Origin of the sequence: Arsenicibacter rosenii, from assembly GCF_001870735.1 — a bacterium.
GTDB classification, from domain to species: Bacteria; Bacteroidota; Bacteroidia; order Cytophagales; family Spirosomataceae; genus Arsenicibacter; species Arsenicibacter rosenii.
Map to the genome: position 1 here is coordinate 1 of NZ_MORL01000009.1, position 115,343 is coordinate 115,343.

A 115,343-nucleotide genomic window follows, 5' to 3' on the forward strand; every position below is an offset into this window, starting at 1 on the left:
AAAACTCTATATCACGCAACTTGAATTAAGAAATATAAGATATACAAAACGTTTATCTTATGCTGCCTCCCGCTCAGCGGCTTTGAGGCCCGAAGAATTAACAACACGATGAATTACCTATCAGCCGAAAATATAGCCAAGTCGTACGGCGACCGGATTTTGTTTAAAAACGTCAACTTCGGTATTAGCCGGGGCGACAAAATTGCCATCGTCGGAGCCAACGGGTCTGGCAAAACGACACTACTGTCTATTCTGGCTGGCAGTATTCCGCCCGAAGACGGTATCGTTTCACACCGTAAAGATATTACCGTTGGCTACCTCGATCAGCAACCGGACCTCAATAATGCACTGACGGTTATGGAGCTGATTCTGGCCGGGGAAAGTGCGCAGCTGGAAGCAGTTCGGGCCTACGAAACAGCGCTGGCCCACAACAATCCGGCCGAACTGGAACGGGCCATGGCCCTGATGGAAAAGCATGAAGCCTGGGACTATGAAGCGCAGATCCGGCAGATTCTCGGTGAACTGGGGATCCACGACGTTGAACAATCTGTGGGAACACTATCGGGCGGGCAGCGGAAACGGGTGGCCCTGGCCCGCGTTATGATCCAGAATCCTGATCTGCTGATTCTTGACGAACCAACCAACCACCTCGACCTCGAAGCCATCGAGTACCTCGAAAACTTCCTGAACACCAACAACGGCACGCTGCTGATGGTCTCCCACGACCGGTATTTTCTCGATGTCGTCTGTAACCAGATTGTCGAACTGGATAGCGGGCAGCTCTACAGCTATAAAGGCAACTACGCCTATTTTCTGGAGAAAAAGGCCGAACGGCTGGCCATTGAAGCGGCCGAACTCGACAAAAACCGCAACACATTTCGCCGTGAACTGGAATGGATGCGCCGCCAGCCCAAAGCGCGGAGTACCAAAGCCAAATACCGCGAAGATGCCTTCGATGAACTCAAGGACAAAGTAAGCGGCAAACGCGGATCGGCCGAACTTGATCTGAATCTGCGCACTTCGCGCCTCGGCAGCAAAATCATGGAGGTCGAAAATCTGTCGAAACGATTCGGCGATAAAATCCTGCTCGACCATTTTACCTATACCTTCAAGCGATTCGACCGGGTAGGGCTGATCGGGAAAAACGGGATGGGCAAAACCACCCTGCTCGAGATGATGACCGGTAAACTGCGGCCCGACTCGGGGGTAATCACAACCGGCGGCACCGTCAATTTCGGTTACTTTACGCAGTCAGACATGAACATCCCCGAAAACCAGCGGGTGATCGATGTCGTGCAGGACGTTGCCGAGGTAATGAAGCTGGCCACGGGCGAAACGGTTACGGCCAGTCAACTGCTCCACCACTTCCTGTTCGACCGGCAAAAGCAGTATGACTATGTGCATAAGCTCAGCGGAGGAGAAAAGCGACGCCTACAGCTTTTACTGGTGCTGGTCAGAAACCCGAACTTTCTGGTACTCGACGAACCAACCAACGACCTCGACATCACGACGCTGAACGTCCTGGAAGAGTTTCTGCTCAACTTTCCCGGCTGCATCCTGATCGTTACGCACGACCGCTATTTCATGGACCGGCTTGTCGATCACGTGTTTGTGCTGGAAGGCGAAGGCAAGGTCCGCGATTTCCCCGGCAATTACACCGATTACCGCGATTGGCGGGATAGTCAGCCAAAGAAAACCGAATCCTCAAGTACGGCGGCAGCAAAGAACCAAAAGGCTGTTACTGAGGTTAAAGAGGCAACAGGCAGCGTATCTCCGTCGCCGGAGCCGGCCAAAAAGCGGCTTTCGTTTAAAGAACAGAAGGAATACGAAAACCTCGAAAAAGAAATTGAGGACCTGGAACAACGCAAAGCCGTTGTTCTGGATCATTTAAACAGCGGTGGTCATCACGAACAGCTTACGGCATGGGCCCGCGAGCTGGAAGAAATCGACCAGCAGCTGACAACAAAATCAGACCGCTGGCTCGAGCTGGCAGAATATCTTTAAATTGCGAAAGAGCGAAAGAGCGGCCGCCGCGCGGTGAAAGAGCGAATGTAAAACCGCTCTTTCGCTCTTTCGTTCTTCCACTCTTTCATTCAATATGGATCAGCTTATCGGCTTTTTTCAGTACCTGCTCAACTCAGAAGAAATTATCCGCACCGGTGGCCTTGTGCTGATTACTTTGATCATATTTGTTGAAAACGGCCTGTTTTTCGGCTTTTTCCTGCCCGGCGACTACCTGCTGTTTTTATCCGGCGTGTTTGCCGGCACCAAGCTGCTCGCGGTACCGTTCTGGCTGCTGGCCGGCTGTATTTTTGCCGCTGCCGTGCTGGGATCGCTGACCGGCTACGGTACCGGCTACTTTTTCGGCACCCGGATTCAGGCACGCCCCGACGGGCTTTTCTTTAAGAAAAAGCACATTGATACCACCCGTCAGTATTTCGATAAGTACGGTAGCCGCACACTGGTCATTGCCCGCTTTCTGCCGATTGTCCGCACATTTGCGCCCATTCTGTCCGGCATTATCCACATGAATTTCCGTTATTTCATGTTGTATAATATAATTGGCGGGGCCATCTGGGTGATGACCCTGGTCGGCAGCGGCTTTTACTTCGGTGAGCGGTTTCCCGGCCTGATCAATTACGTACACTGGATTATTATTTTCTTCCTCGGTATCACTACGTTTACCGTCGTCCGCGGTTATCTGAACGCCCGGAAGGAAATGCGTGAGCAGCAGCCCGAAAAGGTATAGGCTACTCTTTAAACCATTCGGCGTACATCACATAGTTGTTGGCAGTCCGTGCAAACACCTCGCCCAGTTCGGGCGAAACAGTTTTCAGAAATCTGGCCGGATTACCGGCATAAATACTACCCGGCGGCACAATAGTCCGCTGGGTCACAATGGCACCGGCGGCGATGATACTACCCTCCCCGATCACTGCCCCGTCCATCACAATCGCTCCCATCCCGATCAGCACATTGTCTTCGATTGTACAGCCATGCACAATCGCATTGTGTGCAATAGAGACCGAATTACCGATGATGGTCTGGTGCTTCTGATAGGTGCAGTGAATCACGGCTCCATCCTGAATATTGGTCCGGTTGCCGATCGTGATGCTGTTAACATCCCCGCGAATTACGGCATTGAACCAAACCGTGCAGTCACGGCCCATTGTTACATCGCCAACAATTGTTGCATTGTCGGCATACCAGCAGTTCTCACCGAATTGCGGCGTTTTCCCCCGCACAGTTTTTAGTAAAGCCATACGTTTTGTGTTTGCATGTTTAGCAGCCACTAAGTTACGGCAGGGCATAAAAAAAACGATGCCAGCCAAAGGCCGACACCGTTTTGGGTGGATATAAATTGGGCTAATCGTTTTTCTTCAAATCCTCCTTCACGTCCTTTGCTGCATCTTTTACGTTATCGGCAGCCCGATCAAACCAATCTTCTACGTCATCCACAACCTTGTTGGTCTCGCGGCGTACCTTTTTAAAGTCTTCTTCCGACGAACGCTGAACCTTGTAGTACGCATCCCGTAAGTCACTACGTTTCTTTTCCAGTTCGTCAATTTTTTCTTCCCGGTCTTTACGATCCCGGCGACTTTCGTCTTTAACGTCCTGCTTCAGCTTATCGATCTTACTGTCGAGTTTGTCCATCTGCTCGTCAATCCGGTCGGCCAGCGAACGGCGTTCGTTTGTATACCGGTCGTTGTTGCGTGTGTTGTTACGATCGCTGTCGTCGCGGCGCTCATCCGAAGTCCGGTCACGGTCATCACGATTGCTCTGATCACGGTTACGCCCGTCGAACACCCCGCCTAAGAAACCACTGCGGTTATCGTCCCGACGGCTATTGCTGTCTGCATACCGGCTGTCGTCAGTCCGGCGCATGTCGCGGTCATCTCTGCGATTGTCGCTGTAACGGCTATCATCATACCGCGCGTCGCTGCGCTGATCGTCTCCGCGACGGTCGTCGCTACGACGCGTATCCCGGTCATCGTACCGGCGGTCACTGTTCATGCTGCGATCACGGTCGTCGCTGCGATAGCCGTAGCTATAGCCGTCTGTATATCCCCGGTCGTCATTCATCCGGCGAGGCTGATCATATCGCCGGTCGTCACCGCGCCGGTCGTCACCGCGGCTATCGGAATAACGGTTATCCGAATAGCGGCTATCGTTATAGCGGCTATCGTTGTAACGCCGGTCATCACTGCGACTATCATTGTACCGGCTTGCATATTCCTGCTCGCGGTAGTCATTCCGGCTCATGCGGCTATCATCGTACCGGCGGTCGTCGTCGCTACGGCGCATGTCACGGTCATCGTTGCGCGAATAATTTCGTGTATTGTTTCGGTCATAATCAGAATAGCGGTCGTTGGAGTTGTCCCGATTCGTATCAGAACGGTTTTCATTGCGTCGTGAGTCACGATCCGTATCGCGGTCACTGTCACGGTCATAGCGTGCCATGCGATCGTTACGGTCGTTCGTATTCCGGTCATCGCGCGAGGCATATTCTGATGTTGACTGCCGATCATTACGTGCTTTGTCTGAATCGCCGTATAACCAGCTTTCCATAGATGCACAAGACGAGAGACTGATAGTGGCCGCTATAAGCGAGCCTACTACCCATGTTCTTTTTATCATAACGTAGATTGGTAATACTGTTTACCGGTATTGCTTACTAAAAATATACCACAGGCAGAAAAACTATTCTGAAGAGACCACCTGGAGCGTTATATGCTACATAATCAGCCACTTATCTACAAATAAATTTATTCACTAAAAGCGTTAACTAAATTTAATCAGAGCAAACCTGTGGAGTAAAATACCTTTTGTGAGGAACAGAATAAACAACTTAAAAGCATTTGATCTTATTAAATCATAGTTAGTTTTGAACCTAAACTATGCTTTGTTAGTGTTACGCATACAAAAGGCTTGTTTTCACACCCGAAAGGGCCTTGCCGGCAAGCTGCTAACAGTAGAATTGTAGTATTTTTTCAGTAAATAATATTTTTATTTTGAGTAAGTCGTGCGCCGGATTAGTAGTTTTACGGCATTTTACTCAATATAGTGAATAGTAGAGGTAAGCCATAGTCTAAACTGCAAACCCTAGAACCTTGGAATCAGTATTTTCAACATCGAAACGTAAGCTCCTGCTCGAAATCGCCTGGGAGGTTTGTAATCAGGTAGGAGGTATTTACACAGTGATCCGGTCGAAAGTACCGGCGATGGTCGAAAAATGGGACGATAATTACGTTTTATTAGGTCCATATTTTCCACAAAAAGCAGCGGCAGAATTTGAACCCATCACCGACTCGGACGAAACCGAGATCGGTCAGACCGTCCGGAAAATGCGCCAGATGGGCTACGAAGTTGAATACGGGTACTGGCTCGTAACCGGCCGGCCGCGGGTTGTCCTGTTCAACATTCAAAGCATTATGCCGCAACTCAACGCCATTAAAGCAGGGCTATGGGAACGACATCAACTCTCCACACTCAACATCGAAGAACTGGTTAATCAGGTAATCGGGTTCGGGGAAATGGTACGCGTATTCCTGACGTTGCTGGCCGACGATCATGCCAAACGGGTTGACCTGTGCGCTCACTTCCACGAATGGATGGCCAGCACCGGTTTACCAGACCTGCGCCGCGACAATGTCAAGATTGCCACCGTGTTTACCACCCATGCTACCATGCTGGGCCGTTATCTGGCACAGAACGTAGATGGTTTTTACGGCAAGCTGCCTTTCTTCGACTGGCAGAAAGAGGCAAAAAACTACGGCATCGAGGCCCAGGCCACCATCGAACGGCTATCGGCACTACAATGCCACGTCTTTACGACCGTCAGTGATGTGACCGCCCGCGAATGCGAAGTGTTCCTCGGCCGGAATCCGGATCTGATTCTGCCAAACGGGCTCAACGTAACACGGTTTGCGGCTACCCACGAGTTTCAGAACCTGCACGTTAAGTTCAAGGCCAACATCCACGAATTTGTGATGGGCCACTTCTTCCAGAATTATTCATTTGATCTTGATAAAACCCTGTACTTCTTTACGTCCGGACGTTTTGAGTTTGTCAACAAAGGCTACGACCTCACCCTCGAAGCCCTTGCCCGGCTAAACTGGCGGATGCGTGAGGCTAACATGGACATGACCGTTGTGATGTTTATGGTAACCAAACAGCCATTCCGCTCCATCAACCCCGACGTACTCCATACACGGGCATTGCTCGACGAAATCCGCGATACGGCGAAAAACATTGAGCAGCAGGTCGGCGAAAAACTGTTCCTTGAGTCAGCGGCTTCCAGCGACCTCACTATGCCGGACCTCAACAAGTTTGTCGACGAATACTGGCGGCTGCGGTTACGACGGACCATTCAGAGCTGGAAAACAAAAAAACTGCCCAGCTTCGTCACCCACGATCTGGTTCAGGAAGATGCCATGACCGACTACATCAAACGGTGCGGCCTGCTGAACCATGCCCATGACCGGGTTAAAGTAGTCTATCACCCCGACTTTATTGCCTCGACGAATCCGCTCTTCGGATTAGACTACGGACAGTTTGTCCGTGGCTGCCACCTCGGTATCTTCCCGAGCTACTACGAACCATGGGGCTATACCCCGCTGGAGTGTGTCGTACGTGGTATCCCGACCGTTACCAGCGATCAGTCAGGATTCGGGGATTTTATCATGCAGATCATGCGTGACTACGAAAACCGGGGCATTTATGTGGTAAACCGCCGGTCACAGACGTTTAACGAAGCGGCTGACCAACTGGCCAACATCCTTTTCAAATTCGTTCGGGCCAGCCAGCGCGACCGGATTATGCAACGGAACCGGGTCGAAAGCATTGCCGAGGTATTTGATTGGAGTAACTTGCGTTCGTATTACGACACGGCACACGATTTAGCCGTGAAACGCCGTAAGCCGTAAGTAGCGTACCGTTGCTATTCATACTGCTGTATGCTACAGGGGCTGACAAAGCGTAGTAGCATACAGCATTTTTCTTTTTTCAGCATGCATATCCGAATTGGCATCATCAATGTATCTGACCGCGCCAGCGCCGGTATCTACGAAGACATTCCGGGCAAGGCCGTTGTTTCGTTACTGAACGAGTACCTGACCTCGGCCTGGGAACCCGTTTACCGTGTCATCCCCGACGAGCAGGACCAGCTCTCGGCAGCGATGATCGATATGGCCGATAACCACCAATGCTGCCTGATTGTAACGACAGGCGGTACGGGTCCTGCACCCCGCGATGTTACCCCTGAAGCGACTGAAGCCGTTTGCCAGAAAATGCTGCCCGGTTTCGGCGAACTGATGCGGCAGGAAAGCCTGAAATACGTGCCGACAGCGATCCTTTCGCGCCAGACCGCCGGTATCCGGAACCAGACACTGATTGTTAACCTCCCGGGCAAGCCGACGGCCATCAAGCAATGCCTGTCGGTGGTCTTTCCGGCAATTCCTTACTGTATTGATCTGATCGGCGGGCCTTACCTGACCTGCAACAGTGATGTGATAAAGGTTTTCCGGCCTAAACAGGCGTAGTTGCTATGCAGGAGTATCAACCAATCGGCGTCTTTGATTCGGGATATGGCGGATTAACCATTCTTAAATCCATTGTCAGCAAGCTCCCGCAGTACGACTATGTGTATCTGGGTGATAACGCCCGCACGCCCTACGGCACACGTTCTTTCGATACCGTTTACCAGTACACCCTCGAATGTGTCAGGCACCTGTTCGACATGGGTTGCCGGCTGGTCATTCTGGCCTGTAATACGGCTTCGGCCAAGGCACTGCGGAATATCCAGCAACTCGATTTGCCGCATATGGCCCCCGACCGGCGCGTACTGGGCGTGATCCGGCCAACAACCGAAATCATTGGTGAATACAGCCGGTCGCGGCATATCGGTATTCTGGCTACGCGCGGTACGGTCACGTCAGAGTCGTATCTGGTCGAAATTGAAAAGTTTTTTCCGGATATCGCCGTCTATCAGGAAGCTTGCCCGATGTGGGTCCCGCTGGTTGAAAACGGCGAGCATACGAGCCCCGGTGCGGATTACTTTGTCAGGCAACACATTGACCGGCTGCTCAGCCAGTCACCGGCTATCGATACGGTGTTGCTTGCCTGTACGCATTATCCGCTTTTGTTACCCAAGATCAAGGCGTTCATGCCGGAGCAGATCACGGTGTTAAGCCAGGGCGATATTGTTGCTAATAGTCTGGCAGATTATCTCAACCGGCACCCCGGCATGGAAGCGCAATGCAGCCGGCAAAGCAAACTGACGTTCTACACGACGGACTCCACCGAAGAATTCGGGCGGCAGGCCAGTCTGTTCTGGGGTACACCGGTCGAAGCGTCGAAACTGACACTTTAAAACGTAATGGATAATGTGTAATGAATAATACTGTCAAGAATGGGGTTCAGCTTCTATCCACACCGAAAGTCAGAACGTTCATTATTCATTATTCATTATTCATTATTCATTATTCATTATTCATTATTCATTATTCATTATTCATTATTCATTATTCATTATTCATTATTCATTATTCATTATTCATTATTCATTATTCATTATTCATTATTCATTATTCATTATTCATTATTCATTATTCATTATTCATTATTCATTATTCATTATTCATTATTCATTATTCATTATTCATTATTCATTATTCATTATTCATTATTCATTATTCATTATTCATTATTCATTATTCATTATTCATTATTCATTATTCATTATTCATTATTCATTATTCATTATTCATTATTCATTATTCATTATTCATTATTCATTATTCATTATTCATTATTCATTATTCATTATTCATTATTCATTATTCATTATTCATTATTCATTATTCATTATTCATTATTCATTATTCATTATTCATTATTCATTATTCATTATTCATTATTCATTATTCATTATTCATTATTCATTATTCATTATTCCCCCTCATCGCCCAGCGACAGAATATAATCAACCATTTCAGTGGCTTCGGCAGGATCGAGCTGCGGATGGGCACTCATGGTGTGGGTGCCCCAGACACCCCCTCCGCCCCGGATTACTTTTTCGACAAGCTTATCTTTCAGCCCTCTCTGATGCTGGTAGCGGTGGGCAATTTCATAAAAGGACGGGGCGGCCATCCGCTGATTATCGGTGTGGCAGCTCCGGCAATCACTCTGATTGATCAGCCTCTGCCCTTTGATACCGGTCAACGCCAGTAAAGGCTTGCCGGACGCTGTGGAGCCTGCGTTCAGGTTATAGTCAATCCGGACCAGACGGGCATCCGCGTTTTTATGCCAGAACCCGCTTCCGTATTCCAGCACGTACAAAGCCCCATCCGGGCTAAACGCCAGATCAACCGGCTTATTAAAGACCGTTCCGGCCATGAAGGGTTCCATTCGCCGATAGCTCCCTTGCGGCGTCAGCCAGATGGCGGTAAGCTGGTTCCGCATCCAGTCGAATGCGAACAACGCCCCGTCGTAATAGACCGGAACAGCACCTTTTTTACCTGATGACGAAGCATGATAAACGGCACCAACCATGGCAGCCCGCCCGCCTTCGCCCAGCAACGGAAACGGGTCTGACACCGCATACGGGTACCAGATCAAGGCAGGCTCTGCGGGTGGCAGTTGGTGCAGACCCGTATTATTCACCGAATAGTTGCGTAATTGGTCCGGGTTAAACAAGGCTCCGAAACGGTCTTCCGTAAAGTCATACGCACGATACGGCTGGTTATCGGCCACCACATAGGGCCAGCCATAATTACCCGCCCGCGTCGCCATGTTGATCTCATCGTAACCGCGCGGGCCGTGATGATCGTCTTTGCCATCGTCGGGACCAATGTCGCCCCAGAACAATCGCTTAGCGGCCGCATCGTAGGTGATCCGGTACGGATTCCGGCAACCCATGATGTAAATTTCCGGACGCCCGTCGGCAGCGGCAACTAAATTACCCGCCGGAATGGTATACGTTCCATCGGCGGTTGGATGAATGCGCAGGATTTTACCGCGTAAATCGCGGCTATTGGCCGCCGTCCGCTGAGCGTCATAGATGGTACGGCCGACGCGTTCATCAATGGAAGCATAGCCATCTTCAACAAACGCCGCTGTATTATCACCAACGGACAAAAACAGGTTACCGTCTTCATCGAAGGCCATTGAACCACCGGTATGAGCGTTGTTTTCGACTTCCCACGGGATTTCGAGCAAAACCTTTTCTGTCTGGTACAGCAGGCTGTCGCCGAGGGTAAACCGGGAAAGCCGCTGCCGAAGTGGTTGGCTACGCGGCGTATAGTAGAGGTAAATGTGTTTCGACCGGGTGAAGTCGGGGGCAAGGGCCAGACCCAGCAAACCCAGCCCGCGGTCGGTCATGACTGGCAGCTGGTTTAGTTTCCGTACATGATTATGGTCGGGGCTGTATACGCGGAAAGCGCCATACCGATCGATGAAAAAGACCCGCTGATCATCGGCCACTACCAGTTCCATCGGCTCATCCAGATGATCGGCCAGTACCGTCCGCGTAAAACATCGCCCGTCAACAGGGGTTTTGTCTGACCACAAAATGGCTGTCTGCCAATAGGTCGGCCTTTTCTGCGGTTTTTCCGTATCCGCAATGGTCAGAAAACCAAAACAGATACTTAAACACAGAACCAACACAAGTTTGTGGATCAGGCAACGCATTTTGTCTGAAAATGTTAACTAGTTTTGTCGTACGCTTATCAAAGATAAGACAAGTCGCTGTAATCTTTAAAAGTAAACATATATCTATTCACGAACGGTTACTTATGCAGTCGGAAATACGGGTTGGTCTGCTTCTTGATAGCGTACAGGTTCCGCACTGGCAGCGTTCGCTGGTAGATGACCTGCTGACGACCGGCATGGCCACTGTCTCGGTTTTTGCTGCACAGCCACCGCCATCTGTACCGCATTCGTTTTTATTTAACCTGTTTACCCGGCTCGATCGCGCGGCTTTTTCCCGCAATAGCCAACCGGATGCGCTGGCGAGCATGGTGCTTAATGCTATTCAGCGGTATCCTCCGGACGCACTGGCCTCATTCCCGCTGGATGTCCTGCTGGATTTGCGCCGGCATCCCGCCCCGCTTGTTTTTCCGGAAACGACGTCAGGTATCTGGTCTGTTTGCGGAGCCGCTGGAGAACCCTGGTATCTGATGGGTATGCAGGAAACCAGTCATGGGCAACCCGTCGCGCAAGTACAACTCCGGATGCAAACCAAACCCGATACCCATCCCGTTATGCTGGCTCAGTCATGGTCCTCAACGCACCCGGTATCGCCCCATCTGACGCGCAATCATCTCTGTTGGCGGGCATCGCAGTTGATTCTCCGGACACTGAAGCACCTGCACCGGACAGGCCCCGGCGCGTTCCTGCAGTGGGCTGGTCAGCAACCGGTTACCGGTTTACCCGTATTGCCGGCCATCCGCTTTTTGCAGTCGGTCGGTATGCTTTCGCGCTATAGCCAGGCCATCTTGCAAAAAATCAGGCAACGGGCCCGATTCAGCGACCAGTGGTTTTTGCTTTATCGCTTTGAACAACTGAATCCGGCAACTGATTTCCCGGCATTTACCCGCATCATGCCCCCGAAAGGCATGCAGTTCTGGGCTGACCCACATGTCGTTTTCCACGAAAACCGCTGGTACATTTTTCTGGAAGAACTACCCGAAGGCACAGCCAACGCTCATATTTCGGTTATGGAGTTACGGCCCGACGGCAGCTATACCCTGCCACAGCGTATTCTGGAACGGCCTTATCACCTGTCGTACCCGTTTGTATTCCGGTGGCAGGGAGCTTACTACATGATTCCCGAGACAATGGACAACCAGACCATTGAGCTTTACCGCTGTCTGGATTTCCCGCTGCGGTGGGAATTTGCCGGTAACCTGATGACCGGTATCCGGGCCGTAGACGCGACTCTGCTGTATCATGACGAAACATGGTGGTTGTTTGCATCCGAAACCGACAAAGGGCTCAAGCCCTGGGATGAGCTATCCATTTTTTATACAAACGACCTGCTTAAGGGCCCCTGGACGCCGCATCCGCAGAATCCGGTGGTTTCGGATGTACGGCGCGGCCGACCCGCCGGCCGCATTTTTCAGCATCAGGGGTACTGGTACCGGCCTTCGCAGAACAGTTCGGGAATGTATGGCTATGGCCTGAACCTGAACCGCATTACGGTGCTGACGAAAACCGATTATCAGGAAGAGATTATCCGGGCAGTTACGCCCGAAACAGCAGAAGCCCTGGAAGGCCTGCACACCTTCAGCCACGATCACGGCCTGACCGTGATCGATGGTTTCTGGTGGAAGCCAAATTCATAAAGCAAGTACCTGGTTAACCTGACGCCCATGAAGGCATTTTATCCGTTTATCGTTTCCGCATCGCTGGTTATTTTATCGCTGGCGGGCGGGCTGTCCTGCAAAAACCGCGTGATCGAAACCGTCACGCTGACGGGCATGGTCGATTTCGACCGCTACAAACCTGATAAATCGGGGGCGGCCGATGTGAGTCAGTTGCTGCAGCAAGCCATTGATGACTGCGTCGACCAGCAGTGTATTCTACTACTGAGCGCCGGTACGTACCGGCTCGATAAAACCGTCAACATCCGCGGGGCCCTGACCATGCGGGGGGCCGGTAAAGCGACCACGACCGAACGGGGTGTCACGCGGTTCATCACCACCTCACTGACCAACACGCTGATCAATGTGGAAGCGGGTGGAAAGAACGTGGTTTTCGAAGACTTTTCGCTTGAAAACACTGCTACCGCCACCCCAACTGCCGGTAGCGGCCTGCGGATTGTCGATGCCGACGGGACAGTGCTGAACCGGATGTCGTTCATTAATTTTTTCAACAACATCAGCGTCGAGAGCGGCATTTACTGGAAAGTAAATCAATGCTCGGTGTTTGATCCGGTTAACTACGGCATCTGGATCCGGAACACAAAAGTGGCTGACATCGGTGACATGAGCATTACCGCCACCGATTTTGTGACCAACTACATGCAGGAGCGCTCACCGGTAGCCGCCATTCAGTGGCAAAGCGGCGGGGGACTCCGGTTCCAGAATAATAAAATCAACTGGGCGGGCGGTTCGCGGTGGCAATACGGGCTTCGGTTAATGCCCGATGCCGGCGTACAGACCTCTGACTTTCTGATTACCGGTAACAGCATCGAAAACTGTACGGCACACGGGCTTTATGTCGGATCAACAAATAGCGATTACACGATCAACTCCCTGATTATGACGGGCAATCAGTTTGGAATCATCAACGACACCTCGGTTTTTCTCGACCTGCCGAACCGCGACGATAACCCGGATAATCAGGGCTTGCAGAGCGTTGAAATTACAGGAAATCAGCTCTATGGACAGTGGGGAATCCGGGCGCGTAATGTGAGCTACCTGAACATCGGTTCCAACCATTATTCCGTCTCGGTCGGGATGGTTAAGGTGGGGCGTTGCTACAGTGTCGGATACGTACCGGGCAACCTCAAGCCTTTTCCGAACCCGAACGGCCATATCTTGTACGAAAACGAAACCGCCGATGAGCTGACTGCCACACAGGGAAACCTTCAGCTCAATTTCAGCCGGGAGATCCCTGCCACCAATGACGGTGCCCTTTACGATATTGCCGTTAGTTCGCGCGCGGGGAGCATGATTACCGCCGATGCGACCGGCACCGTCGACGGCGTGGGTGATTTCGCCACGCACGTGGTCCGCTACGTCAGCCAGAACGGCGCTATGCCTACGATGGCGGTTGTCGGTAATGACTTCACGACAGGCAATGCTGCCACGTTGAACTGGCTGCCGTCCAATGACAAGGTTACGTTACAGATTGCCGGCCGGGGCGGGACGGCCCAAGGCACCCTGCGCCTGTCCATCGCCGGGCCCCTGAAGAAAATTGTGCAGCGGTGAGGGCTCTCTTTTGCGGTGGTATAGTGGTTTATCCCTGGCTATGATTTTCACTGAATTTCAGCCCGCCGACATGCGCTCACCGCTACACCACTTCCGGCTTTTGGCGCTGGAAAAGGGCACGGGTGGAACTGACGAGGTAATGCCAGTTCAGGTAACGGCCGTCAAGCAGCGAGATGGAGGCTCGTTTCAGGCTGATGTACAGACAGGTGCAGATGAATAACTCCATGAACACCAGCGAAAAAGCCGTACCGATGTAGCCAAACCAGTTGGCCATCGCGGCATTCAGCGTTACGCCGACAACGGCTGCCAGACAGGTGACCCGGAAAAAGGCCGCATCCATTTTCAGGTTAATCATGGTCTGAATCCCAAAAAACGAGTTGCAGTTGACGATAAATGGCTGGAAGGCCAGAATCCGCAGGACCAGTACCGCTGGCTCAAACTGCTCACCGTAGATGACATAGATCACCAGCGGACTCATCACAAAAATGCTCACGCTATAGACAAACGCGAAGGCAAATGAAAACGGAATCAGCCGCCGGACTACCTCAACCCCCTCGGCCTGGCTCCGCCCAAACGCCGCACCGATATACGGAAACAGCGTATTGTTGATCGGATAAAACAGCAGGGCCTGTGCCACGCCAATCAGCCGGTTGGCCGCCGTGTACTGCCCGACCTGCTCCGCATTCTGGAAAATACCGAGAATAACAATGCTGGTTGTGGTGTAGAGGTTCATGGTCACCTGCGTCATAAACACCGTTTTGCCCTCCCACAAAGACTCCCGCACTGATGGCCAGTCCCAGCCCCCGAGCCGGATATGGTACCGGACCAGCGCATACACAAACGCCCCGATACCCACCACAACCTGCGCCACACTCATCGCCAGCGGCTGCCAGAAATAATCGGTCTCCTGCCGCACCAGCAAGAGAATCACTACGGTAAAAATGACTTTCGACAGCAGGTTGAACAGAGCCAGCTGCCGCATGTGTTGCATGCCCTGAAACAGCCAGTTCGGCGTAATCACATAGGCAATCGTAATCAGGTACGAAAACAAAGCGACCCGTCCGTCGGCACGGAATCCGGGCATCAGCCAGTAGACCGCAAAGAATCCGGCGGTCGAGACAAGAAACAGAAGCAGCTTCGTATATAATACGGTGCTGAACAGCTGATTAATCTTTACCGGATCATGCTGGTACTGAGCCACCTGCCGCGTCGCGGTCAGATCAAAGCTGTAGTTGACAACCAGCGTAAAATAGGCAACAATAGCGGCGGCATAGTTGATGACTCCCAGTTTTTCGGGGCCTACAATCCGGGCAATGATCGGGAGGGTCAGCAGCGGCAACACCAGATTGGCTACCTGTACCCCTCCCGTCCAGGCAATATTTTGTATAATCGTCTTTTTATCAGACATGCAGTAAACCCACTTCGGTTATAGTCAGTATAGCGCGTTTTTTGACAGGCTTCCGGTCCTTTCAAGGCTTCGTCAGAACGGGTTTAGGCAAAGGGACGGAGGCTGTCGTCCCTTTTGCCTGCTCCTCCAGAAACCAGAGGTTAGCCCACTTCATAAAGCCATACAAGGCAAACAACACGCAGAGAATGAACCCGCGCGTGCCGTCACGATAGCCTTGTTTTCGTATATAGCGCACAAAAAAGTCCTTGAACGGCTGGTACGCTAACCGCCATTTCGAAAAGCGCATACCGTGTTCATAGTCATACCGGCTTTCGACATCAGCATAAAACCCAATGGTTTTCACGACGTATTTTTCAATGGTCGGATAGGCCAGATGGTAGTAGAAATAGCGTTTGTCGAGGTGCAGCGGCGCTTTTGCCAGTTCGGCCACCCGCAGAAAACCACGGTGTGCCCGCAATTCGGAGTCGTCGTAGGTTTCCAGATACAATGCTTTCCGGAAAAGCCGCACCTGCTCATAGAAAAAGCCGCCATGCTCTACGTAATCGCCGAAATAGAGGTTTTTCGACCACAGAAATACAGCATCGTATGCCTGCGTAATCACCTCCCGTATTTTATCTGCTGTTTGCGGCGCCATGCGCTCGTCAGCATCAAGAATCAGAATCCAGTCTCCCGTTGCTGCCGAAACAGCTGTATACCGGGCCAGCTCGGCTACCGGTTCTTTTTTGTGGTAAACGACCTTTGCCCCGAGCGATGTAGCAATAGCCACGGTCTGATCGGTACTGTACATGTCACAGATTACGACCTCCCCGGCCAGGTGGATGGCGCTCAGTATACAGTCAGCAATATCACTCTCGTTGTTATAGGTATTAATGACAAGACTCAGCATTACAGGTTGTTAACAGGTTTACCGGCCGCGTCAGCCTTAACGGCTTCCGGGGTCAGCAGGTGTTCATAAATACCCGCCAGTTGTGTAAAGACAGCGTCGGGGTAAAAGCCCCGGATCATACGTGCAGACTCACGGCCCATCATTTCGACCAGCCCGTCTTCGGTCAGCATACGCCTGATACAGGCATAGATGTCGTCACGGTCACCGGGCTCTACCAGAAAGCCGTTCTGATCGTGCACGACCATATCCGGTATGCCCCCGATCCGGGTAGAAATAACCGGCATTTCGTAGCTCATGGCTTCCAGGATTGACAACGGCAAGGCTTCGTTGTACGAAGGCAATGCAAATACATCCGACGCCAGCAGCAATTCCGTTTTCTTCGCCCCCGACACCCAGCCGGCAAACGTGACCATGTCTTCCAGTCCGTATTCCTGAATCGTTTGCTGCACCCGGTCGGTTTCGCCGTTTCCGCCAATCGTCAGGGTAATTCGGCCCGCCCATTCTTTTTTATGCGCATAAAAGACATCCAGCAGGTCGAAAATGCCTTTGCGTTCGCCGATCAGGCCCAGAAACAGCAACTTCAGCGGGCCTTTGCGCTGCCGGTTTACCGGTACATCCGGCGGGCTGACCACGTTCGGCAATACCATGACATGGGCTCGCGCAAATCGCCGGGTATAAAGCCGTTTCCAGCCTTCAGACAGACAAATGACCACATCGCTTCCTTCGACCATTTCGCGTACCCATCCCTGCACCCGCGACGAACGGCTCATGTAGAAATCCAGAAAACTGCCACTATGAATGTGGTAGATCACTTTACGGCTAAACAGCCCTTTTGCCGCCTTAAACAGGAGGTATTTCCGGTAAAAACTGCCTTCGGCCGCACCGTGTATATGGACAATTTCAATGTCCTTGTCCTGCCACAAACGCCAGCAAAACCGCGTGTACTGCACCGCGAAGTAAGGTATATACAGCAGTTTGTTTGTAAAAGGCCGATAAGAGGCAAGGCATTTAAACGGCTTGAAATAACGCGCATAAATGGCAATAACGCCCCCAATACCACCCCTGTTATGCACATGATGTGGCCCCGTCAGCAGCACATGCCTTGTCAGATGTTCGCTCAACATAGTGTCAGGTCTGATCTTTCTGTGATACGTTCATGATTGTTTTTTTATCGTTGATATAGGATAGAAGACTTTGGTTAATAAGACATTACGTACTGACGGGCGGTCTGCGTAATGCTGAACGCTTTGCGGGCATGTTCCTGGGCAAACCGGATTTTCTGCCGGCATGCTTCGGTTTCATACACCGCTTGTATGTGGGCAATCTGCCGGGCACAGGCGGCCGCATCACCCGCCGGAAAATGCCAGCCAAACACCCCTTGTTTAATAATCTCCATCGGCCCCTCAATATCGGATACCAGCACCGGCACACCGGCGGCCATGGCTTCCGCTACGGTCAGCCCGAACCCTTCATAGAGCGATGGCTGGACCAGCAGGTCATAGCTTCTGAACTGTGCATAGATAAACTCACGGCTGCGCAGGCCCAGAAACGAAACATATGGAGCAATGTCCAGCGAGCTGACCAGTTCCTTCAGGTAATCCAGCGAGTCGCCTTCGCCGATTATATCCAGCCGGAGCCGGCACATGCCTTGCTGATGTACCAGCATAGCCACTGCCTGTAGCAGGATATCCTGCCCTTTTTTGCTGTGCATTAGCCGGCCAATCTGAACGATCCGGAAAACCGGCGAGAACCGGTAAGGATCCCGCACCGGAATATGCCGGATATTAATACCGTTATGAATCACTACCGGTGCAACGGCCGTGCGCTGCCGCAAGTCGTTGGCCACCGCTTCAGAAATGGCAAACACCTTGTCGTATTTGCGGAAATACCGGTTCGGGTAGTTCACATCGTGCACGGTCAGGCAGGTAGAGTACCAGTGCGGCGTCAGCAGGCCGATAAGTTCATTGTTGTGGCAGTGGACCACCCACGGATCGAGCCGGTACAGCAGTCCGTTCAGTTTCAGCAACGTAATGGGATTCCGGCTGCCTGGCTTTCTGTTCAGACAGAATACCCGCACCCGCGTGTCGATTTCGTCAATCAGTGCCTGCTCATAAAAGTCATTAATGATGATCAGCGAAACTTCGTGCTGCTGACACTGCTCGTTCAGGATATCGATAAGCATGGTCTGCAAACCACCGGTTTCGAAGCTGAAGGTAAGATGGGCGATCTTCATCGGCGTATCAGGGTTTGTTTGACGAATGCTTTGAATGATTCGTAATACACATGCCGCACCGATGGTGACCAGCGCGATGCGCCGTGTCGCAGCAGGATCGTTTTGATGTCTGTCAGAAAACGATTGCCGCCCGTGGTTGTTTTGGTCGTTTCCCAGATCCGGAACGCCGACAACGGCCCGTCGGTAACAGCATAAATCGGTCCGCGTTCCAGCAACCGCAGCCATAAATCCAGATCCATACAGTACTGTACTGACTCATCGAGATAGTCGACAGCGCGTACCAGCGAAGTGGCATAGAACGACCCTTGCTGCACAATGTCGTAATTCCGGTGCAGCAAATGCGACCGGCCCGAAATCGGGATGTCCCGCCCGTCGAACACGCGGCCCTGCCGGTCGATCAGATCGGTTTGAGTACTGTAATAAATCGCACCATCCGGTTTTTGGCGGTAAAGTGCCACAATCCGCTCCACGCAGTCGGGATAGAGTACGTCGTCAGAATTAATCCAGCCGACCAGTTGCCCCTTCGCCAGCCGGAACCCCTTATTGATGGCATCCGACTGCCCGCGGTCTTTCTCCTGAATAAATACGTTGACCTGATGAGGCCCCGGCTGCTGCCGGTACTGCTCCACAACGGAACGCGTCTGATCGGTTGACCCACCGTCAACAATGATGTATTCGATGTTCGGATAGGTCTGGTTTAGTACCGACTGTATGGTCTCGCCAATGAACTCCCCCTGGTTAAACGAAGGAGTGACGATCGTAACCAAGGGTTGTTCAGGCATAGTTGTACACGTTTGGCTGTGACTTCGGTACGACTGCTTTTATCAAGTCAGCCGGTTGTTCTCTTGACCGGTACAGGTCAGGATGCAGCAGGCCGATGAAATAACTGATTGGAAAAAAGAGCTGGACAAATCCACCGGCTCCGTTGTAAACGTTGCCCCAGAAAAAGGGCACGAAGAACCAGAACACACACAGGCTCAGCATCGACCAATAGGCTCCCAGTGCATGTTTGTAGCATAGTACGGCCATTTGTCCGAACAACACATAAAAGATAAGGACAACCAGCAAGCCGCTTTGCAGGGCCAGACCAATGGTAGCCGAGTGCGGGTCGTTGAGTTCTTCGTCGAGGTCGGTCGTCGCTTTGTGGTCAGACTCCAGAAAACTTTTCGAACCATACCCCGTAACCGGCTGGCGTTCAATGCCCCGGATAGCATATTGCCAGATCCGCATCCGGAACTGAAAATCGCTTTCGGTATTGTAGTTGGTAGCCACCTTTTTGGCCAGCAGGCTCTTGCCGAGTAAAAAAGCCGGCAACAGCAGCAGGGCACAACCCGCAATTATGTATTTTGCCCGAGACGACAGATACGGAAAGGCCAGCAACACATAGGAGAGCCCTACCCCGCCCCAGGCACTCCGGCAATCGGTGTAGACCAGAAACACATTGGCAATCAGGAATAAGACACCATACCACACCTTGTCTTTCAAGGTATCGCTGGTCAGCAAAAGCCAGAGCGAAAACAATCCCCCTACGCCCAGCACCATGGCCGTGTGCGCATAGTACAGCATTCCGCCAAACCGGAGCATGTTATCGGTTGTGCGGTCCGGGAAAAGCACCAGCGGGCCGACTTTAGTCAGGTGGGTAAAGGTAGTTGCCGGTAAAAAGACAAATACCACAAACAAGACCACGAGCTGCATCACCTTCCGGAAATCAATGGCATAAGCCATGGCACAAAAGCCCAGAATGACCATGTAGCTCAGCATAATATTAAAGGCATTCCGCACCTGCGACGCCGCATCGTCGCGCCCCAGGCTTACCAGCAAGGCCGTCAGCAGAAACAGGCTCAGCCCTACCCTGAACCGGAAAAAGACCTGTAAATGACGCAGGTAGCCAAACCAGGCCATAACGCCAATCTGTACGGGCAGCACCACGGCAAAAAACAGCACATGGTTCGGGGCTTCGGCTTTCTGCACGCTCGAAATACCCTGCAAATCCCCGAAGTGGAACAGCAGCGCGGTCAGCAGCAGCCCCATAAACACCATCGTGTATGTCGTCCGGCTCATCATGCAGTTACTGTTTTTGATAGGTTTGTTTTTCCAGACAAGGCCGGATAACCTGCGCAAGCGCATGGGCAAATGCCTCGTCCGAATAATCACGGATCAGTTTATTATGGGCTTCCCGACCCATCTGCACCAGATCAAACTCACCGGTTTGCAGCTGGCGCAGAAGCAACGGAAGCTCTATCCGCATATCCGCCAGCAGAAAACCCGTCTGATTTTGGTCGATCAGCTCGGTCAGCACGTGGGTTTGGGTGGCAATCACGACCTTTTGAAAGGCCATGGCTTCGAGCACAAACGACTGTCCGGCCGCTCCGGTATCGTCTTTAACCGGCAGCAGACACGCCTGTGCGTGGGCTACCAGTTCCTTGAAGGCCTTACGGGGCAGGTCCCTGAAAACGGTGATATTAGCGTAGGTTTTACCCGCCGGCAGGTCGTGGTTCAGACTTGAGCCGCAAATCACCAGCTGCTCAGTACGGTGCGCAAAAGCCTGAATCAGAGCAGCATAATCGCGGTTGGTGTAGCCACCGGCAAAGAAATACGCCTTTGGCAGACGGCCGGTAAGGGGCGTGGCAACCGGCTTCTTTTCCGGCTGATACGGCAGCGGCGCATAGACCAGCCGGCTTTTTTTCAGGCCGAGCTTTTGCTGATAAAGCATTAGTTCATGCTGCGAAAACACCTGAATCATGTCCTGTTCGGTAAGCAGCATCCGGAACAGCATCCGGAACAGCGGAAAGTAGCGCGGGGCGTGCAGAAAAAAGCCGAAATAAATCAGCTTCCGGTACCGGATCAGCCCCAGCCGGTGCAGCAACAGCACCGATAAGGCCACATACGAATTGACAACGATGACCCCTGCCTGCTGTAAGGCCCGCCGCTGCCGGAACAGGTACCAGCTATCCCGGATAAAATCAAGCCCCAGCCCAACCTTTGATTTAATCGGGTTCCGTTCGCCCTGCTGCAACAGCATAATGCGAAAATCCAGCTCACGTAACGTCGTGACCAGCACCGGCGGAACACCTAAGGTTGGACTGATGAAGTAATTCATAGCTCGACAGAAACGGACGTTTTGGTTAGGGCCGTTACCGTTCTGTTCAGTACACGGCCATAGAAACGAAGCAGTTTGACCTGCTCATACTCCCACGATAATTCATTCAGCACACGGCGGTACCCATACTCACCCATCCGTTTCCGCTCTTCAGGGCGGTCGAGCAACCATTCGATGCGGTAGGCAAACTCGCTGACATTGTTGTGGCTGACATACAGCGAAGCCTCCTGTGCCGACACGCGGCCCTCCTTGAGATCATACTGCACAACCGGCTTTTTCAGCGCCATATATTCCATGATTTTGTTCATGGTCGACAAGTTGTTCAGGTCGCTGTATTTATCCGGATTCACACACACATCGGCGGTGTTCAGAATATCCACCATTTTTTCGTCGGGCACACGACCGTAAAAATCGACAAAGTCTGTGAGCCCCATTTGCTCCGACATAGCTTTCAGGCTTTCCAGGCTGGTCCCTCCGCCGACGATGGCAAACTGCACATCCTGCCGGCGACGGGTCAGGATTTCGATGGATTGCAGCAGCAGGTCGATGCCTTCCTGCTCGCCCATCGTGCCCAGATAACCAACCAGATATTGGCGGCCTTTGCGGTAAGCCGGATTGCCGGACGTCAGCCGGAGCCGGTCAAGTTTAGGCCCGCTCCGGATCACCTGTACCTTGTTGGGGTCCATTTTTCCCCGCCGGATCGCAATCTCTTTATACGACTCATTGGTGGCGATACTGAAATTGGCGGTCTTGAAGGTCAGCCGTTCGAGCAGTACCATCAGGCGGTAAAACAAATCTTTCCGGCCAAACTTGGCGATATACAGTTCAGGGTTAATATCATGATGATCAAACACATACTTCACCCCGAACGGTTTAAACAAGGCTGCTACCAGGAAAATCAGATCAGGCGGGTTACAGCCGTGAATGACATGGAAACGCTTTCTGGCAAATACTTTTATAGCCAGAATGGTCCACCAGAACAGCGCCGAGCTATATTCAAAAAGATAGCCAAGTGCCCCGTCTGCCTCGGTTGCCAGCGGATGCCGGTAAATATCAATACCTTCCAGATGCTCAAAACGCCTGGTATATCCTTTCATGATGGGCGAGATAATACTGACCTCCGCTCCTGCTTCACGCAGGGTCGTTGCCTCCTGCCACACGCGCCGGTCGAAGGGTACGGGCAGGTTCTCAACAATGATCAGTATATGCTTCCCGGAAAAATCAGCCTGAGTAGTCATTCCGTTATCTAATAGGTTTGCACTTCAGCCTCAACCGGTGTCAATGACCAGTTAATGCCTATGTATTCGTTACTTGGATTCGGCAGTTTCGGTAAGCGTACCAGGTCAACCACCACTTTATTATTGACAGACGACACCAGATCCGCAAACTCGGCTTCGGGTGTGCAGACAACCAGTACATCACATGATTCAATGAGCTGACGACCGCTCGTAGCCAGCAGCTGCGACAGGTGTGGAATGTGCTGATCGATAAAGGCTTTGTTGGTTCCCGTCAGCTTCGACATGTTAATATTCCGGTCGTAGATCATCAGTGAGCACCCTTTTCCGAGCAGCGATTCGGCCAGAGCCACAGCCGGGCTGTTACGCAGATCGTCGGTACCGGCCTTGAAGCCAAGGCCCAGAAAGCCAATGCGGCGGTGTACATACTGCATCAGCGTACCGATGGCCCGCTGCATCTGAATGTCGTTGGTGAGGTGAATGCTGTTGATGACCGGCACCGACACATACATATCGTGCGCCAGCATCTGCAGGCCTTTCAGGTCTTTGGGCAGACAGGAGCCCCCGTAGGCAAAGCCCGGTTTGAAGTAGTATTTCGAAATATTCAGCTGGGTATCTTTACAGAAAATGTCCATGACCGCATGCGAATCCAGTCCCATGGCCGAACAGATATTTCCGACTTCGTTGGCAAACGAAATTTTCAGCGCGTGGAAGGTATTGTTCACGTACTTCATCAGTTCTGCGATCTGAATCTCCGTCACAATAATTTCGGCAGGCAGAGCGTCATACAAACTACGCATCATCAGCGTTGCCTGCTCCGATTGTGAGCCAAGCAATGTCAACGGCGGGTTGAAATAGTCGCGCACGGCCGAGCCTTCCCGCAGGAATTCGGGATTACTCACCACCGCAAAATCCACATTGCGCAGTTTATCCGTCCGTTGCTCAATCAGAGTAGCGATTTTGTCGCAGGTGCCGGGCATAACGGTCGAACGGACCGCAATGACGTGGAACGAGTTTTTTTCGCGTAACACCTCCGCAAAGTGATCGGCTACGTTAAAAATATACCGCAGGTTCAGGTGCCCTTTAGCCGTCGACGGCGTTCCTACGGCAACAATGGATATATCCGTATCCAGGATAGCTTCCCGGTAATCGCTTGTTGCCCGGATACGGCCTTGCTCAGATTGTTCGGCGATGATTCCACTGATGTCGCGTTCAACAATCGTAGCACGCCCCTGGTTAATCTGATCAATTTTGGTCTGATCGACATCGACCCCGATGACCTGATGTCCGTTCCGGGCCAGACACCCGAGACTGACACAGCCAACATAACCTAATCCAAAAACACTAATCTTCATTGCTTTAGGGGTTAACGTTTGTTAATGAACTAAATGGTGAGTATTTGAATGACACTTTGTAAATCAATGGTTTCGCCGGCCGGTACGGTGGTCACAGACCGGATAACCGAGGTGGGCTGCTTCCGGTAGAACCGGTCGGAGAACCAGCCTAACGGCTCCGGTTCGGTTTCGCCCCGGTGGATCGTTGTTTTCAGTGACGGCAGCAGGTCGATACGAACCAGCCGGTCGGGACAGTTCAGTTGCAGCAGCTCAAAATGATTGTCGGCCAGCTGGGTCACAAACACATCGGGGTGCAGGTGAAACATCAGCTCAACCTGCCGGTCCTGCGTACCGTAGTTTACGATCCGGTCGCTGACCAGCAGCCGGTCTTCGCTCTTATCAAAATGCAGGGCGCGCTCATGACGGCACGCCAGCCGCTCGTATCCTGTATGCGTCGCCGTAACTTCGTCGGCCCACTCTCCCGACTGCACCCGGGTAACGGAGGTCTGGTAATGGTTCAGCCACAGCAATGCCCCGCCCTGAAATGCCTGATTCTGCCCGTCAATGCAAATAGTGTTGTGCGCCCGCGTACTGACAAAGTAGTTGCGCCAAGCCGATTCAGTATGGTAAGTATAAGTGCCGGGGTCAACAAAAAACGGGCACCCGTCGATATGCAGGCAGAACGACAGCGCATCCGCATGGCCATGGGCCGCGATCGACAGAAAGCCGAGCGGAGCCGCATCAAAGTAGACGTAGATTTCCCGCCCTGCTGACTCTTGTTTGCGTAGAATGAAGTGGCCTTCTTCCGTATAAAAACCGCTCCCCAGCTGCACATTTACCGACGGCAGTTCGTCAAACTGCTCCTGCCCCTCCATGCCAAACAGCAGGTAGTTTTTCAGATCGAATACCTGGCCGGTGCCCGGCTCCATGGCATGTGCACACTGCTTAAAGAATGAATCAAAAAACAATACGGCCGACGATGTCAGAATAGACCGGAAGTTGAGGTTAGCATCCAGGTTATCCAGCACCACCACGCGCCCGTTGTCCTGATCACCGTAGTTGGGCAGACTGCCGCAACAATCGAGGAGTACCGAAATATAAATGGCAATTTGCCGGAGCTGATCGGTATAGGCAAAAGAAAAGGCGTTGTTGGTCCGGAGTCCGACCACGTAGGCAATCAGGAAAAAGTCGGTAATAAACTGAATGTAAGTCGCTGTCTGCTCCAGATTAATGCCCCGGCGGTGCTGTAGCTGGATCTCCCGTTCGAGCCCTGCCTTGGCGTATTTTGTCCATTCATCGGATTCCGGAAACTGCCAGAACGAACCGGCAATAAACAGGCCCGCATATTCGGCGATCAGGTGGTTGTTGGCCGATGAATAATAAGACGGGTTTTCACGGCTATAAACGCAGTGCTGATAAATGAGCGGGACCCAACACCGTTCGACAAACCGGCTGAAAGCAGGATTCTTTTTTACTAATTGACTCGCATTGAGAATATTCCAGCAAAAAAACCAGTTAATCAGCCGTAGATTCACTTCGATATTGCTGTACCAGTTAACGCCCACCAGATACGGGTTTTCCTGTGCCCATGACTCAATCAGCTCCATTAGCCGCGCCAGCAGACCAGGGCTTTCCGAGCGGCGGTAAGCGAGTGCCAGAGCGGGTAAAAACGGCATCCGGTTCACCTCCCAGACATATTTGGCGTTACCTGCCTCGCCGGTCCGGATATCAATATCCTTGGCGTAGGTTAGCGGAAACCGGCGGCCGGTCGATAAATCCAGATGCCAGTCGACCGTTTGGGTCAGGTCCACTTTATGATTGAAGATGGGAGCCTGTAGCGGCGGCAGGTTCGTAAACTGGCCGAGATTGTCGGTAAACAGAATCGAGGCCGGTAGTTTCGCGAGCCGGATAACAGGTTGCCAGTTCATGTGCGAACGATCCGAGCGTTTCTGAACATACTGCCGCAGCCTGAAGCCAACTTCAGGTAACGACATTGTCCGGAAGCGATAATAGAACCAGCGATATCTGGTCATGTTATCTTTTTTCTCGTTCGTCATTGTAAGTGCCGTATCCGTATACAAACCAGTCAGAGGTTAAGCATGCTGCCGTTCAAAGCTGGCAAACCAGCTGTCGAGCGACATAAGGGTAAATAATTGTTTTTCACGATTATAGCCGCGCACCTGATGGTCGTCGAAGAACCGCGCTACGGCTTTGGTATTGATATGACCGGTCAGGGCCGAGTCTTGTCCGGTCAGCTGGTGGCGGTAATCTGCCCCGACGGCTCCTTTCAGCCAGCGCTCAGCCGGCGAACCAAACCCTTTCTTTTTACGGTGTGTAATGGTTTTATCGAGAATCGACTCTGCATAGGCCTTGTGGATAATTTTCGTTTTCCGGAAATCCAGCTTATAGTAATAGGGCAGGCTGTCGATAAAATCAACCAGGTCATTATCCAGAAAAGGCACCCGGGCTTCGATCCCGAAGTGCATCGAAATCTTGTCGGTATAGTTGAGCAGGTCGTCCGACAGATTCATGTGCATGTCGTTGCGCATCATGGCCTCCACCGGATGCGTCCGCTCGCTGCCACCCATCAGGTCGTAGTAGTAGCGGATATAGTCCTGCGAACGGCTGGCCGGAATGCCCGTCAGTTCTTCAATTTCTTCGTTGGTAAAAATGGCATATGACTCATCGAACCGCCGGATCGGGTCAGATTCCTGCCAGGCCGATAAGGCGCGGCGCACGGTTTCTTTTTCCTGAAATCCCGGGATCTGCAACAGTGCCGAAGCCAGCTTCCGGGCAAAGGGCAGGCGGGCGTAAATCAGCTCGCTTTTATACCGGAAATACCCGCCCAGAGGTTCGTCAGCGCCCTGGCCGGTCAGCACCACTTTCAGGTGCGGCGCCACGGCCTGACAGAGGTAGTACATCGGAATAGCCGAAATGGTAGCCGACGGCTCCTCAATAATGTCTACCACCCTTGGCAGCACCGACTGAAAATCGGCCGCTGATACGCGCGTAATGATATGATCGGCCCCGATAAACTGTGCGGTATAGGCGGCATGTCCGGTTTCATCCTGCTCGTGGTCTTCCGTGTAGCCTACCGTAAAAGCCTTGATACGGCCGGGATAGTGTTTAGCCGCCAGATGGGCCACAATCGCCGAATCGACCCCGCCGCTGAGCAGCACGCCGATCTCCACATCGGCCATGAGCTGCCGTTTTACCGCAGCTTCGGCCAGCCGGCCATACTCTTCAACCGCATCGCGGAACGAAATGGACGGGATCAGGCTGGTTTGCCGCCTGACAAACGGCATAATCGTACTGCTGGCCGAGGTTCTGGCGCCCAGCGTGAACGTAATGACATGCCCGGGACGAACCTTATGCACCTTACTCCAGAGCGTGTCCGGAGCCGGGTTATAGCGCAGGCGCAACAAGACCGCCAATGCATCCTGATTGAGTTCCGGAGAGACCTTATCGACAATCGGGCGCAGTTCCGACGAAAACAACAGGGTGTTACGGCTCCGGTAATAGTACAAAGGCTTTACCCCGAACCGGTCACGGGCCAGCCATAACTGCCGGCTTTGGGTATCCAGGAAGGCTATGGCAAAAATGCCGTTCAGCTTTGCCAGTCCGTCAAGGCCATACCGGATGAGATAATAGAGTACGGTCTCCGTATCCGAATGCCCCCGAAACGCTACTTCCGGCAATTGTCGGCGGAGCTCCTGATGGTTGTAAATTTCGCCGTTGAACACAAGATAGTAGCGGCCACAGGCAGAGGCCATCGGTTGAGCGCCGGCCGGACTCAGATCGACAATCGACAACCGGCGGTGTCCCAGCCATACCTGATCGTCATCCACCGTCAGTTGATGGAGCGCTGCGGCATCAGGTCCGCGATGCGCGATCCGGTCCAGATCGGCTTCTGTCAACGGAATGTTTATGCTACCGAGAATACCACACATATCGTTTGTTCTTTAATCGGTTATTTACCTGCCTGTTGATCAATGCGCCTTTTTATCGCCTGCCAGCATTTTCTTCACCGTCCAGGCGCAAATCCGTAAGTCAAACCAGAGCGACCGGCGGCTAATGTAAAAGCGGTCGTAGCGCACGCGGTGTTCCATCTCAATCAGCTGTGAGGTCAGACCGCGATTGCCGCGAACCTGTGCCAGCCCCGTAATACCCGGGGTAACCTGATACCGGAGCGGGTAGTTTTTCAGCCGGAACCAGAACTGTGCGTCGTGGTTTACTGCATGCGGCCTCGGCCCCACAATACTCATCTGGCCTAGCAATACATTGATAAACTGGGGCATCTCATCCAGATTGGTCCGTCGTAAAAAGCTGCCGATCCAGGTTACACGCGGGTCATTCCTGACTGCCTGACTAAAATGCGCCTGTTTGTCGTAATACATTGTCCGGAACTTTAGACACCGGAAAGGCTGCCCGTTCCGCCCCGACCGGAGCTGCACGAAAATAACCGGCCCTGCCGATGTCAATCGTATCATCAGTCCGGCCAGCGGAATCATCCATGACAGCATAAAGACAATGACCAGCAACGAAAACAGCAGGTCGAACAGACGTTTCTTCCGGCTTAATCTCGGCGCAGGCGTTAGCAAATCCACCCTTTTCGAGGACAGATTATGCTTCGTGGGCGCAGAGGTAGAATATGACATCATCGTTTGTTAATGGTTGGTATTCCGACACGGTATTGCGTGCCTTACCCATGGTTATTCGTTTCATTTTCAAGAAACTGACCCGTATCGGGCAGTTCTGTTTTATAGGCGTACCGATACGGAAGGCTATTGTCAAAGCCGTTCAGGACCAGATGTAAATTCGGGAAACGGCGTTCATACTGCAGCTTGTCCAGTATTGGCAGCTGTGCTTTTGGCGTCACGCCTTTACGAACTACCAGCAGGCTGGTGTCTGCGCAGTAAGCCAGTAATTTGGCATCCGTAAAGAAGCTGATTGGCGGTGAGTCTACCACGATGTGCGAAAAGCGACGGCGCAGTTCCTGAAACAACTGCCCCAGACCGGCCTGCGCCAGCAGTTCGGCCGGATCGGCAACCGGCATACCACTCGTAATCACCCAATACTGGTAGTTATATCCGGTTACCGGCTGCATGATGTCGTCGAGCGTGGCGCGGCCCGCCAGGTAGTCTGAAATACCAGGCTTGCTTTCGGCATTCAGGGCTTTGTGGGCTCTTGGCTTCCGTAAATCCATTTCGAGCAGAATCGTCGGCTGATTGGTCAGCGCAAAACTGGCCGCCAGATTCATTGAGATAAACGACTTGCCTTCACCACTAATCCCGGACGTAACCAGCACTACCTGCGCCATATGCGGACTTACCCGGATATGCTGTACATCAGTCCGCAGCATTTTAAACTGCTCAATAATCTGCGACTGGGTACGGGGCGTCACAACGAGCGGTTGTTTTTCACGGCTTTTGACAATCTCCCCGATCACCGGCACACGGGTTACCCCTTCGATCTCGCGGCGCTGCTGAACCTGGTTATTCATCATATCTCTCAGAATCAGCACCCCCATCGGAATCACGAACCCAACCAACCCGAAAATCAGGAAAATGATCAGTTTTTTGGGTTTTACCGGGTCAGGCGTGCTATGGGCCACGTCGACCATGATGTTTTGAGATACCTCGGCAGCATACGACAGCGCCGTCTCCTCCCGTTTCTGAAGCAGGTAGGTATACTGACTGTTCTTAATGGCCTGTTGCCGCGTAATGTCCAGCAAGGTCCGTTCCTTACCCGGCACCGTCCGGATCTGGCCTTCGGTCCGGTTGTTGGTCTTCACCAGCGCGCTTTGCGTCGATTGAAGCGCCTGCTTATTATTCTGAATATTCTCATTGATCCCGGTCCGGGTAGCACGGATCTGGTCATCCAGTGTTTCGATCAGCGGATGCTCTTCCGGAGTAGTCCGCAGCAACTGATCCCGCTGCATTTCCAGATCGCTGAGTTTCGTTACCAGATTCAGCAGTACCGGATCATTCAGACCCATAGTAGCCGGTGCGACTCCCCGCTGATTTGCTTTCGAACCAACATAGCGCTCCACATCCCGCAGGGCTCCCAGCTGGATACTTACTTCGTTAAGCTGGGCGTCATTCTGTTGCACCTGCTGCAGGAACGATTGCGCCTGAGCGTTCAGGTCCGTGATTCCCTCGGTCCGCTTATACGATTCCACCCCCTTTTCGGCCTGATTGAGTTCCTGTGAAAGTGAAGCCAGCCGGTCGTCCAGAAATTTGAGTGCATTCTGTGCCAGCCGGTTTTTATCGGCCACAACCGCCAGGTTGTATTCCTGAACAAGCTCATTCAGGATCTGCTCTCCCCGCTCAGGTACCGTATCTTCGAGGGTCAGCATGACAACCGTCGATGCCTTGTTGGTTGGCTCAACGGTCAGGGTATTGATGTAGTTAGCGACCACATATGGCAGCGGTGTTACCTGCACATACAACTCCGTACCCGGCAAAACCGGGCGTACGGTCTGGATCCGCAACTGGCCGTACGGCGTTGAAACGGACTGGTTGAGCGGATAAGACACCTCATCGATCTCAACGGTCTGCTCTGAGGTAAAAACCAGATGTATTTTGTCTTCATACAACAACTCACCCGGCTTTTCCACGATCAGCTCAATAGGCGATTTACCGTACAGATCTTTCTTTTTGAAGGCATCTTTCCGGAAATAGGTGACACCCAGATTGAGCTTACTGACTACTTTATTCATCAGCCGGAACGAATGCAGGATTTCAATCTCGTTCTCAACCACCTTTGAGGGAACAAAGCTTGGCTCATCTTTCAGGATGCTTTGTTCTTCAACGCCTTTTTTCTCATCCTTAATCAGGACACTCGCCTGAATTTTATAGACGGGCTGCTGCCGGTAGACATACGCGAATGCCAGTCCCAGACACACGATAATCGAGCCCACAAACCATTTCCACTGCCTTACATAGCGCCGGAGTGCCATTTGCACCACAGCCCTGTCGGCCTCGTAAGCCGTGTAAGGATCGTATGTTGACGTTGTTTTTGACATAAGCAAGTATAGGGGACGGACTCTGTTATCGCCGGATAATGATCGCTAGTAAAGACAGGGTGCTCGCCAGTGCCGGAATAAGCATGTACCATCGGTCGGCACTGGTGATACGGGCCTTACCAGGCTCCACGTAAATGGTATCGTTTGGCCGCAAATAGAAATAAGGTGACCGGAACAAGTCCCGTCGTGTCATGTCGATGCGGATAAAGCTGCGCTGCCCGTTTTGTTCGCGTATGAGGAGCACATTATCGCGGCGGCCGTAAATCGTCACATCGCCGGCCAGGCTAAGGGCTTCGAGCAACGTGATGTGGTCGTCCGGAATAGTAAAAAGAGAGGGCCGGGCCACTTCACCCAACACCGAAATGCGGAAGCTCTGGTTACGGATACTTACTGTTGGTTCGCGCAGGTATTTTTTTAAGCGTTCCCGGATTGTGCCGGCCGCCTGCGAAACAGTTTGATTCCGCACGTCAATTTTACCAATCAGCGGCATTTCAATTGTTCCTTCCGGATCAACTAAATAGCCGACAGCCGGTGGCAGCGGATTTGTACCGGTAAACTGGTACGCTGTTTTATTTTCTGTACCTGAATTTGTATACGGATTAAAGAAATCAGCGGCTTCAGGATTTAAACTACTAACCTGAATTGATAAAACATCTCCGGTCCGGATCGTTAAGGGTGCCTGCTCTACAATAGCTTGTGTACTATTTGAGAAACTATCTTTCTGAAAATACACCAACTCTTTAGCCGATGTACATCCGGTAAATACACCAACCAGAAATACGCCAACTGTTAATTTTAAAACGACAATAATTTGTTGATAAATACGCATAATAATTACTTATGGTACAGTATTTGCTTAGTTAAGGTTAAGTAGAGTCAAAATTGGTAAACCAAATTAATATTTAATTTTACCAAGAATAGATATCACTATACCACTAATTAACCAGCAAACGGATAACTCTTGCACAGTTATTGCATAAAGTCTATCAATGCACATTCTTGCAGACATTTAGCAACTGATATTTTAATTTTCCTAATAAGTTTAGACTCTCTTGGCGTAAAAAGTAACAGGAGGTTTATACATATTTTTCAAAAATTAACAATGTCATTCATATGTTACTCTCTATATAGAAAGCCTAACAAGCTAAGTATAAGCAACATAATCCTTAAATTAACCTTGTCGTATTATTGCTTATGAAGTACAATTCTGCAATCAAAGAAAGCGTCGATGAGCTGTTAGCAATTGAAAAACAACAGCGGCAGGCACGGTTGAGAGACAGGATTCGTTTCCTGAGATTCCTCAAGGAAGGAAGGGCACAAACACAGCAGCAGGCTGGCGAACAACTTGGATTATCCTTAAGACAAAGCCAGCGGTTATGGCAAACATACCGGCAAGAAGGCATAGAAAAACTTTTGCAGACCGGCTATCAGCACGGATTTGGTAAACTAAGCACGCATCAGCTTAGTGAACTTAAACAATGGCTGACAACGCCACCCCATAAAAAGCTGAGTCAGATCCAGACCTATATAAAAGAACGCTGGCAAATTGATTATACAATTGCCGGTCTGAGCTTGCTTTTTAAACGAATGAAAATAAAATATAAGCCTGCCCGAATGGGCAAAATGAAGGAGAATATTGAACCACAATATTAGTATTTCCTACTCAAAACACACTGAAATACCAATTGTTTTCTGAGTAAAAATACGCCTTAATCAGTTAATTTGTACGCAACAAAAAAGCGTATTAATTACTGATTGATAGATATATCCTATATAATTAATACGGGCTTATTTACGATCTAAACGAAGAAGCCCGTATTTAATCCTTATTATTCATGATTTGGAGAGGCTCTCCAAATCATGTTGCGCTGCTGACCAAAAAATTGTCTAACCAATAATCAGCCGTTGACCGGGCCGCAAGCTATTTCCCCGGATCTTATTTTTTTTCTTTAATTGCTCTACTGTCAATCCGTTATAGCGCTGTACAATATTCCACAGGGTATCACCATGCTGAACGGTATGGTATTTGGGTTTACGTACCTTATCCGGAACCGCTTTCTTACCGGCTTTCTCCGTTCCCTGGTCTGCCAGTTGCTCAAGCCGCGTTTCTGCCGCTTCACGGTACACAATCAGCCGTTGTCCGGATTTCACCTGTGAGCTGCGCAGTTTGTTCCACTGTTTTACGTCATAGACATCGACACCATAGCGCTCTGCAATCCGGGCCAGTACTTCTCCCCGCTTCACCACATGCGTAATCTTCTGCGGTTTCCGGACAATCACCTCGTCTATATCATCGGTCTGGTTATCAGGATTGTCAAAAACGCTGACGGACGCATCTGCCGATGCCAGCAATTTTGATTCGGCAAGCAGCGGGCTCGTATCGCGCATGAGCCGGACTGAGTCGGCCGCCTGCTTCTGCTCTTCTGCATCAGCAAACAGCACATTGACCATCATCCCCGGCGTATGCGCAGATGAATCCATAATGGCCGCACGGTTCGCGATGATGTAATGATGCCTGCCACTGGGTACACGCAACGGGAATTGTCGTGTATGCGCCGGTAAAACTGTATTAACAATCTGAGGATTCAGTTTTTGAATATCTTCCAGCTGCAGCCCGCTGTAATAGGCAAACCGTGGCAGATCAACGTAGTTATTAATGTGGATTGTATCGTGGGGGATTACGTATTCCGGATGTTCGGCCACAATACCATGATCATCGGCATAGTTCATCAGGTACGTAAACGCGATAAACTGCGGGACATACGAACGCGTTTCTTTGGGCAAATGGTCGTATACCGTCCAGAATGAATTACCACCCGACCGGCGCATAGCCCGTTTTACGGTGCCGGGGCCACTGTTATAAGCCGCCAGCGCCAGGTGCCAGTCACCGAAAATCCGATACAACGACTTCAGGTACCGGCAAGCGGCTTCGGTTGCCTTCATTGGCTCCATCCGCTCATCGATAAACTCATCCTGATACAGGCTCATGTCGCGGCCGGTTGCCGGCATAAACTGCCAGAGTCCGACGGCGCCCACCCGCGAGACCGCCCGCGGGTTCAGCCCGGACTCGACTATGGACAGGTATTTCAGTTCGTCGGGAAGGCCATACTTCGCCAGCATCTTTTCGTACATCGGGAAATAGACATCCCGCCGTTCGAGCATGGTCCGCGTGTAGCTTGGCTTCCGGAATGTAAAGTAGTCAATGTAGCTTTGTACCGCGCTGTGATAGGGTAAGGCGATACTTTTTTCCAGTTTTGGCAATCGCTCCTGTATCAATGCCGGTGAAATGGTTGGCAAATTCACCACCTCCTCCACAATCAGGGTATCAGTCGCCGTAGTGTCGGTCTGCACCACAAAGGCAACCGGATGAACACCGGCAGTACCGGACGTACTTGTCAGTACCAGACCCAGCGCACACCCAACTCCACACATCTTCAACAGGCTATGAGTCATTTTTTTCATCTGCCAGAACACAAACAGGTTAATTACTACATTGGTTTATAAGCAATCCGGCCTATGCCGGGCTATTGGTCAATTCTTTTGCAAAGGCCACCAGTTTGCCTTCTTCAAATGGCGCTCCCAGCACCTGAATACCTATCGGGAGCCCCGCTTCATCCGTACCATTGGGTACGGCAATCGCCGGATAACCGACAACATTAGCCTGCACCGTAAAAATATCGGCCAGATACATTTGCAGCGGATCGGCGGTCTTTTCGCCCAACCGGAAAGCCGGAGAAGGTGTCGTCGGTGATACTAAAAAGTCATATTTGGTAAATAACTCCTCAGTTTCTTCACGGATTAATCGCCGCACCTGTTGTGCTTTGGTATAATACGCATCGTAGTAGCTGGCACTCAGTGCGAAGGTACCCAACAGAATTCGCCGGCGGACTTCAGCCCCGAAGCCTTCCGTACGGCTTTGTTTGTAGAGTGCGATCAGGTCTGTTACGCCCTGTGCGCGGTGGCCATAGCGCACACCGTCGAACCGTGAGAGGTTCGAGCTGGCCTCGGCTGTTGTCAGGATATAGTACGTTGGTAACAGATGCGGAAGGTTTTTCAGCTCAACCGGCTCAACGATGTGGCCTGCCGCCCGTAGCGCATCCAGTTTTTGCCGGGTAGCCTTACGGATCGATTCGTCAACGCCTTCGCTGTCGACGCCGTCTTTCAGATAGGCGATCCGCAGAGGCCGGTCTGGTAAAGTAGCACTGGCATAGGCAGACACCGGTTTGGCCGACACGGTACTGTCATAGGCATCAGCGCCGGCCATTACTTCGAGCAACAGGGCTGCATCGTGCGGAGTATTGGCAATGGGTCCGATACAATCAAACGAAGAAGCATAGGCAATTAAACCCCAGCGGCTGATCCGGCCATAAGTTGGTTTCAGCCCTACGACACCGCAGAAGGCGGCCGGCTGACGGACAGAACCGCCGGTATCGGAACCAATCGAGGCAAGGCACAACCCTGCCTGTACGGCAACTGCCGACCCTCCCGATGACCCCCCGGGCACACGCTCCGGATCGGCCGCATTACGTACCGGCCCGAACGCCGAACTTTCGTTGGATGAACCCATGGCAAATTCATCGCAGTTTTGCCGGCCAATAACAATTACGTCCTCGGCGAGCAACCGCTGAACAGCCGTTCCGGTAAACTGAGCCGTGAAGCCATCCAGAATAGCACTACCGGCCCGGACAGCATGATCCTGGTAGCAGAGTACATCTTTGAGACCGATCACCATACCAAAAAGTTTGCCGGTCGGCTCACCGGCGGCAGCTTTGCGGTCTAAGGCATCGGCCCGTTGACGGGCTTCTTCGGCATACACCTCCGTAAAGGCATTCAGATGCCCGAATTCATGAATACGATCAAGGTATTGGTCAACCAATTGGCGGCACGTTAAGGTGCCACGCTGTAAATCGGCCTGAACGGCGGTAAAGGAGCGGTAAATGGTCACGGTATAATAATGACCGTAGGGTTAGCGTCCTACGCTACGGAGCATAGGCTACATAGCGTAGGACGCTAACCCTACGATAAATGAGCATTAGGTTAATTTATTTCGATTCTTTCAGGCCGTCTTCGATGTTATCACGGACTTCCTTAGTAGCATCTTTAAATTCACGAATGCCACGACCAAGGCCACGCGCCAGTTCCGGCAGTTTTTTTGCGCCAAAGAACAGCAACAGTGCCAGGAAAATTAATAACATTTCCTGCCCACCCAGACCCATAAAAGCTAAGATCGATGCGAAAGTCATATTCGTTTCGGATTATAATGTATGCAAAAATATAAAAGTAATTTGTAATACTCTATTAAAACACGGTGAAAATAGTTAACTACTCACTGACCCTCACCGGTTACCGGAATTCTACCCGATAGGGATGATTTCCTTCTTGTTAACGGCCTGAGTGGTCTCCCAGGCGCGGAATTTCTCGATATCATCCCGGATCGCACTGATCAGCCAGACCACCAGTGCAATGTCATCGGTGATTCCTACAATCGGGAGCAGATCCGGTATGAAATCAATGGGTGAAACGAAATAAATCAACACGGCAATTACCCGGATTAATGTTTTCCAGGGAATCTCGCGATATTGACCCGATGCATATGACTTCAGCATGCGGCTCAGCAAGCCGATGTGCTCACGGAATACCTGCATCTTGTCGCCGGTCAGCCCGCCGCTCTTCTGCAGGGCCTCACGAATCAGGTTTAACAGACTGCTACTGTTCCGGGCATAGCGAACGGCTTTGGAGTTTGCCTGCCGGAAGAAAATCGAACTTAGAACACGTTTTAAGAGTGAATCCTTAGCCATGACTTAATATACGTTTATCTGTAGGATGGTGGATTTGATGATTGGTTTAACAATCAGTCAAGCGTATAACAAATTTTGTTCGCATTTATTTCAAAAACCGAGTGAGTTGTCCATTAAATTTATGCCGGTGTCTATAGTCATTAACCAAAGAATATGAGCAAGGCGTTGGTTTCAAAAAAACTACACTCGTATTTTTGCCCTGATCTTTTTCATTCTCTTAATCCGATTTTATATGAAAATTACCGTAGTAGGTGCCGGAGCCGTTGGTGCAACCTGTGCTGATAATATTGCCCGCCGTGAGTTAGCCGAAGAAGTAGTGCTGCTTGACATCAAAGAAGGACTTAGTGAAGGCAAGGCGCTGGATATGTTCCAGACGGCGGCCCTTTGTGGTTTCGATACGAAAATTGTTGGCTCTACAAACGATTACTCAAAAACAGCCGGTTCTGATGTAGTTGTGATTACATCCGGGCTACCGCGTAAACCGGGTATGACCCGTGAAGAACTGATCGGTACAAATGCCAACATCGTTAAGGGGGTGACCGAGAACATCCTGAAATATTCACCAGATACCATCATCATTATCGTATCGAACCCGATGGATACGATGACGTATCTGTCGCTGAAGACATCAGGCCTGTCTAAAAACCGGATCATTGGTATGGGGGGCATTCTTGACTCGGCCCGCTTCAAGACCTACTTATCGCTGGCAATGGATTGCCCGCCGAACGACATTCACGGTACGGTAGTTGGCGGCCACGGTGATACAACAATGATTCCGTTAACCCGTCTGGCAACGCGCAACGGCGTACCGGTAAGTCAGTTCCTGGACGCCGAAACGCTGCAGAAAGTGGCTGCTGATACAATGGTTGGCGGCGCAACACTGACGAAGCTGATCGGCACATCGGCCTGGTATGCTCCGGGTGCGGCAGTAGCGGCATTGGTCGAAAGCATTGTCCGCGACCAAAAACACATTTTCCCTTGCTGTGTATCGCTTGACGGCGAATACGGGCAGTCAGACATTTGTCTTGGTGTACCGGTCGTGATCGGCCGCAGCGGCTGGGAGCAGATCATTGATTACAAGCTCAATGAAGAGGAGCAGGCGGCTTTTAACAAATCGGCGGATGCCGTCCGTAGTATGAACAGTGTATTGAGCACGCTTGATCTGGGGATCTAAGGTCCGCATTTATACTGATTCTGAACGGCCCCGTCAGGTATATCTGACGGGGCCGTTCCTGTTTAAATACAATTTTACACTTCAGCCCACCTTTTTGTCCATTCATCACTAAAAACCTACTTTCCAACACATTACTCTATATAGGACAAGCTTTTCCGCATTACTTTTACAACATCAAACAACAACGAATATAAAAAAACAACAATACGATGAAAACGTTAATGACTATTTTTGCGCTTGGTACAGCCGGTTTATTTGGCATTTATGCCATCGGACAATCTGAATCAAACGCTCCGGCAACAAAAGCCAAAACAATTGAACAACAGCTTGCAGAAACGGTTTCACCGGCTTTACTGGAAAAAATGAACGAAGATGACCTGATTATACGTTTTCACGTAGACGCAGACAAACAAATTGCGCGTGTTAATGTTAAAGGTAAAAATCCGGCCGTGAATGCACAACTGATGCAGGAACTGAAAGGAAAGGCATTGACTGGTAAGGGGATAGATACTGAATCGACATACGAAGCACGTTTTCGGCTGAAAACTGCATAAAATAAAGACTTTTGGCGTTAAAGAGCCAGATACATACTTTTTTAAGTAAGGGTTAAATTGGGTTAAGGGGAAAGCATTTGGTCGGGGATGACTAAATGCTTTTTTGTTTTAGTTGCGTGTGAAAAACTGAATCAGTACAATGCAGATGGTCGTAAAAAGAGTACTGGCGGCAATCCGGATCAACGTTGGTACCAAAAGTGTAAGGCTGCTGGCTTCAATCGTAAATAAAGTGGTATGATGAATAAGTGCCAGCAGGATTGTATAACGGAAGAATTTGTTAAACCCTAACTCGTTCAGCGATAACACCTGACGTTGTTCCTGTCCCGGTAAATCGACCTGGGTTCGCAAAATAAGCGGCCGCACATAAGCAATAAGCACCGTTGCCGCTGCGTGCATTCCGAGTGTATTGTAAAATGTATCAACAATAACCCCCGTAAAGAAACTGATTAGCAGAAAAGCCGAACGATTAATCTGTGGCGGCAGCAGCAGAATGCCGGCGATGTAGACAAAGCAAAACGCGTAATCAAATAAAACGACATTCCGCAAAATGAGAATCTGCAGAAGCAGGTAGAGCAAAAAGAGAAATACAAGATTAGTGATTTCGCGGAGCGTCATTGTCGTTATCAGGCAGCGAATCATCATCCGGAGACCGGATCAGGATGCACTATTTTTCATTTTCAATTTGTTTTTCAAGCTGTTCCTGTTCCTGGCGCAACTTATTGTTCACTACATAAACAAAAGACAAGTTGCTGAAATTTGTCGACAGGTCAATCGTAATATCGTGAAACGTCATATTGGGCTGCACGCCGATTGTCCGGACACGACCAACCAGAATACCCGGCGGAAACACTGAGTTGTGTTCGGAGGTCACGACAGAGTCGCCCTTGTAGACCGGCTTATAGCGCGAAATATCCAGTAATTTCATCTGATGCGGATCCACACCATCCCATTTTGCCGTACCAATATCAGCCGCACGAATTAACTTCGACGACACACGGAACTCTGAGTGCAGAATGGATGTCACGACCGAAAAGTTGGCACTACACAGCTTTACACGGCCAACAACGCCGGTCGGCGAAATGACCCCCATACCCGGCTGGATGCCGTCATCAGTCCCTTTATCAATGGTGATATAGTTATTGGCATACTGGGTCGTATTGTTCGTCACTTTAGCGACCTTATACGCAAACCGGTTTGCAAAGACCGTATCAGCCTGGTAGGCGGTGGGCGCTACCGGATGCCCCTGCTGTAGCCGGGTCAGTTCCTCGTGCAGCTTACGGTTTTCCGCCGCCAGTTCGGCATTGACATCCCGCAAACGGGTGTATGCCTGCACACTGTTCGACCAGGTCAGCATCTGTGCCGCATACGCATTGGAGGTATTGAAGAAGCTGGCACTCCAATAGTTGTTGGTGTTGATGATGAAGTAAAAGCAGATCACTTCAAGCAACAAAAACAGAATAAAATTGCGGCTTCTGACGATAAACTCGACTAATTCTCCCATTGACTAGTCAAATGGATAACAACTGATGGGCAATGGCGACAAACGGATAAACGCGTCTGCGACCATTGCCCATGACAATTATTTCTGATACCGTTAAAATTAGCTGATCAGTACTGATTTATACAAATCCAGGTTTTTGATCACTTCGCCTGTCCCTTTTACAACGGCCTTAAGCGGATCATCAGCAACGTGGATCGGCAGTTTTGTTTTGGCTGCCAGTCGTTTGTCAAGCCCATGCAACAACGCACCACCGCCTGTCAGGTGAATCCCGTTTGTGTAAATATCGGCCGAAAGTTCCGGCGGTGATACTTCCAGGGCTTTCATTACGGCTTCTTCGATTTTTGAAATCGACTTATCCAGGGCGTATGCAATCTCGCTGTAGGTAACCTTAATTTCTTTCGGAATACCGGTCATCAAGTCACGGCCACGGATTTCGTAATCAGCCGGCGGATTGTCCAGTTCCGGCAAGGCAGAGCCAACTTCAATCTTAATCTGTTCTGCAGAACGCTCACCGATCAACAGGTTGTGTTCACGGCGCATGTAATCTACAATATCACGGGTGAACACGTCACCGGCAATCCGGATCGACTGTTCACAAACGATGCCAGAAAGGGCAATAACGGCGATTTCGGTGGTTCCCCCCCCGATGTCTACAATCATTGTTCCGTTTGGCTGGGTAATATCGATGCCAATACCGATAGCCGCCGCAATTGGCTCGTGTACCATGTACACCTCTTTTGCCCCGGCATGTTCAGCAGAGTCCTTAACGGCCCGCTTTTCTACTTCGGTAATGCCTGATGGGATACAGATAACCATCCGATGCGACGGCGAAAACAGTTTTCCACCCGAGTCAATCATTTTGATAAGCCCCCGGATCATCAATTCGGCAGCCGTAAAGTCAGCGATTACGCCATCTTTCAGCGGACGGATTGTTTTTATGTTTTCATTCGTTTTTTCGTGCATCTGCATCGCCTTATGGCCAATGGCCAGTACTTTACCACTGGCTTTATCCATAGCGATAATCGAAGGCTCATCCACCACAATCCGGTCCTTGTGAATAATCAAGGTATTCGCTGTACCCAGGTCAATCGCAATGTCGCTAGTTAAAAAATTGAAAATTCCCATTTCAGGCGTATTACAAGGCGTTTTTGCTACTTTTTTTGAAAGGTCTGCAAAATTATAGATAATTTGTATGAAAACCCCTCAGCAAATACGACATATTTATTACTTTTTTTAGATGACAATCAGGCCATAAGTGCACAGGTCCTGCCGGTCATATTTTACAGACGCAGCCTTTTTGCGGTTAATTTTGGGTTTTGACTTCCGACTTTCGACTTTTGTAGCATTATGGGAATTCGTTCGGTATTTAGTCGGCCCCTGGCACAATGGGTCGTTCAACAGCAACAGGAGTGGATGTATCAGCCTGCCGAAGCACAACAACGCTGGTTTAAAGAGCTCGTTTCGGTTGGGCGGCATACACAATTTGGTAAAGATCATCATTTTCATGACATCCGGACCGTCGACGATTTCCGGCAGGCCGTTCCTGTCCGTGATTACGAAGACCTGAAACCATACATACAGAAAATTCTGGACGGGGCTTCGGATGTCCTCTGGAAAGGCAAGCCGCTTTATTTTGCCAAAACATCCGGTACGACATCCGGCACAAAATATATTCCGCTGACCAAAGAATCGATTCCCAATCATATTAACTCGGCGCGTGATGCTTTATTAAATTACATTCACGAAACCGGGAATAGCGCTTTTTTGGACAAAAAGCTGATTTTCCTCTCCGGGAGCCCTGAGTTAGTACAAAAAAACGGTATTCATATCGGCCGTCTGTCGGGTATTGTGAATCACCACGTGCCGGGTATTCTGCGGACTAATCAACTGCCATCGTACGAAACCAATACCATCGACGACTGGGAGACCAAACTGGAACGGATCATCGACGAGACCATCGACAAACCCATGTCACTGATTTCCGGGATTCCGCCGTGGGTGCAGATGTATTTCGACCGCATCCGGGAGCGCACCGGCAAACAGATTAAAGATGTCTTTCCGGAATTCTCCCTGTTTGTGTATGGCGGCGTAAATTTCGAACCCTACCGTGCTAAACTGTTCGAAACCATCGGCAAACGCATCGACTCAATTGAGACCTATCCTGCCTCGGAAGGTTTTATTGCCTATCAGGATACGCAAACCGAAGAAGGCCTGCTGATGCTCCTCAACAGCGGCATTTTCTTTGAGTTTATTGCGGCCGAAGATTACTTCAGCGAAAATCCCAAACGCTTAACAATAAACGAAGTAGAGCTAAACAAAAACTACGCGGTTGTGATTAACAACAATGCCGGTTTGTGGGGCTATTCAATCGGAGATACGGTGAAGTTCGTGAGTCGTGATCCGTACCGGCTTTTGGTAACGGGGCGGATTAAACACTTTATCTCAGCCTTTGGCGAACACGTTATCGGCGAGGAAGTCGAAAAAGCCCTGCAGTATGCCATGGCCAAGCATCCGGAAACCGAAGTCGTCGAGTTTACCGTGGCGCCGATGGTTTCGCCGGCAGAAGGTCTGCCTTACCACGAGTGGCTGGTCGAATTTGCCACGCCACCACATGATCCGGCCGCTTTTGCCGCCGATGTCGATCAGCGGCTGGTAGAGCTGAATGTCTATTACAAAGACCTCATCACAGGCAGTATCCTGAGACCACTGGTACTCAGCAGCCTGTCGCGCGGAGCATTCCAGCGCTACATGAAGGCAAAGGGTAAGCTCGGCGGTCAGAACAAAGTCCCCCGCCTGGCCAACGACCGCAATATTGCCGAAGGTTTACTGGAGGCAGGACGATAAAAAACATGAAAATCACCAAAGTAGACATCGGCGATTACCGTCAGTTCAAAAATATTTCCTTTGACTTCACTTATCCGGAAGGGCACCCCAAAGCTGGGCAACCTCTGGATAAGGTATGCCTTATCGGCCAAAGCGGAACGGGAAAAACGACGTTGCTGAATGTAATTTGGGAATTAACTAAGACTCTCTCAAAAGTATGGGAAGCAGAGGGAAGAGTAATTAACAATGATTTGCTATCTAATGAAAAGCTCCTTGGCGAATTATTTGAGCAGACTTCTTTTAAATTGAAAGTAGGATATCAGATAGCAACACTTAAAAAAGCATCTGCTCCTAATATGTCAGATCGAGAATACTTAGCAGATTGGTATCAACAATACATTCATAAAAAGCCTACTTTTTACTTTAATCCGAACCAGAAGGTCTGCATCTACATCAAAGACTCTATTGCCAGAGAAGCCGATGCTTTTTTATTTGATCAGAAAGAGAAACCGCAATTATTTTCTGATTTTATCAAAACAACTACTCAAGTTGAAAACGAAAAAGCAGAGTACGAAAATTGGATAAATTCAGCAGGTTCCAGAAAGGCTATTGTATTGGGAGATATGGAGTCATTGTCTACCTGGCAATATTTGTTGAGAGATCTCAATCAATATGATGAGGAAAGCCAGGCAATAGTCCGAAGTTTTTTACAAAAACAGGGTGCATCAGCAAGTAAATTGGTTAATGAATTACAAAAATGGATTGATACAACACCTAACCCACGTATTGATCTAGCTGAAAAGTGCTTAAACCCGATTTTAGATAAACTTTTTCTCGAAGTAGACACGGCTGCGGGCAATGTACCTATCACATTGCAAACTAAAGGTGGAGTCAAAATCCCTAATGATTCTCTCAGTACCGGCACCCGGCAGTTGCTGTCTACAGCTATCCCCCTGTATAAATTCAACACAAAAGATACACTAATCCTTTTTGACGAGCCCGAACGTTCACTTTTCCCTGATATTCAGCGCGAACTGATTAAATATTATACCGGTCTTGCCCCCGAAGCGCAGTTCTTTTTTGCGACGCATTCGCCTATTATTGCGGCTGCCTTTGAGCCATGCGAGCGGTTTATTCTGTACTTTGACGAAAACGGTGAGGTAAAATGCCGTAACGGCGTGGCGCCAATTGGTGACGACCCGAACGATGTGCTGCGGAAAGACTTTAATATGAGCCCATTAGTGCCGGAAGAAGGCGTTGAAGCTTATCAAAATTACCTTGACTTAGCAACAAAAATTAAAAACGAGCCGGACATTGAGCGTAAAATGGCATTAATTGCAGAACGGTCAATTCTTGGTAATAAGTACGATTTCCCCGTAACAAAAGCTGATGAGAAGAATTGAGAAGAAAATTGATTCGCTCATTCTGCAAGAAGGCTTATCCTATCAAAAAGGAGATGGTAAACGTATAGCTGAGGTATTAAAAAATGAACAAAACTGTATTTGTGCTTATACAGAAGAGTTTCTTGGCCGGGCAGATAAAGCAGACGTAGAGCATTTTGACCCGACGCTTAAACAAACGGACAGTGATGGATACCAGAATTGGTTTTTGGTTAAGGCGCAGTGGAATACAGAAAAAGGTAGAACTGCGCGGTGGCTAAAACATCAACCCTTACTACATCCTACATCGGCTGACTTTGAAGCACGCATCTTGTATGAAAAGGGGAGCTATATTCTTGCTGATAACAGTGATATTGAAGCCCGTAACCTGAGACGTTACTTGAAACTGGATGATGAAGGAATGATACAACAAAGAGTAGATTATATTGATCGTATCAGAGAAGACATTGCTTTATCTGGCTTATCGAATCAAGCTTTTATTGATTGGCGATTATCAAAACCTCTATACCGTAGTACCATCTATTACATCCGCGCCATTGAAGAAGAATTGAATGTCAAAGTTAATTTTGACCTTTTAGCAAATAAATGAATCAAATACCCAAACGCCATATTGCCATTCTTGGCTCTACCGGCTCTATTGGCACCCAGGCAATCGATGTGGTAAAAGCCCACCCCGAAGTCTTTGAGGTCGAAGTACTGACAACAAACAATAACGCAGACTTACTCATTCAGCAGGCGGCTGAGGTAAAGCCTAACGTGGTTGTGATCTGCAACGAGGCCAAATACGATCAGGTTTTTGCCGCCCTCGATCCGCTCGGTATCAAAGTATATGCCGGGGCCGCTGCTATCGCATCGGTGGTGCAGATGGATACCATCGATATGGTCCTGACGGCCATGGTGGGCTACGCCGGGCTCCTGCCAACCATAAAGGCCATCGAAGCCGGGAAACAAATTGCACTGGCCAACAAAGAAACGCTGGTGGTGGCGGGTGAGCTGATTACGGCGCTCGCACAGCAGAAAGGGGTAAACATCTACCCCGTCGACTCCGAGCACTCGGCTATCTTTCAGTGCCTGGTCGGAGAGTTTCATAACCCGATCGAAAAAATCATTCTGACCGCATCAGGCGGACCGTTCCGGGGCAAAGACCGTGCGTTCCTGGCTACAGTAACTAAGGCCCAGGCCCTCAAACATCCGAACTGGAGCATGGGCGCAAAGATTACCATCGACTCGGCAACGCTGATGAACAAAGGCCTTGAGGTCATCGAGGCGAAGTGGCTCTTTGGCCTGAATGCTGATCAGATTGATGTAGTCGTTCACCCGCAGAGCATCATCCATTCGCTGGTCCAGTTCGAAGATGGCAGCATTAAGGCTCAGCTTGGTTTGCCCGATATGCGCCTGCCGATTCAGTTTGCGCTGGGCTATCCGAACAGACTAAAGTCCGATTTCCCGCGTTTTGACTTTATTAATTACCCTTCGCTAACCTTTGAACAGCCAGACTTAGCTACTTTCAGTAACTTGCAGCTTGCATTCGATGCCCTCCGCAAGGGTGGCAACGCTGCTTGTATTATCAATGCGGCCAATGAAGTAGCGGTTGAGGCCTTTTTGCAGGATCGGATAGGCTTTCTGGAGATTTCGGACGTAATTGAATCCTCTTTATCGCAGGTTCCGTTCGTTTTAACCCCATCTTACGACGACTATGTATCGACTGATACCGAAACCCGTCGTATAGCCGCAGAACGAATTAAAAGTTTGGTTTAAGTGTTTTATTTAAAAACAGTAACGTTCAATACACAGAGTACATGGAAATTTTAGTCATGGCGGGGCAGCTCATCCTGGGTCTGTCGATTTTAGTTGGGCTTCATGAGTTGGGCCACTTGCTGGCCGCAAAAGCCTTTGGAATGCGCGTTGAGCAGTATTTCATCGGTTTTCCGCCAAAAGTATTCAGTATAAAAAGAGGCGAAACCGAATATGGCTTAGGCGCTATCCCGCTGGGTGGTTTTGTTAAAATTTCGGGCATGATTGATGAGTCACTGGATACTGAACAAATGCGGGGAGAACCACAGCCCTGGGAATTCCGTGCCAAACCAGCCTGGCAGCGTCTGATTGTGATGTTGGGCGGTATCATTGTGAATGTCATTACCGGTATTATCATATTCGTTGCCATTACCTATAAAAACGGCAATACCTACTTGCCTGCCAGCGAAGCCCGTTACGGTATTGTAGCTTACGATCTGGCGAAGCAAATCGGCTTGCAGACAGGCGACAAAATCCTGAAAATCAACGGAAGTTCATACAAATCATTCGGCGACATCAGCAGCTCCGATGTGCTGCTGGGCAACAACAGCTATTATACCGTTGAGCGGAACGGGAAGGTTTTCGATGTCAATATCCCGAACGACTTCATCGATAAATTATCTGACCGGAAATCAATCGTTCAGTTTCTGGAACCTATTCAGCCATTTAAAGTCGGCGAACTTGCTCCCGGCCAGCCGGCAGAGAAAGCGGGCTTGAAAACAGGTGATGTAATTACCAGCGTTAATGGCAAACCGGTTCGGTATTACCATGAATTCGGTGAAATCGTACGGCCCCTTAAAAATAAGCCGATCGATGTTGTTGTTAACCGCAACGGCCAACCCGTTACGCTGCATATGACCACAACCGAAGATGGTACTGTCGGATTTTATCAGCAATCAATGCTGAAGCTGAAAACCGAAGAATACACCTTTGGTGAGGCGCTGGTTGTAGGTACTAAACGGGCATTTCAGGTTGTATTCGATAACATCAAAGGATTCGGCAAGATTTTCCGTGGTGAAGTATCTGCGTCTAAAGCGCTGAGCGGCCCGATCGGAATTGCTCAGAACCTGTTTGGCGGCATCTGGCTGTGGGATCGCTTCTGGACGGTAACCGGCCTGCTCTCCATGGCACTTGCCTTCATGAACGCATTACCCATTCCGGCACTTGACGGCGGCCACTCAACGCTGCTGCTTTACGAAATTGTTTCGGGCCGTAAGCCTTCCGACAAATTCCTGGAAGCGGCCCAGCGGGTAGGTATGGTCATTTTACTCGGGTTGATGGCCTTCGCTATCTTCAACGACGTATTTAAAGCCGTATTTTAAGCCATTTTGCGAGCGTATCAGCTCCCGGATATGTATACTTTCATTAACAGCCTTTTTCGTCAGTTCAGACGGACAGTCAGCCTACTGTCCGTCTCGTTTTTGTTTCTGGGTAACCGGCAGGCCCACGATTTTCATACGAGTATTACCCAGATGACCTACAATGCCAAAGACAAGGCGTTTGAAATCAGTGTCCGGGTCTTTACCGATGATTTTGAAAAGGCGCTGACCAAAGAAAATAACGGTCAGAAAATTCATCTGGCCGATAACGACAAAAATGATCCGCTGATCGAAAAATACATCCGGAAACACATTCACTTTTCGACCGGCCAGAATCAGCGGAAAGCGTATAGTTACATTGGCCATGAAACGGAAGCTGATGCGCAGTGGCTTTACCTCGAAATGCCCTTTGCAGAGCCCTTTAAGGGCGGACAGATGCAACAGGATGTATTGATGGAGCTATTCGACGACCAGGTAAACCTTGTGAATCTGCAGTATCAGAACCAGAAAAAAACCTTCATTTTCCGGAGTAAACAACCTTCTCAGGAAATCAATTTTTAATCTTACCTGAACGGGTCTTTCTGCGTTAATATGCGCCGGAATCTGAATGATTTCCGGTTAAATTGTCCGTTATATAGCAATCCTGACTGTATTGTTATCCCATAATAAATTTCCGGATAAATAATCCGCAGGTTTTGTTATTTTGTAAAATATCAGCCTCAAAACAGGTAATTCCGTCAGACGCACATGCGTTGGCATAGGTATTGTGCCTGTTACTTCCCATGTCTGATGAAGTGTTACACATCAAAAGGCATATTGAAACCCTGTCAGTTTGACAGAATACTCTATGATGTTGGAGAAAGACTTAGCAACCCGGCTATTAATGTCCGACTTTGATTCGGACAATTTGGAGATTGTACCGATCGGGTCGCCAGAAGGTATAGATGACGATTATGAGCTACCCGCCAACCTGCCCATTTTACCTGTCCGGAACACCGTACTGTTCCCGGGGATGGTCATTCCGGTTACGGTTGGCAGGCAAAAATCAATTCGTTTAGTAAAGAAAGCCTACAAGGGAAACCGTATCATTGGTGTCGTGGCCCAGCTGAATCAGCAGAAAGACGAGCCAACAGCCGATGACCTGTACCGGTTTGGAACGGTAGCGTACATCATCAAAATGATTACGTTGCCAGACGGTAATATTACGATTATCATTCAGGGTAAGAAGCGGTTTGAACTGCAGCAGATTGTGCAGGAAGAACCGTTTATGACAGCTATTGTGCGCCAGCTGGACGATTCGTTTCCGAACGCAACGAAAAAAGAAGGGAAAGCCCTGATTCAATCGTTGAAAGAGTCGGCCTACAAAATGCTTCGCCTTAATCCGGAAATTCCGCAGGAAGCCCGCATTGCACTTGATAATATCGAAAGCCCGATGTTCCTGCTGCACTTCCTGTCGTCGAATCTCAACGCTGAAGTTGCCGATAAACAGCGCCTGCTCGAAACCCTGGATGGTGCGCCGCAGGCCCAGTTGCTGCTCGAATACATGATGCGCGAAGTGCAGCTCCTGGAACTAAAACGCGAAATCCAGTCGAAAGCCAGTTCTGACCTTGATCAACAGCAACGGGACTACTTTTTGCGTCAGCAAATCAAGGTGTTGCAGGATGAACTGGGGATGGATACACCGGACCGCGATCTGGAAGATGTGCGGGCACGGGCGAGTCAGAAAAAATGGTCGACGGAAGTTCGGGGACATTTTGAAAAGGAACTGAACAAGTTACAGCGTATTAACCCGATGGCTCCGGAATACCCGGTTACGATGAATTACATCGAACTGATGGTAGACCTGCCGTGGAATGAATACTCGAAAGACAATTTTGATCTGAAGCGGGCACAGAAAGTGCTTGACGCGGACCACTTCGGTCTGGAAAAGGTGAAGGAACGGATTATCGAGTACCTCGCGGTGCTGAAGCTGAAAAATGACATGAAAGCACCGATCCTTTGCCTGTACGGGCCTCCGGGCGTGGGTAAAACCTCACTGGGACGGTCGATCGCCAAGGCGTTGGGACGCAAGTATAGCCGTATGGCGCTGGGCGGCGTTCATGACGAGGCCGAGATCCGTGGCCACCGCAAGACCTACATCGGTGCTATGCCGGGTAAGATCATCCAGAACGTCCGGAAATGCGGTACCTCCAACCCGGTCTTTATCCTGGATGAAATTGACAAGGTAAGCTCTGACTTCCGCGGAGATCCGTCATCGGCCTTACTCGAAGTGCTGGACCCTGAACAGAATTCAACCTTCATGGATAACTATCTGGAAGTTGAATATGACCTGTCAAAGTGCCTTTTCATTGCCACGGCCAACGCACTTGATACCATCCACCCCGCCCTCCGCGACCGGATGGAAATCATTGACATTACGGGATATACTGTTGAGGAGAAAGTTCAGATTGCGAAGAAATACCTGATTCCGAAGCAACGGAAAGATCACGGCCTGAAAACCAAAGATCTCCAGATTGATGATAAGGCACTGGTACGGATCATTGAAGGGTATACCCGCGAATCGGGCGTCAGGAGTCTGGAACAGAAAATTGGCACCATTGTCCGGAAAGTGGCTAAGTCCATTGCCATGGAGGAAGAATATCCGAAAGCCATCAAGGTGGCCGATGTTCATAAAATGCTGGGCGCCGAAATTTTTGACAAAGACCTCTATACCGACGACGATATTGCCGGCATGGTCACTGGTCTGGCCTGGACACAGGTGGGCGGTGAAATTCTGATGATCGAAACCAGCCTGAGCCGCGGCAAAGGTATTCTGACCCTATCGGGCCAATTGGGCGAAGTCATGAAAGAATCGGCCGTGACGGCCCTGTCGTACCTGAAAGCCCATGCAGACGACCTGAATATCGATTACCGCCTGTTTAACAACTACGATCTGCATATTCACGTGCCGGCCGGTGCGGTTCCGAAAGATGGCCCGTCGGCAGGTATTACCATCCTGACGTCGATGGCGTCGATTTATACCCAGCGCCGTGTGCGGCCGTTCCTGGCCATGACTGGTGAAGTAACCCTGCGTGGTAAAGTATTACCGGTCGGCGGCATTAAGGAAAAGATTCTGGCCGCCAACCGGGCCGGTGTAAAGGAAATCATTCTTTGCTCGAAAAACCGCAAGGACGTTGAAGAGATCAATGCGTCGTATATCAAAGACCTCAAGTTCCATTATGTTGATAATGTAGCGCAGGTACTGGACGTTGCCTTGTTACCCGAAAAAGTAGGAAAACCGATGAAGTTTATCCTGCCGGATGAGCGTGACAACAATCAGCCTCAACAACCAGCTACGCCACCGGTACAGACCGATATAGAGCGTGTAACTGTCTATTAATTGCCGGCGGCCGTTAGCGGGCATATTTCGCTGACGGCCGCCTTTAGTTTCTCCTGCCCTTGTGCTCGATTTCGCCAAACTAACCGTCGTTTATCAGCAAGCCTTGTTACAGCAGGTTGTCCCCTTCTGGCTCAACAACAGCCGGGACCAAACCTGGGGTGGTTATTTTGATGCCCTTACCGCAACGGGTACGCCTCTCGCAGCAGACAAATCCGTTATCTTACTGGCACAACAAATCTGGTCATTTGCCTGGCTTTATAATACGGTTGAACCGGAACACTCCTGGCTCGACCATGCCCTGCATGGAGCTGATTTTCTGACCCGATTCGGACTCGACGAGAAAATGAATGCCTACGCCCTGATCGACCGCATCGGAAAACCCGTGGCGCCAGCTACCGGCAAAACTACCGACGCTTACTGCGTTATTGCCTATGCACAGTTGCACCGTGCTACCGGCAACGACGAATGGGCCATGCTGGCCAAACAGGCACTTCTCGCTCTGATTCAGCAACGGAACAAGCAACGCACAAAACAGCAACGAGCGCTGGGCGGTTTCCGGCAGTGGCAGCATCTGGAAGAACCGGTTGTGGTACTAAACGCCTTACTGGCGACTCAGTTTTTGCTGAGCGAGGAAGATTGGAAAGAATATACCGAACAGGTAGTTGACGAACTGGTAAACACGTTTCTGGACAAGCGGCTTAATATTCTGCGCGAAACTGTCTTGCCGGATGGCGCATTCAGCAACACCCCGGAAGGCCGGCGGCTAAACCCGGCGCTTACATTCGAGACCGCCAATGCCTTGCTTGATATTGCCCTGAAAACCAGCAACCGGAAGCTGTCGCTACAGGTTGTTACGTGGTGCCTGTCGATGTGCGAATGGGCGTGGGATGAGATAGACAGCGGCCTTCAGCAGTATGTCGATTTTCTCAGACAGCCCGGCCTTGACCCCAATTGGCAATACCGCACCGCACGGGTTCATTTGCAGGCTCTGGCCGTACTGATCAAAAGTTTTTTTCACACTCACCATCCCGACTGCTTACGCTGGTTTCAGAAAATCCACGATTATACCTTTCAGCACTTTCCGGACGGAGACCAGCCGGGCTGGCATCTGGCGCTTGATACCCAGGGCAAATCATTGCTATCGGTCAAAGCGACACCGGCCGCCGGCTGCTATCATTTCGTTAAACCGATGACGGAAACGATTGCCTTCCTCCAGCAGTGCGCGCAGTTGCAGCCACCTTCCCGAAAATTCCGGCTAGTCTGACGGTTTGCATACCTATAGTATACGTTTGACATATTTATCATCGTTTCATTGAGGGTATGTTTACCTTTGCAGGAATGGATACAGAAAAACTCTTTCAGGAGCGGCAAAAACAGTTTACGGATGCCGAACAGCTCGCCCAACAGCAATATAATCAATTAGCCCTCTGGCGGTTTGTCTGGTTCTTACTGACAGTAGCCGGCATATGGTGGCTCAACGACACCGGCAATACGCTGGCCGCCATCGGCACCTTTCTTGCCGGGCTGATTGTCTTTGGCTGGATGCTGAAGCGACACCAGGCCATCCGCCGCCGCCGCGACCTGAACCACCATCTGGCGTTCGTCAATCAGGACGAAGCCGCACGGCTCCACCGCCAATACCTGCGGCCCGAAACCGGAGATGTCTTTCTGACTCCGACCCATGCCTATGCCGGTGATCTGGATATTTTCGGTAAGCACTCGCTGTACCGGCTCCTGAACCGCACCCACACCTACGATGGCTCCTACCGGCTCGCCAACTGGCTGCTGACACCAGCCCCACCCCAGCTGGCCTATGTTCGCCAGCAAGCCGTAGAAGAGCTGGAACCGCAGCTCGACTGGCGGCAAAACGCCGAAGCACTGGCCTATCTGAGCGAAAAAACAGGCCAATCGCCCGCTAAGATGCGGCAATGGGTCCTCGAAGACACAACTCTGCCGCTTTACCTGCTTGTGGCCCGCTTTATCTTGCCGCTTATTACGCTGGGGGTGGCAGTTGCCTGGCTGACCGGCTACCTGCCGGGCTGGGCCGTATTGGCCTGCCTTGGCCTGCATGGTTTATTATTGAGCCAGACCAATGAGTTGGCCAGGGTTGTCAGCGAACAAACCCATGAAATGGCCGAGGCCCTGAAAACGTTTCAGGACCTTTTTCAACATACCGAATCGGTCAAAGGTTTTTCGCCCTTATTGTCGTCCATCCGCGATAATCTGAGCGCCGGGCCGCGGCCGGCATCGGTTGCCGTTGGTAAGCTTGCACGGTTGGTCGAAAACTTTAATTTTCGCCAGAACCCTTATTTCTACCTCTTTTTTGCCTTGCCCACGCTTTGGGACATTCACCATTTACAGGGGCTCAGCCGCTGGCGGAACCGCTATCGGAAACACCTGAATAACTGGTTTGATGCGCTGGCAGAGATGGAAGCACTCAATAGTCTGGCCGGATTTGCCTATGCACATCCAACGTACGTGGTGCCCGACATTATCGACGAAAAGGTGCCGCATCTTGAAGCCGTTGACACCTCACACCCGCTACTTTCTCCTGCCAAAAGCATTGCCAACTCCCTGGAACTGGTCGGTTCAGGGCAGACTATTCTGATTACCGGCTCGAATATGTCCGGTAAAAGCACCTTTCTGCGAACGATTGCCATCAATACGGTACTGGCGCTCGCCGGAGCCGTTGTCAGTGCGCGCCGGTTTGGGTGTTCACCGATGCGGGTATTTACCAGCATGCGGACACAGGACTCACTCGAAGAAAGTACCTCATCGTTTTATGCTGAACTGAAACGGCTGAGAACATTACTCGAACTGACGCAGGGGAGCGAAACCGTTTCGGATAACCCTACCCAAAAAGCCTTAACCAGCCAGTGGCCGGTGTTTTATTTTCTGGACGAAATCCTGAAAGGCACCAACTCCGCCGACCGCCATCGGGGAGCCGAGGCCCTGATCCGGCAACTGCATAAAACAACCGCCTCGGGCTTTGTATCGACCCACGACCTTGAACTGGGTCAGATGACCGATGCCAGCGGGTTTGTCCGGAACTGCCACTTTCAGTCTGATGTCCGCGATGGTGAGCTGCACTTCGACTATACGCTTTATGATGGCATTTGCCGCAGTTTTAACGCCAGCCAGCTCATGCAGGCCATCGGTATCGACATGAAACTTGGCTCGGTTCATTAAAACAGGCAAGCCGGTCGCCACTCGTATACTGGCATATTGCGGCCATCGCCGTACTTTTGTCCTCCGGTACTGACGACGAGTCTTGTTCATGCAGAAAATAGACCCTAAATATTACCCTATCCTGCTGTTGGCACTGGGGTGCTTTTTTTATTTTCCCTTTCTGGGACGTGTTCACCTGTTCGACTGGGACGAGATTAACTTCGCCGAGTCGGCCCGGGAGATGCTCGTGAGCGGCAACTATACGCGGGTACAGATTAATTTTAAGCCTTTCTGGGAGAAGCCGCCCTTGTTTTTCTGGCTTCAGGCCACGGCCATGCACCTCTTTGGCGTCGGGGAATATGCTGCGCGCTTCCCAAATGCCGTTATGGGTGTTATTACCCTGCTTACGATCTTTTTTATCGGTCGGCGGCTGGTCGATGCCCGCTTCGGACTGCTGTGGGCGCTGGGCTACCTGGGGGCGGTTACTCCGCATTTTTACTTCAAAACGGCCATTATTGACCCCACATTTAACTACTTTATTTTTCTTGGGGTATGGTTTCTCTCGCAGCGAAAAGCCTGGCAGGCCGGACTATTCATCGGACTCGCCATCCTCACCAAAGGTCCCGTGGGTGCCTTATTACCAGGCCTTACGTTTTTGCTCTTCTGGGGATTACATCGGTTTAAGCCGGTTCTGAGCATCGGCCAGATGGTTACGATTGTATTGGTTGCCTTCGGCGTGGCTTCCTTCTGGTTCGGTCTTGAAGTCATGCAGCATGGCTGGTGGTTTATGAATGAGTTTATTGCCTATCAGATCAAGCTCTTTTCAACGCCCGACGCCGGTCACGCCCAGCCATTTTATTATCACTTCGTGGTTGTGTTACTGGGCTGTTTTCCGCTGTCAATTCTGGCCATTCGCTTTCTGGTTCCGAAAACCAGTGCGCTTACGAATCCGCAGGCCGCCGTTAACAGCGAAAGCTTCCGGTTATGGATGACGCTGCTGTTCTGGGTGGTTATGATTCTGTTCAGCATTGTCAAAACCAAAATTGTACACTATTCGTCAATGGCATGGCTACCGGTCTCGTATCTGGCGACTTACCACCTGTATCAGTACCTGACTAACCGGATTCGCTGGAGCCGCTGGACTACCGTTGGCTTACTGGTCATTGGCTGCATACTGGGCCTTGCCCTGACCCTTGCTCCCATCGTCGGGATGCACACTGACGCCATCATTCCGTATATCAAAGATCCGTTTGCCGCCGCCAACCTGCAGGCAAAGATGAACTGGCAGGGTTGGGAATGGCTGATCGGTGCGGTGTGGCTTCTGGCCCTGATTACGTTTATCGTACGGCTCCGCAGGCATACACAATCAGCGGCCATCGGGCTGTTTTTGTCGACCGCCGTATGTTTGTGGTTTTATCTGGCCAGTGTGGTGCCGAATATCGAAGAGTTTGTGCAGGGCACGGTGATCCGGTTCTATGAGTCGAAGCAGGGACAGGATGTTTATGTGGAGCCGATTGGCTATAAAAGTTATGCACAACTGTTTTATTTCCGGAAACAACCGCCGGTAAATCCGAAAACAGACGACGAGGATTACCTGCTGAATGGGCCCGTCGATAAACCAACGTTTCTGATCACGCGGCTGGATCGGGCCAAAGACTTCCGGCAGCATCCGAATCTGGAAATTATCAAGGAGGAAAACGGTTTTGTCTTCTTCCGCCGGAAATAAAAAAGCCCCCGCTCGGGGCTTTTTTATTGATTTGTTTTGGGCAACCACGTGGGGTTGCCCCTACATGATCCCTTCTTTGAACACGTGGGGTTGCCCCTACACGATCCCTTCTTTTAATAAGTCGTGCAGGTGGACAAATCCTTGCAGTATGCCATCGTCGACTACGACCAGTTGGGTAATGTTCCGCTCCTGCATGATCTCAAGGGCGCGTACGGCGTAATCGTCGGAGCAGACACAGACGGGCGAGACAGTCATAATGTCCTGCGCCACCAGCGTCCGGAAATCGTCGGTGCGGTTCAGCATCCGGCGGACGTCGCCATCGGTAATGATACCGGCCAGCGTACCATCAGCATGCAGGACAGCCGTAGCACCGAGTCGTTTCGACGAAATTTCAATAATCGCTTCCTTGACCGGCGTGGTTACCGACACGCTCGGACAGGCGTTATGCGGATAAATATCGGCCACTTTCAGATAAAGTTTTTTGCCTAAAGCGCCGCCCGGATGGTAGCGGGCGAAGTCTTGCCGGGTAAAATCACGCCCGACCAGCAGGCTAACCGCCAGGGCATCGCCGAGGGCAAGGGCAACCGTTGTACTCGTCGTCGGTGCCAGATCGAGTGGATCGGCTTCCCGCTCAGCATAGGCTTCGAGTACATAATCACTGTGGCAGGCCAGATACGATCCGGTATCGCTGACCATACCGATCAAAGGCACACCAGTACGCTTCAGCAACGGTACTAAGACCTTGATTTCCGGAGTATTACCGCTGCGCGAGATGGCAATTACAACGTCTCCGTCCTGAATCATGCCCAGATCACCATGAATCGCATCGGCAGCATGCATAAAGAGTGAAGGCGTCCCGGTAGAGTTTAGGGTAGCCACTATTTTCTGACCGATAATAGCGCTTTTGCCAATTCCTGTAACAACGACCCGGCCACTGATTGACAGGATCTTGTTTACACAATCATCGAAACGGTTATCGAGTCGCTCGGTGACTTTCCGGATAGCCTCGGCCTCATCAAGCAGTACCTGACGGGCAATTAATTGCGGATTTTTTAGTAGTTTCAAGTTCAAAATACGCGATTACAACCAAATTGCTTTGTAAATTCGCTACCCATTAACGGATAACAAACAAGAAATAAGATAAAAGATCAATCGGTTTTACATCTAAAAAAGAAAAAAGCGACTTGTTCACACTGATAAAAAAATGATTACATATCAGATTTTCAGGACGTCAGTTTTTCTTTTATCTTTCTTTTTATATCTTCAATCACAGACTAAGAACAAAGATACAGCGAAGACCATCAATCAGTAACTATTTGTACTTCGAGTGAGCATGATGCAGGTGGAGCAAACCATTCAGGTAACCCTCAAGGAACGTTTAAAAGAAATTTTCGGCTATAGCCAGTTCCGGGGCGACCAGGAAGCCATTATACATAATATCCTGGCCGGAAAGAATACATTCGTCATAATGCCAACCGGCGCAGGTAAATCCTTGTGCTACCAACTTCCTGCGATCGTTTGCGAAGGAACAGCCATTGTCATTTCCCCCCTGATTGCCCTGATGAAAAACCAGGTCGATCAACTCAACGCATTTGGTATTAACGCCCAGTTTCTGAACTCGACCCTGTCGAAGGCAGAAATGACCAAAGTAAAAAAAGATACCCTCAACGGCACCCTGAAGCTGCTGTACATTGCCCCGGAGTCGCTGACGAAGGAGGAAAACCTTGATTTCCTCAAAAAGGCAAATATTTCCTTTGTCGCGATTGATGAGGCACACTGTATCTCGGAATGGGGCCATGATTTCCGGCCGGAATACCGCAAAATCAGAGGTATTGTCGATAATATCGGGAATCTGCCGGTGATCGCCCTGACCGCTACCGCTACCCCAAAGGTTCAGCAGGATATCCAGCGGAATTTGCAGATGGAAGACGCCGACATTTACAAGACGTCGTTCAACCGCAAAAACCTCTATTACGAAATCAAGCCTAAGGTTGACGCGAAAAAAGCGCTCATCAAATACATCAAAAACAACAAGGGTAAGTCGGGAATCGTTTATTGTCTGAGCCGGAAAACGGTCGAAGACATCGCTGAAGTCCTGAATGTAAACGACATCAAGGCGCTTCCTTACCACGCCGGACTCGATTCGGGCACACGGATGGCCAATCAGGATGCTTTCCTGAATGAAGAAGCCGATGTGATTGTCGCTACCATTGCGTTCGGGATGGGTATCGACAAACCCGATGTCCGCTTTGTGATTCACTACGACGCCCCGAAATCGCTGGAAGGCTACTATCAGGAAACCGGTCGTGCCGGCCGCGACGGGCTCGAAGGGAACTGCATCATGTTCTACAGCTATGACGATATTGTTAAGCTCGAAAAGTTCAATAAAGACAAACCTGTTACCGAGCGCGACAATGCCAAGCACCTGCTGACAGAAATGGTATCGTATGCGAACCTGGGTACGTGCCGCCGCCGTCAGCTCCTGGGCTACTTTGGTGAGTATGTGGATAAGGATTGCGGTTTCTGCGATAACTGCCTGAAAGCAACGCCTAAGTTTAAGATTCAGGAAGAGGTTGTTCTGGCTCTGCGCACGGTTCTGTTAACAGACCAGCGTTTTGATGTTAACCACCTTGCCGATGTCCTGACTGCCACTGATAATCAATACATCACCAGCTACGAACACAATAAGCTTGATGTATATGGCCAGGGGAAAGACTTCTGTGAAACGCCGGATGGCTGGTGTTCAATCATCCGTCAGCTCACGATTCTGGGTTATATCGATAAGGATGTTGATAATTATGGGGTGCTGCGGGTATCCGAAAAAGGCCTGAAATACATTGAGGATCCTTATCCGGTTACACTTCATAAAGATCATACGTATGATCAGCAGGTTGCTGACGGTAAAGATGATGACGACAAGGACGTTGCTCCGACAGCCGGTGGGGTTGCCTATGACGAAGAGCTGCTTGGCTTACTGAAAGCCCTGCGGAAAAAAGTTGCCAAGGAAAAAAACCTGCCGCCTTACGTTATTTTTCAGGACCCTTCTCTGGAAGAAATGGCCACAACATACCCGAGCACACGGGAGGAAATGGCCCAGATCAACGGGGTGGGTATGGGCAAAGTCCAGAAGTTCGGCAAGCCCTTTATCGACCTGATCGCCAAATATGTGGCCGATAATGACATCGAAACGGCGAAGGATGTCGTCGTTAAGTCAACGGTCAATAAATCGAAGGTGAAGATTTTCATCATTCAGCAGATTGACCGCAAGGTTGATCTGGATGAAATTGCCGAAGCCAAAGACTTAAGTATGGAAGATCTGGTCGAAGAAATCGAGCACATCTGCTATTCAGGTACCCGGCTTAATCTGGACTATTATATCAATCAGATTATGGATGATGACCGTCAGGACGAAATCTATGATTACTTCATGGCGGCCGAAACCGATAACATTGCTGTAGCCATGCGCGAATTCGGGGGTGATGATTTTACGGAACAGGAACTTCGTCTGATGCGCATTAAATTCTTATCAGAAGTAGCAAATTAAACCAGGAAGCAGACAGGGGCATGTAGTAATCCGGTGCTGACGGCATTATGCACCGGCTCTTGTTCTCCCTGCCGGCTTTCATTCAGAAATGAATATACTTATACTTGGCTCGGGTGGCCGCGAACACACGTTTGCCTGGAAAATTGCCCAAAGCCCGCTTTGTGATAACCTGTTTGTTGCCCCGGGTAATGCCGGAACTGCTCAGGTAGCCACTAACCTTCCGATTGGCTATAATGATTTCGAGTCGATTGCTAACGCCGTTCGGGAACATACCATTGACCTGCTGATCGTCGGACCGGAAGAACCACTCGTTAAAGGCGTGGTTGATTTCTTACGTAAGCAAAGCGACCTTTCTGCGCTGCGTATTGTGGGTCCGGATGCAGCAGGCGCTCAACTAGAAGGCAGTAAAGACTTTTCTAAGCAGTTTATGGCTCGCTATGGCATTCCAACGGCCGCCAGCCAGACCTTTACCGCCGCTACCCTGGAAGAAGGCCTTGCTTACCTGGATACCCATTCATTACCCGTCGTACTGAAAGCCGATGGCCTGGCTGCCGGCAAGGGCGTGATTATTGCCGAAACCACCGAAGAAGCCAAAGCCACACTGAGCAGCATGCTGGAAGGCCATAAGTTTGGTGAAGCCGGTGCGAAGGTGGTGATCGAGCAGTTTTTACGGGGAATTGAGTTGTCTGTCTTTGTCTTATCAGACGGAGTCAATTATAAAATTCTGCCCGAAGCCAAAGACTACAAACGCATTGGCGAAGGCGATACCGGCCTGAATACAGGCGGTATGGGTGCTGTTTCGCCGGTCGTATTTGCCAACGAAAATTTCCTGCGTAAAGTCGAAGAAAAGGTAGTTCGCCCGACTCTGACCGGCCTTCAGCAGGAAGGAATCCGGTACGTAGGATTTATTTTTATTGGTTTAATGAACGTAAAAAGCGAACCTTACGTCATTGAATACAACGCGCGGATGGGCGACCCTGAAACCGAGGTAGTTCTGCCGCGTATTCAAAGTGATTTTGCCGAAATGATGGTAGCTGCTGCCGATGGTGAACTCGATAAACTATCGTTACAGGTTTCACCACAGACGGCCGTTACAACGGTGGTCGTTTCGGGAGGGTATCCGGAAGATTACGCAAAAGGGAAAGCCATTACCGAACTGAACCGGATCGAAGATGTTGTGGTATTCCATGCCGGAACAGCCATATCCGGCGACCAGGTCGTTACCAGCGGAGGACGCGTTCTGGCCCTGACCGGTCTGGCCAATTCGCTGGAAAATGCCATCCGGAAGTCGCAGGAAGCGGCCCGGATTGTTCAGTACGAAGGTAAATACTACCGTAGAGACATCGGACTGGACTTAATTCGTTACAATGATTAACGCCCGGCGTTCAGGATACGGAGCCTAACGAATTACCGTCTCCCGACCGCAAACGCGGGCTAAACAAGCAAAAAGTATGTCTTGCAAATCCTGTACAACAGGCGGATGCGGCTCCCGCAGCGGAGGCTCCTCATCAGCAGCGAACGGTACGGCCGTCGCAGGTTGCAGTAGCGGAGGATGCGGGACCGGAGGTGGTTGTAATAAGCTAAATTCGTTCGACTGGCTGAGCGACATGGTCTTACCTGTTACGCAGCGCTTTGATGTCGTCGAAATTAAATTTAAAGGAGGACGTAAAGAATATTTCCGAAACGTCCATCAACTGGATCTGACAACAGGTGACTTTGTTGTGGTGGAAATGGCCTCGGGGTATCACCTGGGTTCGGTTTCCCTACAGGGCGAACTTGTTCGGTTGCAGCTTAAGAAAAAGAGCCTTCAGATCACCGATGATATGAAGGTGATTCACCGGGTGGCCACACCTAAGGATCTTGAGAAGCACGAACAATCTATTGCCCGGGATCTGCCTTCGATGTACCGCGCCCGCGAAATTATTCGCGACCTGAACCTGAATATGAAATTATCAGACGTTGAATTTCAGTCTGATAACTCGAAAGCTACGTTTTACTATTCGTCGGAAGAACGCGTCGATTTCCGGGAGCTGATCAAGCTGCTGGCGGCGGAATTTAAAGTGCGGGTAGAAATGAGGCAGATCAGTCTGCGCCAGGAAGCCGGCCGCCTTGGCGGTATTGGTTCCTGCGGCCGTGAGCTATGCTGCTCTACGTGGCTGACGGATTTCAAAAACATTACGACCTCAGCGGCCCGCTACCAGAATCTGTCGCTGAACCCGGCAAAGCTGTCCGGTCAGTGTGGTCGTCTGAAATGCTGCCTGAATTACGAGCTGGATACGTATGTGGATGCACTGCGTGACATTCCGGCCGTTGACAAACCGCTGGAAACCACGAAGGGAAGGGCGTTTTTGCAGAAAACCGACATCTTCCGGAAAATCATGTGGTTTGGCTACAGCTCAGAGAGTACGTGGCACCCGTTACCGATTAGCCGGGTTCTGGAAATTCTGGACCTTAATGCGAAAGGCGTCATTCCGGAATCATTTGATGTACTGACCCCGGTTGCCGAGAAGAAAGAAGCAGCAACGCCGGCCGCGTTGAACAGCGATCTCGACAAACTGGATAAAAAGTACGCCATCAAGCAGGTACCGGCAGCGAAGAAGAAAAAAAAGAAGAAGAAAAAAGGCCCCGGTGAAACCGAAGCAGCTGTTTCTCAGCCAGCGGCACCTGCTCCTCAGACCGAGAAAAAACAACGTGGGCCCGGCAATCGCCGGCCATCATAAGCAGAAAAGCCAGCCCGAAAGAGCTGGCTTTTCTGCTTATATACCACCTGGCTATACTAAAACAGCTTTCAGCAACTGTTCCAGAATCAGACGGCCATCGGTGTTGCCTAAAGCAATATCAGCAGCCCGTTCAGGGTGCGGCATCATGCCGAATACATTCTTTGCTGCATTGCATACGCCAGCGATGTTATCCAGGCTACCGTTCGGGTTTGCCTCATCGGTAACGTTACCGAATTCATCACAGTACCGGAACAATACCTGCTCATGATCATTCAGTTGCTTCAGCGTATCAGCGTCGGCAAAATAACGGCCGTCGCCGTGTGCAACCGGAATTTTATAGGCTGATTTCTCCAGGCCGGCCGTCAACAGGGCGTCTTTCGATTCCGGCTTCAGATAAATGTTTTTGCAAACGTATTTCTGGCTTGTATTACGCAGTAATACGCCCGGAACCAGACGCGCTTCGGCCAGAATCTGAAACCCGTTGCAGATACCCATCAGATACCCGCCCCGGTTGGCGTGTGCGATCACTTCATTCATGATAGGTGAAAAACGAGCAACAGCACCCGTACGCAGATAGTCACCGTACGAAAAGCCGCCAGGCAGGATGATAAAATCACAGCCTTGCAGATCGTGGTCTTTGTGCCACAGTTTTACGACCTCCTGGTCCATTAATGTCAAAGCATCAACTGCGTCCTGATCGCAGTTTGAGCCGGGGAATACGACTACGCCGAATTTCATTAGGATATGAATTTGCCAATACAAAGATACGAAACAGAAGTCATTTTATCGCATTTGGGGATGTTGCGTTTCCTGCCTATCTTGGCCGTTTCTAAACCGTAACACCCCATGAAACTGCTTCAGCAACTGGCTTTTATCAGCTGCTTCTGGTTACTGACCACCCCGACTACATTTGCACAACGCTGGCGTTACTGGCAGGATGTACCCGGCACCTGGACCGTTGGTTTTGAAGCCGGAACGACCCGGTATGCCGGTGACATGAGCGAAGAAAAAGATATTTTCCGGTATCCCCGCCTTGGCGCAGAAGCCGGCCTCTCGGTAGCCCGCCGCATCGGTTACCGCTTCTCTGTGAGAGCCGATGCACGGGTGTATTACATTTGGGGTACGCAGAAACATACCCGCGTTTACTACAATAATCTTTCTTTTTTCAGCATTAATCCGGACGTCTGGATTGGCGGTAAGGTAGACCTCTGGCGGGTGGATGATCCGAATCATACCTACAATCCTTATTTACTGGCCGGTGCAGGCGTTACGTATCTCAACACCATGACAACTTATGAAGGATACTATGTTAAACTGCCGCGTTTCCATACCGAAGGTGTCAACTACAGCCGGTATCCGGGTATTATCCGGTACGGCATCGGTATTCCGTTTGATCTCGGCATGCGCACTAGAATTGCGATAGAAGGCACTTATACCCATGTCCTGAACGATTATCTCGACGATGTCAGCACTACATATCCGGACTTCTCCAAAGTTCACCCACTCGTGGCTGCCATTTCTGACAGGCGTTCGGAAATAGGACTGGCGCCCAACAAATCATTCGCCCAGCGCGGCAATCCATCGAAACGCGACGGGTATGCCGCACTTGCTATCCGACTGACTTATCAAGTAAATAGTTCTTCCTGGAATCGTTATCGAAACGGCTTACGCACACCCTTTTAAAAATATTTTTTAACAAGAATAACATACTGATTATAAGCATAATAAAGCGATACTTTGATCTCTATACCGTAATTACTTAATCCCGCTGGCTCGATATAAAAATCCATAATGCGCCGTTAAGCGTATTATTCTCAACTTCTCTGAAGAACAGAGCGGAAGTGCTCAACTTAACTATTACATTTCATGAAAAATTTCTTTGGTAAAAAATCAGCTCCAATTAACCCTGGAACTGTGCTACCTGTCCTGCCATTCTCCGGGAATCGGCGTCTTTTCCTGCAGTGGGCAGGTATGACCTCAGCAGCAGGCGTTCTTCTTAGCTCTTGTAAAAACGATATGCTCGGTCCTGACGGCGCAGCGCGTACCGGTATCGGTGCCGATGTCGACGTTAACCTGGGCTCAGGTGATGTAGGGATTCTGAACTATGCTTATGCTTTAGAGCAACTGGAAGCTACGTTCTACGAGCGTGTTGTAGCCAACCCTTACAGTGGTATGAGCGCTATGGAGCGCAGTATCCTGATGGACATCCGCGACCATGAAGTAGCACACCGTGAGTTCTTCAAGGCAGCGTTGGGTAGTGCAGCGATTCCTGCACTGGCGATTGACTTCCCTGGTGTTAATTTCAACAGCCGGGACAGCATTCTGCAAACGGCCCGTACATTCGAAGATTTAGGAGTTGCGGCTTACAACGGTGCCGGTCAGTTATTGGCTGACATGCGTAACCTGAATACAGCCGGCAAAATTGTATCGGTAGAAGCGCGTCACGCAGCCATTATTCGTGAACTTTTATCGCCTAACTCCCGCGCATTTGCAGGGGATGATGTGGTTGATCCGGCAACAGGCTTAGACAAAGCCATGAAACCGGGTGAAGTGGCACCAACAGCCCAGACATTTATCAAGCAAGGCCTGATCGCCAGCAATTTACCAACCATGTAATCCCTCAACAAACCATGAATCTCCAGAATATTCTTCACGAAATCGAGCAAGTTGATGGCGAAGTGTATGACCGTCTGAAGCACGTCACACGCCGTCACATGTTTTCTTCTATCACTAAAAAAGCGCTTAGCGTAGCCGCACCGGCGGTGATGGCAACTGCCCTGAACAAAGCTTATGCACAGTCAGGGAGCTCAGTAACCGATGTGCTGAACTTTGCGCTGACCCTGGAATATCTTGAAGCAGAATTTTACAATCGTGGTCTTGCGGCCGGCGGCTTAATCCCGGCTCAATACCGTGATCTGTTCGATCAGATCCGCAAACACGAAGATGCACACGTAGCGTTGCTGAGAGGCGCGTTAGGCAGTGCAGCCGTGGCAAAACCAAACTTTGACTTTACAGCGAAAGGTACGTTCCCGACTGTATTTACCAACTTCCAGACGTTCTCGGCAGTAGCTCAGGCGTTTGAAGATACAGGTGTACGGGCTTACAAAGGTCAAGCAGCCAACCTGATGTCGAACGATGCCGTACTGACTATCGCACTGCAGATTCACTCGGTAGAAGCACGCCATGCCGCACGGGTCCGGATGCTGAACAACGCCAAAGGCTGGATCGTTGGCATGGAAGGTTTCCCTGGCGCGGTTTACGCCGGTGAGCAGGCCGCCCGCGAGCGCGAAGTAAACGTTGCCGGACTGACGGGTCAGACCGAAATGAAAGTGTCGGAAGCTTTTGACGAACCGCTGACAAAAGAGCAGGTACTGGCCATCGCTACACCGTTTATAGCGTAGAAATAAGCCAATAAATACTTTTAGCGTCGGACCCTGATGGTTCCGGCGCTTTTTTTGTGGTTAATTGTATTGCCAACTCCTTATTAAACTTTATCTATGAAAAAATTACTGCTGCTGCTCTCTTTTGCAGTGTTCAGCTTAACAACGGCTATGGCCCAGAAACCAGGTAAAATGGAAAAAAAAGAACTCCAGCACGTCGTATTATTTAAATTTAAACCAGAAGCAACACCCGCAAAAGTGCAGGAAATCGTTGATGCGTTTAACGCCCTGCCCGGCAAAATCAGTGAAATCAAAAAATACCAGTGGGGCACCAATAACAGTCCTGAAAAACACGACAAAGGGCTGACCCACGCATTTATCCTGACATTCGACAGTGATAAAGACCGTGATACCTATCTGGTACATCCGGCCCACAAGGATTTCGGTAAGATTGTTGGTCCATGGCTGGCCGACGTAACGGTTGTCGACTTTTTTAATCAGGCAAAATAACCTGTCCGGAACATATAGCTCTGGTAACAGCCTGCTGGTCTTAATTCGTCCTAACATTAAGTTACTAAGACCAGCAGGTTGACAAGCTAAACTAACCGGATTTATTTTTTCTATGCAATAAGCTTTTTAACTTGTGAGCCTATTAACCACCCACCGTGTAAAGATAAATTTCGAAACCTTCAGTCCATGAAACTTAGCCAGTCGATCTATAACCATCAGGCATGGGCACCTTTTTCAGAAGCAACAGACTTTACCCCTGAGAAAGCTCAGCTTGTTTTAGCTTTCGGTGAACGACAGGTTCTGGAAAACACCCCGATCTATGAGAGCCTTCGGGAGCGCTTTCCCAACGCTTCGATTATTATCAACTCCACATCGGGTGAAATTCATCAGGACCGGGTTTATGACAATTCTGTGGTTGTTACGGCGGTTGAATTTGAAAAAACCATCATCCGGACCTGTGAAATTGATATCGAGAGCCATCCGGAAAGCTATGCGGCAGGCCTACAGGTGGCGCAGGCACTGAAAGCCCCCGATCTGGCTGGCATTTTTATTATTTCTGACGGTGGCGTTGTCAACGGCAGTGATCTGATCAACGGACTAAATCAATACCTGCAACATACGGTCCCGATCACCGGAGGGCTTGCCGGGGATGCCGACCGCTTCGAACGCACGCTGGTCGGCCTTGATCACGATCCGGTAGCGGGTAAAGTCGTTGGTGTAGGTTTCTACGGCGATAGCCTGAAAATAGGCCATGGCTCTATGGCCGGATGGGATGCGTTTGGACCCGAGCGGGCTGTTACACACTCAGAGTACAATGTTCTCTATCAGATTGGCGATAAACACGCGCTGGATCTTTACAAAGAGTATCTGGGCAAGTATGCCAAAGATCTGCCCGGCGCCGCCCTGCGGTTTCCGCTATCCATGCGGACGTCACCCGATGCCCCGCCGCTGGTCAGAACTATTCTGACGATTGATGAGGAGAAGAAAAGCATGACCTTTGCCGGTGACATGCCGGAGGGGGCCCTGGTACGTTTTATGACCGCTAATTTTGACCGGCTGGTTGATGCTTCGGCCGAAGCAGCACAAACCTCACTAACAGATTTCAACTTCACGCCGGAATTAGTCATTCTGATCAGTTGTGTAGGCCGCAAACTGGTTCTTGGCGAGCGCATTGACGAAGAGATTGAAGTCGCGCGCGATGTCTTTGGCCCGGCGCCAACGATTACAGGTTTTTATTCTTACGGCGAAATTGCGCCAATGGGCGTAAAAGAAGCCTGCGAGCTCCACAACCAAACCATGACCATTACCGTACTTGCCGAACTATAAACGATGGAAACACAAGGCCTGCACAAGCTTCTGACACGTCAGATCAACAAGTATTTAAGCAGCGATTGTCTTACAAATGAAGGCGTTCAGCAATTTATTAAGTCGGTTAATGAATCGTATAAAAATTTCGACCGTGACAAAGAGTTGTTTGAACATTCCTCTTATCTGAACGAGCGGGAGTATGCCGAAATCAATAAAAAACTGAAAGAGGAAATAAATCAGCGGAAGCAATCAGTCGAAAAGCTTGTTGAGGCCATCCACTCTATCGAAAAACCTGAAGATACACAGAGCCCGAACTTCAATTCAGAAAACCTGGTCGGTCTGGTAGAATACCTGCAGCAGCAGATCGAACACCGCAAAAAAATCGAAATCGAACTGCGGGCTGCTAAAGAAGAAGCTGAGAAGGCAACTCAGGCCAAATCAGACTTCCTGTCGATGATGAGCCACGAAATCCGGACGCCGCTCAATGGTATCGTCGGTATGACCTATCTGATGGCGCAGGAAGAAGTACCGCCCAATATTGCCGAAAACCTGAAAACACTACAGTTTTCGATTGAACACCTGCACGCGCTCATCAACGACATTCTTGATTTCAGTAAGATTGAGGCCGGTAAAGTTGAACTTGAAGCGACCTCGTTTGACCTCAAACAACTGGTGTCAAATATCAAGCAGGCTCATCAGTTAAAGGCCGCGGAAAATGGCGACCGCATCCGGCTGATGGTCGACGATGATATTCCTGAATCCGTCATCGGCGATTCGCTCCGGATCAGTCAGGTACTGTCTAACCTGGTATCGAATGCCATCAAATTTACCCACGATGGCACGATTACCATTGAGCTGTCGCTACAAAAGCAAACCGCTACCCATGCCGAAGTGTACATCTCGGTGAAGGATACCGGTATTGGTATTGCGCCGGAAAAGCACCAGAGCATCTTTGAGATGTTTACGCAGGCCAACTCAGCAACTACGCGGAAATTCGGCGGTACCGGCCTTGGCCTGGTTATTACGCGGCGGTTACTCGAAATGCACGGCAGCAGCATTCATCTGGAAAGCGAAGAAGGAAAAGGAGCCAAGTTCTATTTCACCATTAATTTTTCGATTGGTGCGAAACAGGAACAACCTACCCTGGTCCGGCGCGATCTGCTGGACGACCACAGCCTGAAAGGGGTGAAGGTGTTACTGGTTGAAGATTATCCGTTTAATGTCGAAGTAGCCGTGAAGTTCCTCACTAAATGGGGCGTCGATGTCGATGTTGCTGAGAACGGACAGATCGGTCTGGATAAATTCCTGGCCAATCCGTATGACATTATTCTGATGGACCTCCAGATGCCGGTCATGGACGGCTACACAGCGACCGAGCGTATCCGGGCCATCAACAAAACCATCCCGATTATTGCCCTTACGGCATCGGCTACGTTCAGTAATCACGACCGGGCAATTCTGTCGGGAATCAGTGATTACGTCACTAAGCCCTTCAATCCCAGAGATTTATTCCAGAAACTATTGCGCCACCGGCAGGCAGCCTGAGCGTAAACACCTATAACAGCAGCGCCCTGCTCCGGTACCGGAGCAGGGCGCTGCTGTCAGGAACGTATTCAATCTATTTTTTCTTTGGCAAGGCGGCCGTTGGTTTACCAGGCTGGTAGCTAATCCGGAAAATGGCCCCGTTCATATCATCCGACACATACAGCGAACCATCCGGCCCCTGTGCCAGTCCGCAGGGGCGGTGTTGCACCGGGCCGGTTGGCTTCACCAGATCGGTACCGGCAAAGTTATCGGCAAAAATTTCCCACTCGCCCGAGGGTTTGCCGTTTTTAAACGGCACAAACGCAACCAGATACCCTTTATGCAGCTCAGGCGACTGGCTGTGGAAGGCAATGAAGGCGCCGTTACGGTACTTTTCAGGAAACATTGTGCCGGTATAGAAAAGCAGTCCGTTCGGTCCCAAATGCGCAGGGAAGGCCGCAACAGGATTGATGGCTTTCTCACCAGCCGTTTTTTTGCCGTCTCCACCGTATTCAGGTGCCAGCATTTTCTTTTTTTGTTTGTGATCGTAGTAGATGTACGGCCACCCTGCATCGTCGCCCTCACGGACTTCATACATGGTTTCGGCCGGCAGTTCCTCGCTGTGTTTCGGAGTGTAGTACTGCGGATAAAAGTCATGAAACTTGCCCCGTCCGTGCTGCATCACAAACAGCGAATTCGTTTTTGTGTTCCAGTCGAGGCCCACTACGTTTTTCAGCCCTGAAGCAAAACGGATACCATTGGCGTAGGTTTGACCGGTTACGTTAGCCTTGAACCGCCAGATCGCCGCCGCCGAATCGAGCAGCGGACAAGGCATCATTCCTTTGCCTGTTCCCTGCTCACGACACGCATCGCTCCAGGAAGCCACGTTGACATAAACGTTGTTCTGGTTGTCAACCGCAATGGACTTTGACTCATCACGACCTTTGGCCAACAGCCCCGATACCAGCATTTCGGGCTGATCCGGTGCCATTACTTCTTCGCTGGCGTTAAGTTTATACCGATATACCGACGTGTTGGATGAGGTGTATAAATAGCCGTTTTTCAGGTAAATGCCCGTGCCCGGATAATCCCCGAAGCCGGTTCGTTCGTCGATCAGACCATCTTTATCCGTATCCCGGAGCCGGTAAATGCCTTTACCATCCTTTACTTTGGCCAGTTTTACATAAATATCACCCGTTTTACTGACAACCATGTGGCGGGCTGCACCAACGTCTTCGGCAATCAGTTTAGCCGTAAAACCAGCCGGTACTTTTACATCAGAGCCATCAATTTTCTTAGGTTTCTGAGGCCCTGCGGTCAGACAGAGCGGAGCCAGCGCAGCTGCCAGCCAGAAGAATGACTTATTCATGCTAAGGGTAAATCAATCAATCGGTTTTGTTTACATTCAGCATAAGCCGTTCACCGGCAAAAAATACTATAGCGTCCTGAGCAATTCCTCAACCTGTGCATACGCATACGCCAGTTGCCCGTTGGTTGTACAATAAGGAGGCATAAAATACAGCACATTTCCCAACGGGCGCATAATTACCCCCCGATCCAGCAAAAACTGGTAGGCATAATCACGGATGTTGCTGAAATACGATGTGCTTTCGCCCGTATTCAGGTCGAACGCCAGGATTGTACCCTGCTGCCGGATATTTGTCGCTGATCCATAGCCGGACAATTGGTCAATAAATGCGGTATGCTGCGCCGAAATCCGTTGGATATTTGCCAGTGTTTCATCCGACAACAGAATATCCAGACTAGCCAGCGAAGCGGTACAGGCTACCGGATTGGCCGTAAAAGAGTGTCCGTGGAAAAGCGTTTTGAATTTACTTTCTGATAAAAACGCCTCGTAAACCGCCTGCGTACAGGTTGTGATCCCCAGTGCCATCGTACCACCCGTCAGGCCTTTGGATAAACACATAAGGTCGGGTTGCTCCGTCAGGTAGTGCGAAGCAAACAGCTTCCCTGTCCGGCCAAAACCCGTCATCACCTCATCGGCAATTACCAGTGCCCCATGCCGGTGAGCGATTTTCATCAGTTGATCCAGCACCCCGAGCGTGTACATAATCATACCGCCCGCGCCCTGCACCAGTGGCTCGGCAATAAAAGCGGCCACCTCGTCGCTGAACAGCGCTTCGGCCTGCGCCAGCACGGCTGCTTCCTGACCCGGGACCGGTGTCGGCAGGTATTCTACGTCAAACAAAAACGGCACAAACGGAGCCGTGAAGGCACTCCTGCCCCCTACGGCCATCGCTCCGAACGTATCGCCATGATAAGCATCGTGAAACGCAATGACCTTACGCCGCGGCTTACCCAGATTATGCCAGTACTGAAAGGCCATTTTCAGGGCTACCTCTACGGCTGTTGAGCCGTTATCCGAGTAAAAAACTTTACGTTGATTGCCGGGCAGTACAGGCAGCAGCCGTTCTGCCAGCCGCACGGCAGGCTCGTGGGTAAAACCGGCAAAAATAACATGCTCGAGCTCGGTTAGCTGAGCCGCCACTTTCTCAGCGATATACGCATTGGCATGGCCGTGGATGCTGACCCACCACGACGAAACCATGTCCAGGTATTCCTGACCGTCTTCGCCGTATAAAACCGAGCCTTTGCCCCGGACAATCGGAATCGGTAGCGGAGCCGTCTGCATTTGGGTAAAAGGATGCCAGATCACGGCCTGATCACGTTGAGCTAACGAAGTATACTGTTCCATTTTATTCTGTTAGTAGTCAGATTTGTTTACCACCTGCATAACCGGATTTTTATCTCTTACGGGCCGGCTACATGGTCAATCTCTTTTCAATAAACAGCAGAGTATTTTTCTGCCTTCTGTGTAAATCCTGTCCTGAAAATTTACCGGCAAAGATACAACGCCGGCCACCAAATGACCATTCAGGAAGGAAGACTCAAAAATCCGCAGGTTCTTTTGTTAATTTGCAGAATAATTTCTCAATACAACGACACTCTTCATGACAATTACCGGAAGGGTGTCATCCAACCAATCAGCAGGTAACCTATGAATCCGGTTTTAGACATGACCGTGGATGAGTTATTTACAGCATTCGACTCACTACGTGTATTGATTATTGGCGATGTAATGCTCGATTCATACGTCTGGGGCAAAGTAGAGCGTATTTCACCGGAAGCGCCCGTGCCAGTAGTTAACGTGATAAACCGGGAACTGCGGCTGGGGGGCGCGGGCAATGTCTTATTAAATGTACAGGCCCTGGGCGCCGAAGCCATTATTTGCTCAGTCATTGGCACCGATGGTCCGGGCGACATGCTGATTGGTCAGCTCTGTGACCGCGGTTTAAACTGCGACGGGCTTATCCGGAGCGAATCACGCATCACGACCATTAAAGAACGTATCATTGCCGGATCGCAGCAGGTTGTCCGCGTTGATACGGAGACCGATAAGGCCATTACCGGAGCGGAACGCAGCCAGCTGATTGCGAAAGCAAAGGAGCTGATTCCGACCTGCCATGTTATTATTTTCGAAGATTACGATAAAGGGGTGCTGGGTAAAGAAGCTATTGCCGAAATCACGGCTTTTGCCAATGAGCACCATGTACCGACGGTGGTCGATCCGAAGAAGCGTAACTTCCTTGACTATCATTACACTACCTTGTTTAAGCCAAATCTGAAAGAGCTGCGTGAGGGCTTAAAGGTTGACTTTGACGTTGATAACGCCGACGAGTTTCAGGCTGTTGTCGCCCGGTTAAAAACGCAAATGAACGTAAAAGGAGCGCTGATTACCCTTTCTGAGCGCGGGGTATTCATTGATTTTAACGGAGAAAAGCACCATTTGCCTGCCCACCTGCGGCAGATCGCCGACGTTTCCGGCGCCGGCGATACCGTTATCAGTATTGCCGCCTGTTGCGTAGCCCTTCGTCAGCCGCCGCATATCATTGCCGGTTTGTCGAATCTCGGCGGTGGTCTGGTGTGTGAATCGTTGGGGGTTGTGCCGATTGATAAGGCCCTGCTCAAAGAAGAAGCCGCTCAGTTATGGGCATAAAAAAAGGCCATGGCAGTTGCCACGGCCTTTTTCTTTCTTTATAATCCGTATTTGTCCAGCAGATAAACCAGCGCAGCCATCGATGCGGCTCCTAATTCAAGTTCCCGCTTATTGACGGCCTCGAAGCGGTCAACAGCCGTGTGGTGAATATCGAAATACCGCTGCGAATCCGGCTTGAAGCCAAACAAGGCTGTGCCTTGCTGCGCCAGCGGCCCAATGTCTGCTCCGCCACCACCCGGACCGATTTCCTGCAGACCATATGGTGCCAGCAATTCCTTCCAGCCCATTACTTGCTTTTTCTGGCCGGCCGTACCCACAATGCCAAACCCCCGTGGCGTAAACCCGCCATTATCTGACTCGACAGCGGCCAGGTGCTTCTCATTATTTTTCTTTGCATAGTCGGCGTATCCGATGCCGCCACGCAGACCGTTTTCTTCGTTCATGAACATGACGGCCCGCAGTGTCCGCTTTGGTTTATAACCCAGTGCTTTGAGCACCCGCAGCACTTCGATGGACTGGACACAACCGGCACCGTCATCGTGAGCACCCTCGGCCAGATCCCACGAATCAAGATGCCCGCCCACCACGATGATTTCATCCGGCTTCTCGGTTCCCTTGATTTCACCGACTACATTATGCGACGGCGCATCCGGCAGGGATTCACAGTTCTGTTTAAAGAAAAACGTCAGCGCCGGATTTTCTTTCAGCAGCGAACTGAGCTTTTCTGCCCCGTTAGTACTGATGGCTGCCGTCGGAATCAGGGGAACACCTGTGCCGTAGCGCATACTGCCCGTGTGGGGTACGTCATCCAGTAAAGTCGTCATTGACCGGATAATGGCACCGACTGCGCCGAACTTAGCCGCAAACGTTGCTCCGTTGGCCCGCTGATCCACTGCCCCGCCGTAGGCCTCGAACGTATTAATTTTTGTAGGGTCCATCGGGCGGTTGAAGAACACAATTTTACCCTTAACGCCTGCCGTTCCCAGCTTCTCCAGTTCGGCTACATTTTTCACCTCCACCACCTGCGCTTCAATACCCTTTGGCGGCGTAGCGACAGAACCACCCAGGGCTGCTACCGGCACTACCAGCTTCTGCTTACCCGAGCGGATATAGGCTTCTTCCTTTGCCCCGCGTACCCAATGCGGCACCATTACATCCTGTAGAAACGCCCGGTCAAATCCCTCTTTTTCCATCAGCTCCTTTGACCAGACAACGGCTTTTTTAGCCCCCTCCGAACCACTCAGCCGCGGGCCAACCTGCTTGGTCAGTTCGCGAAGCCATTCGTAGGATTTACCGCGGGCCAGGGTTTCGTCGTAGATTTTCCGGATAAAGACCGAGTCGGCCTGTTGAGGTTGTGCCTGTGCCAGGCCTGCCGTCAGGCCCAGCAGCAGAGATAGAACGTTCTTCATGTCAGCGTTTTGATGAATGTTTCAGGTCGCACCAAGCGAAGCCGGAAAATACGGAAATTTAGGGGTTCCGCGCTGCTGACTACCGATAAATTGACATCTTGCTGCCTTAAAACGCGGAGAGGCAGCCCGATGGGCTGCCTCTCCGCGTTGGCTCCTGCTACCCTTACATGTGAATAGCGCGGTTTTCGGTGGCAGCCAGACAGGCTTCCTTGACCGCTTCGGTATAAGTCGGGTGAGCGTGTGAAGAACGGGCTACGTCTTCGGCAGACGCACGGAACTCCATCGCAATCACGGCTTCGGCAATCATATCAGCCGCGCGGGCACCAATTATGTGTACTCCCAGAATCTCGTCTGTCTCTTTGTCGGCTAATACTTTCACCAGACCATCGAGGTCCATACTGGCGCGGGCACGGCCCAGCGCTTTGTACGGGAACGAACCTACCTTATAGGCCTTTCCTTGTCCTTTCAGTTCTTCTTCGGTATAGCCAACGCTGGCCACTTCCGGCCATGTATACACAACGCCCGGAATCAGGTGGTAGTTAACGTGCGGCTTCTGACCGGCAATCGTTTCGGCTACATATACACCCTCTTCTTCTGCTTTGTGGGCCAGCATCGCACCACGGATTACATCACCGATGGCATAGATGTGCGGCACCCTGGTTTGCAGGTGGTCATTCACCTCTACCTTACCACGCGGATCCGTTGCCAGACCGGCAGCTTCCAGATTCAGACCATCCGTGTACGGACGACGGCCTACTGATACCAGACAGTAATCCCCTTCCAGGGTAATCTGCTCGCCTTTCGGGTTGTCGGCTTTTACCACCACGCCTTCGCCGGTGTTTTCTACGCTCGTTACCTTGTGGCTGAAATAGAAATCACAGCCAAGCTTTTTCACAGCTTTCTGCAATTCCTTACCCATCGTTTTGTCCATCGTCGGAATCATTGAATCCGCGAATTCAACAAACGATACTTTCGAGCCGATACGCGCATATACCGAACCAAGTTCGGCTCCGATAACTCCGGCACCGATTACGATCAGGTGTTTTGGAATTTCCTGGAGTTCCAGTGCTTCGGTTGAGGTAATCACCCGTTTTTTATCGATAGGCATCGACGGGAACGACGATGGTTTCGACCCCGTGGCGATGATAATGTTCTTACCCGTAATGGTTTTCGCCTCGCCTTCAGCCGGCGTCACCTTAATGGTATGCGCATCAACGAAGGAGCCGAGGCCCTGATGTACGTCGATTTTGTTTTTCTTCATCAGGAACTGAATTCCCTGTACATTGGCATCGACAACACCGCGCTTCCGCTTAATCATCTGGGCCAGGTCAACCTGGAGGTCATTCAGTTTAATTCCATGCTCAGCAAAGGTGTGAGCTGCGTTGTGGTAATGCTCCGATGAATCAAGTAATGCCTTTGACGGAATGCAACCTACGTTCAGGCAGGTACCACCCAGCGTTTTGTACTTCTCAATAATGGCCGTTTTCAAGCCTAATTGTGCAGAACGGATAGCGGCTACATAGCCACCCGGCCCGGAGCCGATTACGATAACGTCGTATTGCGTTTCCATGAAAACTAAATCTAATTAGTAGCGATATTGCGATAACAATACTTTTTGTAAGAACATTTCGCAGCCAGTCGATTGGCGGTACAAAGTTGGGGAGAAATCGTTGACAAACACCATGTGTTGCCTTTTTTTCCTGATATTCTCCCCATCACCTTACGCAGGCATAACAGCCTGCATAAATGCCTGAATCGGAGCCGCTACCTCGGCCGCGTGAAAAACGACCGAAAAATGATCACCGGCTACCTGTACATATGCCTCGTCGGGATATTTAACGACCGTATCCCGCCGTGCATGGATCCGTATATCCGGCGAAACCGTGAGCGCCGGTACGGGCGAAAATATCAGTTTCAGCTGTTGCCAGACATAGCGCCGGCTAAACGTCGGCAACCGGTCCAGCAAATATGTGTATAAAGCTCTGGATTCGTCGTGCGGGTACAGTTTTTTAAAGGTTTTATTGAGCCTGCGACCCTGGATAATGCCCAGATACGTCAGTATTTTCAGCAAAAACGGCTGCTGATAAGGCATCCGCACCTTCTTCGGATCCGTAAACGACCCGACCAGAATAGCCTTACAGCCGGTCTGCTGCTTCAGATGCATCCCGATCCAGCCGCCCATCGAATGGCCAATTACGATATCCCGCTCCCGAATGGCGTACTTCTGCGCCAGATACGCCGCATACCGGACAACGTCGGGTGCTTTGGTTGTAAATCCTGTAGAAAGCTCTTCCTGATTGGATATCCGGAGTGCCTGATGGGCTGGCAACAAAGGGGCCAGGGTATCAAAAATAGCCGGATCTTCCGTGTAGCCGGGAATAAAAACAATACGAACCACAGTAAATGATACTAGAATTGTGGGGTAAAGTAAATCAATTTGCCGGTTACGGCCACATTCGGACCTGTATCACTGCAATGCAAAAAGGCTTGTCCCTTCCGGAAACAAGCCTTTTCAGCGGAACCAATGCGGTCTATTTAGAGGTCGCCATGACCATTTTGATATTTAGTTTGGCACCCGTTTGCAGCACATCAACCAGGTCCTGCACCGTCAGTGATTTATCGAAACGCACCACCACGGTCGGTTCCTGAATACCAGCCATAATACTTTGCAGTTCGGCCTCCAGGTTCTCCGGAGACACCGGCTGCTTATCGATAAAGTACTGTTTGTTGGCATCAACCGACAACGTCACCTGCTTCTTACTCAGCTGCTGCGACGACGATGCTTTCGGCAACATCAGTTTAATGACATTGGGGTTGGCAACCGTCGAAATAATCAGGAAGAAGAGCAGCAGGAAGAACATAATATCGTTCAGAGACGATGTAGCTACTTCGGCCGCAAACTTATTTTTTCTGCGAATTTTCATACAATAAAAGAAAAGCCTGATTAACGCATCCGGACCGACTCCTGTGGTTTCTGCAATACTTCCAGAAACTCAAACGCGTTCATTTCGAGCTTCAGCGTAAATTTCTCGATCATCATGTTCAGCAGGTGATAGCCGGTATAGGCCACAACCCCGACGATCAGACCCGAACCCGACGTGATCATTTTTTCGTACAGACCACCGGCGATAATGCCTACGCTGATGTTGTCTGAGAGCGAAATATCGTAGAAAATCCGGATGATCCCCGAGATGGTACCGATAAAACCAAGCATCGGCGCAATACCCGCAATCAGACCCAGATAGCCCAGATTACGCTCGAGCCGGCCGATTTCGATCTGAGCCACCGTTTCGATAGTGCTCTCAATATCCTTGATGGGAGCACCGATCCGGCCAACGGCTTTCTCGAATACGCGGCCAATGGATGTACGCTGGTTTTTGCAAAACGACTCGGCCGACTTGATATTACCCTGCAATACCATGTCTTTTACGTTATCGACAAACCCTTCGTCGATACGTGTCTGGCCGCGAATCAGTAAAATACGCTCAATAATCAGATACAATGCCGCTAAAAACAGCAGCAAGATCGGAATCATCACCCAGCCCCCTTTGGCAGCTAAATCGAAAAGTTGCAAGCTTTGCGGTTGCGCGGCACCTGTAGCGGCCGCAGATGTAGCAGTGGTATCAACGGCTGGAACCTGAAGCAAAATCATCTGTTGAGAATTCGGAGTTTAGAACGACTTGATATACAGCATCTCGCTTGTAAACGAGTAGCCTCTGTTCAATATTGTTGCCAAAGATAACAAAGGCCGTTAAAACGACACGCCTACTCATGTCATTACGGCCTGTTATCGCACCAAAAATTAGGCAATACGCGTGGTTTGCCTTTCTGGCTTAACTCCGGAAAAGGGGATTTCGTTTAAAAACGGGGCTTATTTATAGCCGACAAAGACCATCGGGGTCGCACCGGCCTTATTTACGCGCAGGACCTTCCCGGTTGTTTCCATACCCGAACTGGTAAAGATCCGGTCTTGCTGGAAACTGCCGATGGCTTCTCCGTTTTGGGTCAGTTGAATGCTGTTATCCATCTGGCGGGAAAGCAATACGTTTTGCAGACTGATATCCTGCTTGTCAGGATAGTATTGGTGAAGAATGATGGTAATCTGGCTGTCAGACAGGGCTTTTACATCGGCTTTGGGCAACTGATCGGCAGACAGGGCTATACACCGGAAATCCAGAAAGCTATTGGTCTGGTAATTGCCTTTTACTTCGGTCGACAATGATGCATTGTCGGGCGTAATGTCCTTATCGGGCTGACAGCCCATAAACGCAATGGAAAGACCCAGAAGTAGTTCCTTTTTCATGGTTTCAACCCGGTTTAAATGACTGCCGAAAGTTAACAGATACCTGTTTTGTTGATACAGTATTAAGCATTTTTAACACCTCAGACTGTCAATCAGATACAATAGCATGCCTTGCCGGTATAATGACCCCGATTCCGGTCCGGAGGTTTGAATGGCGGGTAAAATTATTTAGTGAGCCGTCGGAGCAGGGCAAAAGACGTCGGATCAAGCTCAGCCGCACTGTTGGTCAGTACCACAACGGCCATTTTTTTAGTTGGTTCAAAACCGGCAAAGGACGAATACCCGCCTGTCTGCCCGTTGTGCCAGAACCAGCCGTCGCGGGTTTTGTGCCAGCCCAGGCCCACGATCTGCTTGTTGGTAAACGTGATCTGCTGCGTCAACTGCATATCTTTACTGAGGGGCGTATCGCCTTTTGCCAGCTCCGCTTTCACGTACAGGAGCATGTCGCTGAGTGTCGACCGTATGCCGCCCGCACCAGCCAGCGCCTGAAACTCCCACGACGACACGGCATGGCCTTCGGCATCATGCCCCTGTGCAAACTGCCGGATGTCCTCGCTGGTCAGGTTCAGTTTTGTTTGGGCTAAACCAAGCGGCTTACCGATTTCGGCCGTCAGCATTTGCTCATACGGCTGTTTGTTAACGATTTCCAGAACCGTGCCCAACAGGCCCGCACCCAGGTTTGAGTATTCGTACGTACCGGCAGAATTCAGTTTTGCTGATTTCAGGTAGCTGAACAACGCGTCACGATCGTAGTGTTTGTAGGGATTGGTCTCGCTGGCGTTGGCCGTAAACAGGTTATCCGGCAATCGGGGCAGCCCCGATGTGTGGTTGGCAAGTTGCAGCAGCGTAACCGGCTTACCGCCTTTTTGTAAGACCGGAATGGAGGCCGGCAGGTAGTTACTCACCGGATCGGTCAGCTTCACCAGCCCTCGCCGGACGGCATCGGCCAGCATTGTGGCGGTAAACGTTTTACTGACTGACCCTATCTCGTAAATTGTATTGGCAGCGGGCAGTTGCCCGCTGCCTTTTGTCGTTTCGCCGTAGTGGTACATAAACACACTGTCGTTCCGGACGACACCAATCGACATACCGGCACCGTTTTGTCCGGCAAAATAGCGACGGGCTAAACTGTCGACCTGTTTATCGAGCGCTGTCCGCATCGGATTAGATACCGGCAACACCGCCGCCTTCTGTACCTCTGCCTGATGCGGCCGGAACAGAAACGTCTCAATTTTACCTTTGCTGTCGCGGCTGATGTAAAAATCAAGCACGGCTTTGGCAAATGTCGCTTCGTATTTAGCCACCCCGTTTGTCGTGTTTTTATAGTCTGCTTTCTGCCAGTCGCCTAGCTGCATCCGGAGCATCTGAGTGGTTTGGCGGAGCTGATCGGATGCTATCTGTTTCTGAAAGCCCTCTCCCATCAGCCCATACAGCAAATCCGGTTGCTGGTCATTGTAATACCGGCGGGACAAGCGGGTCAGTGAATCCAGCGCCGCGTTTTGTGCCAACGTGGTCATAGAGATAAGTACGAACAGACTAAGCAGGTATGTCTTTTTCATCGGCATGAGCATGTGTTGCTTTTTATCATGTTGAGCCGGCAAAGCACCTTACCAGCCTCCGATGGTCAAAGGTGGCAGACTCGTCGCGGGTCATGAATGACAAAAACCAGTATATGGTCTGATAAAGGTACAGAATACAAGACAGGCTGGTTATAAAAATAGAACCACCGGCAGCAGGCCGGGATAAGCGGTTCGGCAGCTGGCCATAACCGACCGAACGATCAGGCCTGACTTCGTGTTAATATAGAGCAGGGTTTTCCCTGCATTCTGCAAAAAATGAACAGTTATCCGAATAAACTTGTACAGATCCGGCAGCTTGGCAGTATTGATTACCAGCAGGCGTGGGACTATCAGGAAGCGCTCTTTGCCGATACCCTGGCCATGAAGGTCTACAACCGCAACAGCCCGCCTGAGGCGCAAAAACAGACGCCGAACTACCTGCTGTTCTGTGAACACCCTCACGTGTATACCCTCGGTAAAAGCGGTAAGGAAAACCATTTGCTGGCCAACGACGCGTTTCTGGAAAACATCGGTGCCCGTTTTTATCGTATCAACCGCGGCGGCGATATTACCTACCACGGTCCGGGACAGCTGGTTGGCTACCCGATTCTGGATCTGGATAACTTTTTTACCGACATTCACCGCTACATGCGTTTGCTGGAAGAAGGCATCATCCTGACCCTGGCCGACTATGGCATAGCGGCCGGCCGCATCGACGGCCTGACCGGCGTCTGGCTCGACCATGAGGCTCAGATAAACCCGCGTAAAATCTGCGCGATGGGCGTAAAAGCCAGCCGCTGGGTAACCATGCACGGATTTGCCTTGAATGTAAATACCGATTTGTCGTATTTTAGCCACATTGTCCCTTGCGGCATTGCTGATAAAGCCGTTACCTCTATGCAGCAGGAGCTAGGGCACCCGGTACCGCTGCATGAGGTTACAGACAAATTGCAGGGGCACCTGCTGGACCTGTTCGGGATGGCGATTGCCCCGGCAACGGAGGGGATGCCGGTCGGGTAAGCAGAGAATGATACGTAATTACGCATGAAAAAAGACATTGATTTTTCTCCGGTTGCGGGGGTTCAGGTAGTGATAGCCCGCAAAAAGAACGAATTAAATCAGTTTGACTGGCAGGTATTTCTGATCAATCAGAACAAAGTAGCGATCACCAACATTTTTGTTACCTCAAAGGGATACAGTTCAAAAGATGATACATCCGGCGATCAGGCACAGCGGACCTCGACCCTCCGGCATTTTTTTCCTGAACTACAGGCCGGCGAGTATCAGGTTGTTGAAAACATTATGCCCGATGTGTTTCACCTTAATAATGAATATTGGGTTAGTTATTTCATTGACGGTCAGATTTTCGACAAAAAGTTTATCTTCGTGCCAGATAGTATCGTGGAAGAAAACCTGATAGAAGTACCCGCTCTGGGGCTGGAAGGGGTGTTACACGATTGATCGGCATGGGTCAGCCTGCGTGTCCGGCGATAGCAGATGCTCCCATAGAGACCCTGAACCTAACGCTGTCGCCGGATTGACATGTAGTTATGCAACAGCCTATTCCCTGGAAACGAAAATTAAAAAACCTGTTATTCATTGACCTCAAGACGGTGGCCGCCGAACCGGCTTTTGAGCAGGTAAATCCGCGTTTACAGCGCCAATGGGAACAGAAAGCCGCATATTTTCGTAGTGAAGATAACCGGACTACCTCGGACTGGTACGATCACCGGGCATCGCACTACGCCGAATTCGGTAAAATTGTCTGCATCGGCATCGGTGGCTTGTATTGGGACGACTCGGATCAGCCCAACCTGAAAATCAAGACGCTGGCCGATGATGATGAACGAAGTATTTTGCAGGAGTTTCTCCAGATCGTCAATCGTTACCCCCCCAACGAACTCGTTCTGTGTGCCCATAACGGCAAAGAATTCGATTTCCCGTATGTTTGTCGCCGGCTGATGATCAACGGCTTTCCGCTGCCATCGGCCTTGCAGCTGGCCGGTAAAAAGCCGTGGGATATTCCGCATCAGGATACCATGGAACGCTGGCGGTTCGGTGAAAGCCGCCATTACGTGCCACTCGACCTGCTGGCCGCAGCCCTTAATGTTCCGGGCAAACCACTGGACATGACCGGCGACGATACCACGTTTGTTTACCATCAGGATCACGACATGAACCGCATCCGGCAATACACCCGCGATTCCATTTCCATGCTCGTTCAGGTTTACCTGCGCATGATCGGCGCCCCGCTGGTCGACGATAACCACATCGTTCATACCGACTGGGCACTGTGATGGTTGACGGGCGAAACGCCCGTTTTTTGTATATGTATAGACGAAGGCCGGCAGCCACAAGGTTGCTTTCCCTGACCGTCAGATTTTTAACACAGTAATACCGGTCGTTGTTGTTTTTATATCATGCCCACATCGTATTGACACAGGATTCCACCTGAATACAACAACACCAGCATACGTAAATGAGAAATAAACCCAAAAACAATCAATACAACCGGGCTCAGTCGGGGCGTTCGCGCGAACAAAGTGCCGGTAGCCCAGGCAAGGACCGGCCACGCGCCGGTGGCCCGAAATCGGCCGTTTCCTTCCTTGATGAAATGAAAGATGATCTGGCGGCTTTCTTCCGGATCAACAGCGAAGAATCGTTTTCACAGCTTCAGGTACTCGACCACTTTGGCGTCGGCGACCGGAAAATGAAGCTGATTATGCATGGACTGATCGGCGAACTTACCGATGAAGGTGTGCTGAGCCGCCTGGACGATGGCACTTACCGCGCCAATGAAGCGGTAGCTACCCTGGAAGGGACTGTCGACCATGTTAATGCCAAGTTTGCCTACATTGTTCCGACCGAAAACCGTGTCGACCGCGATAGTGATATCTGGGTTGCGACGGAAGATCTGGCGGGTGCGATCGACGGCGACAAGGTTCGGGTGATGCGCTATGGCGACCGCCCGGGAGGCCGTTCGCGCAAGCGGACTGAAGGTAAGGTAACCGAAATCGTGGAGCGGGGCCGGTCCGAAATTGTCGGCCAGATTGAAGTATGGCCCACCTATGGCATCATTTCGCCTGATAGCAAAAAGCTGTACGAAGATATTTATATCCCGAAAGATAAACTCGGCGCCGCTAACGACGGTGATAAGGTCATTGTCCGGCTCACGAAATACCCGGATCCGCTCAGCAAAAAAAGCCGTTTTGAAGGTGAGGTCATTACGGTACTGGGCGAAGCCGGTCAGAACGACACCGAAATGCACGCTATTCTGGCTGAATTTGGCCTGCCGATCTCCTTCCCCCCTGCGGTTGAAGAGGAGGCGGAACAGATTCCGGTCAAAATCAGCAAACGCGATCTGGCCAAACGACGCGATTTCCGCGGCATCACCACCTTTACCATCGACCCGGTCGATGCGAAGGACTTTGACGATGCCTTGTCGTTTCAGTATCTCGACAACGGCAACTACGAAATCGGCGTGCACATTGCCGACGTAACGCACTATGTGAAACCCGGCTCGTTACTGGAAGAAGAAGCCTACAAACGGGCGACATCCGTGTACCTGGTCGACCGCGTCGTGCCGATGCTGCCCGAAAAACTCTCAAACGGCTTGTGTTCACTCCGGCCCAATGAAGACAAGCTGACGTTTTCGGCCGTTTTTGAAATAACCCCCGATGCCCGCGTGGTCAGCGAATGGTTTGGCCGGACGGTCATTCACTCCGACCGCCGGTTTGCCTATGAAGAAGCACAGGAGGTAATCGACAGCGGCAACGGCGATTATGTAAGCGAACTGCGGATCCTGAACGACCTGGCCAAAAAGCTGCGGGCAGAACGATTCCGCCACGGCGCGATTAATTTCGAGACCGTCGAGCTGAAGTTTAAACTCGATGAAAAGGGTGTTCCGATTGCGGTCTATCCGAAAATCCGGAAAGATGCCCACAAGCTGATCGAAGAATTCATGTTGCTGGCCAACAAGCAGGTTGCTGAATTTGTCCATCGCCTGTCGCCGAAGAAAAAGCGCGGTGCCGACGAAGATAATGCCAATGTGATGGTATACCGGGTGCACGAAAATCCGGATGACGACAGACTTCGGACTTTTGCCGACTTTGCGCGCCGTTTCGGCTACAAACTCAAAGTCGATGACGAACACCTGTCGGGGTCGATGAACAAATTTATGGACGAGCTGGAAGGTAAACCGGAGCAGCACATGCTTCAGCAACTCGCGATCCGGACCATGTCGAAGGCGCGGTACAGCATCGAAGACCTGGGCCACTTTGGTCTGGCCTTCCGGCGCTATTCGCACTTTACATCGCCGATCCGCCGGTATCCGGATATGATGGCCCACCGGTTGTTGCAGCACTACCTCGACCATGGTAAACCCGTCGACGCAGAGGAATACGAGAAAAAAAGCCGCCATTCGTCGGAGCGTGAGAAACTGGCAACCGAAGCCGAACGCGCCAGCATCAAGTACAAGCAGGTGGAGTTTATGAGCCGGATAGGCACCAGCAAAACCTTTGAAGGGGTTATTTCGGGCGTAACAGAATTCGGCATTTTCGTCGAAATTACCGAAAACAGCTGCGAAGGACTGATACGGATGCAGGATCTGAACGGAGATTACTATGAGTATGACCGTGAGAACTACCGGATTATCGGTAGCCGTACCAAACAGATCTTTACCTTCGGGGATAAGGTAGTTGTACGGCTGAAAGAAGCCAACCTGTCCCGCCGGAGTATGGATTTTTACCTGGTCAGCGACAGCACAGGCAAACCTTACCGTACGGAGAACCCGAAAGAACGCAGCAGTGCCGAAGGTGGGCCGCGCGGCGGCCGCTCCGAACGGCCAACAGCAAAAGTACCGTCAAAATTGGAGCTGAAGCGCCGGACTAAACGCCGGTAACGCCATAAAAAGCCCCCGCTGCAAGTCCGCAGCGGGGGCTGTACCAAAGGTATAGGTATTACGCTCTTTGCGCTAAGCCCTCTGCTTCCTTACCAAACCTTAATCCGTTCTTCTTTCGGTTTATACATCTTGTCGCCCGGCTTCACATTAAAGGCCTGATACCAGACATCCATATTTGAAATCGGTCCGTTACAGCGGTATTGACCGGGAGCGTGCGGGTCGGTCAGGATAAGCTGTGCCTGCTGTTCGGGCAGCACGTTGATCCGCCAGATCTGTCCCCAGGACAGGAAAAACCGCTGATCCGGTGTAAAACCATCGATTTTCGTGTTGCTCTTCCCTTGTTTTGTCTTCTTGAAGGCATCATAGGCAATCGCCAGACCACCCAGATCGGCCAGGTTTTCGCCCAGCGTCAGCTTACCGTTGACGGCCAGGGTATCCAGTACTTTAAAGCCAAAAAACTGCGCCTCGACCTTACCGGCACGCTCCTTAAAATTAGCCGCGTCATCTTTTGTCCACCAGTCACGCAGGGTACCGTCGGCATCATACTGACGGCCTGAGTCATCAAAGCCGTGCGTCATTTCGTGGCCGATTACAGCACCGATACCGCCATAGTTTACGGCATCATCTGCCTCGGCATCAAAGAACGGGAATTGCAGAATGGCTGCCGGGAAGGCGATTTCGTTGTTAACCGGATTGTAGTAAGCATTTACCGTAGGCGGCGTCATCCCCCATTCCGTTTTGTCAACAGGTTTACCCAGCCGGTTAATCATGTAGTTGTACGACCACTTGCCGGCGGCCTTCACGTTGCCGAAAAAGTCGTTGCGGGTGATCTCAACGCCATCGTAGTTTTTCCACTTGTCCGGATACCCGATTTTGCGTTTGAACGATACCAGCTTATTGGTTGCCCGTTTTTTGGTTTCTTCACTCATCCAGTCCAGGGCCTGAATATGCTCTTTGAACGATGCTTCGAGGTTGTCGACCAGCGTAATCATCCGCTGTTTGGCTTCAGGCTTGAAGTATTGCTGCACATACAGCTGCCCCAGCATATCGCCCAGCGTTCCGTCGATCAGGCTGCTCATCCGCTGCCAGCGCGGTGTTTGCTCTTTCTGCCCGGTCAGCACTTTTGTAAACGCAAAGTTTTGCTTCACAAAGGCATCGCTCAGATAAGGTGCCGCCCCTTTTACAATGTTCCAGCGCATATATACTTTCAGGTCTTCGATAGGCGTTGCCGTCAGCAAACTATCGACCGACCGGAAGAATGCCGGGCTCTGCACCAGAACCGTATCCTGCCCGCTAACGCCCATTTTCGGCATCAGGCCGGCCCAGTTCATGTGCGGGGTCTGTTTGCTGAAATCGGTGACGGTAAACTTGTTGTAAGTTTTATACGGGTCACGCATCTCGACACGGGCCATCTGCGCCTTTGCCAGTGCCGTTTCAAAACGCAGGATAATGTCCGCATTCTGAGAAGCTTTTGTGGGCTCCTCTCCAATCAGACCAAACATTTTTGTGAGGTGATCACGATAGGCATCGCGGATTTTCTGGCTGCGCGGGTCGTTTTTCAGGTAGTAGTCCCGGTCTGGCAATGTGGTTCCCCCCTGCGACAATTGCGGCAGGTACTTGCTTACGTTCTTACGGTCCTGCGACACAAAAAAGCCATACAGCATGCCGTTCCCCTGCTTGCGTTGGAGCGCCATTTCATCCAGCGCAGCCTCTTTATTGGCCAGCTGCTCAATGCGGCTCAGGTCAGATTTAATCGGATCAAAGCCCTTGCGGTCAATCGCTGCACTATCCATCCCGCTGGCATAAAAGTCGCCGACCATCTGATACAAACGACCTTTGGTCGTGTTTTTACCGGCACCTTCCAGCAGATCTTTCATCGCCTGAACGCTCTTTTCGCGCAGTTCGTTGAAACTGCCCCAGGACGTTTTCGACGCCGGAACCGGATTACTTTTCAGCCAGTTACCGTTTGCATACTGATAGAAGTTATCCCCCGGACGAACGCTCATGTCCATGTTCTGCGGGTCAATAAACTTGCGTTGAGGGGCTTTCGGTGCTTTCGGCGGCGTCGTGGCCAGTACACTACCGGCCAGGGCAACAGCCGACAAAATAGCCAGTTGTTTTTTCATGTTGTGATGAAACGTGATTTAGTATTACTCTGTAAAGGTACACCAAAAACAAAGGGTTTAAAACACCCCATCTACCTGGTAGACTGAAATGCTTTAAACCCTTTATGCTATAGTATTGATAACCGCTATTGTCCTGCCGCTGTAGTGGTCGGCATGGCCGGCTGGTACTGTTTTACGTACGTACCTGCCTTATATTGGTCAAACGATTCTTTCTGGTTGTGGCCACCGCCGAAATATGTTGTAATCTGGTGAAAAACCCGTGGTTCCAGATAGCCCGGAACCGGCTGGATCATTTCCATCTTTTCGTTCAGGAACACCGTTGTCGGGTAGCTCATCTGCCCGTTCAGCAGGGCGATAGCCAGTTCATGGTTGTTGCCCTGGGCTTTAAACGTCCGCTGTCCCAATACGATATCTTCTTTCTGTTCGGCATTTAGCTTAACAGCATAGTAGTTTTCGTTTACATAATCGATAATAGCCGGTTGTGTAAACGTTTGCCGGTCCATTACCTTACACCAGCCACACCAGTCTGTGTACACATCGATAACAAACTTTTTCGGCTTTTTCTGACTAGCCTCGAATGCCTCTTTAATAGACATCCAGTGGATTTTCTTTTCTGCGGGCTTAGGTTCCTGTGCCTGGCGGAACGAAAAAAGCCCGACAACAGAGAAAATAAAAGCCGCAAGCAGGATGAAACGACGGTTCATGGTCTCAGCGTTTTGTAAGTCCGTGTTTATATGCTATAAAAGTAATAAACTCTGTAACAAGTTCCATGCCGGAACTATTTTACCAGACCCAGCAGGTATTGGCCGTAGCCGCTCTTAACCAACGGCTTAGCAATTTCGCAAAGCTGATCGCTGTTGATGAATCCCATGCGGTAGGCAATTTCTTCAATACACCCGATTTTCAGGCCCTGGCGTTCTTCAATTACTTGCACAAACTGCCCGGCCTGCATCAGCGACTGGAAGGTACCGGTATCGAGCCATGCCGTACCCCGGTCGAGAACACCCACTTTCAGACGTCCCTGCTCCAGGTAGACGCGGTTGATATCCGTAATTTCCAGCTCACCCCGCGGCGATGGTTTAATGTTTTTAGCGATTTCTACCACATTGTTGTCATAGAAGTAAAGACCCGGAACCGCATAGTTCGACTTGGGCTCAGCTGGCTTTTCTTCAATTGAAACTACGTTGTGATCACTGTCGAATTCAACTACGCCGTAGCGCTCCGGATCGTGTACCTGATAGGCAAACACCACGCCGCCCTCCGGATCGTTGTTCGACTGCAACAGTTTCGACAGGCCGGAGCCGTAGAAAATATTGTCGCCCAGTACCAGCGCTACTTTATCGTCGCCGATAAAATCGGCACCGATGATAAACGCCTGGGCCAGCCCGTCCGGACTTGGCTGTACGGCATAGCTGAACGAGCATCCTATCCGCGATCCGTCGCCCAGCAGCTTTTCGAAATGCGGCAGGTCGTGCGGTGTTGAGATAATCAGAATTTCTTTAATGCCCGCCAGCATCAGAATGGATAGCGGGTAATAAATCATCGGCTTGTCGTAAACAGGCATCAGCTGTTTTGAAACGGCAAGCGTCAGTGGGTGCAATCGGGTGCCGGAGCCCCCCGCAAGGATAATGCCTTTCATTATGATTGAGTGATTGAGTGATTGAGCAATTGAGTGATTACGCCACCGGCCCACTCAATCGCTCAATCACTCAATCACAATTAATTATCGGTTTTCGTACATCTCTGAATAATAACTCTGGTAGGCGCCGGAAGTAACGTTGTCGAGCCATTCCTGGTTATTCAGGAACCAGTCGACGGTTCGTTCCAGACCTTCTTCGAATTGCAGCGAAGGCTCCCAGCCCAGTTCGTTCCGGATTTTGGCGGCATCGATCGCATAGCGCAGGTCGTGGCCGGCACGGTCGGTTACGTAAGTAATCAAGCCTGCCGAAGTACCTTTCGGACGATCCAGCTTCCGGTCCATGATGTTACACAATAAGTGTACCAGATCAATATTGCGCCATTCGTTATGGCCACCGATGTTGTAGGTTTCGCCGTCTTTTCCGGTATGGAAAATGGTGTCGATGGCTCGGGCGTGGTCAACCACAAACAGCCAGTCGCGCACATTTTCGCCTTTGCCATAAACCGGCAGCGGCTTGTTGTTACAGATGTTATGAATCATCAGCGGAATCAGCTTCTCGGGGAAGTGATTCGGGCCGTAGTTATTGGAGCAGTTCGACAGCACAACCGGCATCTTATATGTATTGCCGTAGGCCCGGACAAAATGGTCTGACGCCGCTTTTGAGGCCGAATAAGGCGACTGCGGGTCATACGCAGTCTCTTCGGTAAAGAACTCGTCCGGGTTATGCAGCGAGCCATATACCTCATCCGTCGAGACGTGGTAGAAGCGTTTGCCGTCAAAACCGGTTTCGCCCGCTTTCCAGGCGTTTTTAGCCGCATTCAGCAGATTTACCGTACCAACTACGTTAGTCATCACAAACGACATAGGGTCGGTAATGGACCGGTCTACGTGCGATTCAGCAGCCAGGTGAATTACGCCATCCGGCTGTAGTTCCGTAAACAGGCCGTCGAGGAACGTGGCATCTGTAATATCACCTTTGATGAACATGTAGTTCGGCGCATGCTCAATATCTTTCAGGTTGGCCAGGTTACCGGCATACGTCAACTTGTCGAGGTTGATAATCTGGTACTCAGGATACTTCGTGACGAACAGGCGCACCACATGCGATCCGATAAACCCGGCACCTCCCGTTATGACAATCTTCTTCATGATGGTCAGTTATATAAGTCAGTTGAAATAGTGTTTCTCAAAAACACCTGAATAGTCAGGCCAATGCCTGAACTGGTTATGAACGGAGTCTTCTCCGCGAAAACTAGAATAATGTAGATGGATATAGTGTACCGGCTCCCGCTTATTTAGCTTGTAGTTTCTGCTGCCACCGCCAGGCATCGCTCAGCGACTCTGACAGCGAGCGTTTGGCTTCCCAGCCCAGCACCGTATTGGCTTTGTCGACATTGGCATAAATCTGCTCGACATCTCCCGGACGCCGCGGCCCGATGATGTAGTTTAGTTTTACCCCGGTTGCCTCTTCAAATGTGTTGATCAGTTCCAGCACGGATACACCCTGACCGGTGCCGACGTTAAAAATATCGTAGAATGACGACGTCTCCTGCTGATCCAACAAACGAAGCGCCTGCACATGGGCATCGGCCAGATCCATGACATGGATAAAATCACGGATACAACTGCCGTCGGGTGTATTGTAATCGTCGCCGAAAACGGTCAGTTTATCCCGTAAGCCGGCGGCGGCCTGTGTCAGAAAAGGAACCAGGTTGCTGGGTACGCCACGCGGTAACTCGCCGATAACAGCGCTTGGGTGTGCTCCGACCGGGTTGAAATAACGCAGCGAAATGGCCTTAACCGGCATCTTTGCCCGAACCGAATCACGGATGATGTCTTCGCCCATGGCCTTTGTATTGCCATAGGGCGACTCTGCCGGCAAGCGCGGTGTCAGTTCTGTCACCGGCAGTTGTTCAGGCTGCCCGTAAACGGTGCAGGACGACGAGAATACCAGATGCGCCACGCCGTGTTGATGCATTAACCCGAGCAGTGTCCACAGCGACCCGAGGTTGTTCCGGTAATACTTCAATGGCTTTTCAACTGACTCACCGACTGCCTTGTAGGCCGCAAAGTGAATAACGCCATGCAGTGCTTCTTTCCGGAAGATTTCGTCCATGGCCGCCTCGTCGTTGCAGTCCACGGTATAACAGGTAACCTCACGGCCAAGGATGGTGCGTAGCCCCTCCAGAACAGACGGTTCTGAGTTATCGAAGTTATCAACAATAACAGGCTCAAAACCGGCTTCGATCAACGAAACCACGGTGTGCGAACCAATGAATCCGGCTCCGCCAGTGACCAGAATTTTTGGGAAGGAATGCGTTGAGGAATCCAAATCGTTTTTTGTAAAAATTTGTTATTATTTGTAGATAGCGTTCCTGATTCAGGTGCTAGCGACAGGCCCGGAAGTGAATGCCGGACAAAACTATAAAATTCAGTAACTTTCTGGAAATAGTATTTATTTAGAGACAGATAAAGGTGCCTTAATGCATATGAACGAGACTGAAATTAAAGCCCTGATCTCCCTGCTGGACGATGAAGATCACGAAATCGTGGCGCATGTAGAGCAACGTATCAGGGAGTTGGGCGGTCAAATGATTCCGTTTCTTGAGTCTGAATGGGGTGAAAGTTTTAACCCCCTGCTGCAAAAACGAATTGAAGAAATCATCCACGACCTGCAATACCAAAGTGTACTGGACCGCATGCGCATCTGGCATCAGGGCGGCGGCATGGACCTGCTGGAAGGCTTATGGATAATTGCAACTTACCAATATCCGGACCTTTCGCTTGATAAACTCCGGCAGGATCTGGAGCAGCTTTACTACGACGTATGGCTGGATTTTTCGCCCGACATGCATCCCGTCGATCAGGTTAAAGCGCTGAACAACGCGTTTTTCAACAAGCTGCGGTTCGGTGCCAACTCGAAACATTTCCACTCTCCGGCCAACTCAATGATCAATCAGGTCATTGACACGCGTCGCGGCAATCCGATATCGCTCTGCATTGTTTATATGATGATTGCCCGACGGCTGGGATTGCCGGTTTATGGGGTAAACCTGCCAACCCTGTTTGTACTGACCTACAAAAATGACAACGGTGTGCAGTTTTATATCAACGTATTTAACCGCGGACTGATTTTCTCGAAAAACGACATTGATCATTACATCGGCCAACTCAACCTGAAACACAACGACATGTTTTACCAACCGTGTACTAATCAGGATATTATCCGGCGTATGCTGCGCAACCTGATCGTATCGTTTGATAAAAACGGCGATGCCGAGCGGGTAAAAGAGGTCGAAGCGATTCTGGACATGGTACGCGGTGATAACGACAGTCTGCCGTTGTCAGACTATACCCAGCGCTAAAACGCCACGGCCAGTAAACCGGGGCCCGTCCGGAAGCAAAAAATCCGGATGGGGTTTTCGGGAGGGGTCTCAAAATGGTCGGGCAGGCGCACATGCCCCGTCAATAGTGTATCTTCATCGGCAAACGGCTCAATGTGCAGATGCTCCCGAAAGGTGAGCTGCCGTTTGCCGTATAATTTATACAGCGCCTCTTTGGCACACCAGTACATGGCCAGCCGGTGCAGGTTGCCGTCTGCGTGCAGAACTTCGCCGGCCGACAGAACACGTGGTACCACACGGGAAAACTGCGCCCGCAACGGTTCAATATCCAGCCCGACCGGTTTATCGGGATGCCAGACCGCGGCTGCCCAGCCGCTCGTATGCGACAGTGAAATATGCCCCGGCAGACCAATCAGATGCGGTTTGCCGTATTCGTCCTTGACCATTCCCTGATACGTAAACCCCTGGCTTTGGCTTAGCTGATGCATGGCCGACCGGCACGCCAGCCACTCCACACGCTGTGCCGGATGAGTAATTCCGGTCAGGTCTGCTTCTTCTTCAGGTGTTAGCCGCAGGCCGGTCCGAAGGGTTGGTTCGGTTTCCTCAATTTCCCACAAAGCAACCACACAGGCTCCGGCAGGCCGAAGCGTAGACAACAAGGGCATTTTCTTTTCGCTAATTTTGTACGCAAAAATAGCATGCACCCGACAGCAACCGGCGATCTGTTCTAAAAAAAGGTCCTGCCAGCCACACGGGGGCAGCTGAAAAATTATGTACGTTCAGAAGCTTGATACATTTGGCGGCCACCGCGAGGGCGTCTATGCGCTGGAGCCCGCCAAAGGGGCCGGTTCATTTTTTTCGGCAGGTGGCGACGGGCTTATTGTCCGCTGGCAGTTGTCCCGCCCTGATCTGGGCGATTTAATTGCACGCGTATCCGCCTCGGTTTATGCCTTAGCGTATGATCCGGCACGAAATTGGCTGTGGGTTGCTCAGAATTACCAGGGGATCCATCGGATCGATCCGGACCTGAAAGAAACCCAGGGATCGCTCCGGCTTACGTCTGCGGCCATCTATGCTCTTAAACTGTACCGGAACCAGCTTTTTGTAGCCCTGGGCGACGGAGTTGTCATCGTGGTTGATGCCGGAGAGCTCGCCGTGCGCAAACACCTGAAGGCGTCTGATAAGAGCGCCCGCAGCATTGCCATCAATCCGGTATCGGGTGAGTTTGCCGTGGCCTACAGCGACCACATGATCCGTATTTTCGATCTGGAAACGCTGAATCTGAAACAGGTACTGACCGGTCATGCCAATTCGGTATTTACGGTAGCTTATTCGCCGGACGGCCGGTATCTGCTGAGCGGCAGCCGCGATGCCCACCTGAAAGTGTGGTCAGTAACCGATGGGTATTCGGTAAAAGAGGATATTGTTGCCCATATGTTTTCGATTAATCACATCGTTTTCAGTCCGGATGGTACGCTGTTTGCCACCGCCAGCATGGATAAATCGATCAAAATCTGGAATGCCGCGACGTTTAAGCTGCTGAAGGTCGTAGATCGGGCACGGCACGCCGGACACGGTACATCAGTGAACCGGCTGTTATGGGAAACCGATCAGCATCATTTGCTATCGGCAAGCGATGACCGGACCATATCAGTCTGGTCGGTGAAGCTGTCGCAGTGAAGCTGTCGCAGTGAAGGCATTTAAAAATTACCATAGAATAAAAAAGGCCCTGTTTCTTACAAATTCAGGCGAACTATTGCTAAATCGATATAAACCACGTTATTTTCAGCCAAGGACTGATTTAGACGTACTTGAGGTACTTATAACATATGAAGATCACGCCCATTGAAATTCGGCAGCATACCTTCGAAAAAGCGCTGCGTGGCTACAAAACCGAAGAGGTTGATGCCTTCTTGTCTTCGCTTTCGCAAGAATGGGAGCGTGTGGTCGGCGAACAGAAAATGCTGAAAATGCAGCTGGAGCTGGCCGAAAAAGAGCTTAACAAACTGAAAGAAGTTGAGCTTACGCTGTTCCGGATGCTGAAAACGGCTGAAGATACCAGTAGTCAGATTACGGATCAGGCCAACCGTGCTGCCGATCAGCACATGACCGACGCCCGTAAAAAGGCAGACGAAATGCTTGCGGATGCGCGTAAGCGTTCGGCATTGATGATTCAGGATGCTGAAAATCAATCACGTTACCTGAAAGATTCGATCCTTAACGACCTGAAGGCGATGGAGCACGATTTCAAGGCGATGGAACGCTACAAGGACAACCTTGCGCAGCAGATCCGGACCCTGGCCGGTAATGCCATGGATAGCGTTGACCGCTTCGAGAAAAAGTTTGAGCGTCAGTCACTGAAAGGCAAGATCGATGAAGTAGCCGACCAGATCAAATCTGAACAGGAAGCCTATGCGCGGTCTCAGGAAGCGGCGGCCGCTACGGCAACGACGCCTCAACCGGATAACCTGGTTGATCCGGCAACAACAACCGCCCCGGAAGCAGCCAGCAACGAGTCAATTGATGCCGGTGTCGACGAAGCCCTGGCCCATCAGCAACAGCATACCTATGGCCATGAGCCGGACATTACGCGGCCTGCATATCAGACCTACGAAACCGAAGAAGACATTGACCACTTATCCGGTCAGGGTGAGGAGCCGGAAGAAGCCGGCCTGCCAACGGTATCCAGTGTGATGCAGTATGCGCAGGAAACGCCGGAACCGGAGCCGGAACCAGAGCCGAAAAAAGAAGGCGGCTCATTTTTTGATCAAATTTAAGGAGACGATGATTGCTCCGACAGCAACGTTTTGGGAACAATTAGTTTAGAAGGACTTGAATTTTTTGCCTACCACGGTTATTACGACGAGGAGCAGAAAATCGGTAATAAGTATTCGGTGGATATTACGGTCACAACCGATTTCTCGATTGGTGCACAGCAGGACCGGCTTAGCGGTACCGTCGATTATGAAAAGCTATATCAGATAGCGGCCGGTGTAATGGGACGGAAAGCCCGCCTGCTGGAACATATCGCCCAACAGCTTATCGAAGAAATCCGGATAGCCTATCCGGTTGTAGTGGCGGTCGAAGTAAGCGTGTCAAAGTTTAATCCGCCCATCGGTGGGGTTTGCCACCGGGCCCGGATTACGCTGAAAGGATAGATTCACAGGCGGCACCCATTGAGGGGTGCCGCCTTTTTTATGTCGGTTCGCCCGCCTGTGGTGGCATCAGAACGGTCAGTTCGCCGGAGCGGATGCGCGCTTTTACCTCCTTAATCTTTCCTTTGTATTCGCCGTCGACCTGAAAGTAGGCCTTCCGGCGGGTCCTGATTGTGATGGATGTGGCCGGAAAAATATGAATCTTGTTCGGGTCAAATGGCTTGTAGCGCCAGAACATCTTCAGAAACTCCCAGAACGACAGGTCGCGCAGAATAATCACCTCAAAAGCGCCGTCGCTTAACTCACCTTCCGGATTGATGATCGCGCCTGTCCCGTACATCCGTGCATTGGCAAGTACGACCATAAACGCCTGACAGGCAAATGATTCTTTTTTGGAATGGATCTCAATATCAAGCAGCCGTTTGCGGTACAACGTACGAACAACACCCCGCAGATACCCCATTTTACCCCGCCAGTTATTTTCGGCATAGTATTTTACCAGCTGCGCATTCAGTCCGATGTCGCTCAGGTGCAGGCAAATGTCATCGTTTACGGAAATAGCATCAAGCGGCTGAGCGGTACCATTGGCAAAAATGTCCAGCAGTTCGGGGGTAGTCGCCGGCAAGGCCAGCTCGCGGGCCAGCCCATTGGCCGAGCCCGCCGGTAAAATACCGAGCGGAATCGCGGTGCCCATTAAATGTTCGGCGACAATCTTAACCGTTCCGTCGCCCCCCACGGCCACAACCCGGTCAGGCTGGTGTTCGCTGATGGCGTTCCGGACAATGCGTCCATCCTGTTTTCCATCCAGAAAAACAAAGATGGGTTCGTTTTCCATGTTACGGAAGTAGGCCGTAATGTCATCAGTGAGCGCCGATTTATCGTTGCCGCCGGAAACAGGGTTGATTATAAACAGGATTTTCAACTTATTGGCTTCTTGCCAGTTTATGGTTTGATCGGCCGACGATTTTGTTTGCATGGAAACAGTGAATAAGCATCTACCCATTAAACCGAAAACTACCCGAAAGGATAGCTGGAAGAAAAGAATTTTAGCGTGGTTCCGACTCACAAATGATTTAGTGGTTCGCGTTTACCGCGGCTATGGCAATGCCCGTAAGGTGACCATTCAAGGACATGTGCTCCGCCTGAGCCCGCTGCCCCGCCGGAAATACCGCAAAAACATGCTGGTCAACCTGTTAGCTGTTATCCGGCTGTTTTTTGTGCGTCCTGTCGCTAATGTTACGGTCCGGCTGAAAGGAACGGCCTTGCAGACCATCACCGATGCCGACGGTTTTTTCCGGATAGAATGGGTGCCACAGGAGCCGTTACCCGCCGGATGGCATACGGTTACCGTAGAGCTGATTACGGCGCACCGGTGGATTACCGAGGGAGAGGGCCGTTTTTATATTCCGCCGCAAACCCGCTACGGCTGCATTTCTGATATTGACGACACATTTCTGATTTCCCATTCGTCGACCATTGCCAAGCGGTTGCTGGTGTTATTGACCGAAAACGCGCATAGCCGCGAGCCCTTCGACGATGTAGTTGATCATTACCAGTTGCTGGCCCACGCCTGCACTGCCGACGGACAAACGAATCCTTTTTTCTTTGTTTCCAGCAGCGAATGGAACCTGTACGACTATATTCTTGAGTTTTCGGAGACCAACCATTTGCCGGACGGTGTTTATCTGCTGAGCCAGTTGAAGCGTCTGCGGCAATTGTGGAAAACGGGAAAGAACAAACATTTTACCAAAATGGACCGTATCGCCCGTATTCTGCACATGTATCCGGAGCGGCAGTTTATTTTGCTGGGCGATGACTCCCAGGAAGACCCCTCCATTTATGCCTCCGTAATTGCGCATTATCCAAACCAGATCCGGTCGGTTTATCTGCGGCAGATAAATGTCAGAAATCAGGAACGCACGAAAACGCTGATCGGACAAATGGAAAAAGCAGGGGTATCAGTATGCTATTTCAGGCACAGCGCCAGGGCGATTGAGCACTCACAGCACATCGGTTTATTACCCTAGTAAGCTGTTGACGGCCTGCACCGGCAGGATGCTGCCGGAACGCACCTGTTCTTCAATCGCAGTCAGCCGCTCACGCATCCCTGTTTGGGCGTAAAACTGCTGTTCAAGACGCTGACGCAGGTAGCTCCGGAACCAGTCGAGTTGCTGCAATTGCCGGCGTTGCCCATGGCTGCCGTTCTGCATGGTCAAAGCCTGATGTTCTTCAATTAAAGCCCGGATATCGGCAACACCCTCCCCTGTTGTGGCCGAGCAGGTAACGACCGGAGGAAACCAGCCGGTGCCGGTGGGCGGAAAGAGGTGCAGGGCATTCTGGTATTCAACACGGGCCCGTTTGGCGTTGGCCTTATTATCGCCGTCGGCTTTGGTAATAGCAAGGGCATCCGCCAGCTCCATGATGCCGCGTTTCATGCCCTGTAATTCATCACCGGCTCCGGCCAGCATCAGAAGCAGAAAGAAATCGACCATACCGTGGACCAGCGTCTCCGACTGCCCGACGCCAACCGTTTCGATCAGGATCACCTCAAAGCCGGCCGCTTCGCAAAGCAGCATTGTCTCGCGGGTGCGGTGCGCCACCCCGCCGAGAGAGTCTCCGGCGGGCGACGGACGGATATAAGCGAGCGGATCAACCGACAGCGTTTCCATCCGGGTTTTGTCGCCCAGCAAACTCCCCCCCGACCGCTGACTGGTCGGATCAATGGCCAGCACGGCCAGTTTTTTGCCCAGACCGGTCAGGTGTTTACCAAAAGTTTCGATGAAGGTGCTTTTGCCAACCCCGGGAACCCCCGTGATGCCGATCCGGACAGCTCTGCCCGTGTGCGGTAACACACCGGCTAGTACAGTCTGTGCCAGTGCCTGATCCGACGGTAAACGACTTTCTGCCAGCGTAATGGCACGGCTCAGCAACAGCCGGTCGCCGGCCAGTATCCCATTGATGTACTGTTCGGGAGAAAGGCGGTTACGCATACGCGTTTAAAAAATCCAGTTATAAACCTGCTGCGAGAAGGATGATAACACCGGCGGATATACCACAATCATAAAGAGAATGCCAAACAAGGCCCCGTATGCGTGTGCATCGTGGTTGACATACCCGACCCCGCGACGTGATGCCCAGAACGAATAGCCCAGATATAACAGTCCGAAGATAAAAGCAGGCATACACAGAGCGAAGTACAGACAGATATCGCCCAGCGGGAAAAACAGAATGGATCCGAAGATAATCGCTGATACACCGCCGGAAGCCCCCAGTGAGTTATAGCGGGAATCGTTGCGGTACCGGATCAGGGTTGGGATATCGGAAACCACAATGGCTAACAAATAGAATACCAGCAGATAAACCGGGGCACTCCCGCCAAACAGAGCAGCAAAGACCTGTTCGATCTGGTTCCCGAAAATGTAAAAGCTGAACATGTTAAAAAACAGGTGCCCCAGGTCGGCATGCAGAAACCCTGAGGTCAGCAGCCGGTAATACTGCTTTTTCTTAACGGTCTTGTATGGATTCAGTATCCAGTTATCCATCATGGATTCATCTCTCCATGACCATAGACTGACTATTACTGTGATGAGAATCAGAGCAAGCGTAATCGACATTAGCTAGTTGTTTAAAGATCAGAGGACACCCGTACTACGCAGGCCGGGGCCTTTTTAGTTCATTTCGGCCAGTACGGTAACGCCACCTTTGGTCTTTTCACCCATTTTGACGTTGATTTTGGCGTCCAGCGGAACGAAAACGTCAACACGTGAACCAAACTTAATAAAGCCCATTTCGCTGGTCTGCTCCACGGCTTCACCTTCGCGCACATACCAGACGATGCGGCGGGCCATGGCTCCGGCAATTTGCCGGAAAAGCACCTGCACACCGTTTTTCGCTTCGATCACCACCGTGGTCCGCTCGTTTTCAGTACTGGACTTAGGATGCCAGGCTACGAGGTATTTACCCGGATAATAACGGAAGTAACGGACAATACCGGAAATCGGATTGCGGTTTACGTGCACGTTAATCGGCGACATGAAAATGGAAATCTGACGGCGTTTGTCGTGAAAATACTCGGTTTCTTCGGTTTCTTCGATCACGACCACCGTCCCGTCGGCCGGTGCGACAATCTGTCGTTCATTGATGGTCAACTGACGGTCAGGAACGCGGAAAAACTGAACGACAAGCAGGAAAAGAATCAGGCTGATGCCGGCGGTGGCATAGATTGCCGTGGCATTTCCGGCGAAAAGGTATTTGTAAGACAGGAAGTTAACAGCCAGCAGGACAGCGCTGGTTGTCAGAATGATGGTATTACCTTCGCGGTGGAGACGCATGGAGAACGAGATGATTACGATACAGTCCGCAAAATGCGGTACGATTTACAACATACGAATAATGCCGGCAAAGATAGCCATCGTACCTTGTAAATCGTACCGTACCCGGCTTAAATCGTAAATCGATTAGTAGCCACCGCGGAATTTATACGTACTCGCTACTTTATCGATGGCAACAATATACGCCGCTAAACGCATAGGCACCTGATGTTTCTGGGAAGTGGCAAACACACGGTCAAAGGCATCTTTCATCACACGGTCGGCACGGCGGTTGATCCGGTCAAGCGTCCATTTGTAGCCAATCCGGTTCTGTACCCATTCGAAGTACGATACCGTTACCCCACCGGCATTAGCCAGAATATCCGGTACCACCATAATGCCCTTGCTGTTGATAATTTCGTCGGCACTGGCCGAAGTCGGACCGTTAGCCCCTTCAACGATCATTTTTGCCTGAATATACGGCGCATTCTCATCAGTAATTACATCCTCTTTAGCCGCCGGAACCAGCACATCGACCGGCAGGGTCAGTAACTCCTCGTTTGAAATTTTCTCCGCTCCCGTAAACCCTTCGAGGGTTCCCCGGTTGTTGTTCCGGTACGCAATGGCAGCGTTGATATCGATCCCTTTCGGGTTATAGTACCCTCCCGAAATATCACTGACGGCGACTACCGTAACCCCCCGTTCGTGCAGCAATTCGGCGGCATACGAACCGACGTTACCAAATCCCTGAATGGCGGCCGTTGCGCGGTAAGGATTCATCCGCAGTTTATCCATCGCCGACAAGGCGGCGATGGTTACGCCGCGCCCCGTTGCCTCTGTCCGTCCCAGCGAACCTCCCAACACCAGGGGTTTACCGGTCACGACACTGTTGACGGTCATGCCTTTTGCTTTCGAGTATTCATCGACGATCCAGGCCATTTCACGCGGGCCGGTCCCCATGTCAGGTGCCGGAATGTCGCGGTCCGGACCAATTACATCCAGCATGGCTACGGTATACTGACGGATCAGCCGTTCGATTTCCCCAGCCGACATTTCACGCGGATTACAGGCAATACCACCTTTGGCACCCCCATACGGAATGTCAACAACGGCACATTTCCAGGTCATCCAGGCCGCCAGTGCCCGGACTTCGTCAAGGTGCACACCCGGATCAAGGCGGATCCCTCCTTTAGCGGGGCCCAGAATGTTGGAGTGAATCACGCGATAGCCTTCAAATACCCGGATTTCTCCGTTATCCATCGTCACAGGAAGGCCGACAATTACCTGACGGGCAGGCACTTTAAGAATGTAGTACATTTCTTCGCTGATACCCACCATGCGGGCCGCAGCATCGAAACGCGACATCATTGATTCAAGAGGATTCTCTTTATCTTTTATTGGAGCGGGTTCTATATATCCCATAACCAGTCAAAATATAGCACTATTGATGAAGTGTAATCAGACACTGTTGATGAAGTGTGATGCAATATTAACAAATCAAAAACGATAATGTGAAAAGAATATTTTTTCCGGGAATTATCTAATACAACAAGGTGCGAATAATCAGTTAATACTATAATCAATAGCCAAATTGTGTTATGTCTGCCAGTGGCTTACCGAAATATTAATTGGTATTTTTTCAGGATGACAAATCGCTAATTTTTTTAAAAATCTTTGCTTTATCCGGAATTTATTGAAAAGAACCAATGATGTGAGTAATTTTGTTACTCATACAACCTGAGTTGTTTTGTTACATTTTAGAGAGCCCACTTACCCATGTTTCAGGAAGAGAAAAAACGTTACTCAGACGACGATCTCAAAGAGTTCGAAGAGCTGATTAGCAAGAAGTTGGAAGACACTCGTAACGAATTGAATTACATCAAGGAAACGTTGAGTAAACGGAACGACAGTGGTACTGACAATACGGCTGGCAACTCAAAGTTGTTAGAAGACGGTGCAGATGCCAGTGAGCGTGAAAACCTCAGCCAGCTGGCGGCACGGTTACAAAAATTCATTCAGCAGTTAGATGCTGCCATGGTCCGTATTAAAAACAAGACCTATGGCATTTGCAAAGACACCGGAAAACTGATTCCGAAGGAGCGCCTGCGGGCCGTACCGCATACCCAGCAAACGATTGAAGCCAAACTTCGTCAATCAAATTAAGATTTTCAGCCAGCAGCACGTCCATCCAGCGTGCTGCTCTTGTTTTCAGAGTTAGACGCGGTTATACTGATGGCGGGCAAAACGCAGAAAAGTCTCCGCCAGGCCTTCATGAGCCCCCTGTAACTGAATGGCGTAAAAATCGCGCCGGATGGTAAGCCCCGCCACATCTACAACCTGCAACGTACCGGCCTTCAGTTCATCCCGCAGCGCGTGAATCGACAAAAACGCAATACAGCGTGAATGCAGCAGGTAGGTTTTGATACTCTCTGAATTGCCCAGATACATCTCAACGGTCAGATCACTCATCCGGACATCAACGCCACGGAGCGCATACTCAATGACTTCGAGTGTGCCGGAGCCGCGTTCACGCAGCAAAATCGGAGTAGCTTTCAGCTCGGCCAGGCTGATTTCGTCGCGGCCCGACAACGGGTGACCGGCACGCATCACCAACACAATTTCGTCCTGAACAAACGGCGTATAGCGTATATCGCTGTGTCGGGTACGGCCTTCAACCAGGCCCAGTTCAATGTCTTTTTTGAGCAGTGCCTGCTCAATCTGAAGCGTATTACCACTTGCCAGCGACACGGCCACATCGGCATATTGAGCGTGAAAACGAGCCAGAATCGGGGGAAGCAGGTATTGAGCGATGGTACTGCTGCCGCCCAGCCGCAGGTTGCCCCCGACTTTATCCTTCAGTGCATTCAGGTCAAATTCCATCTGCCGGTAAGTGGCCGCAATGGTTTCGGCATGCTGCTGCACAATCTGCCCGGCTCTCGTCAGAAAAATCTGGTTGCCTTTCCGCTCAAAAAGGGCTGTCCCGAACTGGGTTTCCAGCTCATGAATGTGCTTTGTAACAGCTGGTTGTGAAATATACAGTTCCGCAGCCGCCTTGGTAAAACTTAGCCGGCGGGCTACCGTGTAGAAAACCTGTAAACGAAAATCAAGCATAAAACGAAATCAGGCCTCTTCTCCGCGCAGTTGGTCGGTAAAGCGTGCTATTTTTGTCGAAAGATACTAAAACACCCATGTTTTCTACGAAAAAACACCTGCTTACGCTGATTGTTACGGCCATGACTTCGGCAACAGCAATGGCACAAAGCACTTCACCCGACACAGCCTTTGTCCGGCAAAACTATACGAAGCTCGACCGGCAGCTGGTCATGCGCGACGGTACAAAACTGTACACCATCATCTATGTACCCAAAGATGCCGGAGCCACCAACAAATACCCGTTTCTGATGGAGCGGACGCCCTATTCGGTTGATCCCTACGGCGAAAGCAAGTACCCGCGTACAGGACCCGGGCCTACCCGCGATCTGTCGCAGGAAAAATACATCTTTGTTTATCAGGATGTACGCGGGCGTTATATGAGCGAAGGTGATTTCGAGGAAATGACACCTGGCCATGATGAGCCTAACGCACACCTGAAAACGGCAAAACCGAAAAAGGGCAAATCTGTGCCCGCTAAAGGCCCCGTTGATGAAAGCACGGACACCTACGATACCATTGAGTGGCTGCTGAAAAACATACCAGATAACAACGGCCGCGTTGGCATGACGGGCATTTCGTATCCGGGCTTCTATGCTTCGGCGGCGTTACCGGATGCCCACCCTGCCCTCAAAGCTGTTTCCCCGCAGGCACCGGTAACGGATGAGTTTATCGGCGACGATGCACGGCACAACGGTGCGTTTTTCCTGCTCGACAATTTCTCATTCATGAATTACTTTGATGCGCCGCGGACCGGTCCGGTACAGAACTACGCGCCCCTGTTTTCGATGCAGACGAAAGATGCGTATCAGTATTTCCTGAATCTGGGTCCGGTCAAAAATGCCAATGCAGCGAATCTGTACAATAACAAGGCTAAAATCTGGAACGAGTATCTGGAACACGACACCTACGACGACTACTGGAAATCGCGCAACATCCGGACACACCTGAAAAACGTTAAACCGGCTACACTGGTTGTTGGGGGCTGGTTCGATGCCGAAGACCTGTTTGGCGCACTCCGTACCTACGAAGCCATTGAAAAGCAAAGCAGCGGCAACCAGAACCAGAACCGGCTGGTGATGGGGCCGTGGACCCACGGCGCCTGGTCGCGCGACAACTGGTCGGAATTCGGCCCGTTCAGCTTCGGGCAGAATACGGCCAACTATTACCGCGACAATCTGGAAAACCAGTTTTTTGCCTTTTACCTGAAAGACAAAGGCACCTTTACGGCGGGCGAGGCAACGCTGTTCAATACCGGCACCAATGAGTGGAAATCGTTTGACACGTGGCCACCGGCCGCTGCACAGGCGCAGACATTCTATTTCGGGAATAACGGTATCTTAAACACAACGGCACCGGCCCCAACCGACGCCTTTGATGAATACGTCAGCGACCCGAAAAAACCGGTGCCTTACACGGACGGCATTTTCCCGCGCCGCAACAACCAATATATGATCGAAGACCAGCGGTTTGCGGCCCGTCGCCCGGACGTGCTTGTCTTCCAGACCGAACCGCTGACGGAAGATATGACGTTGAGCGGCCCGGTTATGGCAAACCTCTTTGCCTCTACCACCGGTACCGACGCCGATTTTATCGTGAAAATCATTGATGTATTGCCCGACAACACGCCGAATCCAAACCCCAATCCGAAAGGACTGCAAATGGCAGGCTATCAGCGGCTGGTGCGGGCCGACGTGATGCGAGGCCGCTTCCGGAACAGTTTCGAAAAACCGGAAGCCTTCACGCCCGGTCAGGCCAGTAAGGTCAGTTTTACGCTGCCGGATGTGCTCCATACGTTTCAGAAAGGCCACCGGCTGATGGTACAGGTGCAAAGCAGTTGGTTCCCGCTCGTTGACATGAACCCGCAGACGTTTGTCCGGATGAAAGATGCCGAAGCCAAAGACTTTCAGAAGGCGACCATCCGTCTGTATCACGACGCGGCCCATCCGTCGGGCATTACAGTTAATGTGTTGAAATAAAGCACGAAAGTGGTGGCACGACTCTCAGTCGTGCCACCACTAATCACCCTGCTCACTCAACCTGCGGAGCGCGTTTGATAAGCCGGTAAATCGGGTAGCTGATGACGATAAAGCCCAGCGCATAGACACTGCCCATCGGATCGCCGATGATGGCCCCGACCAGAAACAGACAGGAAACAATCAGTAACGTCCAGGTTGAAAACGGATAGCCCCACGCCCGGAACGGCCGTTTCAGGTCCGGTTCGGTATGCCGCAGCCGGATCAGCGAAGCAAAACCCGACGCATAACACATCACAAAAAAGAAGGTGGCAATGTCGGACAGCTTGGCATAGGTATTCGTCAGAATCATCAGGATCGACATGGAAGCGGTAAAGATCATGGCAATGCCTGGCGTCCCTCCTGCATTTACCGGCGTCATCCACCGGAAAAACAAGCCATCCCGCGCAATCGCGTAAATCACCCGCGGGTTGAACATAATCTGCGCATTGATGATGCCCATGATCGAAATCATCAGCAGAAACGTCACCACCCGCGAGCTGCCTTCCCCGTAAATCAGCTGAATGGCGTCGGCAGCCGGTAATTTCGATTGTTTGAGCTGCTCCAGCGGCAGCACATACAGCAGGGCCAGATTAACCAGCACATAAATGCCTATAATCATCAACACCCCGCTTACCATGGATTTCGGCAGGTTTTTGTCCGGATTAACGTCTTCTTCGGTAAAATAGGCCGCCGTGTGCCAACCGTCGTAGGTATAAAATACGGCTTGCAGGGCAGCCAGGATACCGACCCACATGCCCCCTTTGGCCAGCGGTTCAATAACCTGCGCCGTGGCAGGCGTTTTGTCGGGCGCATAGAAGAAACAAGCCCCCACCAGAATCAGCAACCCGATGGCTTTCAGAAAACTCATGACCTCCTGCGCCTTACTCGCCAGCCGGACGCCCATCCAGTGAAAGGCCACAAACGCCGCCAGAATACCGATGGCTACGGCCTTGAGCGAGGTACTCAGCGACGGGACCAGCAGCCCGATGTATTCGCTCATCACTGACGCCGAAAACGCCATGGCCGAAATACTGCCCAGCCAGCTACTGATGCCGATGACAAACCCAACGTAATCGCCGAAGGCACGCCGCGCGTAAACATACCATGCCCCTGCCTTAGGAAGCATCGTCCCCAATTCGATGACGGAGAGCGACCCGACCAGCGCATAAACACCCACAATAAGCCAGATGGCAATAATCAGCGTCGGGCTGCCGAGGTCATTGGCGATGGTGCCGGGTTTGCGCAATATGCCGGTGCCGATGGTACCGCCGATGGTAACGGCAATTCCAAATCCGACACCCAGCAACTTCAGGAGTTGGGTACGTTTAGCCATGTAGTCTGTTCAGGTTGTTATGGGGTAAGCGATACGGAAAATCAGGGTTTCAACACGACCTTGATCAGGCCTTTTTCTTTCTGGTAAAGTCGTTTAAACCAGTCGGGGCCCTCGGTCAGCGGAACCTCAGCACTCAGAATAGCTTCGACATTCATACGCCCCGACGAGATCAGCGCCAGCGCAGCTTCGTATTCTCCGTTAATCGCGCATGAGCCCTGTAGCCGCAGCTGACGCGTTACAACCGCCTGCAGCGGAATCTCTACGCTGGGCGCTAAGTTACCGACCAGCGTAACCGTTGCTCCTTTCCGGACGCAATCGATCGCTGTCCGGACGGTTGGGCCCGCCCCGACAACTTCAAAGGCCACATCGGCACCGCGTCCGTGGGTATGCGCCTGCACCTGCCTCACTACCTCATCTGTTTTGGCGTTCAGCGTAACGGTTGCGCCTAATGATTTAGCCAGAGCCAGCCGGTCGTCGTCCAGATCGATGGCAATGATGGTACCACAGCCGGCCAGCTTGAGGGCCTGAATTACAAACAGGCCGATCATACCCGCCCCGACCACAACGGCCGAATCGTTGACCTGAACCGGTGTCAGGCTCAGCGCATGCAACGCCACCGCGACCGGTTCGACAAGGGCCGCCTGTGTGAAGGATACATTATCGGGAATGGCATACAGGATATGTTGCGGAACCACCACATATTCGGCAAAAGCACCATGGCGTTTGAAGTCCGGCGTGGAGACACCCACCACTTCGCGGCCATCGCTCAGGTTGTACTGCCCCCGCCGGCTATACCAGTCATCGAGTGCATATACGGTCGAATCGAACGTAACACGGTCACCGGTAGCCCAGCTATGGACAGCCTCCCCGACTTCGGCAATGATACCCGATGCTTCGTGCCCCATGATAATGGGCGGAATCCGGCGGCCGCTGCTGCCATCCATGCCATGTACATCGCTCCCGCAAATACCCACAGCCTGGACACGCACCAATACGTCGTTCGGGCCGGGCGCAGGTTTCGGGACATCCTGCACGTCGAAATGATTGTATTCTGTTAATACGAGTGCTTTCATAAAGCGGATAAGGGTCTTTATTGCTAAAGTAGGAAGAAACAATTTATAATGGCCACGAAAGCAGGAAACATACCACGAAGACGCAACGACCGGAAGAAGCCCGAAATTTTCTTATCTGAAGACAAGAAACTAACACATACCACTATGTAATCTGAACCCTTCGTGCTCCTTCTCCTCTTCGTGCCTTAGTGGTTTTAAGGGCGTTGGTAAATGTAGATAAAGGCTTCTTTAGGCACTTCATCAAAGGCACCGCTTACCAGATGCGGGTTGATTTCGTAGGTCACTACTTCGTCGGCTACTTCGGGGTCTTCGCCGAAAAGGTCGCGGGTCATGGCTGGCGTATACTGTTTTTTTACCCAGATCAGGCGTTGCTCCGGCGCTTTACCCCATGCCTTATGATCGCCGAGTACCCACTGAATTTTCCGCCAGTCGCCGTAAAAATATTCCTGCAACAGCGGAATAATGCTGTCGCGGAACACGGCACACAGCGCTGCCACGGTTTCGATGCCCATCAGGTAGGCGTGGCCGATCTGATGGTCGCGGTCATAGAGGTATTCGATCCGTTCGTTGACTATCCGCAGCAAAGCGGCCAGGTCGATGCCATCAGGGGCCGTCAGCAAGGAAGCATTGGGCATCACCTCGCGGAAACTAAACCGGCGGCGCAGGGCCAGATCGAGCAACGCAATTGACCGGTCGGCCGTATTCATGGTACCAACCACATACAGATTGCCCGGAATCCCGAAGCGTTCCTGCGAATAGGGCAGTGTCAGCCAGACCTCGTCGGGCTGGCCGAGCCGTTTGGTATTTTCGAGCAGCGTGATCAGTTCGCCAAGAACGCTGGCAATATTCGCGCGGTTGATTTCGTCGATGATCAGGAAATGCGGCGGGGCCTGCGCCAGTTTCCGCTGCCGGTTGCCGGCACTGTCGTTCAGGCAATCGGCCATGGTCGGATAACCGGCTTTTTGCAGGGCGTTCTGGCAGGCGCGGTAAAACAAGCCCTTCCGGACGCGGTACAGCACCTGATTGCCCATTGTCTCCGGCCGGATGCCTTCCACAAACTCTTCGTAGCTGAACGCCGGATGAAAGGTCACAAAATCGGCGGTTTCGTTGCTGAGCTCGTGGCGGGTCGTGTAGGTTTTGCCGGTACCAGGCGGGCCGTATAAGATCAGGTTCCGGGGTTGATCGGGCTGTAACGGTACCGGTGCGGTATAGGCGCCTGCATCTTCCTGTACCTCAGCGGTCAGCCCCCGTTCGGCCAGTGTCGGGTCGTCCGCCAGCCGCAGCAGATCGCTCAGATAGGCTTCGTCTTCGGCCGCTTTATAGACGGCAGGGTTATGCAGCGCCGTATGCGGACCCCGTTTGCTGTTTTCGGCCAGTTCGAGCAGGCAGTCTTCCCAGCATTTCCGCAACACCGGATGGGTGAGCAGGTGCACATTGGCCTGACCAAACACCGCCGATACATAGTCTGATTTTTCCGTCAGCGGAATAAACTCAGCAATATCGAGGCGGCTTAGTTTTTCCTGACAATCGCGCTTAACCGTCAGCCAGTACTCGACCTCTCCGTAGCGGGGTTTGTGGAGTCGTAACGCCTGAAAAAAATTAACATTGGCCGCAATCGCTGTTTTATCTTTCCGGACCACAAACGCCAGCCGTGGATCGCCGTTCGGCAGATTCACAATATCGATCAGCTCTTTCAGTAACCCGAAGTAGCGCCGGATGGCTTCCGGATGGTCAATGGCCCGGATACGTTCGACGAGGTGTTGTTGCGGATTGTCGGCAATCATGCGGTATTTAATCTGAGACAAAGTCGGCTAAACTACAATTTTTCGGACAGTTTTTTGAGCAGTTCTGCAAGTCTCCGGTTGTCTTTCTTTTGACAGGATTACATGATTTTCGTTTTGTCCGTTCGTAAGGCGCAGTTCTGCAAGTCTCCGGCTGTCTTTCTTTTGACAGGATTACATGATTTCCGTTTTACCTGTTCGTTAGATGCAAGTCTCCTGTTCATCCCGTAATCCTGTCGGTTTTTAATTAACTTCCGGCACTGATAACCGTTTGCCTATGAAATCCTTTTTCTCCGGTCTGTTCCTTTTGCTGCAGGTTTCCGTGCTGGCCCAATCGACTGACCAGCCGTTTTTGCTGGTGCTGGGCGTGGCGCAGGACGGCGGTTATCCGCAGGCAGGGTGTGAAAAATCCTGCTGCGCACCGGTCTGGGCAAATCCGCCACTTGAGCGATACGTGTCGTGTCTGGGGCTGGTTGAACCGGCTTCCGGCAAGCGCTGGCTGTTCGACGCTACCCCCGACTTCCGGGAGCAGTTACGGTGGCTTCAGCAAACGTCCCCCGCACCGGCTACCAAACCGCTCGACGGCATTTTCATCACCCACGGCCATATCGGCCATTATTCCGGACTGATGCATCTGGGGCGGGAGGTCATGGGCGCACAACAGGTAAAGGTATATGCCATGCCACAGATGCAGGGCTTTGTGCGGCAATTCGGGCCCTGGAACCAGTTACTGAAGCTGTCGAATATTGCCCTGCAACCGCTTAAAGCCGATAGTACCCTGCAGATCAGTCAGGGGTTGCGGGTTACCCCGCTGCTGGTGCCGCACCGCGCGGAATACACCGAAACGGTCGGCTACCGGATTGAAGGGCCTAACCGGAAAGCGGTATTTATTCCCGACATCGACAAATGGGAACAGTGGGAACGGCCGATTGAAGCGATTATCCAGGCTAACGACTATGTGCTGATCGATGCGACGTTTTTTGCCGACGGTGAAATTCCGGGGCGGCCGATGAAAGAAATTCCGCACCCGTTTGTGCAGGAAACCATGGAGCGGCTCGCCAAATTACCACTGACCGAACGCGGGAAGGTATACTTCATCCATCTCAATCACACCAATCCGGCCTTACAGAAGGGCAGTCCGGCACAGCAGCTGATCGAAAAGAACGGCTTTCATCTGGCCGAGCAGGGTCAACGGCTGGGGTTGTGATACAATATTCTTATATTTATCTACAGATAGCATTTGTATCGTTTGTCATCCCGACCGCAGGAGGGATCTTACCGCATTCTTGTGGTCAGAGATCCCTCCTGCGGTCGGGATGACAAAAAACTATAATCCTTACACCAAAGCCTCAAACAAAATCTCGGCCGGATGCTGTGCTTTGCGGCCGGTGCCGTCTTTAATCTGATGGCGGCAGCTTGTGCCGGGCGCCGCAATCAACACGTCGGCGGGCTGCTGCCGGACGGTCGGGAATAAGACCAGCTCACCGATCTGCATCGATAAGTCATAGTGCTCCTTCTCATAGCCAAACGAACCCGCCATCCCGCAACATCCCGACGGAATCAGCTGAACCGTATAGTTTTTCGGCAACGACAACGCTTTTTTCACCGGTACCAGCGACGATAGCGCTTTCTGGTGACAGTGGCCGTGCACCTTAATCATCCGCGTGTCGGTACGGAACGCCTCGGTACGAATCCGTTTGGCATCCGCTTCATGGGCAAACCATTCTTCAAACAGATAGGTGTGGCGGGCAATGTGCTGCGCAGCCGCTTTCAGCTCATCGGGCACCAGATCCGGATATTCGTCGCGGAATGTCAGAATGGCCGACGGCTCCAGCCCGACCAACGGCCGGTCTTCGCTCACGAGGTCTTTGAACAGGGTTACGTTGCGGATTGCCAGTTCACGGGCATCGTCCACCAACCCTTTCGACAGATAGGTCCGGCCGCTTTCTCCGTGTTCCGGCAGCTGCACGGCATACCCCAACCGCTCCATCAGCTGAATGGCCTTCTGACCAACCTCCACATCGTTGAAGTTCGTAAACTCATCACAGAAGAAAAGTACCGTACCATTCACCGCCGGAGCAGCCGGTCTGGTACCTTTGCTCCATGCCCGCAGGGTTTTGGCACTCAGCCTCGGCATAGTCCGTTCAGGGTGAAAGCCCACGAGCTTGTTGGCTACCCGACGCAGGGCCGGCGCGTCATAAATGGCATTGTAGGCCCACGGCGCCAGACTGGCCAGCGACATCAGCCGTGTAAAGTTACCCACCAGCCGCGCCCGCAGCGGAACCCCTTTCGCGCGGTAGTGCTGCTGCGTAAACTCGGCCTTCATGCGGCCAATGTCCACACTCGACGGACACTCCGCTTTACAGCCCTTGCACGACAGACACAGGTCCAGTACCTCTTTCACCGCTTCATAATCGTGTTCGGCGGGTGAATCTGTTTCGGTATAAAAATGCCGGAGCATGTTGGCCCGGGCGCGGGTTGTATCCCGTTCACGGCGGGTTGCCATAAAGCTCGGACACATCGTTCCGCCCGTAATTTCGGTCTTGCGGCAATCGCCCGAACCCGAGCACTTTTCAGCCAGTTCGAGCATGCCGCCATGCGCCGAAAAGTCGAACACGGTTTTAGGCTGCGGAATGGCCTTGTCGGCTTCGTAGCGCAGAAACTGGTTCATCGGCGGCGTATCGACCACCTTGTTGGGATTGAAAATGCGCGGCTCATCCCAGAGCACCTTAATCTCCTGACACAGTTTGTAATTGGCCTCGCCCAGCATAAAGGCGATGAACTCGCCCCGTAACCGGCCGTCACCGTGTTCACCGGACAGCGAGCCGCCGTATTTTTTAACCAGCGCTGCTGTATCGGCCAGCAGATCACGGAATGTCTTCTGCCCCTCCGACGATTTCAGGTTAATCAGCGGCAGCACATGCAGTTCACCGGCACCGGCGTGTGCCGAGTATTCCAGCGCCAGTCCGTGCCGCTCCATGGCCATGTGCTCCAGTTCATCGATGTAATCCGGCAAATCAACCGGATCAACGGCACAGTCTTCAATCACGTTGGCGGGTTTAGCATCGCCCGGCACGTTGTACATAATACTCAGACCGGCTTTTCGCAGGTTCCACGGCTTTTTGGTTTCTTCACCATACAGCACCGGCCAGGCATAGCCCAGTTCTTTTTCCTGTAGGGCAGCCACAAAGTTTCCGGCTTTCGCCTCCACGCCCGCCAGTGTATCGTCGAAAAACTCAACCATCAGGATCGCTTTCGGGTCGCCGCCCTGCGAGTGACTTTCCACAAAGCCCCGGTTTTTGGCCTGTTCAATATTGGTTTTCGTCAGTTGCAGGATGTAGTCGTCTACCAGTTCCGAAGCCATGCACCGGTGCGCCAGCGCTACCAGATTGGCCTCCAGCGACTGGCGTAAGGTCAGGAAATGGGCACACACCAGTGCCACTTCCTTCGGCGGCAGCGGCAGCAGATTCAGCTTCGCTTCCGTGACAAAGCACAGCGTACCTTCCGAACCGGCAATCAGGCTGGCAAAGTTGAATACAGAAGCGGATTGCAGATCCGCACGTATTTCGTTCCGGATGGCTGACACATCCGCAACAGCGGGTTCGTCAAAAAACGGCAGCAGCGCATCCACGGCGTAGCCTGTGTTCCGGCGCGAAACGGTGGGTTTCGGATAGCCCGTCCGGATTGTCTCCCGCCGTTCGGGATCTGAAAGCCAGTCGCGGAACTGCTGGTACAGCCGCTGTTCGAGCGGGCTGGACACATGCTCACCACGGCATTTTGCGTCAAACTCCGCGCGGGTCAAGGGCCCGAACGTTACTTCGGCTCCATCGCTGAGTACCGTTTTTACTTCCAGCAAATGGTCGCGGGTGGTTCCCCAGACAATCGAATGCAGGCCGCATGAATTATTACCGATCATTCCCCCGACCATCGCACGGCTCGCCGTCGAGGTTTCGGGACCGAACAGCAACCCGTATGGTTTCAGGTGCGCATTCAGATCGTCACGGATGACGCCCGGCTGTACGCGTACCCAACGCTCCTGCTGATTTACGGCCAGAATCTGCCCGAAGTATTTGGACATATCGACCACAATTCCACTGCCCACCACCTGACCGGCCAGCGATGTACCGGCGGCTCGCGGAATCAGGCCGACCCGTTGTTCGCGGGCAAACGTGACCAGTCGTTTCAGGTCCTGTACAGATTTGGGCAGAGCCACAGCAACCGGCATCTCCTGATAAACGGACGCATCGGTGGCATACAACATCCGCTGCGCTCTGTGTTCAGGCGATTGGTCGAAATACAGGTCACCCTCAAAATCAGGACGCAGTCGGGCAAAAGGCAATTGGGCAGGTACGTAAAACATGCAGTTGAGTCAGGTCTGGCGACCGGCCGGAGCCGGTCGCGTAGGTTATTTCCCGGTCTGGGAGGTAAAGGTACTTTCGAAAATCTTATCGGCATTGCCCGTCTCGAAGCCCTCACGGCGGTGCGCGCGCGTAACGGATTCCGGCGACAGGTTCCGGAACTGCGGCAATACCAGCCGCTCGGCAAATTCGACGTAGGAACCGGCAATGCGGTAGGTGTCGCCACCGGCAAAGTCCGCATCAATCATCTGCGCCACCGTCGACGATTGCCGCAAATCACCGTCCGGACTGATTTTTACCTTGCCGCCGGCCGTGTTCAGCTTAAAGCCATGCTGCTCCAGGAAGGCCACGTACTCGCCAATGGTATTGTATCCGGCCTTCAGGTTGTGCACGCTGATGGTGAAGTGATTCAGGTAATAGCGGTTATAGATTACCCACGCCGCATACTCGCTCTCGGCCAGCAGGGTCTGGTAATCAGCCAGGGTCGGGGTTTCCCAAAGGGGTTGGTGCAGGAAGGCATCGACAGCCTGCGCATCGTCGAGGTCAAGAGCATCAACAGGGTCACTCGTGACCTGATCCGTATAGTTACGGATGATCTGCTGCGCCGTTTCCGACAGCTCATGCACCCGTAGTTCACTCACGAAAATGCGCGGGAAACGCGGTTCCGGCGGACTGAACCAGTACGCGGTCAGTTTCTTTTCTATAAAGTTGTACTCGTCGCGCTTCTGGTAGCCGTAATGCAGAAATATTTTCTCGAACGAAGCGATGCCCAGATTCGGCACGCCCATGGTCCGGAACGCAATATGGTCGTTTTCAATATCGCCGGCCGAGGCAATGACGCCGTCAGCAATCATGGCATCGATGATTCCGTTTACATCGGGCACACGTTCCCGATAGCGGCTCATCAGGCCGTTCATGACGCCGTCGAGGGTTTCTATGTTGTTTGATGAAGTGCTCATACTCGTCAAATTGGTAAGTGATATAGGAAATTACGCGATTGTTAACAAAGTTACTACTCACGCCGGTTTATTGCCACACGCTCCGGGCGATCAGCAGCTCTTTTCCCGAATCCGCCTGTTCGATGCGGTGCTGGTAATTCAGTCCCTCTTCAAGCCGCCGCGACCCGACCAGCAGCGTATCCTGCCAGTGGCTTTCGGCCCGGTAAAACAAGTCGAGTTCCGTCAGCCGGTGCTGCCGCAGTGTATCGGCCTCCACCGACTCCAGCAGCCACTGCACATAACAGACGTTGTTGGTGTGCTGATTCTGATCAAGGTGGTAAAACCGCACCGGCTGCTCCTGCGTCACACAACCGGCCATCGGCACTGAATCGAGCTTCAGCGATAATTTCTCCTGCGGTACGATACCGGCCGGCGGGTCAACGGCGCGGATAAAGGGCGGCAGCGGCACCATCGTCCGGCGCTCCATGCCAAATGTCAGCCAGACGCTGCTGGCCACGGCCAGTACCGAGCCATCGGCCGCCAGCACCTGAAAATCGCGGTAGATGAAAAACTTTTCCACAAACGTCGGATAGGTTTTTACCGTCACGATGTCATTGTAAACAGGATATTGCTTGATCTGCAACCGGAAGCGCATCAGTACCCAGCCGAACCCCTGCCGTGCCAGATCGGCCATGCCGATGCCATAGTCGAGGGCGTTGCGGTTGGCGGACTCCTGCATCCAGTTCATGAGCGTCGGCACACTAAGCCGTCCGCTGGCATCGGTTTCGTAGCTGCGGACCTGGTACGTATCTGTCTGAATAAAGCTCATCGTGCAAAAATAGCGGTTGGTTTCCCGAAACCTGCTGATGCCGGACATGAAAAAAGCAGCTGTCGTTGCCGGCAGCTGCTTTCTGTCAAAGAAATATCTCCTGAAGCTTACACGTTCATCAGCGACTCGCGGCGACGCATTTTGCCGGCCGGAATACCGAACATCATTTTGAAACGACGGCAGAAGTACGCCGTGTCTTTATAGCCTACCTCGGCACCAATTGCGCGGATGCTTTTCTTGGTTGTCCGCAACAGGCCAACCGCCGCTTCCATGCGCTGGTACTCAATATAATCCTGCGGGTTGATACCGGTCAGCATCTTG

General features: G+C 51.2%; 96 protein-coding genes (1 of these 96 running past the window's edge). 42 read left to right on the forward strand and 54 right to left on the reverse strand.

Annotated elements, in window-relative coordinates; all coding sequences use genetic code 11:
- The first annotated feature begins 108 nt into the window (after positions 1-108).
- Together BLX24_RS16925 and BLX24_RS16930 are read left to right on the forward strand one after the other, a co-directional pair.
- Positions 109-2,004 (forward strand): ABC-F family ATP-binding cassette domain-containing protein, encoded by a 1,896-nt coding sequence (locus tag BLX24_RS16925; RefSeq protein WP_071504369.1) that lies wholly within the window; start codon positions 109-111, stop codon positions 2,002-2,004.
- A gap of 94 nt (positions 2,005-2,098) precedes the next feature.
- Entirely contained in the window at positions 2,099-2,749 is a 651-nt protein-coding gene (locus BLX24_RS16930; RefSeq protein WP_071504370.1) for a DedA family protein, read from the forward strand.
- 1 nt (position 2,750) lies between these two features.
- Here BLX24_RS16930 and BLX24_RS16935 read toward each other — a convergent pair whose 3' ends face one another.
- Both BLX24_RS16935 and BLX24_RS16940 read right to left on the reverse strand, forming a co-directional pair.
- Positions 2,751-3,263, reverse strand: coding sequence for a gamma carbonic anhydrase family protein (locus BLX24_RS16935; protein ID WP_071504371.1), 513 nt, complete (start codon positions 3,261-3,263; stop codon positions 2,751-2,753).
- A 103-nt stretch (positions 3,264-3,366) separates the two neighbouring features.
- Positions 3,367-4,569: a sll1863 family stress response protein gene (locus BLX24_RS16940; RefSeq protein WP_071504372.1), complete on the reverse strand. Its 1,203-nt coding sequence runs from the start codon at positions 4,567-4,569 to the stop codon at positions 3,367-3,369.
- A gap of 542 nt (positions 4,570-5,111) precedes the next feature.
- Between BLX24_RS16940 and BLX24_RS16945 the strand changes: the two genes are divergently transcribed.
- The 3 genes from BLX24_RS16945 to murI all read left to right on the forward strand — a co-directional run bounded on the left by BLX24_RS16945 (position 5,112) and on the right by murI (position 8,371).
- Positions 5,112-6,926, forward strand: a complete 1,815-nt coding sequence (locus BLX24_RS16945) for a glycosyltransferase (protein ID WP_071504373.1) — start codon at positions 5,112-5,114, stop codon at positions 6,924-6,926.
- A gap of 84 nt (positions 6,927-7,010) precedes the next feature.
- Positions 7,011-7,541, forward strand: a complete 531-nt coding sequence (gene mog, locus BLX24_RS16950) for a molybdopterin adenylyltransferase (RefSeq protein WP_071504374.1) — start codon at positions 7,011-7,013, stop codon at positions 7,539-7,541.
- Between the two features lie 5 nt (positions 7,542-7,546).
- A complete protein-coding gene (gene murI / locus BLX24_RS16955) occupies positions 7,547-8,371 on the forward strand; it encodes a glutamate racemase (protein ID WP_071504375.1) in 825 nt (274 codons plus the stop codon).
- Between the two features lie 578 nt (positions 8,372-8,949).
- On the opposite strand, the gene BLX24_RS31740 is transcribed toward murI, so the two are convergent.
- A complete protein-coding gene (locus tag BLX24_RS31740; protein ID WP_083422027.1) occupies positions 8,950-10,689 on the reverse strand; it encodes a PQQ-dependent sugar dehydrogenase in 1,740 nt (579 codons plus the stop codon).
- Positions 10,690-10,793: 104 nt separating this feature from the next.
- Here BLX24_RS31740 and BLX24_RS16970 point away from each other — a divergent pair, with 104 nt between their 5' ends.
- Both BLX24_RS16970 and BLX24_RS16975 read left to right on the forward strand, forming a co-directional pair.
- Entirely contained in the window at positions 10,794-12,344 is a 1,551-nt protein-coding gene (locus BLX24_RS16970) for a glucosamine inositolphosphorylceramide transferase family protein (RefSeq protein ID WP_071504377.1), read from the forward strand.
- 27 nt (positions 12,345-12,371) lie between these two features.
- Complete coding sequence (locus BLX24_RS16975; protein WP_071504378.1) at positions 12,372-13,934, forward strand: right-handed parallel beta-helix repeat-containing protein; 1,563 nt, start codon at positions 12,372-12,374, stop codon at positions 13,932-13,934.
- An 82-nt stretch (positions 13,935-14,016) separates the two neighbouring features.
- Here BLX24_RS16975 and BLX24_RS16980 read toward each other — a convergent pair whose 3' ends face one another.
- From BLX24_RS16980 to BLX24_RS17045, 14 genes are all read right to left on the reverse strand, one after another.
- Positions 14,017-15,342: a flippase gene (locus tag BLX24_RS16980; protein WP_071504379.1), complete on the reverse strand. Its 1,326-nt coding sequence runs from the start codon at positions 15,340-15,342 to the stop codon at positions 14,017-14,019.
- A gap of 61 nt (positions 15,343-15,403) precedes the next feature.
- Positions 15,404-16,228 (reverse strand): glycosyltransferase family 2 protein, encoded by an 825-nt coding sequence (locus BLX24_RS16985; RefSeq protein WP_071504380.1) that lies wholly within the window; start codon positions 16,226-16,228, stop codon positions 15,404-15,406.
- Entirely contained in the window at positions 16,228-17,352 is a 1,125-nt protein-coding gene (locus tag BLX24_RS16990; RefSeq protein ID WP_083422028.1) for a glycosyltransferase family 4 protein, read from the reverse strand. The genes BLX24_RS16985 and BLX24_RS16990 overlap by 1 nt, the downstream gene beginning before the upstream one ends.
- Positions 17,353-17,426: 74 nt before the next feature.
- Positions 17,427-18,461, reverse strand: coding sequence for a glycosyltransferase (locus tag BLX24_RS16995; protein ID WP_071504382.1), 1,035 nt, complete (start codon positions 18,459-18,461; stop codon positions 17,427-17,429).
- Positions 18,458-19,243 carry a glycosyltransferase family 2 protein gene (locus BLX24_RS17000; protein WP_071504383.1) on the reverse strand — a complete coding sequence of 262 codons (786 nt, stop codon included), beginning with the start codon at positions 19,241-19,243 and terminating at the stop codon, positions 18,458-18,460. Before BLX24_RS17000 ends, BLX24_RS16995 begins: the two co-directional genes overlap by 4 nt.
- On the reverse strand, positions 19,236-20,525 hold the full coding sequence (locus BLX24_RS17005; protein WP_071504384.1) for an O-antigen ligase family protein: 1,290 nt from the start codon (positions 20,523-20,525) through the stop codon (positions 19,236-19,238). Before BLX24_RS17005 ends, BLX24_RS17000 begins: the two co-directional genes overlap by 8 nt.
- A gap of 4 nt (positions 20,526-20,529) precedes the next feature.
- Complete coding sequence (locus BLX24_RS17010) at positions 20,530-21,561, reverse strand: glycosyltransferase (protein ID WP_071504385.1); 1,032 nt, start codon at positions 21,559-21,561, stop codon at positions 20,530-20,532.
- Positions 21,558-22,799: a glycosyltransferase family 4 protein gene (locus BLX24_RS17015; RefSeq protein WP_071504386.1), complete on the reverse strand. Its 1,242-nt coding sequence runs from the start codon at positions 22,797-22,799 to the stop codon at positions 21,558-21,560. The genes BLX24_RS17010 and BLX24_RS17015 overlap by 4 nt, the downstream gene beginning before the upstream one ends.
- Before the next feature lie 8 nt (positions 22,800-22,807).
- Positions 22,808-24,151 carry a nucleotide sugar dehydrogenase gene (locus BLX24_RS17020; RefSeq protein ID WP_071504387.1) on the reverse strand — a complete coding sequence of 448 codons (1,344 nt, stop codon included), beginning with the start codon at positions 24,149-24,151 and terminating at the stop codon, positions 22,808-22,810.
- A gap of 29 nt (positions 24,152-24,180) precedes the next feature.
- A complete protein-coding gene (locus BLX24_RS17025) occupies positions 24,181-26,187 on the reverse strand; it encodes an alginate lyase family protein (RefSeq protein WP_071504388.1) in 2,007 nt (668 codons plus the stop codon).
- Positions 26,188-26,223: 36 nt separating this feature from the next.
- Entirely contained in the window at positions 26,224-28,080 is a 1,857-nt protein-coding gene (asnB, locus tag BLX24_RS17030) for an asparagine synthase (glutamine-hydrolyzing) (protein WP_071504389.1), read from the reverse strand.
- 39 nt (positions 28,081-28,119) lie between these two features.
- Complete coding sequence (locus BLX24_RS17035) at positions 28,120-28,791, reverse strand: sugar transferase (protein WP_083422030.1); 672 nt, start codon at positions 28,789-28,791, stop codon at positions 28,120-28,122.
- Positions 28,792-28,832: 41 nt separating this feature from the next.
- Entirely contained in the window at positions 28,833-31,157 is a 2,325-nt protein-coding gene (locus BLX24_RS17040; protein ID WP_071504390.1) for a GumC family protein, read from the reverse strand.
- A 25-nt stretch (positions 31,158-31,182) separates the two neighbouring features.
- Positions 31,183-31,986, reverse strand: a complete 804-nt coding sequence (locus BLX24_RS17045; RefSeq protein WP_071504391.1) for a polysaccharide biosynthesis/export family protein — start codon at positions 31,984-31,986, stop codon at positions 31,183-31,185.
- A gap of 365 nt (positions 31,987-32,351) precedes the next feature.
- Here BLX24_RS17045 and BLX24_RS17050 point away from each other — a divergent pair, with 365 nt between their 5' ends.
- Positions 32,352-32,810, forward strand: coding sequence for a helix-turn-helix domain-containing protein (locus BLX24_RS17050; RefSeq protein ID WP_071504392.1), 459 nt, complete (start codon positions 32,352-32,354; stop codon positions 32,808-32,810).
- Between the two features lie 234 nt (positions 32,811-33,044).
- On the opposite strand, the gene BLX24_RS17055 is transcribed toward BLX24_RS17050, so the two are convergent.
- The 4 genes from BLX24_RS17055 to BLX24_RS17070 all read right to left on the reverse strand — a co-directional run bounded on the left by BLX24_RS17055 (position 33,045) and on the right by BLX24_RS17070 (position 36,955).
- The gene (locus BLX24_RS17055; RefSeq protein ID WP_071504393.1) at positions 33,045-34,619 is read right to left on the reverse strand and encodes a lytic transglycosylase domain-containing protein; all 1,575 of its coding nucleotides are present in this window, start codon (positions 34,617-34,619) and stop codon (positions 33,045-33,047) included.
- Between the two features lie 52 nt (positions 34,620-34,671).
- The gene (gene gatA / locus BLX24_RS17060) at positions 34,672-36,102 is read right to left on the reverse strand and encodes an Asp-tRNA(Asn)/Glu-tRNA(Gln) amidotransferase subunit GatA (RefSeq protein ID WP_071504394.1); all 1,431 of its coding nucleotides are present in this window, start codon (positions 36,100-36,102) and stop codon (positions 34,672-34,674) included.
- 97 nt (positions 36,103-36,199) lie between these two features.
- The gene (locus tag BLX24_RS17065) at positions 36,200-36,400 is read right to left on the reverse strand and encodes a Sec-independent protein translocase subunit TatA/TatB (protein WP_071504395.1); all 201 of its coding nucleotides are present in this window, start codon (positions 36,398-36,400) and stop codon (positions 36,200-36,202) included.
- Between the two features lie 111 nt (positions 36,401-36,511).
- Positions 36,512-36,955, reverse strand: a complete 444-nt coding sequence (locus BLX24_RS17070; RefSeq protein WP_071504396.1) for a YkvA family protein — start codon at positions 36,953-36,955, stop codon at positions 36,512-36,514.
- A 232-nt stretch (positions 36,956-37,187) separates the two neighbouring features.
- Here BLX24_RS17070 and mdh point away from each other — a divergent pair, with 232 nt between their 5' ends.
- Both mdh and BLX24_RS17080 read left to right on the forward strand, forming a co-directional pair.
- Positions 37,188-38,129 carry a malate dehydrogenase gene (mdh, locus tag BLX24_RS17075; protein ID WP_071504397.1) on the forward strand — a complete coding sequence of 314 codons (942 nt, stop codon included), beginning with the start codon at positions 37,188-37,190 and terminating at the stop codon, positions 38,127-38,129.
- Positions 38,130-38,338: 209 nt separating this feature from the next.
- Positions 38,339-38,683, forward strand: a complete 345-nt coding sequence (locus tag BLX24_RS17080; RefSeq protein ID WP_071504398.1) for a hypothetical protein — start codon at positions 38,339-38,341, stop codon at positions 38,681-38,683.
- Between the two features lie 108 nt (positions 38,684-38,791).
- Here BLX24_RS17080 and BLX24_RS17085 read toward each other — a convergent pair whose 3' ends face one another.
- From BLX24_RS17085 to BLX24_RS17095, 3 genes are all read right to left on the reverse strand, one after another.
- Positions 38,792-39,298 carry a hypothetical protein gene (locus tag BLX24_RS17085; protein WP_071504399.1) on the reverse strand — a complete coding sequence of 169 codons (507 nt, stop codon included), beginning with the start codon at positions 39,296-39,298 and terminating at the stop codon, positions 38,792-38,794.
- 49 nt (positions 39,299-39,347) lie between these two features.
- Entirely contained in the window at positions 39,348-40,184 is an 837-nt protein-coding gene (gene mreC, locus BLX24_RS17090) for a rod shape-determining protein MreC (protein WP_071504400.1), read from the reverse strand.
- A gap of 99 nt (positions 40,185-40,283) precedes the next feature.
- Entirely contained in the window at positions 40,284-41,309 is a 1,026-nt protein-coding gene (locus BLX24_RS17095; RefSeq protein ID WP_071504401.1) for a rod shape-determining protein, read from the reverse strand.
- A gap of 222 nt (positions 41,310-41,531) precedes the next feature.
- On the opposite strand from BLX24_RS17095, the gene BLX24_RS17100 reads away from it, so the two are divergent.
- From BLX24_RS17100 to BLX24_RS17145, 10 genes are all read left to right on the forward strand, one after another.
- The gene (locus BLX24_RS17100) at positions 41,532-43,028 is read left to right on the forward strand and encodes a GH3 auxin-responsive promoter family protein (RefSeq protein ID WP_071504402.1); all 1,497 of its coding nucleotides are present in this window, start codon (positions 41,532-41,534) and stop codon (positions 43,026-43,028) included.
- A 5-nt stretch (positions 43,029-43,033) separates the two neighbouring features.
- Entirely contained in the window at positions 43,034-44,410 is a 1,377-nt protein-coding gene (locus BLX24_RS17105; RefSeq protein ID WP_071504403.1) for an AAA family ATPase, read from the forward strand.
- The gene (locus tag BLX24_RS17110) at positions 44,397-44,996 is read left to right on the forward strand and encodes a hypothetical protein (RefSeq protein WP_071504404.1); all 600 of its coding nucleotides are present in this window, start codon (positions 44,397-44,399) and stop codon (positions 44,994-44,996) included. Before BLX24_RS17105 ends, BLX24_RS17110 begins: the two co-directional genes overlap by 14 nt.
- Entirely contained in the window at positions 44,993-46,165 is a 1,173-nt protein-coding gene (locus BLX24_RS17115; RefSeq protein ID WP_071504405.1) for a 1-deoxy-D-xylulose-5-phosphate reductoisomerase, read from the forward strand. The genes BLX24_RS17110 and BLX24_RS17115 overlap by 4 nt, the downstream gene beginning before the upstream one ends.
- 41 nt (positions 46,166-46,206) lie before the next feature.
- Complete coding sequence (gene rseP / locus BLX24_RS17120; RefSeq protein ID WP_071504406.1) at positions 46,207-47,523, forward strand: RIP metalloprotease RseP; 1,317 nt, start codon at positions 46,207-46,209, stop codon at positions 47,521-47,523.
- 30 nt (positions 47,524-47,553) lie between these two features.
- Positions 47,554-48,081 carry a DUF6702 family protein gene (locus BLX24_RS17125; RefSeq protein ID WP_229201834.1) on the forward strand — a complete coding sequence of 176 codons (528 nt, stop codon included), beginning with the start codon at positions 47,554-47,556 and terminating at the stop codon, positions 48,079-48,081.
- A gap of 286 nt (positions 48,082-48,367) precedes the next feature.
- The gene (lon, locus tag BLX24_RS17130; protein ID WP_071504407.1) at positions 48,368-50,899 is read left to right on the forward strand and encodes an endopeptidase La; all 2,532 of its coding nucleotides are present in this window, start codon (positions 48,368-48,370) and stop codon (positions 50,897-50,899) included.
- Positions 50,900-50,960: 61 nt separating this feature from the next.
- On the forward strand, positions 50,961-52,163 hold the full coding sequence (locus BLX24_RS17135) for an AGE family epimerase/isomerase (RefSeq protein ID WP_071504408.1): 1,203 nt from the start codon (positions 50,961-50,963) through the stop codon (positions 52,161-52,163).
- A gap of 74 nt (positions 52,164-52,237) precedes the next feature.
- Complete coding sequence (locus BLX24_RS17140; protein ID WP_071504574.1) at positions 52,238-54,088, forward strand: MutS-related protein; 1,851 nt, start codon at positions 52,238-52,240, stop codon at positions 54,086-54,088.
- Positions 54,089-54,176: 88 nt separating this feature from the next.
- Positions 54,177-55,793, forward strand: a complete 1,617-nt coding sequence (locus tag BLX24_RS17145) for an ArnT family glycosyltransferase (RefSeq protein WP_071504409.1) — start codon at positions 54,177-54,179, stop codon at positions 55,791-55,793.
- A 96-nt stretch (positions 55,794-55,889) separates the two neighbouring features.
- Here BLX24_RS17145 and BLX24_RS17150 read toward each other — a convergent pair whose 3' ends face one another.
- Positions 55,890-56,858 carry a KpsF/GutQ family sugar-phosphate isomerase gene (locus tag BLX24_RS17150; protein WP_071504410.1) on the reverse strand — a complete coding sequence of 323 codons (969 nt, stop codon included), beginning with the start codon at positions 56,856-56,858 and terminating at the stop codon, positions 55,890-55,892.
- Positions 56,859-57,126: 268 nt separating this feature from the next.
- Between BLX24_RS17150 and recQ the strand changes: the two genes are divergently transcribed.
- From recQ to BLX24_RS17165, 3 genes are all read left to right on the forward strand, one after another.
- Positions 57,127-59,337 (forward strand): DNA helicase RecQ, encoded by a 2,211-nt coding sequence (recQ, locus tag BLX24_RS17155; protein WP_071504411.1) that lies wholly within the window; start codon positions 57,127-57,129, stop codon positions 59,335-59,337.
- Between the two features lie 88 nt (positions 59,338-59,425).
- On the forward strand, positions 59,426-60,712 hold the full coding sequence (purD, locus tag BLX24_RS17160) for a phosphoribosylamine--glycine ligase (RefSeq protein ID WP_071504412.1): 1,287 nt from the start codon (positions 59,426-59,428) through the stop codon (positions 60,710-60,712).
- A 76-nt stretch (positions 60,713-60,788) separates the two neighbouring features.
- Positions 60,789-62,057 (forward strand): PSP1 domain-containing protein, encoded by a 1,269-nt coding sequence (locus BLX24_RS17165; protein WP_083422031.1) that lies wholly within the window; start codon positions 60,789-60,791, stop codon positions 62,055-62,057.
- A gap of 51 nt (positions 62,058-62,108) precedes the next feature.
- On the opposite strand, the gene purQ is transcribed toward BLX24_RS17165, so the two are convergent.
- A complete protein-coding gene (gene purQ / locus BLX24_RS17170; protein ID WP_071504414.1) occupies positions 62,109-62,795 on the reverse strand; it encodes a phosphoribosylformylglycinamidine synthase subunit PurQ in 687 nt (228 codons plus the stop codon).
- A 108-nt stretch (positions 62,796-62,903) separates the two neighbouring features.
- On the opposite strand from purQ, the gene BLX24_RS17175 reads away from it, so the two are divergent.
- The 6 genes from BLX24_RS17175 to BLX24_RS17200 all read left to right on the forward strand — a co-directional run bounded on the left by BLX24_RS17175 (position 62,904) and on the right by BLX24_RS17200 (position 68,800).
- Entirely contained in the window at positions 62,904-63,740 is an 837-nt protein-coding gene (locus BLX24_RS17175) for a hypothetical protein (protein WP_071504415.1), read from the forward strand.
- 333 nt (positions 63,741-64,073) lie between these two features.
- Positions 64,074-64,673 carry a ferritin-like domain-containing protein gene (locus tag BLX24_RS17180; protein ID WP_310590787.1) on the forward strand — a complete coding sequence of 200 codons (600 nt, stop codon included), beginning with the start codon at positions 64,074-64,076 and terminating at the stop codon, positions 64,671-64,673.
- A gap of 14 nt (positions 64,674-64,687) precedes the next feature.
- Positions 64,688-65,458: a ferritin-like domain-containing protein gene (locus tag BLX24_RS17185; RefSeq protein WP_071504417.1), complete on the forward strand. Its 771-nt coding sequence runs from the start codon at positions 64,688-64,690 to the stop codon at positions 65,456-65,458.
- Between the two features lie 96 nt (positions 65,459-65,554).
- The gene (locus BLX24_RS17190; RefSeq protein ID WP_071504418.1) at positions 65,555-65,947 is read left to right on the forward strand and encodes a Dabb family protein; all 393 of its coding nucleotides are present in this window, start codon (positions 65,555-65,557) and stop codon (positions 65,945-65,947) included.
- Positions 65,948-66,133: 186 nt separating this feature from the next.
- Positions 66,134-67,273: an FIST signal transduction protein gene (locus BLX24_RS17195; RefSeq protein WP_071504419.1), complete on the forward strand. Its 1,140-nt coding sequence runs from the start codon at positions 66,134-66,136 to the stop codon at positions 67,271-67,273.
- A gap of 3 nt (positions 67,274-67,276) precedes the next feature.
- On the forward strand, positions 67,277-68,800 hold the full coding sequence (locus BLX24_RS17200) for an ATP-binding protein (protein WP_071504420.1): 1,524 nt from the start codon (positions 67,277-67,279) through the stop codon (positions 68,798-68,800).
- 73 nt (positions 68,801-68,873) lie between these two features.
- Here the strand turns inward: BLX24_RS17200 and BLX24_RS17205 are convergent, their stop codons facing one another.
- Positions 68,874-70,148: a PQQ-dependent sugar dehydrogenase gene (locus BLX24_RS17205; RefSeq protein WP_071504421.1), complete on the reverse strand. Its 1,275-nt coding sequence runs from the start codon at positions 70,146-70,148 to the stop codon at positions 68,874-68,876.
- A gap of 66 nt (positions 70,149-70,214) precedes the next feature.
- Positions 70,215-71,495 carry an adenosylmethionine--8-amino-7-oxononanoate transaminase gene (gene bioA, locus BLX24_RS17210; RefSeq protein WP_071504422.1) on the reverse strand — a complete coding sequence of 427 codons (1,281 nt, stop codon included), beginning with the start codon at positions 71,493-71,495 and terminating at the stop codon, positions 70,215-70,217.
- Between the two features lie 303 nt (positions 71,496-71,798).
- On the opposite strand from bioA, the gene BLX24_RS17215 reads away from it, so the two are divergent.
- Positions 71,799-72,797 (forward strand): bifunctional heptose 7-phosphate kinase/heptose 1-phosphate adenyltransferase, encoded by a 999-nt coding sequence (locus tag BLX24_RS17215; protein ID WP_071504423.1) that lies wholly within the window; start codon positions 71,799-71,801, stop codon positions 72,795-72,797.
- Between the two features lie 38 nt (positions 72,798-72,835).
- Here BLX24_RS17215 and BLX24_RS17220 read toward each other — a convergent pair whose 3' ends face one another.
- The 7 genes from BLX24_RS17220 to BLX24_RS17250 all read right to left on the reverse strand — a co-directional run bounded on the left by BLX24_RS17220 (position 72,836) and on the right by BLX24_RS17250 (position 80,068).
- The gene (locus BLX24_RS17220; RefSeq protein ID WP_083422032.1) at positions 72,836-74,206 is read right to left on the reverse strand and encodes a M28 family peptidase; all 1,371 of its coding nucleotides are present in this window, start codon (positions 74,204-74,206) and stop codon (positions 72,836-72,838) included.
- Positions 74,207-74,369: 163 nt separating this feature from the next.
- Positions 74,370-75,776 carry a dihydrolipoyl dehydrogenase gene (gene lpdA / locus BLX24_RS17225; RefSeq protein WP_071504424.1) on the reverse strand — a complete coding sequence of 469 codons (1,407 nt, stop codon included), beginning with the start codon at positions 75,774-75,776 and terminating at the stop codon, positions 74,370-74,372.
- A gap of 150 nt (positions 75,777-75,926) precedes the next feature.
- A complete protein-coding gene (locus BLX24_RS17230) occupies positions 75,927-76,604 on the reverse strand; it encodes an alpha/beta hydrolase (protein ID WP_071504425.1) in 678 nt (225 codons plus the stop codon).
- 133 nt (positions 76,605-76,737) lie between these two features.
- Complete coding sequence (locus BLX24_RS17235) at positions 76,738-77,130, reverse strand: ExbD/TolR family protein (protein ID WP_071504426.1); 393 nt, start codon at positions 77,128-77,130, stop codon at positions 76,738-76,740.
- Positions 77,131-77,150: 20 nt separating this feature from the next.
- The gene (locus tag BLX24_RS17240) at positions 77,151-77,858 is read right to left on the reverse strand and encodes a MotA/TolQ/ExbB proton channel family protein (RefSeq protein WP_071504427.1); all 708 of its coding nucleotides are present in this window, start codon (positions 77,856-77,858) and stop codon (positions 77,151-77,153) included.
- A 219-nt stretch (positions 77,859-78,077) separates the two neighbouring features.
- Positions 78,078-78,509 (reverse strand): hypothetical protein, encoded by a 432-nt coding sequence (locus BLX24_RS17245; protein ID WP_071504428.1) that lies wholly within the window; start codon positions 78,507-78,509, stop codon positions 78,078-78,080.
- A gap of 164 nt (positions 78,510-78,673) precedes the next feature.
- Positions 78,674-80,068: a serine hydrolase domain-containing protein gene (locus BLX24_RS17250; RefSeq protein WP_177225862.1), complete on the reverse strand. Its 1,395-nt coding sequence runs from the start codon at positions 80,066-80,068 to the stop codon at positions 78,674-78,676.
- Positions 80,069-80,344: 276 nt separating this feature from the next.
- Between BLX24_RS17250 and lipB the strand changes: the two genes are divergently transcribed.
- The 4 genes from lipB to rnr all read left to right on the forward strand — a co-directional run bounded on the left by lipB (position 80,345) and on the right by rnr (position 84,968).
- A complete protein-coding gene (gene lipB, locus BLX24_RS17255; RefSeq protein WP_071504430.1) occupies positions 80,345-81,088 on the forward strand; it encodes a lipoyl(octanoyl) transferase LipB in 744 nt (247 codons plus the stop codon).
- 24 nt (positions 81,089-81,112) lie between these two features.
- On the forward strand, positions 81,113-81,529 hold the full coding sequence (locus BLX24_RS17260) for a hypothetical protein (RefSeq protein ID WP_071504431.1): 417 nt from the start codon (positions 81,113-81,115) through the stop codon (positions 81,527-81,529).
- 89 nt (positions 81,530-81,618) lie between these two features.
- A complete protein-coding gene (locus tag BLX24_RS17265; RefSeq protein ID WP_071504432.1) occupies positions 81,619-82,365 on the forward strand; it encodes a 3'-5' exonuclease in 747 nt (248 codons plus the stop codon).
- 182 nt (positions 82,366-82,547) lie between these two features.
- Positions 82,548-84,968, forward strand: coding sequence for a ribonuclease R (rnr, locus tag BLX24_RS17270; protein WP_071504433.1), 2,421 nt, complete (start codon positions 82,548-82,550; stop codon positions 84,966-84,968).
- 89 nt (positions 84,969-85,057) lie between these two features.
- Here rnr and BLX24_RS17275 read toward each other — a convergent pair whose 3' ends face one another.
- The 5 genes from BLX24_RS17275 to galE form a co-directional block, all read right to left on the reverse strand.
- Positions 85,058-87,094: a M13 family metallopeptidase gene (locus tag BLX24_RS17275; protein ID WP_071504434.1), complete on the reverse strand. Its 2,037-nt coding sequence runs from the start codon at positions 87,092-87,094 to the stop codon at positions 85,058-85,060.
- 125 nt (positions 87,095-87,219) lie between these two features.
- On the reverse strand, positions 87,220-87,798 hold the full coding sequence (locus BLX24_RS17280; RefSeq protein ID WP_071504435.1) for a thioredoxin family protein: 579 nt from the start codon (positions 87,796-87,798) through the stop codon (positions 87,220-87,222).
- Between the two features lie 74 nt (positions 87,799-87,872).
- A complete protein-coding gene (gene rfbA, locus BLX24_RS17285) occupies positions 87,873-88,733 on the reverse strand; it encodes a glucose-1-phosphate thymidylyltransferase RfbA (RefSeq protein WP_071504436.1) in 861 nt (286 codons plus the stop codon).
- Positions 88,734-88,817: 84 nt separating this feature from the next.
- Positions 88,818-89,882, reverse strand: coding sequence for a dTDP-glucose 4,6-dehydratase (rfbB, locus tag BLX24_RS17290; RefSeq protein ID WP_071504437.1), 1,065 nt, complete (start codon positions 89,880-89,882; stop codon positions 88,818-88,820).
- 142 nt (positions 89,883-90,024) lie between these two features.
- The gene (galE, locus tag BLX24_RS17295) at positions 90,025-91,065 is read right to left on the reverse strand and encodes a UDP-glucose 4-epimerase GalE (RefSeq protein WP_071504438.1); all 1,041 of its coding nucleotides are present in this window, start codon (positions 91,063-91,065) and stop codon (positions 90,025-90,027) included.
- 157 nt (positions 91,066-91,222) lie between these two features.
- Here galE and BLX24_RS17300 point away from each other — a divergent pair, with 157 nt between their 5' ends.
- Positions 91,223-92,098: a transglutaminase-like domain-containing protein gene (locus BLX24_RS17300; protein ID WP_071504439.1), complete on the forward strand. Its 876-nt coding sequence runs from the start codon at positions 91,223-91,225 to the stop codon at positions 92,096-92,098.
- Here BLX24_RS17300 and BLX24_RS17305 read toward each other — a convergent pair.
- Complete coding sequence (locus tag BLX24_RS17305) at positions 92,095-92,742, reverse strand: 4'-phosphopantetheinyl transferase family protein (RefSeq protein ID WP_071504440.1); 648 nt, start codon at positions 92,740-92,742, stop codon at positions 92,095-92,097. The two genes, BLX24_RS17300 and BLX24_RS17305, sit on opposite strands and share 4 nt — an antisense overlap.
- A gap of 106 nt (positions 92,743-92,848) precedes the next feature.
- Between BLX24_RS17305 and BLX24_RS17310 the strand changes: the two genes are divergently transcribed.
- The 3 genes from BLX24_RS17310 to folB all read left to right on the forward strand — a co-directional run bounded on the left by BLX24_RS17310 (position 92,849) and on the right by folB (position 95,235).
- Positions 92,849-93,757, forward strand: coding sequence for a WD40 repeat domain-containing protein (locus BLX24_RS17310; protein WP_071504441.1), 909 nt, complete (start codon positions 92,849-92,851; stop codon positions 93,755-93,757).
- A gap of 149 nt (positions 93,758-93,906) precedes the next feature.
- Positions 93,907-94,854 carry a DivIVA domain-containing protein gene (locus tag BLX24_RS17315; protein ID WP_071504442.1) on the forward strand — a complete coding sequence of 316 codons (948 nt, stop codon included), beginning with the start codon at positions 93,907-93,909 and terminating at the stop codon, positions 94,852-94,854.
- 30 nt (positions 94,855-94,884) lie between these two features.
- A complete protein-coding gene (gene folB / locus BLX24_RS17320) occupies positions 94,885-95,235 on the forward strand; it encodes a dihydroneopterin aldolase (RefSeq protein ID WP_071504443.1) in 351 nt (116 codons plus the stop codon).
- A gap of 37 nt (positions 95,236-95,272) precedes the next feature.
- Here folB and BLX24_RS17325 read toward each other — a convergent pair whose 3' ends face one another.
- Positions 95,273-96,208 (reverse strand): diacylglycerol/lipid kinase family protein, encoded by a 936-nt coding sequence (locus BLX24_RS17325; RefSeq protein WP_083422034.1) that lies wholly within the window; start codon positions 96,206-96,208, stop codon positions 95,273-95,275.
- 100 nt (positions 96,209-96,308) lie between these two features.
- On the opposite strand from BLX24_RS17325, the gene BLX24_RS17330 reads away from it, so the two are divergent.
- The gene (locus BLX24_RS17330) at positions 96,309-97,259 is read left to right on the forward strand and encodes an App1 family protein phosphatidate phosphatase (RefSeq protein ID WP_229201835.1); all 951 of its coding nucleotides are present in this window, start codon (positions 96,309-96,311) and stop codon (positions 97,257-97,259) included.
- On the opposite strand, the gene meaB is transcribed toward BLX24_RS17330, so the two are convergent.
- From meaB to BLX24_RS17350, 4 genes are all read right to left on the reverse strand, one after another.
- Positions 97,251-98,222, reverse strand: a complete 972-nt coding sequence (gene meaB, locus BLX24_RS17335; RefSeq protein ID WP_071504445.1) for a methylmalonyl Co-A mutase-associated GTPase MeaB — start codon at positions 98,220-98,222, stop codon at positions 97,251-97,253. The two genes, BLX24_RS17330 and meaB, sit on opposite strands and share 9 nt — an antisense overlap.
- 6 nt (positions 98,223-98,228) lie before the next feature.
- On the reverse strand, positions 98,229-98,846 hold the full coding sequence (locus tag BLX24_RS17340; protein WP_071504446.1) for a rhomboid family intramembrane serine protease: 618 nt from the start codon (positions 98,844-98,846) through the stop codon (positions 98,229-98,231).
- 54 nt (positions 98,847-98,900) lie between these two features.
- A complete protein-coding gene (locus tag BLX24_RS17345; protein ID WP_071504447.1) occupies positions 98,901-99,563 on the reverse strand; it encodes a phosphatidylserine decarboxylase family protein in 663 nt (220 codons plus the stop codon).
- 126 nt (positions 99,564-99,689) lie between these two features.
- Positions 99,690-100,964, reverse strand: a complete 1,275-nt coding sequence (locus tag BLX24_RS17350; RefSeq protein ID WP_071504448.1) for a Glu/Leu/Phe/Val family dehydrogenase — start codon at positions 100,962-100,964, stop codon at positions 99,690-99,692.
- Between the two features lie 354 nt (positions 100,965-101,318).
- On the opposite strand from BLX24_RS17350, the gene BLX24_RS17355 reads away from it, so the two are divergent.
- Positions 101,319-101,705 carry a TraR/DksA family transcriptional regulator gene (locus tag BLX24_RS17355; protein WP_071504449.1) on the forward strand — a complete coding sequence of 129 codons (387 nt, stop codon included), beginning with the start codon at positions 101,319-101,321 and terminating at the stop codon, positions 101,703-101,705.
- A 51-nt stretch (positions 101,706-101,756) separates the two neighbouring features.
- Here the strand turns inward: BLX24_RS17355 and BLX24_RS17360 are convergent, their stop codons facing one another.
- Entirely contained in the window at positions 101,757-102,653 is an 897-nt protein-coding gene (locus BLX24_RS17360) for a LysR family transcriptional regulator (protein WP_071504450.1), read from the reverse strand.
- A 77-nt stretch (positions 102,654-102,730) separates the two neighbouring features.
- Between BLX24_RS17360 and BLX24_RS17365 the strand changes: the two genes are divergently transcribed.
- A complete protein-coding gene (locus tag BLX24_RS17365; RefSeq protein WP_071504451.1) occupies positions 102,731-104,671 on the forward strand; it encodes a CocE/NonD family hydrolase in 1,941 nt (646 codons plus the stop codon).
- 52 nt (positions 104,672-104,723) lie between these two features.
- On the opposite strand, the gene BLX24_RS17370 is transcribed toward BLX24_RS17365, so the two are convergent.
- From BLX24_RS17370 to BLX24_RS17380, 3 genes are all read right to left on the reverse strand, one after another.
- Positions 104,724-106,043 carry an APC family permease gene (locus BLX24_RS17370; protein ID WP_071504452.1) on the reverse strand — a complete coding sequence of 440 codons (1,320 nt, stop codon included), beginning with the start codon at positions 106,041-106,043 and terminating at the stop codon, positions 104,724-104,726.
- 41 nt (positions 106,044-106,084) lie between these two features.
- Positions 106,085-107,116, reverse strand: a complete 1,032-nt coding sequence (locus tag BLX24_RS17375; protein WP_071504453.1) for a galactitol-1-phosphate 5-dehydrogenase — start codon at positions 107,114-107,116, stop codon at positions 106,085-106,087.
- Between the two features lie 194 nt (positions 107,117-107,310).
- Entirely contained in the window at positions 107,311-108,900 is a 1,590-nt protein-coding gene (locus tag BLX24_RS17380; protein WP_071504454.1) for an McrB family protein, read from the reverse strand.
- Between the two features lie 274 nt (positions 108,901-109,174).
- Between BLX24_RS17380 and BLX24_RS17385 the strand changes: the two genes are divergently transcribed.
- Positions 109,175-110,104: an MBL fold metallo-hydrolase gene (locus tag BLX24_RS17385; RefSeq protein WP_071504455.1), complete on the forward strand. Its 930-nt coding sequence runs from the start codon at positions 109,175-109,177 to the stop codon at positions 110,102-110,104.
- A 129-nt stretch (positions 110,105-110,233) separates the two neighbouring features.
- On the opposite strand, the gene BLX24_RS17390 is transcribed toward BLX24_RS17385, so the two are convergent.
- The 4 genes from BLX24_RS17390 to BLX24_RS17405 all read right to left on the reverse strand — a co-directional run.
- Complete coding sequence (locus BLX24_RS17390) at positions 110,234-113,257, reverse strand: FAD-binding and (Fe-S)-binding domain-containing protein (RefSeq protein ID WP_071504456.1); 3,024 nt, start codon at positions 113,255-113,257, stop codon at positions 110,234-110,236.
- Positions 113,258-113,302: 45 nt separating this feature from the next.
- Positions 113,303-114,214 (reverse strand): DUF1338 domain-containing protein, encoded by a 912-nt coding sequence (locus BLX24_RS17395; protein ID WP_071504457.1) that lies wholly within the window; start codon positions 114,212-114,214, stop codon positions 113,303-113,305.
- 67 nt (positions 114,215-114,281) lie between these two features.
- Positions 114,282-115,022, reverse strand: a complete 741-nt coding sequence (locus tag BLX24_RS17400) for an acyl-[acyl-carrier-protein] thioesterase (RefSeq protein WP_071504577.1) — start codon at positions 115,020-115,022, stop codon at positions 114,282-114,284.
- A 107-nt stretch (positions 115,023-115,129) separates the two neighbouring features.
- Positions 115,130-115,343, reverse strand: partial view of a helix-turn-helix domain-containing protein gene (locus tag BLX24_RS17405; protein WP_071504458.1) — the 3' end only. 713 nt of this gene lie beyond the right edge of the window; only the last 214 of its 927 coding nucleotides appear in the window; its start codon lies beyond the right edge, outside the window; the stop codon is at positions 115,130-115,132.

Coding starts and splice junctions, on each gene's coding strand:
- BLX24_RS16925 (WP_071504369.1), top strand. CDS start 109: ATGAATTACCTATCAGCCGAAAATATAGCCAAGTCGTACGGCGACCGG.
- BLX24_RS16930 (WP_071504370.1), top strand. CDS start 2,099: ATGGATCAGCTTATCGGCTTTTTTCAGTACCTGCTCAACTCAGAAGAA.
- BLX24_RS16935 (WP_071504371.1), bottom strand. CDS start 3,263: ATGGCTTTACTAAAAACTGTGCGGGGGAAAACGCCGCAATTCGGTGAG.
- BLX24_RS16940 (WP_071504372.1), bottom strand. CDS start 4,569: ATGGAAAGCTGGTTATACGGCGATTCAGACAAAGCACGTAATGATCGG.
- mog (WP_071504374.1), top strand. CDS start 7,011: ATGCATATCCGAATTGGCATCATCAATGTATCTGACCGCGCCAGCGCC.
- murI (WP_071504375.1), top strand. CDS start 7,547: ATGCAGGAGTATCAACCAATCGGCGTCTTTGATTCGGGATATGGCGGA.
- BLX24_RS31740 (WP_083422027.1), bottom strand. CDS start 10,689: ATGCGTTGCCTGATCCACAAACTTGTGTTGGTTCTGTGTTTAAGTATC.
- BLX24_RS16970 (WP_071504377.1), top strand. CDS start 10,794: ATGCAGTCGGAAATACGGGTTGGTCTGCTTCTTGATAGCGTACAGGTT.
- BLX24_RS16975 (WP_071504378.1), top strand. CDS start 12,372: ATGAAGGCATTTTATCCGTTTATCGTTTCCGCATCGCTGGTTATTTTA.
- BLX24_RS16980 (WP_071504379.1), bottom strand. CDS start 15,342: ATGTCTGATAAAAAGACGATTATACAAAATATTGCCTGGACGGGAGGG.
- BLX24_RS16985 (WP_071504380.1), bottom strand. CDS start 16,228: ATGCTGAGTCTTGTCATTAATACCTATAACAACGAGAGTGATATTGCT.
- BLX24_RS16990 (WP_083422028.1), bottom strand. CDS start 17,352: ATGTTGAGCGAACATCTGACAAGGCATGTGCTGCTGACGGGGCCACAT.
- BLX24_RS16995 (WP_071504382.1), bottom strand. CDS start 18,461: ATGAAGATCGCCCATCTTACCTTCAGCTTCGAAACCGGTGGTTTGCAG.
- BLX24_RS17000 (WP_071504383.1), bottom strand. CDS start 19,243: ATGCCTGAACAACCCTTGGTTACGATCGTCACTCCTTCGTTTAACCAG.
- BLX24_RS17005 (WP_071504384.1), bottom strand. CDS start 20,525: ATGATGAGCCGGACGACATACACGATGGTGTTTATGGGGCTGCTGCTG.
- BLX24_RS17010 (WP_071504385.1), bottom strand. CDS start 21,561: ATGAATTACTTCATCAGTCCAACCTTAGGTGTTCCGCCGGTGCTGGTC.
- BLX24_RS17015 (WP_071504386.1), bottom strand. CDS start 22,799: ATGACTACTCAGGCTGATTTTTCCGGGAAGCATATACTGATCATTGTT.
- BLX24_RS17020 (WP_071504387.1), bottom strand. CDS start 24,151: ATGAAGATTAGTGTTTTTGGATTAGGTTATGTTGGCTGTGTCAGTCTC.
- BLX24_RS17025 (WP_071504388.1), bottom strand. CDS start 26,187: ATGACGAACGAGAAAAAAGATAACATGACCAGATATCGCTGGTTCTAT.
- asnB (WP_071504389.1), bottom strand. CDS start 28,080: ATGTGTGGTATTCTCGGTAGCATAAACATTCCGTTGACAGAAGCCGAT.
- BLX24_RS17035 (WP_083422030.1), bottom strand. CDS start 28,791: ATGATGTCATATTCTACCTCTGCGCCCACGAAGCATAATCTGTCCTCG.
- BLX24_RS17040 (WP_071504390.1), bottom strand. CDS start 31,157: ATGTCAAAAACAACGTCAACATACGATCCTTACACGGCTTACGAGGCC.
- BLX24_RS17045 (WP_071504391.1), bottom strand. CDS start 31,986: ATGCGTATTTATCAACAAATTATTGTCGTTTTAAAATTAACAGTTGGC.
- BLX24_RS17050 (WP_071504392.1), top strand. CDS start 32,352: ATGAAGTACAATTCTGCAATCAAAGAAAGCGTCGATGAGCTGTTAGCA.
- BLX24_RS17055 (WP_071504393.1), bottom strand. CDS start 34,619: ATGAAAAAAATGACTCATAGCCTGTTGAAGATGTGTGGAGTTGGGTGT.
- BLX24_RS17065 (WP_071504395.1), bottom strand. CDS start 36,400: ATGACTTTCGCATCGATCTTAGCTTTTATGGGTCTGGGTGGGCAGGAA.
- BLX24_RS17070 (WP_071504396.1), bottom strand. CDS start 36,955: ATGGCTAAGGATTCACTCTTAAAACGTGTTCTAAGTTCGATTTTCTTC.
- mdh (WP_071504397.1), top strand. CDS start 37,188: ATGAAAATTACCGTAGTAGGTGCCGGAGCCGTTGGTGCAACCTGTGCT.
- BLX24_RS17080 (WP_071504398.1), top strand. CDS start 38,339: ATGAAAACGTTAATGACTATTTTTGCGCTTGGTACAGCCGGTTTATTT.
- BLX24_RS17085 (WP_071504399.1), bottom strand. CDS start 39,298: ATGACGCTCCGCGAAATCACTAATCTTGTATTTCTCTTTTTGCTCTAC.
- mreC (WP_071504400.1), bottom strand. CDS start 40,184: ATGGGAGAATTAGTCGAGTTTATCGTCAGAAGCCGCAATTTTATTCTG.
- BLX24_RS17095 (WP_071504401.1), bottom strand. CDS start 41,309: ATGGGAATTTTCAATTTTTTAACTAGCGACATTGCGATTGACCTGGGT.
- BLX24_RS17100 (WP_071504402.1), top strand. CDS start 41,532: ATGGGAATTCGTTCGGTATTTAGTCGGCCCCTGGCACAATGGGTCGTT.
- BLX24_RS17105 (WP_071504403.1), top strand. CDS start 43,034: ATGAAAATCACCAAAGTAGACATCGGCGATTACCGTCAGTTCAAAAAT.
- BLX24_RS17110 (WP_071504404.1), top strand. CDS start 44,397: ATGAGAAGAATTGAGAAGAAAATTGATTCGCTCATTCTGCAAGAAGGC.
- BLX24_RS17115 (WP_071504405.1), top strand. CDS start 44,993: ATGAATCAAATACCCAAACGCCATATTGCCATTCTTGGCTCTACCGGC.
- rseP (WP_071504406.1), top strand. CDS start 46,207: ATGGAAATTTTAGTCATGGCGGGGCAGCTCATCCTGGGTCTGTCGATT.
- BLX24_RS17125 (WP_229201834.1), top strand. CDS start 47,554: ATGTATACTTTCATTAACAGCCTTTTTCGTCAGTTCAGACGGACAGTC.
- lon (WP_071504407.1), top strand. CDS start 48,368: ATGATGTTGGAGAAAGACTTAGCAACCCGGCTATTAATGTCCGACTTT.
- BLX24_RS17140 (WP_071504574.1), top strand. CDS start 52,238: ATGGATACAGAAAAACTCTTTCAGGAGCGGCAAAAACAGTTTACGGAT.
- BLX24_RS17145 (WP_071504409.1), top strand. CDS start 54,177: ATGCAGAAAATAGACCCTAAATATTACCCTATCCTGCTGTTGGCACTG.
- recQ (WP_071504411.1), top strand. CDS start 57,127: ATGATGCAGGTGGAGCAAACCATTCAGGTAACCCTCAAGGAACGTTTA.
- purD (WP_071504412.1), top strand. CDS start 59,426: ATGAATATACTTATACTTGGCTCGGGTGGCCGCGAACACACGTTTGCC.
- BLX24_RS17165 (WP_083422031.1), top strand. CDS start 60,789: ATGTCTTGCAAATCCTGTACAACAGGCGGATGCGGCTCCCGCAGCGGA.
- purQ (WP_071504414.1), bottom strand. CDS start 62,795: ATGAAATTCGGCGTAGTCGTATTCCCCGGCTCAAACTGCGATCAGGAC.
- BLX24_RS17175 (WP_071504415.1), top strand. CDS start 62,904: ATGAAACTGCTTCAGCAACTGGCTTTTATCAGCTGCTTCTGGTTACTG.
- BLX24_RS17180 (WP_310590787.1), top strand. CDS start 64,074: ATGCTCGGTCCTGACGGCGCAGCGCGTACCGGTATCGGTGCCGATGTC.
- BLX24_RS17185 (WP_071504417.1), top strand. CDS start 64,688: ATGAATCTCCAGAATATTCTTCACGAAATCGAGCAAGTTGATGGCGAA.
- BLX24_RS17190 (WP_071504418.1), top strand. CDS start 65,555: ATGAAAAAATTACTGCTGCTGCTCTCTTTTGCAGTGTTCAGCTTAACA.
- BLX24_RS17195 (WP_071504419.1), top strand. CDS start 66,134: ATGAAACTTAGCCAGTCGATCTATAACCATCAGGCATGGGCACCTTTT.
- BLX24_RS17200 (WP_071504420.1), top strand. CDS start 67,277: ATGGAAACACAAGGCCTGCACAAGCTTCTGACACGTCAGATCAACAAG.
- BLX24_RS17205 (WP_071504421.1), bottom strand. CDS start 70,148: ATGAATAAGTCATTCTTCTGGCTGGCAGCTGCGCTGGCTCCGCTCTGT.
- bioA (WP_071504422.1), bottom strand. CDS start 71,495: ATGGAACAGTATACTTCGTTAGCTCAACGTGATCAGGCCGTGATCTGG.
- BLX24_RS17215 (WP_071504423.1), top strand. CDS start 71,799: ATGAATCCGGTTTTAGACATGACCGTGGATGAGTTATTTACAGCATTC.
- BLX24_RS17220 (WP_083422032.1), bottom strand. CDS start 74,206: ATGAAGAACGTTCTATCTCTGCTGCTGGGCCTGACGGCAGGCCTGGCA.
- lpdA (WP_071504424.1), bottom strand. CDS start 75,776: ATGGAAACGCAATACGACGTTATCGTAATCGGCTCCGGGCCGGGTGGC.
- BLX24_RS17235 (WP_071504426.1), bottom strand. CDS start 77,130: ATGAAAATTCGCAGAAAAAATAAGTTTGCGGCCGAAGTAGCTACATCG.
- BLX24_RS17240 (WP_071504427.1), bottom strand. CDS start 77,858: ATGATTTTGCTTCAGGTTCCAGCCGTTGATACCACTGCTACATCTGCG.
- BLX24_RS17245 (WP_071504428.1), bottom strand. CDS start 78,509: ATGAAAAAGGAACTACTTCTGGGTCTTTCCATTGCGTTTATGGGCTGT.
- BLX24_RS17250 (WP_177225862.1), bottom strand. CDS start 80,068: ATGAAAAAGACATACCTGCTTAGTCTGTTCGTACTTATCTCTATGACC.
- lipB (WP_071504430.1), top strand. CDS start 80,345: ATGAACAGTTATCCGAATAAACTTGTACAGATCCGGCAGCTTGGCAGT.
- BLX24_RS17260 (WP_071504431.1), top strand. CDS start 81,113: ATGAAAAAAGACATTGATTTTTCTCCGGTTGCGGGGGTTCAGGTAGTG.
- BLX24_RS17265 (WP_071504432.1), top strand. CDS start 81,619: ATGCAACAGCCTATTCCCTGGAAACGAAAATTAAAAAACCTGTTATTC.
- rnr (WP_071504433.1), top strand. CDS start 82,548: ATGAGAAATAAACCCAAAAACAATCAATACAACCGGGCTCAGTCGGGG.
- BLX24_RS17275 (WP_071504434.1), bottom strand. CDS start 87,094: ATGAAAAAACAACTGGCTATTTTGTCGGCTGTTGCCCTGGCCGGTAGT.
- BLX24_RS17280 (WP_071504435.1), bottom strand. CDS start 87,798: ATGAACCGTCGTTTCATCCTGCTTGCGGCTTTTATTTTCTCTGTTGTC.
- rfbA (WP_071504436.1), bottom strand. CDS start 88,733: ATGAAAGGCATTATCCTTGCGGGGGGCTCCGGCACCCGATTGCACCCA.
- rfbB (WP_071504437.1), bottom strand. CDS start 89,882: ATGAAGAAGATTGTCATAACGGGAGGTGCCGGGTTTATCGGATCGCAT.
- BLX24_RS17300 (WP_071504439.1), top strand. CDS start 91,223: ATGAACGAGACTGAAATTAAAGCCCTGATCTCCCTGCTGGACGATGAA.
- BLX24_RS17305 (WP_071504440.1), bottom strand. CDS start 92,742: ATGCCCTTGTTGTCTACGCTTCGGCCTGCCGGAGCCTGTGTGGTTGCT.
- BLX24_RS17310 (WP_071504441.1), top strand. CDS start 92,849: ATGTACGTTCAGAAGCTTGATACATTTGGCGGCCACCGCGAGGGCGTC.
- BLX24_RS17315 (WP_071504442.1), top strand. CDS start 93,907: ATGAAGATCACGCCCATTGAAATTCGGCAGCATACCTTCGAAAAAGCG.
- BLX24_RS17325 (WP_083422034.1), bottom strand. CDS start 96,208: ATGCAAACAAAATCGTCGGCCGATCAAACCATAAACTGGCAAGAAGCC.
- meaB (WP_071504445.1), bottom strand. CDS start 98,222: ATGCGTAACCGCCTTTCTCCCGAACAGTACATCAATGGGATACTGGCC.
- BLX24_RS17340 (WP_071504446.1), bottom strand. CDS start 98,846: ATGTCGATTACGCTTGCTCTGATTCTCATCACAGTAATAGTCAGTCTA.
- BLX24_RS17345 (WP_071504447.1), bottom strand. CDS start 99,563: ATGCGTCTCCACCGCGAAGGTAATACCATCATTCTGACAACCAGCGCT.
- BLX24_RS17350 (WP_071504448.1), bottom strand. CDS start 100,964: ATGGGATATATAGAACCCGCTCCAATAAAAGATAAAGAGAATCCTCTT.
- BLX24_RS17355 (WP_071504449.1), top strand. CDS start 101,319: ATGTTTCAGGAAGAGAAAAAACGTTACTCAGACGACGATCTCAAAGAG.
- BLX24_RS17360 (WP_071504450.1), bottom strand. CDS start 102,653: ATGCTTGATTTTCGTTTACAGGTTTTCTACACGGTAGCCCGCCGGCTA.
- BLX24_RS17365 (WP_071504451.1), top strand. CDS start 102,731: ATGTTTTCTACGAAAAAACACCTGCTTACGCTGATTGTTACGGCCATG.
- BLX24_RS17370 (WP_071504452.1), bottom strand. CDS start 106,043: ATGGCTAAACGTACCCAACTCCTGAAGTTGCTGGGTGTCGGATTTGGA.
- BLX24_RS17375 (WP_071504453.1), bottom strand. CDS start 107,116: ATGAAAGCACTCGTATTAACAGAATACAATCATTTCGACGTGCAGGAT.
- BLX24_RS17380 (WP_071504454.1), bottom strand. CDS start 108,900: ATGATTGCCGACAATCCGCAACAACACCTCGTCGAACGTATCCGGGCC.
- BLX24_RS17385 (WP_071504455.1), top strand. CDS start 109,175: ATGAAATCCTTTTTCTCCGGTCTGTTCCTTTTGCTGCAGGTTTCCGTG.
- BLX24_RS17390 (WP_071504456.1), bottom strand. CDS start 113,257: ATGTTTTACGTACCTGCCCAATTGCCTTTTGCCCGACTGCGTCCTGAT.
- BLX24_RS17395 (WP_071504457.1), bottom strand. CDS start 114,214: ATGAGCACTTCATCAAACAACATAGAAACCCTCGACGGCGTCATGAAC.
- BLX24_RS17400 (WP_071504577.1), bottom strand. CDS start 115,022: ATGAGCTTTATTCAGACAGATACGTACCAGGTCCGCAGCTACGAAACC.